Below are 115,343 nucleotides of genomic sequence, written 5' to 3' on the forward strand. Positions count from 1 at the left end.
TCTCGGCCTGAGCGACGGCGCGGAGATCGAGCGGCTCGCACAGCGGATCGTGTCGGAAGGTCTCTCGGTACGGGCGACCGAGGAGATCGTGATGCTCACGGAGTCCGACGGCAACGGCACCAAGGCGCGCAAGGCGCCGCGGGCCGGGACGCGCAGCGAGGCGGTGGACGAGCTGGCGACCCGGCTCTCCGACCGCTTCGAGACGCGGGTCAAGGTGGCGCTCGGCAAGAACAAGGGCCGTATGACCGTCGAGTTCGCCTCGGTCGAGGACCTCAACCGCATCCTCAACGTCATGGCGCCCGAGGAGCGCGGTCTGCTCCGGCCGTCGTCCGACGACTGAAACGGACGCGAACCGCAGGCGAACGGCTCCGGGCCGGCACCCCACGAGGGATGCCGGCCCGGAGCCGTTCGCGTCAGCACCGTGCACCGGCGCGCGGTGTTCGCGATCTAGCGCGCCGCCACCAGAGCCCGGTCGACGATCGCTCGGTACAGCGCCGACAGTTCGTGCCCGCTCGCGGCGACCGCCTGGGGCAGAAGCGACATCTCTGTCATACCTGGCGCGACATTCACTTCGAGCACGTGCGCCGTGCCGGACCGGTCGAGAATCATGTCGGTGCGCGAGATATGCCGCAGGTGCAGAGCGCGGTGTGCGCGCACCGCGACGTCCGAAACCAGCTCCGCCTGCTCCGGGGTGAGCCGGGCGGGCGCGAAGAACTCGGTCTCGCCGGCCACGTAGCGTGCGGCGTAGTCGTACCCGCCGTCGGCCACGATCTCCACCGCGGGGAGGGCTTCGGGACCGTCGGCCCCCTCGATCACGCTGACCGCGAGCTCCACACCGTCGATCGCCCGCTCGACCAGCGCCGTCTCGCCGTACGCGAAGCACTCCACCATCGCCCGGGGCAGGTCCTCGGCGCGGGTCACGACGGTGACACCGAGCGCGGAGCCGCCCTCGGTGGGCTTGACCACCAGGGGAAGACCGATGCGCCGCAGGATCGTGTCGAGCACCGGTCGCGCGCCGAGATCCCGGAACAGGCTCTGGGGGAGCGTCACGTAGTCGGGCGTCGCGAGCCCGGCGTCGAGCAGCGCGGCCTTGGAGATCGGCTTGTTCCAGACGACGCGGCTCGCGCGCGGGCCCGTGCCGACGTAGGGCAGTCCGACCATGTCGAGCACGTCGCGCACGGAGCCGTCCTCACCGGAGGCGCCGTGCAGCAGCGGCCAGACGACGTCGGGCCGTGTCGTGCGCAGGAACGACAGGAGGTCGGCGTCGACGTCGTGCAGCAGGACCTCCAGGCCGGTGGCGCGCAGCGCCTCGGCGACCCGGCGCCCGGAGCGCAGGGAGACATCCCGCTCGTGCGACAGTCCGCCGGCGAGGACGACCACCAGGGGCGAGCGGCGCCCGGCGTCGTGCGGCTCGGGGGCGAGCGGCGCGCCTGGCGCGGCGGGCTCGGTCGGGACAGGGGTGGGACTGGTCATCGAGGACTCACTCGGTCGGGAGGGGAGAACGGTCAGCTGCCATCGTGTCAGACCCCCAGATCACCGGGGTGACCTGCGGGTCTGACACGGGAGAGGCTCACGCCAGGTCGGGAGCGGGGCCTTCGACGTCGTCCGTGTCGGTGCCGGGCTGTGCGGCGGTGCCGAAGATCTGCACCAGCTCGGACTCGCTGTTGACGACGCCGGCCAGCCGCCGCACACCCTCCCGGATGCGTTCCGGGGTGGGGAAGCAGAAGGACAGGCGCATGTGGTCGGAGCCGCTGCCGTCGTAGTAGAAGGCGGTGCCCGGGACGTACGCGACGCGGGCGGTGACGGCGCGGGGCAGCATCGCCCGCGCGTCGAGGCCCTCCGGGAGCCGCACCCACACGAAGAAACCGCCCTTCGGCACGTTCCACGACGCGCTGGGCAGGTACTCGCCGAGCGCCCCCACGAGGGCGTCGCGTCGTTCGCGGTACGTCTCGCGGTACGCCTTGATCTGGGCCTTCCAGTCGCACGTCTCCAGGTACGTCGCCACGGCGAGCTGGGAGGCGTTCGACGGGGACAGGACCGCGGACTCGCTGGCGAGCACGAGCTTGTCGCGTACCGCGTGCGGTGCGATGACGAAGCCGACGCGGTAACCCGGGGCGAAGGTCTTGGAGAACGAGCCGAGGTACAGCACGCCGTCGGTGTCGTAGGAGCGCAGCGCGGGCATCGGCTCGGTGTCGAACCCGAGCAGTCCGTACGGGTTGTCCTCCACCACGAGCACGCCGTGCCGGCGACAGATCTCCAGGATCTGAGGGCGTCGCTCGGCGGAGAGCGAGACGCCGGCCGGGTTCTGGAAGGTCGGGACGGTGTAGAGGAACTTCACGCGACGGCCCTGGGCCGCCAGGCGGGTCAGCGTGGCGTCGAGCTCCGCCGGGACCAGGCCGTCCGCATCGAGCGGCACCTGGACGACGTCGGCCTGGTACGACCGGAAGACCCCCAGCGCACCCACGTACGACGGCGCCTCCGCGATGACCACGTCGCCCGGGTCCACGAAGATGCGGGTCACGAGGTCGAGCGCGGACTGCGAGCCGGTGGTGACCACGACGTCGTCGGGATGGGCGGAGACGCCTTCGAGGGCGACGACCTGGGTGATGTGCTCGCGGAGCACCTCCTCGCCCTGGCCCGAGCCGTACTGGAGCGCCGTCGTGCCCTTGGTGGCGATGAGGCGCTGCATCGTGTCGGCGATGACGTCGAGCGGCAGGCCCTCGAGGTACGGCATCCCGCCCGCCAGTGACACGACCTCGGGGCGGTTGGCCACCGAGAAGAGCGCTCGGATCTCCGAGGCGCGCATGCCGTGCGCTCGCGCCGCGTACGAACCGAACCACGGGTCGAGGCGGTTACCTGCAGTCTCGGGAAGCTCGTTCACGCACGCCAGTCTCGCACGCACCGTGTGCTCGACCCAGTACCCGTTCGTAGCGAAACGGTGAGACTCCGCGGCCCCCCGGCGGGGGCCGGGCTTCGCACCAGGGTGAACGAAGAGCGCGTGCCCGGTGCCGCACCCGGTTTCGGGTGGGCCGGACACGCGCTCGGTGATGCGGCGGCGGGCGGTCAGCCCGCGAGGACCTCGTCGATCTCCTCGGTCAGCGCGCGCTTCGGACGGGCGCCGATGATCGACTTCACGACCTCGCCGCCCTTGTAGACGTTGAGCGTCGGGATCGAGACGATGCCGTAGTCCATCGCGGTCTGACGGTTCTCGTCGGTGTCGATCTTGACGATCTTGATCTTGCCCTCGTACTCGTCGGAAAGCTCCTCGAGGATGGGCGCGACCATGCGACACGGGCCGCACCAGGTAGCCCAGAAGTCGACGAAGACAGGAATGTCAGAGTCGAGGACCTCGGTCTTGAAGGTGTCGTCGGTGACCTTGATGGTGCTCATCCAGCATCTCCTTGTTCATGGCCCCGCGGGGGCCGAGTGGGGCGGGCCGGTGGTAGCCGGCCGGAGATCAGTCGTTCAGCGAGTCGAGGAACGCCTGGGCGTCGAGCGCCGCGGAGCAGCCCGAGCCGGCGGCCGTGATCGCCTGGCGGTAGGTGTGGTCGACGGCGTCGCCGCAGGCGAAGACGCCGGAAAGGTTGGTGCGGGTGCTCCGGCCCTCCACGAGGATGTAGCCGTTCTCGTCGAGGTCGACCTGGCCCTTGACCAGGTCGGTGCGGGGCTCGTGACCGATCGCGACGAACAGGCCCGTCGCGTCCAGGTCCCGGACCTCGCCGGTGACGGTGTCGCGCAGGCTGAGCCCGGAGACCTTGTTGTCACCCGTGATGCCGGCGATCTCGCTGTTCCACGCGAACTCGATCTTCGGGTCCGCGGTGGCGCGCTCCGCCATGATCTTCGAGGCGCGCAGGTCGTCGCGGCGGTGCACCACGGTCACCTTCGAGGCGAACCGGGTCAGGAACGTCGCCTCCTCCATCGCGGAGTCGCCACCGCCGACGACGGCGATGTCCTGGTCGCGGAAGAAGAAGCCGTCACAGGTGGCGCACCACGAGACGCCGCGGCCGGAGAGCCGCTTCTCGTCGGGCAGGCCCAGCTCGCGGTACGCCGAACCGGTCGACAGGATCACGGAGCGGGCGCGGTAGGTGTCGCCGCCGCCCGTCACGATCGTCTTGACGTCGCCGGTCAGCTCGACCTGCTCCGCGTCGTCCCAGACGACCTTGGCGCCGAACTTCTCGGCCTGCTCCCGCATGGCCTCCATCAGGTCAGGGCCCTGGATGCCGGCGGGGAAGCCGGGGAAGTTCTCGACCTCGGTGGTGTTCATCAGCGCGCCGCCCGCGGTGACCGAACCCGCGATGACCACGGGCGCGAAGCCGGCACGAGCCGCGTAGATGGCCGCGGTGTAGCCCGCGGGGCCGGACCCGACGATGACGACGTCGAGCACGGGGGCGTCGGTCGTGCCGGCGGCCGGAGCGGTGGTCTGTTCGGTCAAGGTGTTCTCCTCGAGTTCCATGGGCACACGCAACAACACGCGAGCGGGTCCCAGTGTTCCAGCCCGCGCCCGGCACGGCTCGGTCGTGGACGTGAATCTCACCACACTGCATCGACATTCGTCGATGCGTCCGGTTTCCGAGCCGATCCTGTCACGAAAGAACGCCGGCGGGAACGAACCATCGACATGATGTGGTTCGGACCCGCCGGCGTTCCGTAGTGCTCGTGGTCGTCGGTGACGACCGTTGGTCAGCTCAGCACGACCTCGCTCAGCTCGAGCCGGAAACCGTCGGAGACCTGCGGCAGCTCGGTGACCCAGATCGTGAACGAGTCGCTCACGACGGGCTCCGGGAGCTCGAAGGTGGTGGTCTCCGCGAAGGTGCCCTCGGCGAGCACCTCGCCGCCCTCGCCGCCCTTGAGGATCTGCACCTTGCCACCGGGGGTGTTGGTGAGCAGCTCGATCTTGGAGACCGACGCCGGCTCGCGGAGCCGCAGCTCCATGCCGAGGAAGTCCTTGAACCCGCCGAACGCCGCCCGCTGGTAGGTCGTCGTGAAGTAGAACGTCGCCGGGTCCGTGTCGAAGGCCCGCTCGACCGCCTCGGGGTGGTCCAGCGTGCTGCCCTCCCAGTCGAGCTCACCCAGGAGCGTCCCGGAGTCGATCACCGGACGCGCCTCGGTCTCGGTGGGCGCCGACGGCTCGCTGCTGCCTCCGTCCGCGCCCGCGGAGGTGGAGACCGTCGGCGACGGCGTCGCGTCGGCGATCACGTCCGGGGTCGGCGAGAGGACGGCGTTGATGGCCCAGATGAGGCCCGCCACGACGGCCACGCCGACGAGGCCGAGCACGATCGGCGTCGGGTTGACGCCGCCGCGCTTGGGCGCGGGCTGGGTGGCGAACCCGCCGTCCTGCTCGTAGTAGCCGCCGGTGTTGGGGTCGTAGCCGCCCGGCGCGTAGGACTGCGGGGGGTACTGCTGCGGCTGCTGCTGCGCGTACTGCGCCTGGTCGTAGCCGGGCTGGGCCTGTGCGACGGGCTGGCCGTACTGGTCGTAGCCCGCCGGCGGGTAGCCGGCCGGAGCCGCCTCGGGCGGCGGGGGAGGCACGGGCGCGTGCTGGCCGTAGGCCTGCGGTTCGTAGGTGTAGTCGTTCTGGGGCTCGGGATAGCCGGCGGGCACATTGCCGCCCGCTCCCATGGCCATTGTCTCGTCGGTACGTGCGATCCGGCCGGTGACGGGGCGCCGCGCGGGCGGAACTCCTTCGCCTCCGAAAGCCTCGGCGATGGACTGCCGCCGCGGCTCCTCCGGCTCGGGCTGCACGAATCCAGGCAGCGATGCCACTACGGAAACCTCTCCCCACGGCTGGAGAGCCGCGGTCACGTCGTCGGGGTTCTTCGGCCCCTCGGTGCCGCCGGACGTGTCGAACGTCCGGGCCACCAGGGCGTCGATCTCGGTGTCCACGTGCGGGACCAAGCTGGAAAGAGGCGCCACGGCGCCGGAGTCGTCGAGCTGCGCGGGCAGCGGGATCAGGGTGTCCTTCGCGATCCAGTCGGCCTCGAGGTCCTGGCCGGGCCAGCGCGCCGTCATCGCGTAGTAGAGGAGCGCCACGAGGCCCTGGGCGTCGAGCTCCGCCGGCTTGACGTTGAGCGTGTCGCCCGAGGCGAGGCCGCCGTCGAGCCCGAGGCCCGTGACGCGGACCTGGTGACCGTCGACCCGCACGGCCTCCGGGCGGAGCGCGGCGTGGTGCACGCCGCGGGTGTGCGCCACGCCGAGGGCGGTGGCCGCCTCGCCGACGATCGCACGGGCCTGCTGTCCGTCCACGAGGCCGCTCGAGATGATCTCGGTCAGCGTGGTGCCGGTATAGGGCTCGGTGACCACGTACTTGCGGCCGTCGGAGTCGGATCCGGCGTCGAGCACGCGGACCAGGCGGGGGTCGGTCACGAGTGCCGCACGCCGGGCGGCGTCCAGGGCGTCGCCGGTATAAGGCCCGGTCACGAGGGTGACGCGGACCTCGCGGTCCAGGATCAGGTCGTGCGCCTCCCAGGCGGTCGCCGCGGCAAGGTCGGTGGACGCCTGCTGGCGCAGTCGGTATCTCTCGACCAGCACGGTGCCAGGCTCGACAGTGCTCACGCGGACCTCCTTGCTCGGTCGGGGGACAGTAGCAGGTACGTGACCACGACCGTCACGCACCGTCGCCATGCTACGCGGAACCGTTGCCCACCCGCCGAAGCATCGTCCGTATGTACGAAAGCGCAGCCCGCGCGCGCGGGCTGCGCTTCCGGTACGACGGCGGTGTGTACGACGGCGGGGCGGATCAGCGCCGCAGGCGTGCGAGGACCGGGCCGAGCAGCCCGTTGAGCTCCTCGACGCGCAGCAGGCGCAGGAGCAGCACGTAGACGGCGAGCATGACCAGGCCGCAGAGCGCCGTCACCCAGAGCCCGCTGAGCATCGTGAGCACCCAGCCCTTGCCGAACGTCAGCACGTCGAAACCGCCGACGAGCTGGTAGACGCCCCACCCGGCGCCCCCGGCGACCGCCGCGGCGAGCACCGTCTTGGCGTGCAGGACGAAGATGCGCCCGCCGTCGAGCCGCCCGCCGAGCTTGCGCTTGAGGCCACCGGTGCGCAGCAGCACCGTGATCCAGTTCGACAGGGCGTAGGCACCGCCGGCCGCGATGACCCAGAGCTCGACCGGCAGCCAGACCTGCGCCGCGACCAGGCCGGCCACGAGGGCGACCGTCGACGGGACGGTGATCCAGAAGACGGAGCGGCCGTCCTCGTAGGCGTAGAAGACCCACTTCATGAGCGCCATGCCGCCGAGCGGCACCAGCCCGAACGACAGCGCGACCAGGACGGGCGCGATGAGCGCCGTACCCTGCTCGCCCGCGGTCGGGACGATGAACGCCGTGGCCGGCCCGGCCAGCACCACGAGGGCCGCGGTGGCGAACACGGTGAAGACGCCGATGGTGCGCAGGCCCAGGGACAGGTCGGACCGGACCCGGTCGGTGTCGCCCGCCTGGGCGGCCTTGCTGATGCCCGTGAACAGTGCCGTCGCGATGGAGACCGTGACCAGGGAGTGGGGCAGCAGGTAGATCAGGAGCGCCTGGGTGTAGGACGCGTTGCCCGCGACGGCGTCGCCCGCGTTGCCGGCCTCGGCCGCGACCCGGGTCAGGTAGAGGACACCCGCCTGCTCCAGGACCACGGCCGCGAACGTCCACAGGGCGACGCCCCCGGCCGAGCGCAGGCCGATGCCCCGCAGGCCCAGGCGGAGGTTCCAGCGGAAGCCGGAGCGCAGCAGCGGCACGAGCAGCACGAGGGCCTGCGCCACGATGCCGAGCGTGGCCGTGCCGGCCAGCAGGATCGTGCGCGGGGTGTTCCACTCGGAGAGGTCGTTGATGCCGGTGTCGGGGGCGCCGCCGAACACGATCAGGAACACGGCGAAGCCGAGCACCGAGACCACGTTGTTGGCCACCGGAGCCCACATGAACGGACCGAACTGCTCGCGCGCGTTCAGCACCTGGCCGAGCAGTGTGTACAGGCCGTAGAAGAAGAGCTGGGGGATGCACCAGTACGCGAAGACGGTGCCCAGCGCGAGCTGCTCGGCCGACCAGCCGTCCGTGTAGAGCATGACGACCCACGCCGCGGCGCCGGTGAGGACGGCGGTGATGGCGAGGATGCCGACGGCCGAGACGGTGAGCAGCTTGTCGACGCGCTCCTGCGCGTTGTGCGCGCGGAACGCCTTGACGATCTGCGGCACCAGCACGGCGTTCAGCATGCCGCCCGCCAGGATCGCGAACAGGACGTTGGGCAGCTTGTTCGCGACGTCGAACGCGTTCGCGACCGTGCCGGCGGAACCGATCGCGGCCACCAGCATCATGTTGCGGACCAGGCCACCGAGGCGGGACGCGGCCGTGCCGGCCGCCATCACGATCGAGTTGCGTCCCAGGCTGCTGGTCGACGACGGGGGCGTCGCGGGCGTACCCGGCTCGCCCGCGGCCTCGGCGCTGGGATCCGACGCGGGGTCGGTCGGTGCGGTCACGGCGTTCTCCTGGGTCAAGCGACTACTCCCATGGTCTGGGCCCCTGCCCGGCGCTGTTCGGCAGACGTGTGCGGCGGCCGAAACACTACTCTGCCCGAGCGGCCACGGAGTCCGCCGTCGCCGCCCGGGTGGTCTCCGGCGCCTCAGGGGCCGTACCGGTGGCCTCCTCGACGTCCTTGCTGGTGGCACGGTACGGGGAACGCCCGCGACGGACCGTGCGCCAGATCCCGGCCAGGAACAGCAGCGCGACGAGGCCGGCGGCGATCCAGGTGCCGAGCTCCTCCCAGCCCGCGCGCACGCGGACCTGGAACGACGAGTCGTCGCTGATCTTGGCGCCGGTCGGGGTGAGCACCTGGGCGGTCACGGCGACGTCGCCCGAGCCGATGGCTCGCACCGGGACCTGGACGTCGATCTCCTGGCCCGCCGGGATGACCTCGGTGCTGCGTGCGTCCACGGTCAGTCGCGGGTGGTCGGGGCGCAGCACCACGGTGACCGTCGCGTCGACGCCGAGCGTGTTGCGGACGCGCACCGGGATGTTGCCCTTGTCCGTGATGAAGTTGACGTCCTGGCGCGGCACCACGGTCACGGACTGCTGCGTGAGCGCGTTCGACGCCTCCAGGGTCTGCTTGACGAGCGCCTCCCGGAGCCCGGTGTCGGCCCGGTGCGCGACGGCGAGCGGGGCGATCAGGCGGGTGACACCCGGTCGCCAGATCTGGGAGGAGTGGTCGACGGCGACCGACGAGAACGTGACGACGGCGTCGCGCGCCCGCTCCAGGGCTGCGACGTTCGTCGCGCCGAGCTCGGCCTTGGCCACGGTGCGCTTCGACAGCGCGGTGCGGGCCACGTCCGGGGCGTCCTGCGCGAACAGCGTGTCGATGGTCGTGACGTCGACCCAGCCCGCCGCGTCGAGCTCGTTCAGGATCTCGCTCGCGCCCTCGGCGTCGGGCGTCCAGGTCCGCGGCGCGACGATGGCCAGCGACGGCGGGTCGTTCGGCGTCTGGGTGACGAGGGCGGCCGTCTCCGCGAGGAGCCGCTGCGCGCCCTCGGTCGGGGTGGACACGGTCGTGGCGGCCGCCGTGGAGGCGAAGCTCTCCGCGGACGTCTCGGTGTCCGCGCCCGACAGATCGGTGGCGGCGAGGAAGGCACGCGTGAGGTCGGTGTCGGCCACCACCGCGCGTGCCGTGCCGGACGGCGTGCGGACGTCCGCCCGGCCCGTCACGGTGCCGGCGCCCTCGTAGGCGAGTCCGCCGCTGCCGACGACGACGTGCCCGCGCTTCGCCGCGACCCCGAGGCCGACGGTCTCGACGTCGGGCACGACGCCGTCCGCAGGCCAGGACAGGTTGCCCCGCCATGACTCCGGCACCTCCCAGTTCCCGCGGCGCGGCGCCTGGAGGAAGCTGCGCGCGCCGGTGGTGCGCACGTTCGCGTGGGCGAGCGCCGCGAGGTCGGGGTCGTGGCTGGGGAGGGTGTACGTGGTGGTGCTCGCGGCGGCCGCGGTCATGCGCTCGGACCACTCGATGAGCGCCGGGTCGTCCGACTTCGCGGCCACGCCGATGGTGTCGGGGTCGATCGCCAGCGAGAGCTTCGTGCTCTCCGCGACCTGCAGCACGCCGTCGAGCCGCTGGCCGGAGGCGGCCTGCTGGGCCAGCTCCAGCTCGGCGGTGCTCGGGTCGGCCGGGTCGACGGCGGGGCTCGTGACCGCGGCGAGGACGCTGACCTGCATGGGCTCCCGCTCCAGGCCGTCGGCGTCGTACACGAGGAACGAGCGCGCGATGCCCAGGCGACCCGTGGCGTCGCCGGCGGCGACGGCGAGCTTGCGCGCGCCGAAGCCGCGGAAGGTCTGGGCACCGGGGTCGTAGGTGAACGAGACGTTCTTGGACGCGCCCGGCGCGAGGTCGCCGATCGTCCTCGGTATGGGGTTGCCCCGGACCGGGTCGAGCAGGTCGGCCGTGGTCCACTCGTCGATCTCCGTGCGCGAGGTGATCGCCACGTAGTCGATGGTCAGCTGGGCCACCGCGTCGGACACCGTGGCGTCGCTCGTGTTGGTGACCTTCGCGCGGATGGTCACCTCGTCCCCCGGGTGCGAGACGGGGTGCGAGATGTCGGTGACGGCGACGTCGAGCGACCCGGCGGCAGCGGAGGAAGTCGTGGCGAGCGGCTGGGCGGCGGCGGTGTCCGCGGGGGTGCGTGCCGCCGTCGGACCGGTGGCCGCTGCCGGGGGCAGCGCGGACCCGACGAGCACCGCGCCCGCCAGGAGCACGGCGCCGAGCGCGCCGGTACGGCGGGCCGCCCGGCTGCGGGCGGGACTGCGGGAGAGGTCGGCGTGCTGCGTCATGGCAGGTCTGGGCGCTCCGTGGGGAAGGCGTCGGCGCGCAGTGCGTCCCGGAGGTTCCTCGACGACACGAGGAGATCCAGGGCGGCCGCGGCCAGTCGCTGCTCGTTCGGGTACGACAAACGCTCGGCGAGCTGGTCGACCCTGACCCAGAGAGCGTCCTCGGCTTCGCCGTCCGGATCGTTCTCCACGGTCAGGTGACCGCCTTCCGCGCGCAAGAGGTAATGGTGCACCACCTTGTGCACCCGCCGGTCCTCACCGGTGAACCAGTAGTCGATCACGCCGAGCTCGGCCTGGATCGAGCCGCGGATCCCGGTCTCCTCGCGGATCTCGCGAATCGCGGCCTCCTGCGGCGTCTCGCGTCCCTCGAGGTGCCCCTTGGGGAGGCACCACTCCAGGCGGCCCGTGCGGTTGCGGCGCAGCAGCACCGCGGCGCTGAACTCCTCGGGCCGGTCGGACTCGGCGCGCAGGACGAGCCCGCCCGCCGACGTCTCGTCCACGATCGGCAGATGGACCGGGGCGCTCGTCGCGGCGGCACGCCGGGCAGGATTCACCCGCAGCGGTGCTCCGCCGGGCGGCGTGGGCACCTCCGGGCGACCGTCTGGACGGTCGCTCGCCGGAACAGGGGTGGACATGCCCCAACACTACCGACTGACCACCCTTGATCTGGTCAGGCGCGGGGTGCGGGCGGTTTCGGGCACCGGGTCGCCCCGGCCCGTCCGCACCATGTTCGCATGACGGTGCGGCGGGGCCGGCACGGGGCCTCGCAGTTGCCGCTCGGGTGCAGGGCGTGAACCTCGGTGAGTGGGGCCGTGCCGGGTCTGGGAGAATCTTGGGCTGTGTCTACCCCTGAACAGGATCTGTTGCGCCGTGCGCTCGGCGTGCTGACCGAGATGGCGCCCGCCGCGCTCGAGCTGGGCGAGCAGTTCCGCGCCGCCGGACACGAGCTGTCGCTCGTCGGCGGTCCGGTCCGTGACGCCTTCCTCGGCCGGACGAGCAACGACCTCGACTTCGCGACGTCGGCCTCGCCCGACCAGACGCAGCGGATCCTCGCCCGGTGGGGCGACGCGCACTGGGACATCGGCAAGGAGTTCGGCACGATCGGCGCGCGCCGGGGCGACGTCGTGGTCGAGGTGACGACGTACCGCACCGACAAGTACGACCCGGCGTCCCGCAAGCCGCTCGTCGAGTTCGGCGACAACCTCGACGGCGACCTGTCCCGGCGCGACTTCACCGTGAACGCGATGGCGGTCCGCGTACCCGACCTCACCTTCGTCGACCCGTTCAACGGCCTGAGCGACCTTGCCGCCGGCGTGCTCCGCACCCCGATCGCGCCCGAGCGTTCGTTCGACGACGACCCGCTGCGCATGATGCGCGCCGCGCGGTTCGCGGCCCAGCTGTCGTTTCACGTGGAACCAGGAACGCTCGCCGCACTGGTCGCGATGGCCGAGCGGATCGAGATCGTGTCGGCCGAGCGGGTCCAGGCGGAGATCACCAAGCTGATCCTGAGCGACAACCCGCGCGCGGGCCTGGAGGTGCTGGTCGACACCGGCCTCGCCGAACAGGTGCTGCCCGAGCTGCCGGCCCTCCAGCTCGAGATCGACGAGCACCACCGGCACAAGGACGTCTACCAGCACTCGCTCACCGTGCTCGACCAGGCGATCGCGCAGGAGACCGGTGCCGACGGCGCGGTGCCCGCGCCGGACCTGGTGCTCCGCCTCGCCGCCCTGCTGCACGACATCGGCAAGCCGGCCACGCGCCGCTTCGAGTCCGGCGGCGGCGTGAGCTTCCACCACCACGAGGTGGTCGGCGCCAAGCTCACCACCAAGCGGCTCCGAGCGCTCAAGTACGAGAAGCAGGTGGTCAAGGACGTGTCGCGGCTCGTCGAGCTGCACCTGCGGTTCCACGGGTACGGCGACGGCGCGTGGACCGACTCCGCCGTCCGGCGCTACGTGACCGACGCCGGCCCGCTCCTCGAGCGGCTGCACCGGCTCACCCGCGCCGACTCGACCACGCGCAACAAGCGCAAGGCCAAGCGCCTGTCCGACGCGTACACCGACCTGGAGAACCGCATCGCGGCGCTGCGCGAGCAGGAGGAGATCGACGCGATCCGGCCGGACCTCGACGGGACCCAGATCATGGAGATCCTCGGGATCTCGCCGTCGCGCGCCGTCGGCGAGGCCTACAAGTACCTGCTGGGCCTGCGCATGGAGCGCGGTCCGCTGGGCGAGGACGTCGCCGCCGAGGAGCTCAAGAAGTGGTGGGCCGAGCGGGACTAGACGTGCGTCGGGTCGAAGAGGGCGCTGACCGACTCGCCGCTGTGGATCCGGCGGACCGCCTCCGCGAAGGCCGGGGCCACGCTGATCACCGACAGCTTGTCGTGCGCCAGCAGGCCCGTCGACGGCACCGTGTTGGTCGTGACGATCTCGACGACGTCGGGGTCGGCCGCGATGCGGTGCGCGGCGTCGTTGGCGAAGATGCCGTGCGTGCAGGCGATCCGGACGCTGCGCGCGCCGTGCTCACGGAGCAGGTCGAGGATCGCCAGGATCGTGGACCCGTTGGCGATCTCGTCGTCGAGCACGATGATGTCGCGGCCGGTGACGTCGCCGATCAGGGACGTGATCACGACGCGGTCACCGTCGAACCGCTCCTTCGCGGCCGCCGCGACCGGAACCCCGAGCATCTTCGCGAACGCCGACGCGCTCTTCGCGTTACCCAGGTCGGGGGAGACCACAGTGGCCTTGGACAGGTCGCTCGGCAGGAAGTGCGCCGCGAGCTCGCGCAGCGCGTTGAGCTGGTCGGTCGGCACGCGGAAGAACGCGTGTACCTGCGGCGCGTGCAGCGTCATCGTGAGGATGCGGTTCACGCCCGCCGTCTCCAGGAGGTCCGCGACGAGGCGGCCGCCGATCGAGATGCGCGGCGCGTCCTTCTTGTCCGAGCGCGCGTACGCGAAGTGCGGCATGACGGCGGTGATCCGGGCGGCCGACGCGCCCTTGGCGGCGTCGATCATCAGCAGGAGCTCCATCAGGCTCTCCTGGGCGGGACGCACCACGGGCTGCACGAGGTAGACGTCGCGCTCGCGGCAGTTCTCCATGAGCTGGACCTGCAGGCAGTCGTTCGCGAAGCGCTGGATGTTGATCGGGCTCAGCGGGACGTCGAGATCGGCGCACATCTCCCGAGCGAAACGCTGCCCCCCGGTACCGGCAAAGACCCTCACCTCGGCCATGGCTGGAGTCTACGGAACGTCGGGCCGACACGCCCAGCAGGAGCAGGCATCATGTGGATCGTGAGCCTCACCGAGTGGCAGACCTGGGAACCGTTCGTCGACGCGTTGCGCAGGTCGGCACCGCCCGGGACGGACGTCAGCGAGTTCGCCGGGACCGTGGGCGGCGGCGCGTGGGACGGGTCCTACCTGGACGACGGCGATGCCGACGCCCGGCGCGCGCACTACCGCGAGGCTGCGCGGGAGGCAGCCCGGACCGGCGGGCGCGGGCCCAAGGCCGAGCTGGACGATGCCCTCCGCGCGATCGCGGACCTCTCGCCCGACGCCGGGCAGACGGTGCGGGTCGTCGCCGGGCCGCGCCCCGCCGACGACGTGGTCGAGCTCGTCGATCTGCCGGCCTCGGTCGTGTCGGGGCCGGTCACGCCGGTGCTCGAGGTGGTGCTGGAGCCCGGCGCGCTGCCGGCGCGGTACCGGGAGACGATCTCGCCGCCGCCCGACGGCGCAGCCGCGGCGTCGGCCGACCCGGACGCCGTGACCCGGCTGATCGCCGAGCGGATGCCCGACGCCGTCGGCGCGGCGCCCGACGAGATCGCCGCCGCCGAGGGCGCACTGCCCGACGGCGCACGGCTGCCGGACGAGGTGCGGGCGCTGTACGCGGCGGCCGGATCGGGCAACCTGAGCCTCGCGGCCGAGCAGGGCGGGTTCAGCGGGTTCGAGATCGTGCCGCTGCGCGGGAGCTTTCTCCGCGAGGCGTTCCTGCCCGCGGCCCGCTTCAGTACCTGGACCGCCGACGCCGACACCTCGGCGCCGGCCGATCCCGCGGGACGGGTGCAGGCCGCGATCGGTTCGCCGCTCTGGTTCCCGGTCGGGACCGACGGCGCCGGGAACGTCTTCGCCGCCGACCTCGCGCCGGGGCCGAACGGCCACGTGGGTCAGGTCGTGCTGCTCGACCACGAGCAGCACGCCGGGGCGGCCTACCGGGCGGACAGCCTGGCGGCACTGCTCGTGAGGCAGGGGTCCGGGCCCGGCGACGTCGACCCGGTGGGCTCCGGTCGAGCGGGCTCCGGCCCGACGGCGGACGGGCAGGACTTGCCCGACAGGTCAGACGGCGAGGGGGCCGGCCCCGGCTCGTCGTCGGACACCGAGTTCCTGAACCTGGCCCCGGCCGACTGGGCCGGGCGGCTCGACGCCGGAACGGTGCCGCCCGGCCTCAAGGCGGCCGGGTTCGTGCCCGTCCGCGCGGCACTGCCAGGCCTGCCCGAGGCGATCGCGGTGGCGAACCGGCTGCTGGAACTGCGCGGTCGAGAACTGATCGAGGTCACCCGGCTGACGCGCCCGGAGGGCGACCGCTTGGGGGCTCCGGAGTCCAAGGAGTCCTCAGAGAAGATGGATCGTCCCCGGCGCAAGGGTCTGCTCGGCCGGCTCTTCGACCGCTGACGGGGTTCCGGTCCGGCGGAAGGTGTACCCAGTCAGAGGGTGGCCGGGAGAGATGAACTTCGACCGGCAGGGGACCGGGTAATACGGCTGTGCTGAACAGTCCGGTACAGCCGGAGACGTCGGGTCAGGCGTGAACGAAGTTCAGCAGGGCCGGCAGGTGCTGATCGGGTGCACTCTGCCCCCGGCGGCCACACGCGACGAGGGCGGGAACCCGGTGGGGTTCCCGCCCTCGTCAGGCCCGCGGCGACCGGCCGCTCAGGAGGTCAGTGCCCGCCGTGGAACTCGCCGTCGGTCTCGGGCCGCTTGATCAGCGCGGCCAGAACGATGGTCAGCGCCATCACACCGGCGCCGATCCCGAAGGCCAGGCTCGCACCGGCCGTCAGGGCGTCGGCGGCGGACTCGCCGGCCGCGGTCAGCGTGTCCGAGCGGAGCGTCATGATCGCGATGAACAGCGCGATGCCCGCGGCACCCGCGACCTGCTGCACCGTGTTGATCGTGGCCGAGCCGTGCGAGTACTGGTGCGGCTTGAGCACCCCGAGCGCCGCGCTGAACAGCGGCGTGAACACCGCGGCCAGGCCCAGGCTCAGCAGGATGTGGGCGGCGAGCACGTAGAACGGCGAGATGCCGGGGTGCAGGAACGCGAGCATGCCGATGCCGAGGGTCACGAGCACCGTGCCGGGCACGAGGATCGGACGCGGTCCGACCCGGTCGTACCACCGGCCGACGACCGGGCCCAGGAGGCCCATCGCGAGCGCGCCCGGGAGCACGATCAGGCCGGACTGGAGCGGGGTCAGGCCCATCGCCTCCTGCAGCACCAGCGGCAGGACGATCAGGGTGCCGAGCATCGCGAGCATCGCGACCGCCATGATGCCGATCGCCACCCGGAAGTTGGGCTCGAGGAACGTGCGCAGGTCCAGCAGCGCGGACTCGGTCCGCTGCCGCACGATCTGCCGCCACACGAACAGGCCGAGGAACACCAGGCCCGTACCCAGCGGGATCCACGGGTTCAGCGTGCCGCCCGCGTGCGCGCCCTCACCCAGGCCGGACAGGCCCCACACCAGGCCGCCGAACGCCACGAGCGTGAGCAGGAGCGACAGCGGGTCGAGCGTGTGGTGCTCCTTGTCGGAGACGTCGCGGATCCAGAGCAGGCCGGCGACCAGCGCCAGGACCGAGATCGGTAGGACCACGCCGAACACACCACGCCAGCCGAGCGGCTCCAGGATCGCGCCGGACAGCGTGGGGCCGAGCGCCGGCGCCGCGGCGATGACCAGACCGACGTTGCCCATGACCCGGCCGCGCATGTGCGGCGGCACGATGGTCATGATCGTCGTCATGAGCAGCGGCATCATGATCGCCGTGCCGGTCGCCTGCACCACGCGGCCCGTCACCAGGACCCCGAACCCCGGGGCGATCATCGCCAGGGCGGTGCCGACGGTGAACAGGGACATCGCCAGCAGGTAGGCGCCGCGCGTGCCGAGCCGGTTGATGAGGAACCCGGTCGCCGGGATGACGACCGCCATCGTCAGCAGGAAGGCCGTGGTGAGCCACTGGCCGACCGTCGGGGTCACGCCCAGCTCGTCCATGATCGGCGGCAGCGCCACCGACATGGTGGTCTCGTTGAGGATCACGGTGAAGGCGCTCGCCATCAGCAGCGCGATGGCACGGAAGTGGCCGGGGGCGAGCTTGTCGGAGCGCGCCTCCGCGGGCGCGTCGACGCTGGCCGACGGCGGTCGGGTGGCTGGACGGTCGTCCAGCGGCTCAGTGGTGTCAAGGATTTCGGTCGTCATGGGGTATGCCCTCTCGGTACGGAACGCGGGCCGAGATCGAGAGCGACATTGCACACGACCTACGTCTAACGACGCCGGATCATCGTCCGGTATTCCCGATGACGATCGCGACCTGTTTTTGTCGACGTCTGCGGTCAGCAGAAATCATCGGTCAGTTCGCCGAGGCGTCCGTCCCGTCCGTACCGTCCGGGGAGACCGGCTCGGTGACCGGCGTCGCGACGCCGAGGGTCACGCCCTGGCCCGCCATGAACGGCTCCGGGTCCACGGCCTGGCCGTTCATCCGCACCTCGTAGTGCAGGTGGCAGCCCGACGACGTGCCGGCACCCGCCGGGTCGATGCGCGAGTCGCCGCCCATGGACGCGATCTGCTGTCCCGCCTGCACCGTCTGGCCCACGCGCACCAGGTTGGTGCCGGTGAGCAGGTGCCCGTACGTCGAGTCGAGGCCCATGCCGTGCTCGATGCGGATGGTGTTGCCGGTGCCCCAGCCGGTCGCGCCCGAGATCACCACGCGTCCGGCCGCGGCCGCGTACACCTGGGTGCCGCAGGACGCCGCGATGTCCTGCCCGAGGTGGTAGGTCGACGCCCCGGCGATGCCGGTGTTGCGGGGCCCGAACCCGGACGCCTTGGACCCGACCGCCGGGTTGGCCCAGCCGCCCGCGCTGACGGCGGCCTGCCCGATGGAGCCGGACATGCAGGGCGCGGCGGCCGCGGATCCCTGGATGGACTGCGACAGCGCGTCGAGGTCCGCCTGGTCGGCGCCGCTGACGAGCTGGATCACCTGGAGCGCCTGGTCCCAGTACTTCTGGTAGTGGTACGGGTCGGCGTTGCGCTGCGCCTTGTGGGCGGCGATCGTCGGCTCCAGGGTCTCCCAGCCGGTGACGGCGAGCAGCCGGTCGTAGAACCGGCCCGACGACTGCACGGGGTCGAGGCGCTCCTCGACCGTGCCGTACCACTTCTGCTCCTGGAACATGCCGATCGAGGAGGTCAGCGAGCCGTCCGGGTTGCGCACGCCGAACCGGTCGTCGCCGTAGTTCAGGTTGCGCATGCCGGACTCGCCGAGCGCCGTCATCACCGCGACGGCCTGCGCGCGGGCCGGGACCCCGCGCTCCTGGCCCACCTGGAGGATCACCGCGGCGTTCTGGAGCTGCTCACCCGTGAAACCGCCGGCGGCCGGCAGCTGGCCGCCCGCGGGCACCACCGACGCCGACATGCTGCAGCCGTTCTGCGACTGGTTCTCGCTCACGGCGCCGCCCACCAGCACGACCATCGCGACCACCGCCGCGGGCACCGCCAGGACGGCGGCGACGAGGACGGCCAGCACGAGCACCGCGCGCCGGGTCCCGTCGTCCTTCTTCCTGCCGTTGCCGGGCCTCGCGGACCGGACCGCCTGCGACGCGACCCGGGTCGCGAGACCGACGGTGTCCCGCCCGCTCACGACCCCTCCGGCGGCCTGATCTGCTCGGCCAGCCAGGGCGCCCCGCCGTCGGCCCGGGTCAGGAGCACCGTGTACGGGCCGATGTCGGTGGGTACCGCGACCTCCGCGAGCAGCGTGGACGTCTCGTCGGTGACCTCCGGGTCACCGGTCACGTCGGCGACCGGCACGAGGCGCGGGTCGACGTCCTGGTAGACGGGCTGCGCCTGCGGCGTCAGGAGCGGCTTCAGGCCGTCCCACCACGCGTCCTCGGCCTGGTCGGTCGCGGCGAACGCGCTGATGGTCGCGGCGGCGGCGTCCCGCGCGGCCTGCCGGACGGTGTCGTTCCACGTCGCCTCGACGGGCTCGGTGGGGGCGGTCTCGTCGAACTCCGGCTCGGCCGTCACCTTGACCGCGGGATCCCCGGCCGCCGGGTCGCCGTCGACCGCCTCGGTGGCGGCCGCGTCGTCGGTGTCGTCGGACGTCCCCACGGGGTTGTCGAAGTCGTCCTGGTTCCCGGGAGCGGCGGCGCCCGGGTTCACCTCCGCCGTCGGGTCGGCCGCGGGACCGCCCTCGCGGGGCCAGCCGATCCAGGTCCCGATCGCGAGGGCGACCACCGTGAGCACCACGATCACCGTGCGCTTCATCAGCGGCCCAGCTCTCGCATCTGGCGCCGCCCCGGGTTGTGCACGATCGCGGAGGGCTGCGGCCCCGCGCCCGGCGACGCACCACCCTGGCGTGCGGCGTTGAGGGACTGGGCGAGCCGCGCCGCGCTCTGGGACCGCTCGCCCCGGCGGCCGAGGCCGCGCACCGCGCCCAGCACCTGCTTGGCCTGCCCGGCCTTACGGACCACGGTGAGCGCCTTGGAGGCCCCGGCCGCCGCGGCGGACGTGCCGCCGCTCGCGACCATGGCGCCCGCCTGCAGTGCGATCGACGTCCCCGCGCGGCCCGCGCTGCCCAGCCGGTCGCTGAGCCGTTCGCCGGCCGTCGGCGGCAGGTGGGGAGACGGCTCGTTCCCCGCCTTCTCGCCGACGTTCGTCGCGTCGGGCACCTGGTCGCCGGCCCCGCGTCCGCCGTCGGGCGAACCGTCCTGGACGGTCCGGGCGGCGGTGCTCCAGGCGTTGCCGCCGCCGTTCCCGTTGCCCGGCCCGCCATCCGCTCCGCCGTCGTAGCCGGAGCCGTCGACGGGGATGGGGACCGTCCGGTTGTCGTCGCCGGCCACGCGCCCTGCGACGGCCCCGGCGGCCGTCCCCGCCGCGGCACCGCCGACCGTGCCGCCACCGGGGGTGCCGTCCATGGCGGACGGACCCGCGGCCGGGGCGTCGTCGCCGTCGACCTCCACCGCGTTGCTGTTCGGCTGCACCGGGGCCGGGCCGAGCCCGACGCCCGCCCAGGACTTGGCCTTGTTGTACCGGTCGCGCCACTTCGCGGTGCCGTCCCACGGCATCGCGGCCGGCTCGCCGATCTGGGAGGGCACGCCGGCGGCCGCGAGCTTGTCGGCCAGCGTCCGCAGGCCCTGTCGCACGCTCGCACCCATGAGCACGTAGAACACGGCGCCCGCGACGACCAGGGTGTTGAAGAGGTACAGGCGCACGAGGAACGGCAGGCCGCTCGTCGCGTCGTAGAAGCCGAGCAGCATCTTCATCCAGGCGACGAGGAACATCGTGGCCATCGCGACCAGGACGGCGCCGAAGGCCACGCTCGCGAACGTGCGGAAGAGCTGGGCCCGTGTGCCGCTGGAGATGACGCCGACCGGGAGCTGCCAGAGCAGCTTGATGGCCGACCAGCCCAGCAGCAGCACCGCGAAGATGGTGCCGCCCACGATCACCACGGACAGCAGCAGGAACACGAACCCGGTGGTGAGCAGGCTGAGCGTCGAGACCACCGTGCCGGCGTCGACCGTGGAGGCCGCCTCCTTGTAGGCCGCGTCGCACCCGCCGATCTCGTCGACGGCGTTCTCCCGGCCCACGTTCTCGGTGTAGGTGTCCTCGCAGCCTGTGCCGTCGATGACCGAGCCGTAGTTGATGATCTGGTGCGGCGCGCGGAGCAGGGTGTCCACGAGCTGGCCCTTGAGGCCGTCCCGGATCACCGTGGAGTCCCGCTCGAACGACGCCCCCTCGGTGGCGAAGCCCGTGGCGATGTCCATGCCGGCGTTCCGCGACTGCATGATGATGCCCTGCTCACCGCCGATGGTCGCCATGGGGTTGGCGAGGAACCCGGTGGCCAGGGCGGCGATGACGCAGCCGATGAGCAGCTCCATGAAGCCGCCCGCGTACCGGCCCTTGAGCAGCCAGAACCCCACGACGAACGCCAGGATGATGAGCATCAGGTTGAGCAGGCCGATCTGCGCGACCATGCCCTGCACGATGATGCTCAGCCCGGCCAGCGGCGCCAGGATGTAGCCGAGCCAGTCCATGCCGAGCACCCAGTCGAGCACCCAGATCTGCACCGCGACCATGTCCCGGTACCAGACCCAGAACATGCCGGCGAGCGTCGAGAAGATCTCGGAGTCGACGTTCAGCGGGTTCCACGGCGAGCCCGTGTCCCACTGGAGCATGAACCGGTCGACGGCTACGCCCTGCGTGTCCTCCAGGTTCAGCCCACCCTGTGGGTCGGCGAACGGGAGGGGCGCCAGCCCGATCATGCCCCGATCACCGCACCGGTCGAGCTGGTCGGCGTCGTCTTGACCGTCTGGGCGCGCTTCTCCACGAGCGGCGCCATGACCTTCGCCCGGCCGTACCGGGCCTGGAAGTCGCGGATGAGGCACTCCCCGCGGCGCTCCTCGACCACGCCGACGGCGGCGTCCGTCACCGGGGCGGTGCCCTCGGTGACCAGCTTGACCAGGCCCTCGTCCACGGGGGCGTCGGTCGGCAGGCCGTGCAGCCAGCGCAAGCCTCTGCGGGCGAGGTTGGAGTCGCGGTGGCGCAGCAGCACGCGGAACGGGATCAGGCCGCGCACCACCTCGTTGCCGAAGTCCTCCTCGGCGTCGTGGCTGCCGAGCAGCAGCGCCGCCTTGTGCTTGCGACCGTCGCGGATGAACGTGCCGATCTCCTCGGCCGCCTCGGGCGACGACATGGTCTTGGACGCCTCGTCGGCGGCGAAGATGTCGAGTCGTGAGCGGTCCGCGAAGCAGCGGTAGCGGGCGAGGGCCGCGATGAGCGCGAACGTGGCGCGGCCGAACACCTTCTCCGCCTTGAGCTCGGCGAACAGGTGCCCGTGCTCCATGTCGGCGCGCGAGGGCAGCTGCATCTTGTGCGTGTGCAGCACGATCGCGGGCGAGCCCAGGTCGAGCGGCGGCAGCGTGTCGTCGAAGAGGGCGCGTCCGAAGTCGAGCTCGGAGAAGATGCGCATCTCGTCGGCCAGCATCCGGGCGCCCGGGTACTCGCAGTCCTGCTCGAGGTGCCGGGCGAGCGAGCCGAGCGACGTGATCTGGTGCCGCCACATGTACTCGGTCTGCAGCACCTTGGACAGCAGCACGTTCTGCTCGGACTTGGTCTGCACCGACAGCAGCACCGTGAGGAAGGCGCGGGCGACGCGCGGTGCCTGCGCGGGCGGCAGGATCCGCAGCGGGTCCATGGACACGGTGGCGTCCTCGGAGATCTCCACGACCTGCGAGCCGGGGATCTCCGAGACGGCGATGCCCCACTCGCCCATCTCCGTGTGGTCCACCGCCATGAGCGTGGCGCCCATGTCCACGTTGTCCATGGCCACGGTCTTCATGCTCACCGACTTGCCCGAGCCCAGCTCGCCCACGAAGCCCATCGCGAGCGCCACGTCGAGCTTGTCGGTGGCGCCGGCCAGGTTCACGAACACCGGGTTGGGCCGGGCCGCTCCGTTGGAGATCTCCAGGGCGAACAGCGCGCCGGAGGTGTCGCCGAGCTCGGTCGTCGCGAACGGCACAGCGGCGGAGAAGGCCCGTGCGGTCGTGATCTGCGAGTACTCCCGCACGGCACGCGGCGTGGGCATGCCCGGCAGGGTCGCCTCGAAGAGCGTCGGCTGGATCGTGGGGTCCGTACGCAGCGAGAACTGCATGGCGGCGAAGTACTTGGTCAGGTCGCGGGCGTCGTCGAGCGCCTGCTCCGGGGTGTGGCCCGAGACCGTGAACATCGTGGTGGCGTCGACCTCGACCTCGAGCTCGTCCGCGTCCATGACCGCCTGGTACTCGCCGAGCGCGCGCGCCGTCGTGTCCAGGGACGACCCGGCCCGCTCCTCCTCGGAGCGCTGGTCGAACTGGTCGTTGAGGGTCCGCACCGCGCGCCGGTTGCGGTTGGTCACCTCGTCGCGCGAGCGCACCGTCATGCGGATGGCCCAGTCGCAGGGCACACCCGACTCGTCGACACGCCCGATCCACTCGCACCCCGGGTACACGATCCCGCCGGACGGCGTGTCGCTGACCACGAGCGTCGTCTGGTACGACGCGAGCTCGGGGTTGGTCGGGTCGAGCACCTTCACGTACGGCCGCTTCAGGATCTGCAGCGGCCCCAGCTTCTTCTCCGAGTCCGTCTGCCCGGCCGGGTCCACGAGCGCGGACGGCAGGACCGAGGGACCGGACAGGTGCATCTCGGCATCCAGCGACCCGTCGACCGGGACCGCCGTGTCCAGCCCGAGGCCGCGCTGCATCGCGTGACCGAACATCCAGGCCATCTCCGCCACCGACGCCGGCTGGGGGTCGAACGCCGAGGGCATCTCCTTGCGCAGCGCCTCCGCCTGGGCGGCCCGCTCGCCGATCGCGTGCCGGCCCGGCACGGACCGCGGCATCATCAGCGTGTCCTGGAGCGTGGTCCAGCTCGCCTGCAGCGGCTCCATGAACGCCTTGGCGCCCGGGTTCGCCAGGGGTGCGGCGATCCAGTGGACGCGCCGCCCGATCGGGATCTGCTCCAGGAAGTCGAGGGTGGCCTCGCACTCGGCGGCCCAGGCCTCGCGCTCGGACAGGTCGACGCCCTCGATCATCGAGAGCACCACCGACGCCGGGTCGGTGGCCGCCGTCAGGCCGAGGTGCAGGGACTCGCCGCGCAGTGCGCGGTACAGCGCGGTGTGGTGACGCCGCGCGGCGTGCTTCTTGTCGTCCGGCTGGAACGCGTAGGGAACGGGAGACACGCGCCAGACCGCCCACACGGTCCCGGTGCGGGTCCACATGAGGCCGTCCGTCAGGGCCGAGATGTGGCTCAGCATGGGGGCTCAGTCCTCTCGCAGGGTGGTGGGTGCGGTGCGGTCGGTGTTCTTCGGCTTGCCGGCCAGCAGCTGGCCGACGCCGGTGAGGTCGGCGTTCCTGCGGTCCGCCGCCGCGGTCGCGGCGGCTGCCGCCCAGTCCGCCGGCGAGCGCCGGCCGGGTTGCGCGGCGGGTTGCGGGCCGGGTCGCGGGTCAGGTTGCCGTCCTGGTTGCGGTCCGGTCTGTGGCGCTGGACCCGGGTCGAGCCGGCGGCCCTCGAACGTCGCGTCCGCGGGACCGCGGCCGGTCAGCTCCGGCAGCAGCTCGGTCGGCACCGGCTGCACGACGACGGGTCGCGTCGTCCCGGCCGGAGTGGCGGGTCGCGGCGTCGGCCCGGTCAGCCGCTCGGCCTTGACCGCGGCGCCCGGCACCACGGCCATGACACGGTGCGTCATCAGGCGCGGCTTGGGCAGGGACACCTGTCCGCCCACGAGACGTCCCGGGCTCGAGGTCAGGTTCATCGCGTCCATGACGAACGCGACGGGGTTGCGCCCGGTGCTCGGGAGCTTGCCGGTCGCCCAGACGACCCCGACGACCACCCCGACGGCGACCACGATGTTCATGAAACCGCCGAGCTGCGCCCACAGGGGGGCGGTCTTCCACAGGGCGAACGCCACGACGGCGCCCGCTCCCACCTGGGTGATGGTGTACGGACCACCCCAGATGCGCCCGCCGCTGGGCAGCTTCCCCACGAGCATGGGGATGCGTCGGGCCTTCGTGTAGAACTTCGCGGTCTCGGTCACCGGACACCCTCCTCACCACATGCCGGGCGCACGAACGCACCCGTCCGACCAACCCTGTGCCTTGCCCCCGGCGCCATGCCCATGTTCCTGACCTGCTGCTCCCGCGCGCCCGTCAGAGAACGGTCTGCGTGTTCACGATCGCGGGAGCGGAGTCGAACTCGTCCCGGGCGAGCTCGGAGGTGACGTTGATGCCACCGTTCACGAGCCACAGGACGATCCCGCCCACGATCGCGGACATCAGGATGGCCGCGATCGACATCTTGGTCTTCACCGCGGTGATGACGACCATGAGGATGACGACCACGAAGGTCACGGACTCGATCGCGCTCTTGACCTCCTCGGACTTCACGGTGATGAGGTCGAGGAAGCCGTCGGCCATAACGATCTCGCTGATCATGGTTCTCTCCTTCGTTACTCCCCGGCGGTGCCGGGGTCGGTCGTGCCGGTTGGCGTCGTGTCGATACGGACAGCCGGCTCAACGCCGGCAACCTCCCAGCGGCCGTCCCGCGCGACGAGCGTGAGGACGTACTGGGCGGTCGTCTTGTTGCCGTCGAGCCGCGTGAGCTCGACGGTGGTCAGGGCGTGCGTGCCGTCGCCGTCGGCCGGGTTCTCCGTGACCTCGTGCGAGCCTTTGATGCCCGTCACGGCCACGGCCGTGTACGGGGCCGGGGTCACGGCCGAGACGGAGGTGCCGGGGCGCAGGTAGCGCGTGATCTCGCCGTCGCCCGCGACCATGGCCGCGAGGAACCCGGCGACGGACTGGCCCGCCGGCGACGTCGGGGAGATGGTCTCGGAGTAGCCGAGGTCCGGCGGGTCGGCGGCGGCCGCGGGACCGGGGACGGGCGACGGCAGCGCGAGGGCCGTGACCGCGAGGTCCGGGCCGGAGTACCTGGTGTCCGTGCGCTGCACCAGCACCGGCACCTGGAAGTAGCGGCGCACCCACACGAGGGGGACCTCGGCCTGCTCGCCCTTCGCCTGTGCGTCGGCGGGCGGAGGCGTCGAGCCCGGGGCGGGCTCTGCGACGTCGACGCCGACCGTCACGGACCAGACGTCGTTCTCCGCCTCCTCGACCTGTGCCACCGACGAGTCGCGGATGGTCAGGCCCTCCTGGGGGAGAGTGCCGACCGGGGCGTTCGTCAGCGAGGCGATGAGCTGCTGGTCGTTGCTGTCGGCCCGCAGCCAGGTCTCCACGAGCTCGACCGCGCGCTCGGTCGCGGCGGCGGACTGAGCGGTGCTCGCGGTGCCGGCGGCCGCGGCGACGGGGGCCGGCGCGGGCCGCAGCGCGGTCCACACCAGGGCCGCGGGACCGGCGAGCAGCGCCAGCGCGAGCAGCACCCCCCAGGCCTTGGTGGCCAGGGCGGGGCCGTTGGACCACTCCACGACAGCCGGGGGCGGGTCGTCGTCCGCACCTCCGCCGCCCGACGACGCGGGTGTCGCCGGCCGGTCGGGTCCGCCCGCCCACGGCGAGGCGGTACCGGTGGCGCCGTCGGCGGGGCCGGGCAGCTCGGCCGGCTTGGCGGCCTTCTTGCCCCGACGGCGCACGAGGAGCGAGCTCATCGCGTGTGCACCTCGTTCTGCAGGTCTGCGCGGATGCGCGCGCGGGCCTCGCGCGCGCTGCGCACGCGGGGGCTGTCGAGCGCCTCGGTCAGGCGGATCGTCGTGTCGTTCTCGCCGAGGGGGTCCTCGGCGAGCGATGCGATGAGGTCGCGCACCACGGGTGCCACCTCACCGCGTGCGGCGTGCACCTCGGCCGTGTCCCGGAGCATGGACCACGTGTGGTCGAAGGCCGAAGGACCGGGGTCCGCGGCCTGCAGGTCGGTACTGCCGAGGTCGGTGCTGCCGAGTCCGGCGCCGGGCGCCTGGTCGAGCTCGTCCTTGCTCATCTCGCCTCTCCCGTTGATCCGTCAGTTGCGTCTGGTGAGCACAAATGGCTGGTGAAGCGTTCGTGTGACATCGGTCGAGCAGGGGTTTTGGCCGAGTGTGACGCAGGTCACATGGGCCTGGAACGAGCGGGCAACAGTGGCGGGCAACACCCTCCCGGTGGACTCGGGGCAGACGGAGGGGGGAACCGCCATGCCTGCACGCACACCGGCGTCGGCATCAGGAACGCTGATGCGAGAGCTTGACCACGACTGGGCAGACCTGGTCCGTACGCGATCGTTCGCCACCGAGATCGACCGCTTCGTCGCACGGTTCCCCCGCCTCGCGGGGCTGCGACGGGGCGAGGCCGTGCGGCTCGCGCCCGACGAGGCGGACGAGGTGCTGTACGCGCTCATCGTGGAGCACGCGAGCGGCAGCTTCGCCGCGGGGCGAGCGGTGCTGCAGTGCATGCTGCCCGCGGTCCGCACCATCGTGCGCCGGTCGCGCCGGCACTACCCGGACGTGCAGGACCTCGAGCAGGAGGCCGCCGCCGCGATGTGGGACGCGATCACCCACTACGACCTCGAGCGCAGCAGCCGGGTCGCGATGCGCCTGCAGGGGCACACCCTGACGCGCGTCGTCGGCGACCGGGCCCCGCACGCACGGGGCGGCCGCGCGAGCCGCGGTCCCCAGGTGGCGGAGATCCCCACCGACACGGACACGCTGACCGTCCTCGAGCGGCCCACCGTGCCCGAGCCCGGTCCCGACGCGGTCTACTCGCTCGCGAGCCTGTCCCTGGGCCCGACGGGCGAGGTCCTGGACGTCATCGCGTGGGGGCTGGACAAGGACGTCCTCACGAGGGACGAGTCAGCACTTCTGGCGCGGCTCTACGCGCCGGACCCCGATCTCCCGGAGTACGCCGAGCTCGGCTCGGGTCGCGGGAACTATCAGCGGCGGGTGGCCCACGAGCTGGGCATCTCGCACGCAGCCTTGCGCCAGCGGGCGAGTCGCGCAGTGCGACGGCTGGCGGAAGCCGTTCAGTCCGGTGGTCTGTCTGGGGGACAACCGGGCGAACGGGATGGTGAGGGACGACGACGGCCGACGGGCTGAGCACTGGGGGGTGCGTGATGCCCTGAAGTCGTCCGAAGTTCGCCTCATCGCGAGAGGGTCCCACCGCCAGCGGGGCCCTCTCGTCCTGTCCGGGACCGAGCGGAGACCGATCGGCGGGCGCTCGTCGGCACGGCATCGTCAAGGCTGCCTCGACGATTCCTCCACGGCCGAGGCCGGGGGAAGCTCCGCCATCTCATGTCTGACCTGCAGAGTCAATGCCACAGCTGTGGTTTGGGCGTGCCAGCGAACGATTTGCTGAGGGTCACTCAATATTCAAGTCATCTCCACACTTTTGAAGTCTCCTTGACCTAGCGGGCATCCTGAACGCTGATTAGCGTTCAACCTGCCGGGTTCGCCCGTCTGGATGAGGATTACCTGCGGTGACACGCGTGTGACACCGCAGGAGGCCCTCGACAGCACGGGCGGGAGCACGGTGGAGACAGGCGCAGGCATGGGATCCTCGACGGGTTCCGCTCCGGGAAGACCCCTGGCGGACTCTGTCGATGGGCTCGGAGGAGACGGCACGGTGAGCAGTGGCACGAAGGTCGCGAACCAGGAGCAGCACGCCCGGTCCGCGACAAGACCCCAGCGACCCGCACCCCCCGGGCCGCTCAAACCCACGCGCGCCCGACGTCGGCCCGCCCTGATCGCCCTGGGTCTCGCGCTCGTGGCCCTGAGTGTGCTGGCGAGCCTCTACCTGGCCACCACGCTCGGCAAGACGTACCAGGTCCTGGCCGTCAACACGGACATCCCGCGCGGCACCGCGATCGCGGCGAGCGACATCGTGACCGCCGAGCTGCCCACGGGGCCGACCTCGCTCGAGGCTGTCTCGGCCGAGGACTTCAAGCTGGTCGAGGGCAAGATCGCGACGGCCGACCTCAAGCCGGGCCAGCTCCTGACGCCCGACAGCTTCACGGACGAGCTCGCACCCCCGTCCGGTCAGTCCATCGTGGGTATCGCACTGACGCCCAGCCAGATGCCGACCAGCCCGCTGCACGCCGGCGACTCCGTGCGCGTCGTGGAGACACCGGCCACCGGCGGCGAGCCGCCGGTGGAGGCGCCGTTCGCCATCTCCGCCACGGTGATCGGGGTTTCGACCGACGCCGCGCTCGGCGAGCAAAAGGTCGTCGACGTGCAGGTGGCGTCGGGCAACGCGGCGGCCCTCGCGGCCCGCGCCGCGACGGGCCGGGTTGCCATCGTCATCGACGCCGTCGGGGCCGGGTGATCCGGTGGCTCTCATCGCCCTGGCCAACGCGAAGGGTTCGCCGGGTACGACGACGGCGGCCCTCGTGCTGGCGCTCCAGTGGCCTCGCCCCGTGCTGCTCGTGGAGGCCGACCTCGCCGGGTCGTCGATCCTGGCCGGGTACTTCCGCGGCCAGCTCCCGCACGACCGTGGTCTGCAGCCGCTCGCGATCGCGCACTCCCACGGCGATCTCGAGGCAGCGTTCTGGGAGCAGACGATTCCTCTCGTTCGAAACGATCCGGACAAGAAGCTGCTCCCCGGCATCGTCAGCCCGCACACCGCACCCGCCGTCGCGAACCTCTGGGGGCCGCTGGCCAACCAGCTCGTGGCGCTGGAGCGCGGGGGCATCGACGTGCTGGTCGACCTCGGCCGGCTCGGCACGGGCGGTGCCGTGCGCGAGGACCGCGAGCCGATCGTCCGCCTCGCGGACCAGGTGCTGATCACCACCGGGTCCCGCCTGCCCGACATCGCAGTGACGCGCGAGCTCGTCAAGTCCCGCACGTCCGTCGTCGACGCCGCGGCGCGCGACCTCACCAACCTCACGGCGCTGACCATCGGGCCCGGCCGGCCGTACGACGCGAACGAGATCGCGCGGACGCTCGGCCTGGGCACCGTGGGCTCGCTCGCCTGGGACCCGGTGAACGCCGAGGTGCTGTCGGTGGGATCGCCCGCCGGACGGCGGTACTCGACGTCCCCGCTCGTCCGCTCCGCCGCTCCGGTGATCTCCCGCCTCCAGGACCGCACCGAGAAGCGGCGCGCCCGGTTCTCCACCGGGCCGCGCGAGGTCGGCCGGGGGACCGGCCCGAGGCGTCCGCCCGAGCAGTCCGGCACGAGCGCACGCTCCGCGTCGTGGAGCGTGCAGGGCGCCGGACCGTGGCAGGGCGACGGAAGGGGTGACGCGTGAGCACACCCGAGTTCCCCGACCTCTCCTCCCTGCCGATCTTCCACGACGCGGACGACCGGGCCCCGGCCCTCCCGCGTCGTGCCCCTGCCACCGATGCGGAGACCATGCCGGGCCGACGCCCTGCCGCCGTGCAGAACACCTGGACCCCGCCGGCCGTGGAGCCGGGCAACGGCAGGCCCCCCACCGTCGACCCCGGGGGTGCCGGCCCGGCTCGGTCCGCAGGAGGCGCGCCGCCGTCGTCCGGGAGCGGGACCTCGCCCTGGGTCGGGGTGGCCCGGACCGAGCGGGAGTACCACGGCCAGCCCGGCAACCCGCGGTTGCGCGACTCCGAGTTCTGGCGCCAGGTCAACAGCCTGCGCGGCGAGGTGTCCTCGCGGCTGACGACGGCGCTCGCGGCGCGCGAGCTGGACGAGGAGCAGCGCGAGGCCCTGGGTCAGGAGCTGATCCAGCAGGTCGTGCGTGACCACAACGACGCCCTGCTGTCGGGTGGTCAGCGCAACTGGACCACCGAGTACCAGGTCGAGGTGACGCGCGCGCTGTTCGACGCGCTGTTCCGCCTGGGCCGGCTGCAGCCGCTCATCGACACCCCCGACGTGGAGAACATCGAGATCACGGGCACCGCACCGGTGCTCATGCTGATGGGCGACGGGCGCCGCACGTACGCGGAGCCCATCGCGGACTCCGACGCCGAGCTCATCGACTTCCTGCAGTTCCTCGCGGCGCGCGACCCGGCGAACGAGCGGTCGTTCACCCGGGCCAACCCGTTCCTCAACCTGGACCTGCCCGGGCGCGTGCGGCTGGCCGCCGTCGGCTGGGTGGTCCCGTGGCCGCGCGTCACCATCCGCCTGCAGCGCCTGCAGTCGGTCGACCTCGAGCTGCTGCGCGAGAACCACACCATCGACGCCGTGCTGGTCGAGTTCCTCACGGCGGCGGTGCGCGCGCGCAAGTCGATCGTGGTGTCCGGCCAGGGCCAGGGCAGCGGCAAGACCACGCTGCTCCGCGCGCTCTGCGCCGGGCTCGACCCGTGGGAGTCCATCGCCACGATCGAGACCGACTACGAGCTCTACCTGCACCTCGAACCCGAGAAGCACAAGCGCGTGGTCGCGCTGCGCACGCGCGAGGGATCGGGCGAGATGAACACGTCGGGCCGCCGCGTCGGTGAGATCAACACGAACGTCAACGTGTACGAGTCCCTGCGGCACAACATCTCCCGCGTCATCGTCGGCGAGGTGCGCGGGCCCGAGATCGTGTCCATGTTCCAGGCCATGCAGATGGGTAACGGCTCGCTGTCCACGGTGCACGCCGACGGCGCCCGCGACGTCGTCGAACGCCTGGTCGGTATGGCCGTGCAGGACTCGACCCTGTCGGAGACGTACGCGTACCGGCAGGTCGCGCAGTCGATCGACCTGATCGTCTTCCTCCGGGTCGACTCCGAGGGGGACGGCCGGCGGGTCCGCTACGTCTCCGAGGTGATCGAGGTGACGCGTGGCGAGGCCGGCAACCCGGTGGCGATCACCGACGTGTTCGAGCCGGGGCCGGGCGGTCGCGCGGTGCCCAAGGTGACACCGTCGTTCCTCGCGGACCTGGAGGCCGAGGGCTTCGACGCGAGCCTCCTCAACTACCGCGACGGGCTCTGGGAGACGTCATGACCACCCTGATAGCGGTGCTGACGGGCCTCGGCCTGGGCCTGGGGGTGTGGTTCGTCGTCGTCGGCGCGCAGCGGTACGAGCCGACGCCGAGGCCGAAGCGCACCACCCCGCCCTTCCACGGGCTGCTCCGCCTGCTGGGCCTGACCAAGGGCGGGCCGCTCTACCCGCAGCGCAAGATCCTGGGCATCGGCGCGGCCGTGGGCCTGGTGGTCGGGATCGTCACCGGCTGGTGGTCGCTCGTGCTGATCGTGCCGGTGCTGATCGTGGGCCTGCCGTCGCTGTTCCGCACCACCACCCAGTCCAACGAGGTGGAGAAGCTGACCGACCTGACCGCCTGGGTGCGGTCGCTGATCGGCGTGCTGTCGGGCGGTGCCGTCGGGCTGGAACAGGGGATCGCCGCGACGCTGCACAGCGCCGCGCCGTCCGTGCGGCCGTCGCTCGCCCGCCTCGTGGCGCGCCTGGAGGCGCGCCAGCCCATCAAGCCTGCCCTGTACCGGTGGGCGGAGGAGATGGACGACTACTCGGCCGACATGATCGCGTCGGCCATGATCCTGGAGTCGGACAACCGGACCGGCGCGGTGGCGCCCGCGCTCCGGCAGCTCGCCGAGTCCCTGTCGGCGCAGGCCAAGGCGCGGCGCGAGATCGAGACCGAGCGTGCGACCGGCCGGGCGACGGTGCGCTGGGTGACCATCGTGACCCTCGTGGTGCTGGTCGCCACGGCGATGTCCGGGTACCTGAGCGGGTACGACTCGCCGCTGGGCCAGGTCGTGGCCGTGGTGCTGTTCTGCGCGTACGTGGTCTGCCTGCTGTGGATGCGCAAGATCAGCCTCGGCCAGCCGATCCCGCGGTTCCTGCCGCACGAGCGGGAGGTCTGACATGTGGCCCTGGGCAATCGGCAGCGGCCTGGTCGCGGGACTCGGCCTGTTCCTCGTGGTGCGGGAGCTCCTCCCGTCGACCCCACGGCTCCAGTCCGCGCTGGACCGGATGAGCGGCGACGACAAGGTCGAGCCCATCACGGTGTCCGACGGCACCGAGCTCACCGCGACCCAGCGGTACACGCAGGTGTTCGGGGCATGGGCGCAGCGCCGGCTGCCGCTCTCCCTGCTGGGGCGCGGCGGCCCGACCCGGGCCGACCTGGACCTGATCGGCAAGACCGCCACCGACCACTACGGCGAGAAGGCGCTCGGCACGGTGATCGTGCTGGTGGCGGTTCCCTTCCTCGGGCTCTGTGTCGGCCTGCTCAACCTCGGCATGCCGGTCTCGGTGCCGTTCGGCGCGGCGGTCGTGCTCGCGCTCGGTGCCTGGTTCCTGCCCGACCTCGACGCGAGGTCGAAGGCCAAGCGGGCCCGGCAGGAGTTCGCACGGGCCGTGTCGACCTACCTCGAGCTGCTCGCGATCGAGCGCGTCTCCGGGGCGGGCGCCACGCAGGCGACGTTCGCCGCGGCACAGGTCGCGCAGTCGTGGCCGTTCCGGCGGATCTCCGCGGCGCTCGAACGGAGCCGCTGGGAGGGGCAGGCGCCGTGGGTGGCGCTGCGCGAGCTGGGCGAGGAGGTCGAGGTGGACGCGCTGGGCGAGGTCGCCTCGATCGTGGAGCTCGCGGGTACCCAGGGCTCGGCGATCCACGACCAGCTGCAGTCCAAGGCGGCCGCGATGCGGGACGCGCAGCTCGACGTCGAGCAGCAGCTCGCGCACGACGCGACGGTCCGGATGACCGTCCCTGGGACACTTACCGTATTTGTGTACTTTTTGATGCTCATCTTTCCAATCGGGGTCACTATGTTTCAGACTGCACCCTGAGCCGGCTCGCCCCCGGTGGCGTCGCGGTGTCACACGAGCCGCTTCTTACCCATTTGTTGAAGTCGACATCACCCCAGGAGTCACCATGAACCAGCACCTGAGCCAGGGCCGGACGGCAGCGTCGCGAGTCGCCGCGCGGGCGTCGCTGCGCGCGGCAGCGGCGCGCGGTCGCGTCGACGCCCTCAACGCCCGCTTCGCCGAGCGCTCGGCGGAGCTCCGTCGTCGGCTCGCCGCGGGCCGTGCGGGCGAGCCCGACGACGCCGGCCTGGAGTCCATCGAGGTGGTCGTGCTGTCCGTCGTGGGTCTCGGTATCGCCATCGCGCTCGGTGCGGCGATCAAGGGCCTCGTCGACGAGTACATGTCGCAGCTCTAGGGATGTAACGGATGAACGAGCGCGGTGCCGCCTCCCTGCAGACCGTCCTGACCTACCCGATCGTGCTGATGCTGATCTTCGGGATGGTGCAGGGGGTGCTCTACTTCCACGCGCAGAACACGGCGCAGTCCGTGGCCAACGGGGCCGTGCAGGCCGCGCGCGTGGAGGGCGGCACCGTCGACTCGGGGTACGCGGAGGCCGCCTCGCGGCTCGCACGCGGCGGCGACGCGTTCGCCTCGGTCCGGGTGTCGGTGACGCGCGGTGAGGAGATGGCGACCGCGACGGTGATCGGGCTGGCGCCGTCGATCGTGCCGGGCTTCCGCGGGCTGCGGGTGGAGCAGTCGGCGACGGGGCCCGTGGAGCGGTTCACGTCGGCGGTGAACGGCTGATGAGCGGGTCGGGCGGGGGTGCCGACGAGCGTGGCAACGTGGCGATCAACACCGCCGTGATCTTTCCCGTGCTGCTGCTGATCGGGCTGCTTCTCATCATGGCGGGCCGGATCGTGCTGGCCGAGGGCGTGGTGCAGTCCGCGGCGAACGAGGCCGCGCGGGCGGCGTCGATCAGCCGGACGGCGGCGGTGGCCGGGGTGCAGGCGACGTCGACGGCGACGTCGACGCTGGTGAACTCAGGGGTGAGGTGCTCCTCGACGTCGGTCCGGCCGACCACGGACGCGTTCGACCTGCCGCTCGGGACGGTCGGCACCATCACGGTGCGGGTGGAGTGCGTGGTGCCGCTGCGCGACCTCGGGCTGCCGGGAGCGCCCGGTTCACGGACGATCAGTGCGACCGGGACGTCGGTGCTCGACGCCTACCGGGGGCGGTCATGACCAGGGGGGCTGGGCGCATGTGGGTGCGGCGTGGGCGGACGGCGGCGGCGCCGGCGAGAGCGCGGAGGGTGCGGGAGCGGGGCGAGATCAACATCCTCGCCGCCGGCATGGTGCCGGCGCTCATCATCGCGATCGGCCTCGTGGTCGACGGCGGCGGGCGGCTGCACGCCGAGGACGAGGCCGAGTACGCCGCGGACCAGGCGGCACGGGCCGCCGCACAGCAGATCCGGATCGACCGCGCACAGATGGGACTGCCCCCCGAGGTGGATCCCGCACGCGCGACACAGGCTGCCGCCGACACGCTCGGCGCGCTGGGAGTGCAGGGCGGGGTGACCGCCGTGAACGGCGCCACCGTCAGCGTGGGCACTCAGGTCACCTACAAGACGACGTTCCTGACGTTGATCGGAATCAGCTCGCTCAGTGTCGAGGCGGATGCCGAGGCGCGGGCGGTCCGCGGTATAGGACAGGAGGAATCCTGATGAGCACCTCGACAGCCCAGGGTCGTGCGGTGACCGGTGAGCCCGGCGGACCGCGGCGGGGTACCGGCGCGCGTGTGGCGAGAGGACTGGGCGCGGCGCTGCTCCTGTGCGCGCTCGTCGTCGGGATCCCGGTGGGTCTGTGGGTGCTCGGCGGGCCGATCTGGACCGGACCGGTCAGCGTGGGCCGGATCATCTCGATCCTGAGCAGCCCCGACGTGACCGGCTCGGTGCTGATCGGGCTGATCAAGATCGTCGGCTGGGTCGCCTGGCTGACGTTCGCGATCGCGGTGGTGATCGAGGTGGTCGCCGCGCTGCGCGGACACCGGTCGCCGCACGTCCGCGGGCTCGGCGCGCAGCAGCGCGCGGCCGCGGTGCTCGTGGGTGCGATCATCACGATGCTGGTCGCGGCACCATCCGTGTCGCCCGCCATGGCGGCGACGACGCCGGTCGAGGTCGCCGAGACCGGGACCGTGGTGACGGCGCCGGTCTCGTCGGAGGCTGTTCTCCCGACGGACGTCTCGATGGGTGCGACGGAGAAGAAGGCCGGCGCGGACGAGACGCCGGCGCCCACCTACACCGTCCAGCCCGGCGACTCGCTGTGGCGGATCGCCGAGCAGACCCTGGGCGACGGCGCGCGGTTCAAGCAGATCGCCGACCTGAACTACGGCGTGCCGCAGGCCGACGGCAACGCGCTCGACGCCGGCAACTGGATCGAGCCGGGCTGGGTGCTGCGGCTGCCGGCGGAGGCTGCCGGGGGCGCCGACGTCGTCCTGACCGGCGCGACCGGTACGGACGGCGACGAACCCGTCGGGATCGGTCCCTCGAAGGCCGGCGCGGACGACGGGGACACCGTCGACGTGACCCACTCCGGGAAGGCCGCGGCCGAGGTGGTCGTGGAGCCGGGCGACACCCTGTGGGGGATCGCCGAGGAGGAGCTCGGCGACGGCACCAAGTACCCGGAGGTCTTCGAGGCGTCGCGCGCCACGGACCAGCCGGGCGGGGAGCGGCTCACCGACCCCGACCTCATCTACCCGGGCTGGACCGTGACCGTTCCGGGCGCGGGCGAGGCCGAGGCGGCCGAAGGCACGCGGGGCGACGACGCCGCGCAGCCCACGCCGGACGACACCGACGAGTCGGCGTCCGAGGGGGAGTCCGCGGACGCGGGCGCGGAGCAGCCGGGTGGATCGGACGCCGGGGCGGACGCCGCGGGCTCGGATGCCGCGGGCTCGGATGCCGCGACGCCGGGCGAGACCGGGTCCGCACCGGAGGCCGAGGGCTCGGGCGAGGAAGCCCCGGCCGATGGTGCGCAGGCCGACGGCGGAGTGTCGGACGCGGTCGGAGCCACGAGGATCGGCCAGCGCGCCGACGCGAAGGAGCCCGCCCCCGAGCCGCCGGCGCCGTCCACCGAGGTGACGCCCGAGGGTTCGGTCGAGGTCGAGCCCGAGGACATCGAGGAGCCGGGCGGCGCGGGGAACGACGTCGTGCAGGACGAGCAGACGCCGTCGGACGAGCGGCCTGCCGGCGAGCAGCCGGCAGGTGAGCAGCCGGCCGGTGAGGCCCCGGCCGCCGACGAGCCGAACCGCGCCGGGCAGAACGCCGCCCCGAGGTCGCCGGCCGACGCGGCTGACGGCGAGCGGCGGGACGACGCGGGCCGTGACGGTGCCGACAAGCCCGACCCCGCCGACGTCGCGACCGGCACGGCCGGTATCGGCGGCCGGGACGCCGCGACGGACGGCGCCGGGAAGGGCGACTCCGGCACCGAGGGTGACAAGCCCGAACCGAAGCCCGAGCAGACGGCCGAGGGCAACCTCGTCCCGCAGGCCCCGCCCGCACCGCAGGAGACCGAGGGCCCCCAGTACGACGAGGTCACGCCCGAGGACCTCGAGAACGATCCGAACCTCGAACCGGACCAGTCGGCGCCGCAGGGCCGCTCGCTCGACGAGTCGATCCCCGGCAGCGGGCTGATCGCCGACGAGCTCCTCCCGCAGGACCAGGGCGACGAGCCGGCCACCGACGACCCGGCCGGCAACGGCTCGGCCGCCGACGAGCCGGCCGCGGAGCAGACGTCTTCGGAGGGCGGTACGACCTGGGGCAGCGACCCGGCGTCGGACGACGAGCCGGCGGCCGGCAACGCGCTGGAGGGCGTGATCGAGGAGCCCGCCCAGATCGTCCCCGAAGACGAGGTGGAGCCGACCTCCGTCGGGGGTTCGGGCATCGACGCGCCCCGCGGCGCGGACGACGTGCTGCCCGAGGACATCGCGAGCGACGAGCCGGTCGCGGGGGAGTCCGTTCCCGAGGTCGCCGTCGAGTCGTCCCCGCCCGTGGAGGCGGCGGCACCGGCCGAGGCCGGCGGCCCCGCGGAGCTCGACACCCCGGACGCCCAGCCCGGTGCCGCGGCGGCCGGGACGACGACGGCCTCCGCCGCGGCCACCACCGCTGCCGCGAGCGACCGGTCGCTCCTCGACTCGGCGACCGACGTGGCCTCCGACCTCATGGAGGACATCGACGAGTCGGTGGGTGTGCGCACCGCGACCGGCGTCGGCGGCCTGCTCGCAGCGGGCCTGCTCGCCCTGGTCGCCGTGAAGCGGCGGCGGGCGCGCAAGGGTCGCGAACCCGGCGAGACCGTCGTCGTACCGGGCCCGGAGACGCCGGCGGGGGCGCTGGAGCGCGACCTGCACGGCGTCGAGGACCCCTTCGGGCGCGACCAGGTGGACCGCGCGCTGCGCAGCCTCGCGCTGTGGCACCGCGAGCGTGGCCTGCCGTTGCCCGGGGTGCGCATCGCGCGGCTGAAGAGCGGCGAGTTCGTCGAGCTCTACCTCGACCGCGCCTCCGACCTGCCCGAACCCTGGGCCAGCACGACCGACAAGTTCATCTGGCAGCTCGCCGCGGGCGACGCCGACGCGGCGGCGCAGGTCGGTTCTGCCGGGCCCACCGCGACCGAGGACGGGGAGGCGCCTTACCCGGCTCTCGTCACCGTCGGTCACGACGACGAGGACGCGCACCTGATGCTCGACCTCGAGAACCTCGCGTGCCTTGACATCCGCGGCACGGACGCCGCTGCCCAGGCCACGCTCGCGGCGCTCGCGGTCGAGCTGGCCACGAGCCTCTGGGCGGACGACCTGCAGGTCACCGTCGTGGGAACGCTCGGCGACCTGCCGGGTGTGGTCGACACGGGCCGGGTCCGGCACGTCTCGGGCCTCGCGGAGATCGTGCGCGAGCTCGAGGCGCGCGCCGCCGACGTCGACCGTACGCTGGCGCAGGTCGGAGCGACCTCCGTGGCCGAAGCGCGCGGCCGGGGGCTGGCGACCGATGCCTGGACGCCGGAGATCCTGCTCGTCGGCGAGCGGCTCGGCCTGACCGATCGCGCCAGGCTGGAGAGCCTCGTCGAGCGCGTGCCGAGCGTCGGGATCGCGGCCGTGACGTCCAGCGCGGAGGTGGGGGACTGGGTGCTCGACCTGACCGGCGACCTGACCAACGGCGACACCACCCGCGGCATCCTCATGCCGGCCTACATCGCGGTGCGTCCGCAACAGCTGGACGCCGAGACCTATGCCCAGGCCCTGGCCCTGCTGGCCGAGCCCGAGACCGCGCCCGGCCCCGAGTGGAGCCGTTCGATCGACCGCACCGAACCAACGCTCGAGGAGATCCCTGTGGAAGCTGTCCGCGCTGGTGCCGCGGATTCGGACGTCGCGGTCGGCGAGGCGACGGCGCTCGCGCCGTCGGGCTACGGGGCGGGGACGGCTGCCGGCCCGGCGGCCCCGGCGACCCACGGCAGGCTGCCCGAGAGCTTCTCGCCGTGGGCGCGGGCCGCGGTCAGCGTGGCGACGCCGCCGCTGGGCACGCCTGTGGTCGGGACGGGCGGACCGGCCGAGGCCGCAGGTCCGGCCGAGCCGGCTCCGGAGCCGCTCGTGGTCGAGCCGCCGATCGTGCGGGTGCTGGGGAACGTCGAGCTCGCCGGGACGACGGGTGTGGAGCTGCCCTCCACGCACCAGCGGCAGGCGACCGAGCTGATTGCGTTCCTGGCGTTCAACCCGGGGTCGCGTGGTTCGGACATCTCCAAGGCACTGTGGCCCTCACGCGAGCCGAACCTGGCGACCCGGCGTTCCGCCGTGTCGCGCGCGCGGCGCTGGCTGGGCACCGATCCGAACGGCTTCGAGTACCTGCCGCGCTACTGGTCCGCGGACGACGGCGGTCAGGCCGACGTCGAGTCCGCCGGCTACCGGCTGCGCGGGGTCGCCACGGATTGGCACAAGTTCTGCGACCTCGTGGGCCCGGACCTCACCCAGACTCCGACGTCGGACCTGCTCGCCGCGCTGGACATGGTGCGGGGCAAGCCGTTCGAGGGCGTGCCGCTGCGCAAGTACGCGTGGGCCGAGCAGCTGATGCACACGATCTCGTCGGGCGTGGTGGACGTGTCCCACGAGGTGGCCCGTCGCGCGCTCCTGGAGGGCGACGTGGCGACCGCGCGGCACGCGTCCCAGGTGGGGCGGCTCGCCGACCCCGTGGACGAGCGGTCGTGGCGCAACGGGATCCGCGCGGAGATCGCGTCCGGCCGGCGGGACGCGGTGGGCCGGCTCGTGGACCGGCTGCGTGATCACCTGGAGCAGCTCGCCATGGAGCCCGAGCCGGACACCGAGGAGCTGCTGGCGCAGGTGGACGAGCAGGAGCGGCGGCGGGAGCGCACCGGGGGCTGACGTCGGGCCCGCCGAGAGCGTTACCGCGGGGGCGGTGTTACGGACAGCAGACAACGTCTGCTGTCCGTAACTCTTTGCGCTCAGTCGAACCCGCCCGGGCCAGGGATCGGCGCGAGGTCGATGGCGAAGCTCCCGGCGTCCTCACCGGTGAGCCGCGCGAGCAGGGTGCGGAGGGCGGCCTCGGCGTCGTCCAGGAAGACCGCGTGGCTGACGGCGCCAGGGACGCCGACCGCGCGCAGCGTCCAGCGTCGCTCGTCGCGGTACGCGACCACGGTGTACCTGTTCATTCCGGGCTCGCCGGCCGTGGCGCGGTGGTGCCGACGTGATGAGATGTCATGACGGCAAGCCTGTAGAGGAACTTTGCGATCCGCTACTTGAAACTCATATTGACCACCTTTTAGCGGTGATACCGACATATATGTCGGATACGAAGCACCCTTCCTCCGGGCGAGGATGCGCCCCGTCCCCAAGGTTTTCCACAGGGCCCACTTTCCGGATCCCGGGGGCCCGGCTAGCGTCATTCCCGGTCGTTGCGGATACGCAACGGCGTGGCCGAGGGGGCGGGGTGCGGGGATGAGCGGCATGGTGATGCGCGCGGTCGGGCTGATCGTGACGGCCGGCTTGGCGCTGACGGCGTGCACGGGCTCGCCGCGGGATCCTGACGTCTCCGCGTCCCCCACGGGTGTTCCGACGCCCGCGGCCAGTGCGAGCCCGTCCCCGTCGTCGCCGGCCAAGCCGGAGCGTCCCGAGGCGATGAAGCGCACGGACGCGAAGGGGGCGGCGGCTGCGGCGGAGTACTTCATCGAGCTCTACCCGTACGTGATGGCCACGGGGGACACGGAGGAGTTCGAGGCGATGTCGCACCGGGCGTGCGGGTTCTGCGGCGATGCGCTTGAGCAGGCAAAGAGCATCCAAGCGCGCCACGAGACCTGGACTGGTGGAGAGATTCATAGCATTCTGCTCGAAACCTACGAGCGGGACGCGGTCACGGGAATCTTTCCGCTCGATCTTGAGGTAGAACAAGCGGCGGCTCAGATTGCAGACTCTGAAGGCGTCACAGTCTTCGAGGGCGCGGATGAGCATTCCACGTACCGGGTAGAGGTTGGTCGCCAGGACAGTGCTTGGGTAATTGTTGAGATCGCGCCGGGACCCGCTCAATGAGCGGCTCGCCGATTCGCGTCGGCGCAGTAGCAGGCCTGGTGTTGCTCACCGTTGCCAATGCAACGCTTAGTGCCTTCGCGGACGACGGATACGAGCAGTTCGGCGGAACTGCGCGGGGGCAGACGATCTCAATCGAGGCTGAGCGCAGATCCGCGCCGCCATATGCGAGCGGCCCTCGCTTAGGGGCGAACGATGTCGGGGCTGTGGCGCCGCCGGTGCGTCAATGGCGCGTTACTCCCGCACTGTGCTTCCTGCGTGATCTCGGTGGGGCCACGGTGCTCGCCGAGTCCTGCGACGAGGGTCACCAGCTCGCCTACGAGGGCATCGAGTGCGAGGACGACGAGCAGGCAGTCGGTGCCTTGTTCGAGCAGCGTCAGGTGTCGGGCGAGTGGTCGGACGCCGCACTGGTCGAGGACGAGTCCTGCCTGGCCGAGCGGCGTCGTCAGGTCGACATCCCCGCCGCCGCGGCACGGGCGTTCCAGGAGATGCAGATCGCGCCGTCGGAGGTGAACGTGCAGCCGCCGGACGGCTGGACGCTGGTCAACGCCGACACCATCGCGTTCACCGATCGGGAACCCCGTACGGTCAGCACCGAACTGTTCGGCATCCCGGTGGATATCCGCGCGGTCCCGAGCAACTACTCCTGGGACTTCGGCGACGGCACTGCTCCGCTGAGCACCACCGACCCGGGCGCCCCGTACCCCGCCCACACCATCGCGCACGCCTACGCGAAGCAGGGCACGGCGACCATCTCGCTCACCACCACCTGGAGCGGTCAGTTCCGCCTGGCCGGCGAGCCCACCTGGCGCGACGTGCCGGGAGAGGCGACCACGGCGTCGTCGTCGGGCAGCCTGGAGATCCTGGAGGCGAGAGCACGACTGGTGGAGGACCTGTACGCCGGCTGACGCCGGCCCCTCCGGATGGCTCGGGGACCGTGCGTTCGGTGCTCACGAGACCGCGTGCTTGGCGGTCGTGTTGTCGAGGCAGCGGTCGACCAGTGCGGTGAGCTCGAGCGGCAGCGGCAGATCCACCTGTTCCGCGTGCGACAGATCGTCGTACAGGGCGACGGCAACTGGGCCGGCCATCTGGTCGGCCGGTGCGTCGGTGCAGAGCAAGATCCCGACCGTTGGGCTGTGGGTCTCGGGGATGCGTACGAGGTCGTCCACGAGCGACACCGTGTACCGGGTGCGGGCGATCAGGGCCGTATTGAAGCGACCGACGTGGACCTGGATCGCGATGTACCGCAGCTGGGTCACGTGGAAGAGCAGCAGGTCGACGGTGTAGTCGCGCTCGTCCTCCATCAGCTCCATGTGCCGGTCCACCAGGCACATGTGGCGGGAGGGCACGGCAAGCAGGTCCTCCAGATGGTCGACGACGATGCCGGTGAAGATGCGGCGGATCGACTCGGTGATCTCGTCGATGACGTCCTCGAACCCCTCGGGCCCGGAGTCGGTGCGTCGGAACATGTTCATCGCTCACCGGTCCGGTGGACGGGCTCGGATGGGGCTGTCAGAAGGTTCATGGTCCAAGCCTGTAGAGGGATTACAACATTCGCCACCCGAGTTGCATATACGCAACGAATCGGCATGAGTGACCCTTCCGCCGAGGTTGAGGCATGGCAAGTCTGTGGCTCGTGCTTGCCCTGTGTTGGCGAGATGTTGTGAATTATCACGGAGGCGCCTTGCCGGGAAGACGGATGTAGCGCACCCTTGTTCCGGCCGTGTTCACTGAGTTGTGCCCGAAGTTGAGGGAGTCGCCGATGGTCTCGTCCGCCATCACGCCCAAGCGCACCATCGCCGTCCTCATCGGGGTCGCAGTCATTGCGGTGGCGGCGTTCGCAGTCGTGCGGTCGGGAGTGTTCGAGCCGGAGACGGTCCAGGGTGCGATCCCCGGGCCGGGATCATCGTCCCCCTCGGCGTCGGCTTCCGCGAGTCCTTCCGCGACGCCGGCCCCGGAGCCGTCCGCGTCTCCGACGACGCCGGAGCAGATCAAGGCCAAGAACATCGCGGACGCGAAGGCGCGGCTGACGGAGTACTACGAGACGACGGCCCAGGTGGCGAACAACGGGTACAAGGACTGGGACACGACTTTAGACAGTTTCTATGGGAATCCCCGAATCTGGTCGTCGATTGGTGGCGTCTATTCAGGACTTGAGGCAGGCGGTCAATACACCACAGGTGAAGCGGGCGTCGAACGAGTGGAGGTCACAAAGTACACGGCCGACGATGCAGGATTCGAGTCGGTGGAGTTGAGGGCGTGCGTTGATTTTAGAGACGTGGCCAATTTCTCCGCTGACGGAACCGAACTTGAGCGTGAAAAAGGTGCGCCGACCCGCTACATGTTCGACTATCTCATGCGCCATCAAGGGCCGGCGAGCGTGTGGACAGTCAATGAGCAAACCCCGCACCCGGAACAGGCATGCTGATGCGAATAGTCGCTCGATACTTTTCGGCTCTGGGAGTGCTGTCTCTCGCTCTGATGTTGTTTACTCCTGCCGCCGCGGCCGACGAGAACTGTGAGCCCATCGTCAATCCGGACGGAACCTTCACACTCCCATGTGAGGAGGAGGGGGGCGCTGGGGGAGGTGATGAAGGCGGCGGTGGTGATGATAGCGGCGGAAATCCCCGGGAGTGCCATTACGGCGCTCAGAATATTCCGTGTAGTGGCCCGTATGGGGCCTGGGACGGTCGGTGTTATGTGCGTGTCGCGAGTCCTCAGCCCGAGCGGGGGTCTGGTGCGTGGGAAGGCAATGATGATGGGTATATCCTTGAGTGCACTCCCTATGCTTGCGCACAGGCAGGCGGTGACTTGACCGATTGCCCGGGCCACTCTTTCTATTGGTCGCCAGATGCGCCCGCACCAGTCGGCCCGTCAGCCGAGGAACTCGCGCGACGGGCTGTCGCAACGATGCAACTCGCGATGGGCCAGATCGGCTCCACCCCACCGGCATCCATCCAGGACGGGAGCTCGGTCGGCGCTGTAGGCCTGCCCATCTGGTTGTGGATAGCCAATCGCGCAGAAAATACGATTGGCCCGATCACGCGGACCGCGAGCGACGGTGGCCTGACCGTCAGCGCGACCGGGACGTTGAATCGAGTCGAGTGGACGCTCACAGATGCGAACGGAACCACCATTGGTGCCATTGCTTGTGACGGTGCCAACGCAGCTGGGACGCCATATGACGGTCGGAACAGCGCAGAGCCGTCACCCACCTGTGGATTCGGGGCCGATCTGAACAGCACTCCCGGCAGCCTGACGCTCACGGGAACCGCGTACTGGTCGGTCCAGTGGCAGGGTGGGAACCAGTCCGGACAGATAGACGTGCCTCCACAGAGCAACACCACGCAGATCCGGATCGGCGAGCTCCAGGCGATCCTCCGGAACTGAGGCACCAACGTTCCGAAACTATGCGCCGCCCACCGTAGGGGGGGCGCATAGTTTACCCCACCATCCCCACTATTGCCCTCTGATCTGGCCTTTGCCGCCGATACAGTCCTCGTGAAGCCGCCCTACGACCTGAGCCAGCGGCCCAGTGGAGGACACACACCCATGGTTTCTGCCGAGGCTCTCGCGCGCCCGTTCGGCCGTGGCGCGACCGTCTGGATGGCATCCCTGGCGGCGGCGACGTTGCTCGCGGTGGGCCTGGTGCCCACACACCAGGCAGCTGCTGCACATACGTCGACGGCGTCGCACCGAAGTTCACCACGGTCGAGATGTCCACGCGTTGGCTCGCACCGATCCCGAGCGGGCTGCTCAAGTGGACCCCCCAACTCACGTACGCGGCGTCGGACGACCAGACCGTAGCTGCCTACCAGGTTCAGGAGCGGACGGCGGGCATGTTCGGCCGGCTGCCGTCCACGCCGTCGACCTACCCGTGGAAGACGGCCCGGAGCATGGAGAACTTCCTCGACCCAGGCGATCAGGCGTGCGCGGGGGTGCGAGCCAAGGACACCGTAGGGAACGTGAGCGCCTGGTCACCTTGGCGGTGCGTCAACGCGCCCTTCATGAACGGGACGGGCCACATCGATGGCGCCAACAACGGAATCTGGGAATTTACCGTCTACGACAGGGGGCCGGCGTCGACCACGAGGAATGTCGCCGTGCGCTCCGTGCGGGTGAAGGTGCAGACCGGGCCCGGCTACGGGTCGATGAAGGTGTACGCGGGGACGGAGTACCTGGGCACGATCAACGCGCACTCGGCGACGAGCGGTACGAAGTGGACGACGCTCACCACGTCGTCGGCCACGGTGAAGGCCGTGAAGGTGCGGTTCGTCGCCACAAGTTCGAAGGACGTGCACGTCAAGACGCTCTACTTCGTACGCTGAGGATCCGACGAACGCCGCGACCAGGCATCCTCCATGTGGGATGCCCGGTCGTCGCGTGGAGTCCAGGATGGACTCCATGGCATCCACCACCTCCGTCCTCCGCGGCATCGGCCAGGTAGCTCTCGGCGCTGCTCTCCTCACGGCCGGCATCGCTCACCTGACCACGGCCCGCAAGGAGTTCCAGGCCCAGGTACCCAGCTGGTTCCCGGCCGACCCCGACACCGTCGTGGTCGGGTCCGGCATCGTCGAGATCGGCCTTGGCACCGCCCTGGTGGCTACCTGGAAGCAGCCGGCCCGACGGCGGCTGGGAGCGCTGGCCGCCGCGTTCTTCGTCGCGGTCTTCCCCGGGAACGTGGCGCAGTACGCCGGGCGTCGGGACGGTTTCGGGCTGAACACCGACCGCAAGCGCGCGCTGCGGCTCCTCGGTCAGCCGGTGCTCGTCGCGTGGGCGCTCGCGTCGACCCGGAACCGTTCCACCAAGACCGCGAGCTGACCTCGGGCGTCAGACGCCCTGGAGCATTCCCACCTTGCTCGCGTAGTCGACCAGCTCGAACGTCGAGCCCGTCACCAGGGTCGCGCCGGCTGCCCGCGCCGCCTCCGCGACCGGTTCGACGTTCCCGTAGAGAACGAACGGCAGGTGAGCGTCCGCCGCGCGGACCTTGGCGAGAAGGCGGAGTCCGGCGTCAGACACGTCGACGCCGGACTCGTGCCGGCCCATGTCCGAGATCACCATGCCGTACCGGCGACCGGCGAGGAGACGCATCGCTTCAGCCGTCGAGCGCGCGGTGTCGACCTCGGCGCCATCGCGCCGCCATGATTCCGCGACCATCGCATTGTTCTCGGGGTGGTCGTCGACCCAGAGGATCGGGAGGTTAACGGGGACCGAGACCTGTCGCTCCTGCTCCTGCGACGTCCAGGCGGTCTCGTCGGAGCGCGGTGTCGCGGCCTGGAACTGCTCGATGGTCTCGGCCTCGGGGTTCGGCAGGACGCCGTCCAGCTGCCGCTTCAGCAGCGCCACCTCGTGCTGCAGATCGGTGATCATGTCCGACTGCTGGTCCGTCGCCTGCTTGAGGTTGAGCCGCTGTCCGCCGATCTCCAGCGTGACGTCGTCGGAGTTGCGCAGCTTCGACAGGAGCTGCCGGCCGAACACCAGCAGCACGACGATGACGAGCAGGGGCCACAGGAGGCTGGCGACAGCCCCGATCAGGTCGGCAACGGGAGTCACGGGGGCAAACGTACCGGCCGGGGACCGCCGGGCAGGACCGCTCGACGAGCAGCAGGGTCTCAGCCCTCCAGCAGCCCGCGGATGTCCTCCGCCCCCAGCGCGCCGGCGAACGCGCCCGCGTCGTCGCTCAGCACCGCGTCGAACAGCCGGGCCTTGCGCTCCTTGAGCGCCATCACCTTGTCCTCGATCGTGTTCTCGGAGACCAGCCGGAACACCATCACGTTCTGCGTCTGCCCGATGCGGTGCGTCCGGTCGATCGCCTGCGCCTCCGTGGCCGGGTTCCACCACGGATCGAGGAGGTAGACGTAGTCCGCCTCCGTCAGGTTCAGCCCGAACCCGCCGGCCTTGAGGCTGATCAGGAAGACCGGCGCCGACCCGTCCTTGAACCGGCCGATCACCTCCGGCCTCCGCCGGGTGGACCCGTCCAGGTACTCGTACGGGATCCCCAGCTCCTGGCACACCTCGGCCGCCTTGGTCAGGAACGACGTGAACTGGGAGAACACGAGCGCGCGGTGCCCCTCCGCCGCGACCTCCGCCAGCTGCTCGGCGAGCAGGTCCAGCTTGGCCGACCCGACACCCTCGTACTCCGGGTCCACCAGCGAGGCGTCCAACGCCAGCCGCCGCAGGGTCGTCAGCGCGCGGAACACCGCCACGCGATTCTCGTCGAAGCTGTCCAGCAGACCCAGCAGGCGGGACCGCTCGCGCTGCAGGTGGGTGTCGTAGATCCGGCGGTGCCGGGGATCGAGGGTGACCCGGAGCACCTGCTCCTGCCGTTCAGGCAGCTCGGGCGCCACCTGGCTCTTGGTCCGGCGCAGCATGAGCGGCTTGATCCGACGGCGGAGCCGGTTCAGCAGCGGCCTCGAGTCGCCCTCGCCCGCGACCGGTTTGACGTAGTCCTCCCGGAACTTCATCGCCGAGCCGTACAGCCCCGGCGCGACGATCGCGAGCATCGCCCAGAGCTCCATGAGGTTGTTCTCCATGGGCGTGCCGGTGATGGCCAGCTTGAACGGCGTCCGCAGCCGGCGCGCCGACTCGTTGGCGCGCGTCTGGTGGTTCTTCGCGAACTGCGCCTCGTCGAGGATCAGGCCGCTCCACCCGACCTCGGCGAACGCGTCGAAGTCCAGCCGGAAGATCGCGTACGACGTCACGACGACGTCCGCCCCCGCGGCGACGTCCGCCACCGACGTGCCGGCCTTCCGCGCGGTCGTCGGGAGCGTCACCACCTTGAGGTCCGGCGTGAATCGCGCGGCCTCGGCGGCCCAGTTGCTCACCACCGACGCCGGCGCGACCACGAGGAACGGCGGCCGGGCACCCTCCTGGCGGGCCTGGGCGACGAAGGCGAGGGTCTGGATGGTCTTGCCCAGGCCCATGTCGTCGGCGAGGATCCCGCCCAGCCCGTGCCGCCACAGGAAGGTGAGCCACTCGAACCCGTGCTGCTGGTACGGCCGCAGCTCGGCCTTCAGCCCGACGGGCGGCGGCAGGGGCTCCGGCCCGTCGACGCCGTCGGCGGTCAGCGCGACCAGGTCGCTCACCGAGCGCCGCCACCGGTCGGACTGCTCGACGAAGTCGGCGACGTCCTCCAGCTCGGCCCACAGACCGGCGTTGAACCGGCTGATCCGCAGCTTGCCGGGCTGGTCGGAGAGCCGCTGTGCCTCCTCGATCAGGGCCCGGAGCTGCGCGAACACCGGCAGGTCGGTACGCAGCCAGGTGCCGTCGGTCAGCATGAACCGCTTCTGGTTGCGGGCCAGGGCGTCGAACAGCGACCCGAACGGGATATCGCGCCCGTTGACCGTGACAGTGACGCCCAGCTCGAACCAGTCCATGTCGCCGCTGTCGGTGGCCCGCATGCTGACGACGGGCGTGGCCTCCAGGCCGCGGTACTCGGGCAGCTCGTCGCTCTCAACCCGGACGTCCGGCAGGGTCCGGAGCACGGGCAGCACCATGGTGGCGAAGTCCATCGCCCGCAGCCCGCGGAACACCTCGGGCGCCACCCGGAAGTGGCCGAAGCCGGGCACCTCGCGCACCGCGGCCACGGCCCGGCCGAGGGTCGCGGCCTCCGCCGCGAGATCGCGCAGGTCGGAGCCCGGCTCCAGCGCCGTCGTCAGCGGGTACTCCTTGTCCGACGGCGGATAGGCCCACCGCCACGCCACCCGGACCTCCGCCGCCGAGACCGCCTCGACGGACACGACGAGCTCCGGGCGGGGGAGCTCCGGCAGCTCGACACCCGCGTCCGCCCGGACCCTAACCTCACGGCGCAGGAGCGGCAGGTAGTCCGCGAGGAACTCGTCGACCGCGTCGGCCGGGATCGCGACGTCGGCCAGGTGCACCGCGGCGCGCTCCTGGTCGGTGAGCGGCGCCGCCGTCGGGCCCAGGGTGATGGTGCGTCCCGAGGAGGACTCCTCCACCGCGAACAGGCCGTGGTGGCCGAGCGGACCGACCGCTGCCGTGCCCGTGACCACGCCGTCGAAGGCGACGGTGCGCTCGAGGCGTGCGCCGCCGCCGGGCAGGGAGAGGTCCAGCGCGACGGACGCCTCGTGGGCCAGGCGCACCGACTCCCGCCTCGACTTGCCGACGAGCTCGATCCCGAGCTCTGCGGCGTCGGCGAGGTGGTGCCAGAACGGGCGGGGCAGCACGTCGTCCAGGCTGATCCAGTCGCCCGTGCTGAGGTACCCGTAGCCGCGCGGGCTCGTGGCGCGGAGGGCGTCGAGCGTGGTGAACCACTCGCGGACGGCGGGGTCGACGCCGCGGAGGAAACCGTTGCGGATGTAGCTCCACGAGGCGTTGCCGCCGACCCACGCTCCCCGGTCGTTGCGCTGCACCGGCCGCATCGACAGGGACAGGGTGTGTGCGGCGGCGGAACCGTCGATCCGGAGCTGCAGCGCCAGCGTGGTCTCCGCGTCGGTCGCCGAAGAACCTGCTGGTACCACCACCGGGGCCGCCGGCACGAGCTGCTGCACGATGGCCTTCCATTCCGGGACCTGCGGGGCCCGGCTCAGCGACGAGGCGGGCCGGACCATCGAGGCCAGACCGTCCGTCCCGGACTCGAGGAGCGTCGCCGCCACGTGCTTGCAGGCGGACCGGACCGGGCAGGTGCAGTCCGAGCCGACGACGACAGGCGGACCGGGCGGGTCTGCCTTGAACTCGACGGAGCACGAGTACGTGCTGCGGCCGCTGCCGCGCACCCACGAGATGAGCAGCAGGTCGTCCGGCAGCCACTCCCACGAGATGACCCGGCCCTGCTGCTGGTAGTCCTCGCCACGCTGGAACGCGCCGCTGCCCACCAGCAGCCTGATGGCCGCGGGGAGGATGCGCGGGGCGGGGATCGGCGTGGGCACCCGTCCATGGTTCCACGGCGCACGGACCGCCAGGCCGAGTTATCCACAGCGTGCCGCACATCACGGAGTGTCAGTGGTCTCTGGGAAGGTGTCCGCATGAACCCCTTGCCCGACGCCGGCCGACGGCCCGCCGCGCTCAGCATCCTCGCGCTCACCGTCGCGGCGTGGACGGCCGTGCCGCTGCGCCTGGCGCTGCCCGGCACCGAGCTCGACCTCGGGTTCACCCTGAACAACACGGTCTTCGTCGTGGAGAACGCGGCGACGGCCGGGACGGTCCTGCTGGCGCTGGGATCGGCGGCGCTCCGGGCCCGGCGGCTCCTGGTCGGAGCCGTGGTCGTGGTCGGTGCGCACCTGCTGTTCCAGATGGGCACGGCGGTGGTGCAGCTCGTGCTCGGCGCCCGGCCCGACCTGATCCTGGGCACCCTGGCCGAGATCTTCGTGCTGCTCGTGGTGGCGACGGGGGCGCTGCTCGCCCTGCTCCTGCGCGACCCGGGGACGGCTCGCCGGGCCGGCGTGGTCGTCGTCCTGGTCGGGGCCGTCATCCACACCCTGTGGACGAGCGTGCTGCTCCCAGTCGTCTCGGTGGTTTCCTACGGGAGCCTGCTGCCGGGGATGGTCGGTTCGCTGCTCCTGGGCGCGGCGCTGGGCCTGCTCGTCGTCGCGGCCGCCGCGCTGTGCGGATGGGCGTCGCCGACGACGCGCCGGATCGGTGCGCTGCTGGCGGCGGTGGTCGCCGTGCTCGGCCTCCTGGCCGCTGCCGGCTCCTTCGGCGTGCTGGGCGCCGGGTATGCCGTGGTGCAGATCCTGCAGGGGGTGCTGATGCTGGCCGCCGTGCCGTGCGCCGTCGTCGCGGCCCGGCGCCTGGCGGTGGCCGTTACCCCTGATCCGGCCACCGTCAAGGCATAGAACGTGTACTACTTCGCGGAGCTGACCCTGATCTCTTCCAGCGCCACGACCTCAAGGATCTGCTTGACGATGATCGGACCGACCGACTCCCACGAGAGCATCTCGGCGATCACCATGTACGACAGATCGTCCCCGGTGAAGCAGCCGCCGCGGTGCAGCGCGTTGAGCAACCGGTGCTTGGGCCAGGTCAGGTCGTCGAGCCGCTCGACCCGCCGCACTGCGGGGTAGAGCCGGCCGACGGGGAGCGGCTTGAGCCGCGTCACCGCGGCGTCCGCCAGGCGTGCGACGCCGACATCGGTCTTGTCGTCGACCTTGCCGACGTACCAAGCGTCGTCTTCGGCCATGACCTCACGGAACCAGGGGAACACCTCTCCCCAGGTTGGCGTCGGTGTGACGGCGGGTGCGTCGGACATGAACTAGAACCTCCAGTCCCTGTAGGTAACTAGTCTCAATCCTTGCACCGTTCGACCGGCAAAACAGGCATGTTCGCCTCAAAAGACCGGACCTCATCCACAAATTCACCCGCTTACCGGTTGCCGCGCCAGCGCCGCCGTGCGAGTGCCGCGCATCCCGAACAGGAGCGCGGCCGCGACGTACCCCAGGGAGAGGGCGACGAAGAGCCCGGGCGACCATCCGGCGTCGGGCACGAGGAAGGCCGCGAGGGCAGCGGCACCCACGAAGGCGGCGTTGTAGAGCACGTCGTAGAAGGCGAACGCTCGGCCGCGGAAGGCGTCCTCGGAGTCGCGCTGCACGATGGTGTCGACGGCGATCTTGGCACCCTGCGCCGCGAGGCCGAGCAGCCCGGCGGCGGTGATCACCGTGGCGAAGCCCGGCTGGGGCACGAGGACGAGCTGCGACAAGCCCGCGACCAGGAGCATCACGGCGATCCAGGACTGCGGGGCCATGCGCCGGGCCAGGACGGCGGTGAGCAGGATCGCGAGCCCGCCCCCGACGCCGGTCGCGGCGATCACGGTCGCGAAGGTCGCGAGGCCGGCGGTCGGGTCGCCGGGGTCGGCGAGCAGGTTGCGGGACATCAGGATCGACGCGATGAACACCACCCCGTACAGGAAGCGGTGCAGCGCCATGACGAGCAGCGCCTGGCCGGGGGTGCGGCGCGCGGCCAGGTAGCGGGCGCCGTCGACCAGGCCGCGGGCCACGACCACGATCTCGTTGCGGATCGAGCCGACGGCGGGCTCCACCGGACCCAGCAGCGTGCGCGACATCCGCAGTCCGAGCAGCGAGGCGCACCCCATGACGACGCACGCGCAGGCCAGCGCGATCGCGTCGTGGACCCGGCCGGCCGGCATCGCGAGGCCGAGCAGGAAGCTCAGGCCGCCGCCGAGGAAGGCCGCACCCGCGCCGAGCGTCGGGGTGAGGGCGTTGGCCGTGAGCAGCAGGTCGCCCTGCACCACCCGCGGCAGACCCGCCGAGAGGCCGGCGAGCAGGAACCGGTTGACGCTCAGTGCGGCGAGGCCCAGCACGTAGATCGCCGGCGTGACGCCCTGCGTGAGCATGAGCACCGCCATCGTGCCGGTGATCAGCACACGCACCGCGTTGCCGTACACGAGGACCTGGCGTCGCTGCCACCGGTCCAGGAACACGCCGGCGAACGGGCCCACGATCGTGAACGGCGCCAGCATCACCGCGAACGCTCCGGCGATCGAGGCCGCCGAACCCTGTGACTCCGGGCTGAAGAACAGGAGGTTGGCGAGTCCCACCTGGAACATGCCGTCGCCTGCCTGGGACACGAGGCGCACCGCGAACAGCTTGCGGAACCCGGGAAGGCGCAGCAGCGCACGTAGCTCGGCAAGGACGGTCACGCCGTCGAGCCTAACGGCGGGGCTCGGGTACCACCTGGTCCGGGCGTCCGGATGTTCACCTGCGCGACACCCGCGCGCCAGCCCGGCGTCCTCCCACCGACACCGCATCGCGCGACGGTGCCCAGCGTGTCCCTTCACCGCCGCCACGCGGCCTTCATCGCTTCCGGCGCGGTCCTCGCGCTCGGTCTGAGCACGTTCCCGGCCTTCGCCGCCGGCCAGCAGGTCTCGACGGGCGCCCGAACGAGCGGCGTCGACGCCGCCGGCTCCGGCCCGGCCTGGACCGGCACGACCGCCTTCGGCCGGACCGGCGCACGCGAGACCTTCCACCGCCTCGCCACCTACCCCGTCTTCCAGAACGTCCCCGCGGGCACCGATCCCGCCGCCGCGACGGTCGCCGAGATCTCCGCGGTCAGCGAGGACGGCAGGACCCTCGTCCACACCGACGCCGCAGCGCGCCGCATCGGGTTCGTCGACATCAGCGACCCCGCGAAGCCGCGAGGGCTCGGCAGCCTGTCGCTCGCGGAGCTCGGCTCGGAGCACGACGAGCCGACGTCGGTCGCCGTCGTCAGGGATCACGTGCTCGTCGTGGTCGACAGCTCGACGTCGTTCACCGCGCCGTCCGGCCGCCTCGACGTCGTCGACCTCGCGACGCGCACCTTGGTGCGCTCGATCGACCTGGGCGGTCAGCCCGACTCGATCGCCGTGACGGACGACGGCGCCCACGCCGTCATCGCGATGGAGAACCAGCGCGACGAGGACGCCCTGCCCGACACGGGCGACGGCGAGGAGGGCGACCTGCCGCAGGCCCCCGCCGGGTTCCTGCAGTTCGTCGACCTGCCGGGCACCGACCCCGCGGCCTGGCAGGTCCGGCCGGTCACGCTCGACCAGGCGGCGCTCGCGGCCGCGGGCCTGGACACCCCGCAGGACCCGGAGCCCGAGTACATCTCGATCAACCCGTCCGACACCAAGGTCGCGGTGACGCTGCAGGAGAACAACGGCGTCGCCGTGCTCGACGTCGAGTCGGGCGAGCTCGAGAACGTGTTCTCGGCGGGCGACGTCGCCCTGGAGGGCGTGGACTCCGAGGACGACGGGGCGATCGACCAGACCGGCTCGGTCGAGGCAGCACCGCGCGAGCCAGACGCGATCGGCTGGATCGACGACGAGCACGTCGCCACTGCGAACGAGGGCGACTGGAAGGGCGGGACGCGCGGCTGGTCGGTCTTCGAGGCCGCGACCGGCGACGTCGTCTGGGACGCGGGGTCCTCCGTGGAGGAGCTCGCCGTTCGCGTCGGCCTGCACAACGAGGACCGCGCCGGCAAGAAGGGTGTGGAGATCGAGGGCCTCGCGGTCGCGACGCTCGACGGCGTCCGCTACGCGTTCGTCGGCTCCGAGCGGTCCAACTTCGTGGCCGTGTACGACGTGTCGCGGCCGGCCAAGCCGCGGTTCGTGCAGGTGCTGGCCACGACGAACGGCCCGGAGGGGATCCTGCCGGTCCCGTCGCGGAACCTGCTCGTCGTCTCCTCCGAGGAGGACGCGGCCGAGGACGGCGTCCGCGCCTCGGTCTCGCTGTTCGGCAAGGGCCAGCGGTACGCCCGACCCGCAGGCACAGCTCTGCTCGATGCCGCGGCTTTGCGGGGCTCGCAAGCTCACTCCTCAGCCGCGGGCTTCCCGTCGATCGTGTCCGCCGACGCGAAGACCTCCGAGGGTACGAGGAAGCCGATCGGCTGGACCGCGCTCGGTGCTCTCTCCGCCGACCCGGCCGCCCGCGACCGCCTGTGGACCGTGACCGACGCCGCGAAGTCGCCGACGTCGATCCTCTCCGTCAGGACCAAGGGCAGCCCCGCGGTGATCGACCGCGAGATCGTCGTCACCGAGAACGGCGAGCCGGTGGGCCTGGACGCCGAGGGCATCTGGGCACGGCCGGCGGTCCGCGGCAAGGCGGGCGGGTTCTGGCTCGGCGTCGAGGGAGCGACCGGGCCGGAGAACGCGCTGGTGCGCGTCTCGGCGTCGGGCCGCGTGCAGGAGCGCGTCAGCCTGCCCGACGACGTCGCCGCCGGCCTCGGCAAGTGGGGCGTCGAGGGCGTGACCGGCATCGTGGACCGCGACGGGGAGCACCTGTTCGTCGCGCTGCAGCGGGGCCTGACCAGCGACGACGGCGTGGGCGGCTACGCCCGCATCGGGCGGTACGACGTCGCGACGGGGGAGTGGACCTGGTTCGGCTACGAGCTGTCCGAGCCGACGGCCGACGGCGACTGGGTGGGCCTGTCCGAGGTGACGGTCGTGGACCGGGACACGCTCGCCGTGATCGAGCGGGACAAGCTCAACGGCCCTGCGGCGCAGCTCAAGGCCGTGTACACGGTGGACCTGCCGAAGCGCGACCCGCGCCCGGGCACCGTCCCGGTGCTGCGCAAGAGGCTCGCGATCGACGTCCTGCCCGCGCTCCGCGCCACCAACGGCTGGACGCAGGAGAAGCTCGAGGGCCTGACGATCGGCGGTGACGGCCGCGTGTACGCGGTGACCGACAACGACGGCGTGCAGGACGCGACCGGCGAGACGGTGTTCCTCGACCTGGGCAGCGCCCGCAAGATCTTCCGCTGAGCCGTGATCGCTGAGTGCTGGGTATTCGCCCTTTTGGCACACGAAAAAGGGCGAATATCCAGCACTCAGCGATCGTCGTGGGGTGTGGGGGTCAGCCGCGCTCGCCCACGTGGATCGCCAGCGCCCCGTACGCGGGGACCGAGGCCGTGAACCAGCCGCCCGAGTCGACGGTCCGCTTCACCGAGCAGTCCGACGCGGCGACGACGTCGCAGTACGTGCCGGCGGGCAGCGACGTCTGGAACGAGCGCTGCACGGCCGACGCGGTGTTGTTCAGCACCACGTAGCCCCTGGCGCCGCGGCCGTAGGAGACGAGGTTGCCGCCGTCGTCCCACCAGTTCGTGACCTCGGTGCCGGACACCTCGTTGTGGAAGCCGACCATGCCGCGCACCTCCGTCCAGCGCTGTGTGCAGGTCCACCGCCCGGAGCCGCAGGTCGCGTCGGGCACCGTGGTGTCGGTGGCGCCGGGCGCCCCGGCGTCGTTGTTCGAGAACTCGTAGCCCGAGTAGACCGTGGGCGAGCCGTACGGCCACGACAGCAGGAACGTGTTGGCCAGCACGTACTTGGCGCCCCACTTGTAGTTCATCGACTCGCCGTTGCGCTCGGTGTCGTGGTTGTCCACGAACACGCCCGCCCGGTCGTACGGCAGCTTGCCGTCGCCGATGAACCGCAGGTTCTTGATCTGCCCGTCGAAGTCACGCTTGAGCTGCCGGGCGTAGTCGAACTCGTGCGAGTCGCCGCTGCCCAGGTACTCGGATGGTTGAACCGGCTCGCCGGCCGCGCCGATCACCTCGTGCACCCAGAACACGTTCGGGTTGCCCATCCGCGCCTTGATCGCCGCGAGGTCCGACGCCGGGATGTGCTTCGCGGCGTCGATCCGGAACCCGTCGACGCCGAGGGACACGAGGTCGTCGAAGTAGGCGGCGAGCCGGCCCCGCACGTAGTCGGAGCCGGTGCGCAGGTCCTGGAGCGAGACCAGGCGGCAGTTCTGCACCTGGTAGCGGTCGGTGTAGTCCGAGATGTTGCTGCGGCAGTCGTTGAAGTCGGCCGCGCCGTACGTTCCGGCGAAGTTGTCGTCCGAGAACTGCGTGCCCGCCACGCCGGTGCCGGACTGGCCGGCGCCCGCCATGTGGTTCACGACGGCGTCCGCGATCACGCCCACCCCGGCGGCGTCGCACGCGGCGACCATGCTCGCGAACTCGGCGCGCGTCCCCAGCTTCGACTCGATCCGGTAGCTCACCGGCTGGTACGACGTCCACCACTGCGAGCCGCGGATGTGCTCCAGCGGCGGGGAGACCTGCACGTAGCCGAACCCGGCCGGGCCGATCACGTCCCTGCACTCCGTGGCGACCGAGTCCCAGGTCCACTGGAACAGGTTGAGGATGACGTCCCCGTCGCCGTGCTCCGGGGTCACGGCCCGGGCCGGTTCGGCGGCGGGTGTGGCGGCGGTCGCGACCAGGCCCAGCGTGAGTGCGGTGGCGAACGTCGTCAGGGTGGCTAGCAGGCGGCGGGGCACGTTCGGATGGCGCGTCATGGCGGCTCCTTGCGGCGGCGTCCCGGCTGAGGCGCGTGCGGCGTTGCACGGCCGTTTCCGGATCTTGCTGCAAGCCTTGCAGAAACGTACGACGACACGCCAGAGGCCCGGGTGAAAACCCGGGCCGGGCGTGTCGGGGTCTGAGCGGGGTCAGTCCTCGTTGGGCATGAGGATCCAGAACGCGATGTACGCGAGGAACTGCGGCCCGGGGATGAAGATCGAGGCGACGGCGAGGACCCGGACGAGCGTCGGGTCCCAGCCGAACCGGCGGGCGATGCCGGCGCAGACACCGGCGATCATGCGCCCCTGGCGCGGACGGGAGAGTGTCTGTGTGGTCATGTCTTCGACGGTACGTGGGGGCTCGGCCGCCGGGTATCCGGTGATCCCCCGGACCGTCCCTGAACCGGCCCTGGGAATCGTCGGGGTGGGCTGAGGGCCGTCGCGTGACCCGCGGAGCCTGGCTGTGCCCGCGGCCGTCAAGCGGCCTGACGCTCGTTCGGGATGACGGCCCAGCAGATGAGGTAGGCCAGGAACTGCGGGCCCGGGATGAGGATCGAGGCGACGGCGACGACCCGAACCACGGTGGGGTTCCAGTCGAATCGGCGGGCGATGCCGGCGCAGACGCCGCCGATCATGCGGCCCTGGCGGGGACGGTAGATGGTCTGTGTGCTCATGTTCTCGACGGTACGTGTGCCGCGGGCACGGCGACATCCGGGCTGCCCCGGAGATTGCCCCTGATCGAGGGTCGGGCGTCCCTGAGAACGGGCACGGGTGATTTTCCTCGAAACGGTCCGGTCGGGCCTGTGACGACGCCTAGTCTTGGGCCGCTCGATCGACGACCGGAGGCCGTGGTGGTTGTTGCTGTTCCTGTCTTTCCCATGAGGCTCCGGGGCGCGGCGCTACGTGCCGCAGCGGTGCTCGCCGGTGGTGCGCTCGTCGCGTCCTCGGTCCTGGTCCCTGCTGTCCCCGCCAACGCATCGGCGGCGGACCTGCCGGCGCTCTCCGGCGTCACGGTGGGCGGACAGGCCTGCGGGGCGGACCCGGTTACCGTCGTCCGCGACCGCCAGGGCTCCGACGAGCTGCCGTTCACCGCCGAGCTCGACGTCGAGCCCTATGCGGGGGTCAGCCGTGTGATGGTGGTCGCCCGCGACGCACTCGACGACGTCGTCGCCACCCGCACGTACGAGACCTACGACCGAGTCGTGGAGGAGTCAATTCGGGCGGATGACCTCACCGACAACGCCGTCAACACGTTGCGTGTCAGCGTGTTGGCCGAGGACGGGACGAGCGGCCCCGCGGCTGAGTGCACGTTCCTGCTGCGCCGTGGCCCCCTCGCCGAGCTGTCGGTCGTCCCGGTCCTCGGCGCCGAGACCGTCTACACCTCCTGGTCCTCCCGAGGAGGTGTGGGCGTGGCCGGTGCGTTCGCAATCGTCGCTCCCCAGTCCCCGGACACCGTCGCCTTCGCGTACGGATACGCCGCGGAGGACACGGCGGAGCCTGCGGTCTGGACCACCGTGCCCGCGACGGAGCACGCCGTGATCCCATTCGTCCCGACAACCACGGGACAGCAGGTGGTCAAGGTGGCCGAGGTCGACGAAACGGGGCTCATCGGCGTGGCGACCAGCCTGAAGGTCTACGTCGCGCGCCCGGAGCGGGCCGAGACGGTCCCTCCTGCCGTCATTGCCCGGAAGCTCACGGACACGCAGCCGGACGACGACCTGGTCACGGTCCGCCTCACTCTCACGGACGATCTCGTGGCGGTGGCGGGGCAGGCAACGCTGTACGACGGCGCCACACAACTCGGCCGGACCACGTTCGACGCACGCGTCAAGGACGTGGTGCTGCGGCAGAGCCAGATCGGCCCGGGCCATCGCGATCTCCGTGTCGAGTACGAGCAGTTCGCCGGCGCTCCGACCGTGACGACAACGCTGCGGGTCTGCGTCGCGTCGTGCCCGTTCACCGGTGGGTCTGCCACGGTCCGGTCGACCTGGTCGAGTACCACCGGCGACCCCAGCTACAACAGCTCCTACGAGGCTGTGGCCCAGGGCTTCAGCCCGACGCCGGCGTCCTACACGTACCAGTGGCTCCGGAACGGTGCAGCCATCAAGGACGCGACGAGCAAGCAGTATCTGAGCTCACCGGCGGACATCGGACACAGCATCTCCGTCCGCATCACGGCACAGGGGCCCACCATGAGCCCGCGTTCGGTCACCTCGACACCGTTCACGGTCAAGCCACGGGACGGGATGCACGTCAACTACGACCTCAGCCCCGTCGGCTCCTCGTTGTCGAGCAGCTACTGCTACTGCACCGCCAGTGACGGCCAGAGCACCGGCCGAGCAGGCAGCGGAAGGGCGGCGCAGGCTCTGGTCGCCTTCCCGTCGTCGCAGTCGTACACGACAGGTCTGGTGCCACCGACCAGCGCCGAGAGCGAGATGCCGGCCGCCTTCTGGTTCGAGACGGAGGGTTACGTCCAGGGCCGCGGATGGGTCGGTCCGAAGGCCAAGAACGGTATCTACTACGTCGGCAGCATCGGGGAGCAGCGCCGTCTCGAGGCCTTCCGGATCACGCCCGGCGGCCCCCACGCTCCGTTCTACGACGTCTGGTACCGGGTGTACGTGCCGAAGTACGGGTGGCTCGGCTGGGCCAAGAACGGAGAGGCCGCGGGAACGACCGGATTCGGCTACGGCGTCGAGGACGTCCAGATCCGCGTGCTGCCCAAGGGCAAGGCACCCGCGACGTCGGGCACGGGGAACGCGCCCTTCTACGACAAGGCGACCCAGAACCAGGTGACCGTCCAGCCCTACCTGCGGCCCGCGGGCTGGAAGACGACTGTTCACGGCGGCTCGACCGCCGGGCTCACCAGCACCTCGCAGCGCCTGAACGCCGTGCGCGTCGACGTGGACGGCCAGCGGTACTCGGGCGGTGTCCAGGTGTCGGCGAAGGTCGAGGGCGACGGCTGGCGGTCCTGGGTGGGTGACACCAAGGTCGCGGGCACGTACCACCGGACCGACCGCACGTCCGCGTACAAGATGCGGCTCACCGGCGAGATGGCCAAGCAGTACGACATCTACTACCGCGTCCACGTGGCCGGCACCGGATGGCTCGGCTGGGCGAAGAACGGCGCGGGCGCCGGCACCGAGTCGTACAAGTACCGCAACACGGCGGTGCAGGTGGTGCTCGTCAAGAAGGGCGAGCGCCCGCTGATGAGCGCCTACGGCCGGGCGGCCTACAAGCGCTGAGCGTCGGACGACGGAGGGGCGGGGTGCGGACATCCGCACCCCGCCCCTCCGTCGTGGAGCCTCACCACCCGCCCGGCGCCAGCACCTTCCGGATCCGCTTCTCACTGACCGGGCCGTCCGTGCCGAGCTGCTGCGCGAACAGCGAGACGCGCAGCTCCTCCAGCATCCAGCGCACCTCGGCGAGCTCGGCGGCGCGGGCGGCGTCGGGGGCGCCCGCGGCGTACGTGGCCTGCGCCTTCTCGTAGGCGGAGGTCACGTCGCCGATCCGCCAGGCGAGGTCCGAGTCGCGCGCCGGGTTCTCCGTCGCCTTGGTCAGCCGGTGCGAGTCCGCCCGCAGGTAGCGCGCCAGGTGCGGCAGCCGCCGCGGCGGCGTCGCCGATACGAACCCGTCGTGGATCAGGCTCGCGCGGTGCTCGCGGATGTCCTGCAGCGCGTTGAGCAGGGCGAGGCTGCCCGACGCGCGGACCTCCGCCTCGAGCGTCCGGCTCGCCGACAGCGCGGCGACCACGTGCCCGACGACGCGGTGCACCTCGTCCTCCAGGTGCCGCCGCACGAACGCGAGCGCGTCCGCGTACTGCGCCGCCGACCGCACCGAGGCGGCGTCCGGCACGCCCGTGGGCGTGTCGTACCGCGCCTCGTCCGCGGGCGACGTCAGCGAGACGACGGCCGCGAGCTGCAGGTCCGCCACGAGCGCCTCGGTGCTCGGATACGGCGACGCCGCGAGCGTCAGCGACTGCGTCCCGGTCCACCGTGACGTGATCCGCCCGGTCCCGAGCGCTGCCTTCGACACCAGAAGCCTGCGCACACCGGCGGCATGCGCGGAGGCCTGAGCGTTCTCGTCGGCCAGGATCCGCAACGCGACACCGACGGTCCGCGCCTGCCCCTTCACCTTGGGCGCGACCTCCTCGACGAGCGCCGGGAACCCCCGCACCACCACCCCGGCCCCCACATCGGTAGCCACCGACCCGGGCAACACCCCGCCGTCGGGCAGCCCTGAGGGCCACGAGGTCAGCCCACCCTGCTCCCCGACAACAACACCCGCACCAGCAGCAGCACCAGCAGGCACGCCGACACCAACCCCGTCGACACCCCCGCCACCCACCCCACCGCGGGAGCCCCGAGCCCCCACCACAGAGGGCGACGCACCAACGGAGCCCGGGGAGGAAGAAGATCCTTGCGCGGACGTATCTGTTCCCGAAGTGGAGGGCCCTCTGGGGCCCGTGAACGCGTCCGCGCGAGAGTCTTCGCCGTCCGCGCCCGCCCCAGCCCTGGCCGAAGAAGCAGCCCGAGCCTCCGCCAACGCCGCACCGACCGCCCCCCGCACCGCCGACCGCACAGCAGCCTCCGCCCGAGACGCCAGCTTGCGCTGCAGCAGCACCAGGTCCTTCGACTCGTCCAGCACCACAGCAGACGCCGACCGCCCCCGCCCGCGCTCCTCGACCACGCGGAACGTGACCCGGAGGTGCCGCGGCAGCCGTGAGACCCGCTCGTCGTCCCACACCTCGGGGGGCACCACGACGTCCCGCAGCGCGCGCACGGCCCGGGTGAACGCCACGGTGTACGGCTCGGCCATGTCGCCGGCCCGCGCGATGTCCTCCCAGGCAGGGGTCTCGGCGCGCAGCCAGGCGACGACGTCGCGCGCCACGTCGGGCGCCGGCACCAGCTCGCGCCGCACGGTCTTGGGCAGCGACTTGATGGTGGCGACCGTCAGCTCCTCGAGGAGCCCCGGCACCATCCAGTCGAACCCGTCCGGCACCACGCGGGCGAGCACGGCCACGGGGATGTGCACGGTGACGCCGTCGGCGTCGGACCCGGGCTGGAACTGGTAGGTGAGCGGCAGGGAGAGCTCGCCCTGCGGCCAGGTCTCCGGGAACTGCGCGGTGTCGACGGAGGCGTCGCCGACGAGCTGCTCCATGGTGAAGGTGAGCAGGTCCGGCGTCTCCTTGCGCGCCCGCGACCACCAGCGGTCGAAGTGCGCGGCGGACACGACCGAGTCGGGGACGCGCTCGTCGTAGAAGGCGAAGAGGTCGTCCTCGTCCGCGACCAGGCCGCGCTGCCGGGAGCGGGCCTCGAGCTCGCCCGCCTCCTCCAGGAGGGTGCGGTTGTCGTGGAAGAACCGGTGGTGCGTGGTCCACTCGCCCTGCACGAGCGCGTGCCGCACGAACATCTCGCGTGCCGCCTCGGGGTCGACCTTCGCGTAGAGCACGCGGCGGTCGGACACGATGGGCACCCCGTACAGCAGCACCTTCTCGGTGCACATCGCGGCGCCCTGCTTGGTGGACCAGTGCGGGTCGGAGTAGGTGCGTCTCGCCAGCGGCCCGGCGAGCTCCTCGGCCCACTCCGGCTGGATCCGTGCGACGTCGCGCGCCCACAGGCGGCTTGTCTCCACCAGCTCGCCCGCCATGATCCACACCGGCGGCTTCTTGGACAGCGGCGACCCGGGGAAGATCGCGAACCGCGCCCCGCGGGCGCCGATGTACTCGTTGCGCGCCTGCTTCTTCGCCCGCTTCAGCGCGATCTCGCGCTGGGCTCCCCGCAGGTGCGCGACGGCGGAGGCCTTGACCTCCCCGGTGTCCTGCATGCCGAGCTGCGACAGGAGCCCGGCCAGCAGCGACCGGTGGATGGTGTCGTCGTCCCAGGTCTGCCGGTACGACGCCGGCGCGGGCTCGACCGCATCCTCCGCCGATTCCGGTGGCGCGGCATCGGTCGGACGCCGGTGCCGGGGCTGGAACGACATCTCGATGCCCAGTGGCTTGGCCATCTCGCGGAGCTGCGCCACGACGTCCTGCCACTCGCGGATGCGCAGGAAGTTCAGGTACTCGGCCTTGCACTGCCGCCGGAACGCGGAGCTGGACAGCAGGTGCTGCTGCTCCCGCACGTACTCCCAGAGGTTGAGATAGGTGAGGAAGTCGGAGCGCGGGTCGGCGAACCGGGCGTGCAGCTGGTCCGCCTGCGCGCGCTGCTCGGCGGGGCGCTCGCGGGGGTCCTGGATCGAGAGCGCGGCCGCGACGATCGCGACCTCGCGGGCGACGCCGTGCCGCGATCCCTCGATGACCATCCGCGCCAGGCGCGGGTCCATCGGGAGCTGCGCGAGCGTGCGGCCCACCTCGGTGAGCTGTGTGATGCTGCTGCCGCCAGGGCCGCCGTCGGCGATCACTTCCAGCGCGCCCAGCTCGGTGAGGAGCTGCACGCCGTCGCGGATCGCGCGCGTGTCCGGCGGCTCGACGAAGGGGAACCGGGCGACGTCGTCGGGCGTGCTGACCACGCCGACCGAGATCATCTGCAGCAGCACGGACGCCAGGGAGGTGCGCAGGATCTCGGGCTCGGTGAACTCCGGCCGCCCGTCGAAGTCCTCCTCGGAGTAGAGGCGGATCGCGATGCCGTCGGCGACACGGCCGGAGCGGCCGCTGCGCTGGTTGGCGGACGCCTGCGACACCGGCTCGATGGGCAGCCGCTGCACCTTGGTCTGCTTGGAGTAGCGGCTGATGCGCGCAGTGCCGGGGTCCACGACGTAGTGGATGCCCGGGACGGTCAGCGACGTCTCCGCGACGTTGGTGGCCAGCACGATGCGCCGTGAGGCGTGCTGCTGGAAGACCCGGTGCTGCTCCGCGCTCGACAGCCGCGCGTACAGCGGCAGGATCTCGACGTGCTGCGGGTGCTTCGGGTCGCGCGCGCGGTCCTTGAGGTGGCCGGCGAGGCCGTCGGCGGCGTCGTGGATCTCGCGTTCGCCGGAGAGGAACACGAGGATGTCGCCGCTGCCCTCCCGCATCAGCTCGTCGCAGGCCTCGATGATGCCGGTGACGAGGTCCTTCTCGTCCTCACCCCGCGCCTTGCCCTTCTTCCTGGGGCCGCCCGAGTCGCGGGCCGACGACGGCCGGTCGCCGTCCGTACCCGGCTCACCCTCGTCCGGCGAGAGCGGCCGGTACCGGATCTCGACCGGGAACGTGCGGCCGGACACCTCGACGATCGGGGCGAGGTCCGGCAGCACGTCGGTGACGTACTCGGGCGCGCCGCCCCGCGCGGCCAGGGCCGCGGGGGAGAAGTGGCCGGCGAACCGCTCGGAGTCGATGGTGGCCGACGTGATGATCAGCTTGAGGTCGGGCCGCTGGGGCAGGAGCCGCGAGAGGTAGCCGAGCAGGAAGTCGATGTTGAGGGACCGCTCGTGCGCCTCGTCGATGATGATCGTGTCGTAGGCGAGCAGCTGCGGGTCGCGCTGGATCTGGGCGAGCAGGATGCCGTCGGTCATGACCTTGACCAGCGTCTCGTCGCTGGACTGGTCGGTGAACCGCACCTGGTAGCCCACGACGCCGCCGAGCTGCGTGCCGAGCTCCTCGGCGATGCGCTCCGCGACGGTGCGCGCGGCCAGGCGGCGGGGCTGGGTGTGGCCGATCTGGCCCGTTCGGCCGCGCCCCAGCTCCAGCGCGATCTTGGGGATCTGCGTGGTCTTGCCCGAGCCGGTCTCGCCCGCGACGATCACGACCTGGTTGTCCCGGATCGCCGCGGCGATGTCCTCGCGCCGGGCCGAGACGGGCAGCTGTGCCGGGTAGGTGATGGGCGGCATCTCGACGGCGGCGCGCTTGGCGGCCGCTGCCTCGAGCTGCGCGGCGGTGACGCGCTGCGGCCCGGCGCGGCGCGGTCGACGGTTCTGGTTGTCCGTCCGCCTGCCCGGGCCGCGCCGACGGTTCCGGCCTCCGCCCGGGCGACCGTGATCGCCGTCGGACACGGGGGTGGAGGAGGGCTCGGTACTCACAACGCCCCATTCTCCCAGGAACGGCAAGATGATTTGCCGCGCGCTCCCGCCGGAGTCCCTGCCACGTCAGACGTACAGGTCACAGGGGTGACCTGTACGTCTGACACGAGGTCTAGCCGGCCTCCGCCGCGTTCAGCAGGTCCAGCGCCCCGTGCTGGCAGCCGTGCCCCGACGCGGGCCGGACGAGCGGCCCGGCCCAGTGCGGGCCGTACATGCCGAGCGCGTCGCGGTCGTTGCCGTACGCGGCGTCGGCCTGCCGGTCGAGGTACGCGCCGTACGGACGGTCGGCCAGGTGGGCGTTGAGCTTGCCCAGGCCGCGCACGTAGGCGCCCTTGAAGGAGGCGCCGTCGCTGTGGCAGTCGTCGCCCTCGTTCACCTCGCGGAGGATCCCGCCGGGGTTGAGGTACGAGGACGTGGTCGAGGCGTCGGCCAGGTCGCGGGCGGTCTCCAGCAGCGCCGCGTCGCCGGTGGCCCGGTGCAGCTCGGCCAGGGCCCCGAGGATCACGCCCTGGTTGTAGGTCCACGTGGGTTCGCCGTTGTTCACGCAGGAGTCGTTCAGCCCGTCGTTGACCAGGTTGCCGGAGTTGATCATGCCGCTGGCCTCGAACCAGTCCCAGCCCTCCTGCGCCCGCTGCAGGTAGGCGGTGTCGCCGGGGATGCGGTTGTGCAGCGCCGCGTTGAGCTGCACGTACAGCTCGTTGGTGATGGCGTTCTTGTACGCGATGCCCGTGTTCCACTGGACGCCGCCCCCGCACTTGCTCGTCCAGTACGCCCGCATGTGGTCGGCGTCGGCGCGAGCGGTGCTCAGGTACCGGCTGTCGCCGGTGAGGTCGTAGGCGGCGACCCAGGCGAGGCCCCACCAGCCGGTGTCGTCCAGGTACTCGTTGCGGAACTGGCCGTCGCGCGCGTTCACGTTCTTGTCGTAGGTCTGCGCGATCGCGTACCGGTAGCTGTTCATTCCGCTGATCCGGGCGTTGTCGATGACGGCGGTCAGCGCGTTGGCACCCGTCCACCAGCCGTTGGTCTCGAACAGGCCCGTGTTCCGGTCCCAGAGCATCATCAGCGCGGTGGCGGCCTGCGTGGACCGGCTCCACGCGTTGCGGTCGTTGCGGGCCCAGGCCGTGCAGGCGATCTCGGCGCGGTCGCCCGCCTTGCCGCAGGCACGCAGCGCGCCGACGCCGGTGTTGTTCCAGTCGTCGACGTTGTACATCTGCGTGCGCCAGCCCGTCGAGCCGCCCGGGACGGTCGTGGCGCCGAGCCGGCTGCCGGACGCCCAGGTCTTTCCGCCGTCGAACGACCGGTCCAGCCACACCTCGTCGCCGGGCTGGCCGCCCTCGATCGAGCCCCAGCCCATGACGTCCGGGTCCGAGACGTGCAGCCGGAGAGTCCGGCCGTGGATCGTGGCGGTCACGGGCACGCGGTCGCCGGTCGCGGACGCGGGGTCCCTGGCGTCGCAGTAGATGTCGCAGATCTCGGCGAGCTGCGCGGCCCGGGTGGTCGCCGGCCGGGTGGTCGCGGCCTGTGCGGTCACGGGTGCGGACGTCGTCGCGGCGTCGGCCTCGGCGGGGGGAGCGGGGGCGAGCGGCACCGCCAGCAGGCAGGCCGCGGCGAGGGCCGCGGCGAGGCTGTTGGCCCGCCGCCCGGGCGGTACGCCGGGGTTTCTCCTGATGCGTCGGTGCGTGCGGTTCGAGGGCGTCTCTGACAGCGTTGTCATCGGTTCTCCCTGTGCTCGTACTTCGTCCGTCGATGGAGAGTGGAGCAGTGCGAACGCGGCCCGCGGGCCGCGGCCCGACCAGACTCACGGCAAGGGGATGATCCGTCAACAGCCCCCGGGCCGCCGATGGCACCGGTCCGGTGCCGCGGGCATCCGGCGTCCGATGGGGATCGCTCCCCATGTCGCCCCGGTCGCCCGCCGCCTAGGCTGCCGAAAATCCCTGTGACGTGCGGGGACGCCGGAGAGGAAGCTGGATGGCAGAGCAGCGCGGGGTCGACGACGGCACGGCGGAGGGCACCCGGTGAGCCCGGAGGCCATCGCCCGCTCGGTCCAGCGGCTGAACGCCGCCGGCGTCGGCTGGCCCACGACGCGGCGCGTCGCCATCACCGTGCGGCTGGCCGGGCTCGCCGACGTCATAGCGCTCGGCGAGGCGGTGGTGAAGGGCCCGACGGCGGCCCGTGCCGCGGTCGGGCACGTGCTGCGCACGGCGGGCCAGGAGGCCGACCCGGCCGCCGCGCTCCGCGAGATCGCCAAGATCCAGCGGGTCCTGTCGGTGATGGGGCCGCTCGTGCCGGCCGGTACCGGGGAGCGGGCGCCCGGCCCCGCGCCGGTGCGGTTCGAGGCGGGAGCCGGCACCGAGGAACCGGTCGAGCCCTCCGGCCCCGACCGGCCGACGGGGCCACGCCCCCTGCCGGTCCGCCCGGTGCGCACGTCCGACGCGACCGGCCAGGCCCGGTCCGCGGCCGAAGGCCCGGCGTGAGCCTCGGCGAGCTCGTCGACCTGTGCGAGCACCGGATCGACGAGCTGAGTCGCCGGCGCCAGGGCTTCGAGCACCTGGACGTCCCGGAGTACGTCGAGATCCTGGTCGGCGACCTGCGCGCCGCGGCGTCCGACTGGGAGCCGGCCGTCGGCCACCTGCCCGGCGGGAGCCCCGCGGAGGTCCGCGGCCGCGCGCGGGCCGTCCGCGACGCCGCGACGAGCCTGCGGACCATGGGCACCGCCCTGCGCGGTCGCGCCGGCACGGTCTCCGGGACGCGCGGTCTCGACGCCGTGGCCGACACCTTCGACGGGTACGCGGCGGCCCTGGAGTCCGGCCGGACGCTCCACACCACCGGTGTCGCCCGCCTGCGGGTCGCCCGGCACCTGGCCGCCGGGCTCTCCTCGGTCGGCGGGAGCGCCGAACCCGACGAGGTCGACGCGCTGTCCCGGTCGGCCATCGCCGTCGTCGACGCCGCCTGCGCCGGGTACGCCGCGTGCCGGGACGCCTACCAGGCCGTGCTCGACGCCGAGGAGGTGCTGCGCCGCGCCCTCGCCCACCTGCCGGGCGCCCAGGTCACACGGTGACCTGGGCACCCGACGGCGCGGGAAGGCGGGTCGGTACGAGCAGGAGACTCAGTACGAGCAGGAGTTCAGGAGCGGCTGGAGCGCGGCCTTCTCGGCCGCGTCCACGCTCAGGCCCCACCGCGACTTCGTGTGGATCCACATCTTCGAGTACGCGCAGCGCTTGCTCGCGAGCGGCGGGACCCACTCGGCAGGGTCCTTGTCGCTCTTCGAGCTGTTCACCTCGGCCGTGACCGCGATGAGCTGCGGGCCGGTGAGGTCGTTCGCGAAGTCCTGCCGCCGGGCCGTCGTCCATGTGCTCGCGCCCGAGTACCAGGCCTCGGCCAGCGCCACGACGTGGTCGATCGAGATGTCGGCCGGTGCGGTCCGGGTCTGGCCGTCGTACTCGCTGTACCAGCTGCCCGACGTCGGGTAGCAGTCGCTGCCCACAACCACGCCGTCGCCGTCCCGCTTCAGCACCGTCTCGCGGGTGGTGCACCCGTTCACCGTGATCCAGTGCGGGAAGAGATCCCGGTCGTACGGTGCGGACGCGCTCTCGGCGCGCACCGTCAGCGCATCGAGCTCCGACTGCGCCACCGCCTTGGACGGGAGGCCGGGCGGGTAGGCGCTCGCGGCCTGGGGCTGCACCGTCACGAGGAGCGCGACGAGCGCCAGGGTCGTGACCCATGCGATCAGATGACGGACGCGAGACCCGCGGCGGGGGTCCGGGTGGACGACGAGCTGCGACATGGGACAGACCTTCCTCGAGACCGACCTGGGCCCGTTCATGGTCGAGGCGTCCGATGACAGCCAAATGACCACCATGTGTAGGTTAGCGAAATTTCACCCGGTCTGGTGGGTTACGGGGCAGTCAGGTCCGGCGTACGGCACGAGGTCCGCTCCTGCCGAGGCGGCCCGGCGCGGCGTCTGGGGAGAAGCCGCGCGGGGGAGGCTCGGTGGGAGCGGACCTCGGAGGGGCCGCGAGCTGCTCAGACGGCGCCGGCGGTGAGCAGGCCGAAGTAGTAGCCGATGCCGACCAGGATCAGGGCGCCGACGGTCTCGACGATGGCGAGCGCGAGGCCCCAGCGGGCGAGCCACAGGTCGAAGCCCTCCTTGCCGGCACGGGCGACCGCGATGGCGTTCAGGATGACGCCGATGATCGGCAGGGCCGCGAGGAAGAAGGTGACCAGGCTGAAGACGGTGGTCTGCGGGTCCTCTTCCTCCTCGACGGCGGGCGCGGCGACGGCGCCTGCGGCGGCCGGGGCGGCGACCTCGGTCGCGGTGGCCACGGGAGCCTCGGCGGCGAGGGCTGCGGGAGCGGTCTCGGCGACGGCGGCCTCGGCGGCGGGCGCCTCGGTGGCCGGCTCGCCGGCGGGGGCCGTGGTCTCTGCCTTCGCCTCGGACGTCGCCGCCGGCTCGGCAGGCTCGGTCTCCACGACCTCCGTGGCAGCCGCGGCCGCGCTTTCTTCCGTCGTGGCCTCGGGGGTCGTGGTGTCGGGCGTGGTCATGGTGGAAGTGCTCCCCTGGTTGCAGGTTTTCGGAAATGTCAGGCCATATTGTGGAGTATCCCAATGGTCTTGGATAGACCGATATCAGGCCTCAGGAGCGACAGAGGCCGTCGCCCGCGGGGGAGCGACAGCCTCTGTGCTGTGGACGGTGCTGCCGGGCGCGCACGCGGGCGCCGGAGGCGTGCGACCTCAGGTCACATGGACGCGCCGGCCGGGAGCGACAGGGCCGCGACGACGCCGAGCGTGACGAAGACCAGGTAGAGCACGGTGAAGATGATCGAGAGGGCCAGACCCCACTTCGCGAGCTTGCTGTCGATACCCGTCTTGCCGGCCTTCGACACGGCGATCGCCGAGAGGATGATCCCGATCGGGGGCGCGACGAACGCGAGCACGAAGCCGACGATCGCGAGGACGTTCGACTGCGGGTCCTCGACGGTGCCCTGGACTGCGGGTGCGTTGGGAGTCTCGGTCATGGGGGACTTCCTTTCACGGCCACACTTCCGGCCGCTCGGTTGCGGGCGCGACTGCGCCCGTACGGACCCGGGTCAGTGTGAAGCATCCGGAGATGTACCAGGAAGACTTCATTGCGTTGTACGCCCGAATCGTTACTCTTGTCGATCGTGGGGTCGTCACCGGCTGCCGCGTAGAGCGTCTTCCCTCCGAGAGGGTGGTTCACCTGCGCGCCGATAATTACTCCACCTGAGTTCACCAGATCGTGATACTGCTGTGTAAGGATCCGAACGGCATGCACTGTGCACGATGAGGCAGCGCACCGACCGAGGGGGAGACGCGTGAACCCAGCGAAGACGCTCGTTCCGCACATTCCCCGTGCGGCACTGCGCAAGTACCTCCGCACCGCGTGGACCGGCGCAGTCGCGACCGTGATCGCCGCGGGCGTGCTGGTCACGGCAGCGGCGAGCGTCCCCGGTTCGCAGGGTTCCCGCGACGGCGGCGACCTGCCGATCCGGCTCTACGGGCTGCTCCAGAGCGTGACCGTCGGCGAGACCGAGACCGCCCCGGAGGGCGTGACGCTGAGCCAGATCGTCGCGGTCCTCGAGCGCGCCGAGCAGGAGGCGCGCGAGCAGGGCCCGGACTTCAGCCCGACGGTCGCCCAGGCCGCGGCCGAGCTCGGCATGCTCTACACGACCTACCAGATGCAGCAGCTCGCCTTCGGCGAGAACAACGAGGGCCTCCGCGTCGAGGACGCCCCGGTCGCCCGGGGGTCGCAGGACGCAGACGTCCCGCCGTCGGGTACCGGGCAGGGCGGCGCGGACGACGACGCCGACAAGAGCGGCGACACCGACCAGGACGACACCCGGACGCCGTCCGACGAGGACACCCCGCCCGCCGTGCAGGTATCGAACGACCGCACCTCCGTGATCGAGCCGGACGCCGCCGACCCGCAGTCCGGTTATGTCACCTACGACCAGGTGGTCATCGCCGCCGTCCGGCTGGCGAACATGCTGGACCCGTCGGTGCCCAACGCGCTGGTGGAGGTCGAGGGGCTCGGCGAGCGCGCCGGGGTCTCGCTCCGGGAGAGCCTGCTCGACGTCGTGACCATGTTCGGCGGTTCCACCCTGGGCTACGCCAACGGGCGTATCCCCGCCGACGTGCTGTGCCCGCTGGAGTTCGCGCCCGGCCACATGCTGCGCTGCGACGCCGCCGAGCGGTTCACGGCGCTGAACGTGGAGTTCGAGAAGGAGTTCGGCTACCCGATCCCGATCACGGACTCCTACCGGTCCTACGAGCTCCAGGTCGCGGTGGCGCACACCAAGCCGCACCTCGCGGCGATCCCGGGCACGTCGAACCACGGCTGGGGTCTCGCCGTCGACCTGGGAAACCCGATCGCCGGCGGCGGCTCCCCCGAGTACGTCTGGCTGCGCCTGCACGGCCCCGACTACGGCTGGGACAACCCGTCCTGGGCGCAGCTCGGAGGCGCCAAGCCGGAGCCGTGGCACTTCGAGTTCTTCGCGGCGGGCTCCATCCCGAACCGCGCCATCGACGCGTCCGACGTCGGTACCTGGACGCCCACCGACTCCACGAGCCCGCGCTACAAGCCCTCGCTCGACCCGAAGCCGAGCGACGGCAAGGACAAGCCGTCCACCAAGCCGTCGGACGACCCGAGCGACAACCCGCCGTCGCAGAAGCCGCCGAAGCCGACCCCGAAGCCCACGCCGGACGAGCCGACGCCCAAGCCGACGACCCCGACGACGAAGCCCACGCCGAGCCCGGACCCGACGGAGCCGAGCGAGGAGCCGTCGGAGCAGCCGAGCGAGGAGCCGTCGGAGGAGCCGAGCGAGGAGCCGACCCCGGACCCCTCGCCGAGCCCGTCGCCGTCCACCCCGACGGGGGAGGACCCGGACCCGTCCGAGGAGTGCCCGGAGACCGAGCCCGGGACGGCCGAGTCGGCCGCTCCGAGCTCCGACACGACGGCCACGGACGGCACCGCCGCCGACGACGGCACGGACGGCGGCGCCACCGGCGAGGAGGACCCGTGCGCGACGCCGGACGAGGACCCGGACGACGGCACGGGCACCACGACGTCGTCCAGCCTGCTCGGGACCCTCTCGAAGGCGACCGTGGTCCGGTCGAGCCGCCGGCCCCGCCGGCCGGAGCTGAGCTGACGGATGGCGGCTGAGCCGACGGAGCGGGGGGCGACACCGGGCGCGGAGGCGGCCGGCGACCCGCGGCGCTTCCTGCGCTCGGGTCGACTGGAGACCATGCCGCGGCGCTGGCGGGACAAGATCGCGGTGACGCGGTACCTGGCGGTCCAGGCGCTGCCCACGCTCCTGGAGCCGGTGACCGAGCGTGAGCTGACGGACCGCCTGCGGGAGCTGTCGTACGACCCCGCGGGGGTACGGCGTGCGATGGTTGACCACGGCCTCGTGCAGCGCACGCGGGACGGGGCCGAGTACTGGCGCACCGAGCGCACCGAGTACGACGCCTGAGCAGGCATCTCGCAGCAGAGTCTTGACCATATTGCGAGACAACGAAGACTCGCGTTTTCAGGATAGGAAATTTCATGAGCGAAGAACGCGCTGTCACCGCGCTCGAGGCGGCGGGTATCCCGTTCGAGATCACCCGGCACGGACAGGTGGCGAGCCTCGCCGAGGCCGCGGCCGCGCGCGGGGTGGAGCCCGCGAAGCTGATCAAGACGATCGTCGTGCGTCGTGCCGACGACGACTTCCTCTTCGTGCTCGTCCCGGGCGACCGGCAGATCTCCTGGCCAAAGCTCCGCGCGCTCCTCGGCGTCTCGCGGCTGTCGATGCCGAACAAGGACGTGGCTTTCGAGGTCACGGGCTATGAGCGGGGAACCATCACCCCGTTCGGGTCGTTGCACAGGTGGCCCGTCGTCGCGGACTCACGGCTCGGAGAGCCGGGGCCTGTGTCGATCGGCGGAGGTGCCCACGGTGTGGGTGCCACGGTCGATGCCGTCGATCTCACGTCGGCGCTCGACGCCACGGTTGCGGACGTGACCGACCCCGCCTGAGCCACGTTCGGCGGGCGCCGAACCGGACCGCAGCACGCGGAAGCACGGTAATTCTCCTCCGTGCAACGTGACCGTAACGCCTGGGGGGTGGACGGAAGCCTGGTGTCGGGTGAACACTCGCCCTAGGCAATTCTTGCCCTGCCGGGGCAAGGAGCGGTCAGACAGCACCAAGAAGTGTCCAAGTTGACGTCCGCGTCAGTAGTACCGAAGCAAGTGTCAACGAAGTCGAGGCCCGACCAATGCAGGACGGAGCGAATGACCCCATGGACCCTCTCCCGTCAGACTCAGCGCAGGACGTGGTTCCCGGACGCCTGGGATCCGGTATCGCCTGCCGGAACACCTACGAGGGCACGGTGCTGACCCTCTGGGGTGACATCGACGCGCTGCTGCGCGAGAACGCGAGCGAGGCCATGGCCATGCTCGCCGCACGACCCGATCCCGATCCCGTCATCGTCGACGCCCGGGACGTCACGTTCATCGACTCCTCCGGGGTCGCCTTCATCCTCCAGGTGTTCGTGCTCGGCGAGGAGACGGGTTCGCCCGTCCAGCTCCGCGAGCCGTCGTCGGTGGTGATGGAGGTCCTGGACATGGTCGGTATCAGCCAGCGGATCCCGGTGGTACGCAACGCCGGCGCAAGCGCCTGAGTCCTGCACCGAACCCTGAACCGAACGCCATGTGAACGACCGCGTCCGATCGGACGCGGGGGTGGCACCCTGGTCCGGTGAAGAACTGGGCAGCGAACCTCACGTACTCCTCCGCGCGCACCGAGCGCCCCCGGACCCTCGCGGAGCTTGCCGGCATCGTCGCCGGCGAGCCCCGCGTCCGGGCCCTCGGATCCCGCCACTCGTTCTCGGACGTCGCCGACACCACGGGCGTGCACGTCCAGCTCGACCAGCTCGACGACGGCCGCCCGGCCCTCGAGGTCGACCCCGCCACGGGCGTGGCGTCCGTCCGCGCCGGCCTGCGCTACGGCGACGTCGTCGCCGACCTGCACGCGAGCGGCCGTGCCCTCACCGCCATGGCCTCCCTCCCGCACATCTCGGTCGCCGGCGCGGTCGCCACGGGCACCCACGGCTCCGGTGACGGGACGCGCTCGCTCTCCGGCGACGTCGTCGGGCTGGAGCTCGTGACCGCCTCCGGGGAGGCACTGACCCTGCGCCGCGGCGACGCGGACTTCCCCGGGTCCGTGGTGGCCCTCGGCGCCCTCGGCGTCGTGACCCGGGTGGAGCTCGCGACCGTGCCCACCTTCGACGTGCGCCAGGACGTCTTCACCGGGCTGCCCTGGGACGCGCTCACCGAGAACCTCGACGCGGTGCTGGGCGGCGCGTACTCCGTCAGCGTCTTCACGAGCTGGTTCGAGCCCGACGTCCGCCTGGTCTGGTGCAAGTCCCGGGTGGACGACGCCGGCGCCGCCGGGCCCGCCCCGGCGGCAGACCTGCTGACCGGCCTGGGCGCCGCGCCCGTCGCCGGCGCGATGCACCCCCTGCCCGGCGTCGCCGCCGTCGCCTGCACCGAGCAGGGCGGGGTGCCTGGGCCGTGGTTCGAGCGGCTGCCGCACTTCCGCCTGGACTTCACGCCGTCGCTGGGCGAGGAGCTCCAGTCCGAGTACCTGCTGCCGCGCGCGGCGGGGCCCGACGCCGTCCGCGCCGTGCGGGCGCTCGGGGACCGGCTGGGCCCGCTGCTGCTCACGTCCGAGATCCGTACCGTCGCGGGCGACGACCTGTGGCTGAGCACTGCGCCCGGGGACAGCCTGGCGCTCCACTTCACGTGGCGGCAGGACTGGCCCGCCGTGCGTGCCGCGCTGCCCGAGCTGGAGGCGGTCCTGCTGCCGCTCGGCGCCCGGCCGCACTGGGGCAAGCTGTTCACCGTGCTGGTGGCGGACCTGCCGGCCCTGTACCCGCGGTTCGACGACTTCGCCGCGCTGGCCGCGCGCCTCGACCCGGCCGGGAAGTTCCGCGGCGGCTACGTGGAGGAGCTGCTCGGCCGGTGAGCCCGGCCGGTGCGCTCCGTCGGTGAGCGCGCCGGCAACCCGGGCCGGGTGAAATGTTGCCCAGGGCGTCTGCTTTCGCGCTCGCGGCGTTTGTCTCGCAGGATCGGGGTATGAGCGACGCGCAGAGCACGGCAGCGGCGCCCGAGAAGCGGGAGGAGTTCAGCGGGCAGCTGGGGTTCATCCTGTCCGCCGTCGGGTCCGCCGTCGGGCTGGGGAACATCTGGCGGTTCCCGGGGGTGGCCTACGAGAACGGCGGGGGCGCGTTCATCGTGCCCTACCTCGTCGCGCTGCTCACGGCGGGCATCCCGATCCTCTTCCTGGACTACGCGATCGGGCACCGGTTCCGCGGCGGGGCACCGCTGGCCTTCCGGCGGGTGAAGCACTGGCTGGAGGGGCTCGGCTGGTTCCAGGTGGCAATCTGCTTCGTCATCGCCGTCTACTACGCGGTGATCATCGCGTGGGCGCTCAGCTTCTTCGTGTACTCCTTCGACCTGCGCTGGGGTGACGACACGGTGGCCTTCTTCACCGGTGACTACCTCCGGCTGGCCGACGTGGGGGGCGCGGACCCGTGGTTCACGCTCGACTTCGTGCCCGCGGTGCTGATCCCGCTGGCGCTCGTCTGGGCGGCGACCATCGTGGTCCTGGCCGCGGGGGTGGCCAAGGGGCTGGAGAAGATCAACCTCGTCTTCATGCCCCTGCTGATCCTGGCGTTCGGGACGCTCGTGGTGCGCGCGCTGTTCCTGCCCGGTGCGACCGACGGGCTCAACGCGCTGTTCACGCCCGACTGGGCGGTGATGGCCGACCCGAACGTGTGGATCGCGGCCTACAGCCAGACCTTCTTCACGCTGTCGGTCGGGTTCGGCATCATGATCACCTACGCGTCCTACCGCAGGCGCCGCGCCAACCTGACGTCGCCCGGCCTGGTCGTCGCGTTCTCCAACTCGGCCTTCGAGATCTTCGCCGGTATCGGCGTGTTCGCCGGGCTCGGCTTCCTCGCGCACCAGGAGGGGGTGGGGCTGGCGGAGCTCGAGGGGATCAGCGGGCCGACCCTCGCGTTCATGACGTTCCCCGCCCTGGTCTCCCAGATGCCGGCGGGCCCGCTCTTCGGGGCGCTGTTCTTCGGTTCGCTGGTCATGGCGGGCTTCATGTCGCTGCTCTCCATCGTCCAGGTCGTCCTGGCGTCGTTCCAGGAGAAGTTCGGCTGGTCCCGCCGGCAGGCCTCGGTGCGCATCGGCCTGGTGTCGGGGGTGCTGTCGGTGGTGGCCTTCTCGACCACCACCGGCCTGATCGCGCTCGACACGGTCGACCAGTGGGCGAACAACATCGGCATCGTGCTCTCCGCCATCGCGATGTGCGTGCTGCTGGGCTGGGTGCTGCGCCGCACGGAGGAGATGCGGTTCCACCTGAACGCGGTCTCCACCATCGCGGTGGGCCGCTGGTGGTCCTTCTGCGTCGTGGTCCTCGGCCCCGTGGTGCTCGCGGCGATGCTGGTCAACCGGATCGTCAGCCTGGTCCAGGACGGCTACGAGGGTTATGCCGGGTGGTACCTGCTGGCCGTGGGCTGGGGCACGGTGGTGGTGCTGTTCGTGGCGGCCTTCGTGCTCACCCGGATGCGGTGGCGGGTCGAGCCGGACGTGTACGACGTCTGGCCGAGCTACGGAGGTCGGTCATGAGCGGCGCAGCCATCATCCTGATGGTCATCTCGATCGTCGTGCTCTGGGGCGGGCTCGCGGCCAGCATCGTCGCGATCGTGCGGCGGCCCGACCGGACGGACTGGCCGGAGGGCTGGGAGGACGACGGCGGCCCCGGGGGTCGCCCGGACAAGCCCGTCGAGCACGACACCTGACGGGCCGATTCCCGCACGGGCGGACGGTCAGGATCGCGAACGGCGTCGGATCGGCGTCTTTGCAGGTCAGGCGCTGTGAGCTGGGCGAAATGTAGCAGAAACATGCCCTTCATCACAGTGTGACAATGGTCTCTAACTTGCGGGTTTACGCCAGGGACCAGTCACGGTTGGGTGAGACTCGAGTCGAGGCGCCACGTGCGCCGTCGGGTTCTCTGCTCCCCTGATGACAGAGATCTGTCGGGTCGCCGGGGGCCTCGCGAGACGATCAAAAAACCCGACCAGGAGACCCCTGATGCGCAGGCTTCCCGCCCTGACCGCCGCGGCCGCACTTGCCGCCGCCACCCTCGTGCTGACTGCATGCACCGACGCCTCGCAGCAGCCCGCCGGCTCCGACGGAGCCTCCGACGAGGCCAGCGCCGCGGCGTCGTTCGACCCGTCGTCCGTCGAGGTCGACGAGGAGATCGCCGCGTTGCTCCCGAAGGAGATCGCGGACAAGGGCACCCTGACCGTGGGCTCCGACACCGCGTACGCGCCCGCGGAGTTCATCGACGTCGACGGCAAGACGCCGGTCGGCTTCGACGTCGACACGATCAGCGCCGTGGCCGCCGTGCTCGGCCTGGAGGCCGAGGTCCAGTCGGCCGCGTTCGACGGGATCATCCCCGCCATCGGCTCCAAGTACGACGTGGGCATCTCGGCGTTCACCATCACGGACGAGCGCACCGCCGAGGCGAACATGATCAGCTACGCCACGGCCGGCTCGCAGTACGGCGTGGCCGCGGGCAACCCCGAGGAGTTCGACCCCGAGGCCCTGTGCGGCACCACCATCGGCGTGCAGACCTCGACCATCCAGGACGACGAGCTCACCGCGGCCACCGAGCAGTGCGAGAAGGACGGCGAGGAGCCGATCGACGTCGTGCGCTACGAGTCGCAGGCCGACGTCACGACCAACCTCGTGGGCGGCAAGCTCCAGGCCATGTACGCCGACTCGCCGATCACCGCGTACGCCGTGGAGCAGACCTCCGGCGAGATCGAGACCATCGGCGACGTCCTGGACGCGGCGCCCTACGGCATCGTCGTCTCGCAGGACGACGAGGACCTGACCGAGGCCGTGCAGGCCGCGGTGCAGAAGCTCATCGACGACGGCACCCTGGGCGAGGTCTTCACCGCCTGGGGCAGCGCGGACGCCGTGGTGGACGAGGCGGAGCTCAACCCCGCCGAGTGACCCGTCCGCCGGTGCACGGCACCTGTGGTCCGCGCCCGGCGCGGACCGCGGGTACCGTGCACTCAACTTTTCGAGGGAAGGAAGGGTGACGTGACGACGCAGACACCCGCGTCGGGCAGCGACCCTGTGCCCAACCGCATCCACGCGCGGCCCGTGCCGCGCCCCGGCCGCCTCGTCGCAGCGGTGGTCGTGCTGATCCTGGCCGCGATGGCGGCCAACGCGCTGATCACGAACGAGAACTTCCGCTGGGACGTGGTCTGGCTCTACCTGCGTGACATCGTCGTGATCCGGGGCGTGATGTGGACCCTGGTGCTCACGTTCGCCTCCATGGCGATCGCCGTGGTCCTGGCCGTCGTGCTCGCGATGATGCGCCGCTCGGACAACCCGGTGATGCGCTGGGTGAGCTGGGTCTACATCTGGTTCTTCCGCGGCACGCCGATCTACACGCAGCTCATCTTCTGGGGACTCATCGCGGTGCTGTACCCGCGGCTGTCGCTGGGCATCCCCTTCGGGCCGGAGTTCTTCTCGTTCCGCACCGACGACGTGATCACCGCCTTCTGGGCGGCTCTTCTCGGCCTGGCGCTCAACGAGGCGGCCTACCTCGCCGAGATCGTGCGCGCCGGGCTGACCTCCGTGGACCCGGGGCAGACCGAGGCGGCGAAGGCCCTCGGCATGAAGGACGGCAAGATCATGCGGCGCGTCGTGCTGCCGCAGGCCATGCGCGTGATCGTGCCGCCGACGGGCAACGAGACCATCTCGATGCTCAAGACCACCTCGCTGGTGGTCGCCGTGCCGTTCACGCTCGAGCTGACCTACGCCACCAGCGCGATCGGCAACCGCAACTTCCTGCCCATCCCGCTGCTGGTCATCGCGGCGCTCTGGTACCTGCTCATCACCTCGATCCTGATGGTGGGCCAGCACTACCTGGAGCAGTACTACGGGCGCGGGTTCGGGACGACCACCCGCCGGCGGGGCCGGGGCAAGGGTCCGGCCGGCGGCAGGCAGGCGGCGATCGCCGCCGCCGGGACCGTGCAGGAAGACGTGAACAAGGACGTGACACCATGAGCGCCATCTCCGACGCAGCGGCCGCCCCGGCCGGCTCCAGGGACATGGTGTCCGTCCGCGCCGTGCACAAGGTCTTCGGCCACGGGCACGACGCCGTGCACGTGCTCAAGGGCGTGGACCTCGACGTCGCGCGCGGCGAGGTCACCGTGATCCTCGGGCCGTCCGGTTCCGGCAAGTCCACCCTCCTGCGCTGCATCAACGAGCTGGAGGAGATCACCGGCGGCTCCGTCGTCGTGGGCGGCGACCTCATGGGCTACCGCGAGGACGCCAAGGGTGTGCTGCACCGGCTGCACCCCAAGGTGGTCGCGAAGCAGCGCTCGCGCATCGGCATGGTCTTCCAGCGGTTCCACCTGTTCCCGCACATGACGGCGCTCGAGAACATCATGGAGGCGCCGGTGCAGGTGCGGGGACTCTCGAAGAAGGCGGCCCGGCAGCGCGCGCAGGAGCTCATCGAGCGGGTGGGGCTGTCCGACCGGGTCGACCACTACCCGGCACAGCTCTCCGGCGGCCAGCAGCAGCGCGTGGCGATCGCCCGCGCGCTCGCCATGGACCCCGAGCTCATGCTGTTCGACGAGCCGACGTCGGCCCTCGACCCCGAGCTCGTGGGCGAGGTGCTGTCGGTGATGCAGGACCTGGCGCGGTCCGGCATGACGATGATCGTGGTGACGCACGAGATCGGGTTCGCCCGGGAGGTCGCCGACCACGTCGTGTTCATGGACGACGGCGTCATCGTCGAGTCGGGGCCGCCGAGCAAGGTCCTGGACGACCCGCAGGAGCAGCGCACCCGGGACTTCCTGGCGCACGTGCTCTGACCCGTGTCAGATGTACAGGTCACCTGGGTGACCTGTACATCTGACACGTTTCCGTTCGGAAAGGACGGAACCCCGACGGGCCCCGGCTGCGTCTAAGGTGCATGACGCACACGATGCGGCGCGCAGTGCGCCGTGAACGAACGCCGGGGCACGCCGGCCACACCACCCGGTGGTGTACCGGATGAGCGAGGTGGCGGTGACCCTGGAACCCGAGCAGGGCACCGGCGAGATCCCCGTCGTCCGGACCAGCCTCGACCCGGTCGCCGACTTCACGGCGTTCGCGCAGGCGAACACCCCCGCGCTGTACCGCATCGCGTACCTGCTGAGCGGCGACGAGCACCGGGCCAAGGACCTGGTGCAGCTCGCCCTCGAGCGCACGTTCAAGGCCTGGAGGAAGGTCGGCGACGGCGACCCGTTCGCCTACGCGCGCCGCGTCCTGGCGACGGCCCGCATCGACACGTGGCGCCGCACCCGCCGCGAGGTGCTCACCGACGAGCCGGCGCTCGGCCTGCGCGAGACGAGCGCCCCGGCGTCGGACGCCGGGCTGGCCGACCGCGACCGCCTGGTCCGCGCCCTCCTGGCGCTCTCCGTCAAGCAGCGCCGGGTGGTGGTGCTGCGCTACCTGCTCGACCGGTCCGAGGCCGAGACTGCGGCGGAGCTCGGCATCTCCACCGGGACGGTCAAGTCCACCGCCTCACGCGCTCTGGAGCGCCTCCGCACCCTCGTGGTGCCCGGCCGCGAAGGGAGCCGATCGTGAACGTGCACGACATCCACGCCAAGAAGGACGCCGCGGTGCTCGCCGACCTGCGGGCCGCCAGCTCGACCGTCGAGCCGCCCGAGGGTCTCGACCCGGTGGCCATGGCGACCCGGGCCGTGCGGACCGTGCGCAGGCGCCGGGTCGTGACGACGGTGACGGCCGGTGTCGCCGCGGTGGTGCTGACGGGCGCCGGCATCGGCGTGGCCGGGGCGATCTACGCCGACCGGCAGGGGCCCCTGCCCGGCACGGTCAAGACGACCACCGAGTCGGCCCCGTCCACCCAGTCGCCGTCGGCGGACCCGACGGCAGAGCCGACGCCGGAACCGAGCGACGTGCCCACCACCTACCTGGAGACCGGTGGCGGGACGCTGCCCGTGCTCCCGGGCGTCGAGCGCGGCGTGGTCGAGGGTGCGGGCGCAGCCCCCTACATCCTCGGCGGGCTCTGGTACGAGGTCCCGCCGGGCGGCTGGATCGCCGTCGGCGACGTCAACGCGGGCGGCGTGGCCGGCTGGCTGGCCCCGGATCTCCCGGGGGCCTACGGCATGGCCGAGTCCGGCACCATCGACGACATGGATGCCACGATCGAGCTGCGCAACGTGTTCGACGTCGCGGACTGGACCGCGCCGCCGAAGGACTCGGGCGCGACGACGCTCGACATCGAGGGCGCCGACCTCGTGGTCATCGAGCAGCACGCCCGCGAGGGCAAGGTGCGGCCCGCGACCATCACCATCCGCAGCGGCGACGAGGGCTGGATCATCGACACCCGGTTCACGGCGAACGCCGAGGGTGACGAGATGCTGCGGAACTTCGTCGGGAACCTCTGGCTCAAGGAGGCGGGCGAGCCCGACTGGTACCTGCCGGAGTTCTCGGCCCCGGTGCTCGACGCCATCGAGCGCGGGATCCCGGCCGACTGGGTCCGGACCGAGCACAACGGCCTGACGTTCGCGGTGCCGGAGGGCTGGACCTCGACGGAGACCGAGGGCGAGTTCTCGCCGGGCGTGGAGTGGACCGGGCAGACGGTCATGCACGTGGATCCCGGCATCGACCAGGAGACGCTGAAGCTGTGGACCGACGCCACAGCCGAGGAGAAGGCGCGGGCCGCCGAGGACAAGGACGTGCTCGAGCGGGTGTACGTCCAGGGCGGCAAGCCCGGAGGCAACTGGTGGACGCCGTCCGGAAACCCGGGGTCCCAGATGATCGACGTCCCCGGCGCCGACTACGCCGAGGTGATCCCGACCGCGCACAACGTCGACGGGGAGACCGACTACTACTGGGTCGACATCTACATCCACCAGGAGGACCAGGGCGAGAACCTGTTCCTCGTGGTGGAGTTCGACGGCGGCGAGCAGGGCCTGCGGGATCTCCACACCTTCCTGGGGACGCTGGACTTCCGCCGCTGACCCACCCCGGACAAGCACGTGTCAGACGTACAGGTCACCCCTGTGACCTGTACGTCTGACACGTGCTTCGTCGTGGGGCGGACGGCGCGGCCGCCCCGGCCACGCACAGCCCGGAAAATTTCTCTGAACCAAAATGGAACCTTCGTCCCGGTGAGGCCGTGTTCCGTTCGTGACAGTCACGAGTCCGCGTGTTCGAGCGCCAGAGTCCCGGGCCCCCAAGCCCGTGGTCCTGCGCGTCGTGCGCGCCGACTCCAGCTCTGCGGACGACCTGGAGAACGTGACCACCCAGCAGAACACCCCAGATTCCTCATCCACCTCGACGCCGAGGTCGGCGGCGGAGCTCGCGATCGTGCCGGTCGCGGACGACGGAGACGCCGACCCGGCAGCCACGACCGAGCGCGACCCGGAGCCCGGGCCCGCGGCCGCGTCGAACGGCACCCTCGGCAGGACCAAGGACAGACCTCGCAGGGGAGCGGCCGAACCGGTCCCCGCCACCCGACCGCTCACGGTGGTTCGAGGTGGGTCGGGGGAGCCGGATGACGTACCCTCGCTCCCCGTGCGTACAGACCGGCCGAGGGCCACTCACGCGCGCAGGAACGCACAGGTCTCGAAGAACGAAGAGTTCACCGCGTTCATGCGAGAGGCCAAGGATCCACTGCACCGGATGGCCTTCCTCCTGAGCGGTGACGCCCACCGTGCGGAGGAGCTCACGCAGCAGACCTTCGAGCGCTGCTACCGGCACTGGCACAAGGCCCGCCAGGGCGACCCGCTGGTGTACGCGCGCCGCGTCCTGGCGAACCTGCGTATCGATGCCTGGCGCCGTACGCGGCGCGAGGTGCTGACCGGACCCGACGAGCTGCCGCAGGACGACGTCCGCGTGGCCCGTGCGTCGAGCCGGATGCCCACGCGCACCGTGGACGACCGCGACACCGTCGTGCGCGCCCTCCTGCGCCTCCCGATCAAGCAGCGCCGCGTCGTGGTGCTGCGCCATCTCCTGGATCTCTCGGAGTCCGAGGTCTCGACCGAGCTCGGAATCCCTCTCGGCACCGTGAAGTCCACGGCTTCGCGCGGCCTCGCCCACCTGCGCGCGATCCTCGATCTCGACTCGCTGGGCGGAACGCGATGAACATGAACCTCTCCCACGGCGCGCCCGACGACGACTTCGTCGCCCGGCTCCGCGAGTCGGCGCACGCGTCGGTGCCCGCGTCGACGCTCGACCTGGACGGCGTCCTGCGGTCGAGCCGGCGCAAGCACGCCGTGCGCCGGGCCGGCGTCTCGCTGGCCTCGACGCTCGTGCTGGCCACGGCCGGCGCCGGTGCGGCGGGCGCGCTCCCGGGGATCCCGGGGCTCTGGAGCAGCGCCCCGGTAGAGGTGTCACCCCTCGAGTCGGCGGAACCGATGGCGACGGTCGAGGTCGACCCCCCGCCGCCGTCGGCCACCGCGATCCCGACGCCGGACCTGGCGACGGAGCTCGCGAAGCTCGCGCCCGGAGTGACCTCCGTGGCGCAGCCCGCGGCGTACCGCGTCGACGCGGACACCGCTGTGCTCGACCTCGGCCTCCCCGCCGGAGGGGGCGACCGCTACCTGGCGGTCGTGACCCTGGCGAAGATCGACGGCCGGCACAGCGCCACAGACCTGGAGGTCCTGGCGGGCGGCGACACCGCCCTGCAGAACCTCCGCGCGGGGAACCTCGGTGGAACCCTGCTCTGGCGCGGCGTCACGTCCGACGCGATGGTCCTGCCGTCCGACGGCGGTCCGGCCCTCGTGTTCGGCTTCTCCTCCGGTGCGGAGGAGGGAGACCAGTTCCTGGTCTTCGACGACCCGCAGACCGATGGTGCCGCGGACGCGCAGGGGGCGTCCGCGTCACCGGGGTCCGAGGCCGGTGCGCCCCAGGCGGGCGCGTCGCTCCCGGTCACGCCGTTCGACGTGCTCGGCGACGGCAGCGTGTGGATGCGCGTGCTGCAGGTGGACCGCTCGACGGCGGAGCCGCGCGGCTTCGTCTACGCGAGCCAGGACACCTGGAGCGCGTCCTGGTGCCGCAGCACGTCGCCCGAGTGCGCGGTCATCCACGACGTCGCGGGCAAGACCGTGGCGACGCCGCAGGCCGCGGAACCCACGCCGCTCGTCGCGGAGCTCGCGCCGCTGCTGGTCGAGGACCCGCAGGCGAACGAGGTGCCCGCGATGGAGGCCTGCGTGGCGCAGCGCACGGGCACGAGCTGGACCGCCCCGCCGGGACTCACCGGCAAGGCGTTCTGGCAGGCCCCGAAGGGCGTGGACGCCGATGTCTGGCGGCTGTGCCTGATCGACATCAGCGAGGCGTCGCAGCTCGCCGCGACGGGCGAGATCCTGCCCGACGGCGGTGTGTCGCCCAGCCCGGCTCCGAGCGAGGAGCCGACCCAAGCTCCCGAGAACGAGGATCCCCTCGGTCTCGGTGAACTCCTGGAGGGACTCTTCGGGGGATAAGACTTCCCGGTCCGTGTCTCGTCTGGGGAGATGGCGCGGGCCGGGAACAACCGAGCGGGCCGAGGCAGAATCTGGGGATCTGCCTCGGCCCGCTCATTCTTGTCCTGATCTGACCGAGCTGTTCGGGCTACTCGCCGTCCTCGCAGGCGATGCCGTTGCCGTTCCGGTCGAGGTGCGGCAGGTAGCCGGGCGCCGTGTTGGGCAGGGGCGCCGCGCCCGCGGCGCGTACGGCGTCACAGTTCCAGTAGAAGACGGTCCCGTTGCCGTTTCCGTTCCCGTTCTCCTCCTGTTCCTGCTCCTGCTGTTCCTGCTGCTGTTGCTGTTGTTCCTGCTGCTGCTTGAGCGCGGCCTCCTGCTCCTTGACCTGCGCCTCGCGGTCGCCCAGCGCCTTCTCGCGCTCGGCCACCTCGTCGCGGCGCTTGTCGACCTGCGCCTGGTCGGCCTCGATCTCGGCGCGCGCCTCGTCCATCTGCGACCTGATGTTCTGGGCGTCGGAGATGGCCTGGTTCGCGTCGGCCTGCTGACCGGCCGTGACGACCACGCCGATGATCACACCCAGCGCGAGCCCGGCTATGCCGATGGCGACCATGAGCCCGGCGCCCGGCGGGCGCGAGCCGCTCTGGCGCGACGGGCCGCCGGGGCGCCGGCCGGCGCCCATGGGTCCGGGCGCCACGGTGCCGAGGGGGACGGAGCCGCCCGGTCGGCGGTGCGCGTCGTCGATGCTCAGCGGGCCGGGACCGGCGGCGCCCGGCCGTGGTTCGGGGCCTGCGGCGGCAGGCGTCGTCGCCTTCCGGCCGCCGAGCCCCTTGAGGGCGGCGAGCACGCCTGACGCCGGGCTCTTGGCCTCGGGCGGCGGGGGCGGTGGCGCCATCCCGGACTGCGGTGGGTAGACGGGCTGCGGCCCGGAGCCCGGCCGGGGCGGTCCCGCGGCGGGCGGGGCGCCGATGGGCGCCATCGTCATGGTCGAGCCCATCGCGTCCGCGGGGGCCATGGCGGGCGGCGCCGAGGGCGCGGGCGCCGGACGGCGGGCGGGAGCGTCGATCACCTGGATCGCGACGGTCCTCGTGTCGGCACCCCCGTCCGGGCCGCCGACGGGAGCCGGTGGTGCCGGGGGAGCTGGTGGTGCGAGGGGCGCCGGCGGTGCGGCACCCGTGGGTCCGGAATCGGGCTGGGGGGCGTCGGGGCGGTCGACCCAGTAGTCCCAACCGGGCGGGGCCGGAGGCCACGACGGGTCGGGAGCCCAGGTGGAGTCGGGTCGGAATCCCGGGGGCACCTGCCAACCCGGAGGCGGGTTGAAGCGCACGGGCATGGTTGCTCCTTCGATACGGTCGGCCCCACTATCGGCCATGCAGGCGGGTCGGCGCCAGAACCACTGGCCATGCCGGACATTTCTCCCGCGTGTGGGAGCGACAGTAGCGCGCTCGTGTCAGAGGTCACTGGTAGACCTGGGGGCATGTTCCTCCTGGAGCGCGACGACGCCAGCACGCTCGTGCACTCGGCCAGCGACCTCGTGGTCGCGGGCGAGTGCGAGTTCCGCCTGCTGCGCCGCCTCGACGAGCTCCTGGGCCGCAGCCCGCGCCGGGCGCGGGAGGAGGACGAGATGCTCGCGCGCACGGCGGCCCTCGGTGAGGATCACGAACGCCGCGTCCTCGCCGGGCACCTGCGTACCTTCGGTCCGGCCGACGACGACGGCCCCGGCGGGGTGCTCGAGGTCGCGCCCGCCCGCCGCATGGCGCGGGACGAGCTGGTCGACTCGCACGACCGCACCCTGGCCGCCCTGGAACGGGGCGCGGACGTCGTCTACCAGGCCTCGTTCTTCGACGGGCGGTTCCATGGCCGGGCCGACTTCCTGGTGCGCGACCTGCTGGGGGAGACGGTCCGCCTCGGTGGCTCGGGCGGGGTCGTGCCGCCCGAGCAGTGGCCACGGCACGCCGAGGCGCACGTCTCCCGGCCGCGGTACGCCGTGCACGACTCCAAGCTCGCCCGCCGCACCAAGGTGCGTGCCCTGCTGCAGCTCGCCGCGTACGCGGACCAGCTGATGGCGGCGCGGATCGACCCGACCGACGAGGTGCACCTCGTGCTCGGCACCGGCGAGACCACGTCGCACCGGCTCGCCGACCTGCTGCCGGTCTTCCGCAAGCGGCGCGCCCGGCTGATCGAGGTCCTGGACGAGCACGTCGCCGACACGGGTCCCGTGCGCTGGCACGACGAGCGCTACCTGGCCTGCGGCCGGCTGCGCGACTGCCCGGACTGCGCCGAGGCGGCCCACGAGAGCCGCGACGTGCTGCTCGTCGGCGGGGTGTACGGGGCGCAGCGGGCCAGGCTGTCCGCCTCCGGCATCACCACGATCGACGCGCTCGCGACCGCCGAGGACCCGCCGGACGGCATGGCCGCGGGCCGCTTCGAGGGCCTGCGCGCCCAGGCGCGCCTCCAGCTCGGGCTGGACGACGGCGACGGCTCGGTCGCGCTCGACCACCTGCCCGACGGCGTCGACCCGGAGGGACCCGACGCACGGCTGCGCTGGCAGCTCGTGGCGACCGAGGCGATCGACCGCCTCCCGCCACCGAGCCCGGGCGACGTGTTCTTCGACTTCGAGGGGGACCCCCTGTGGGAGGAGGCGCGGCTGCCCGGCGACGACCAGGCGCCGGCCATGGGCCTCGACTACCTCTTCGGCTGGGTCGAGCGTCCCGGTCCGGACGGCGGCAACCCGCCCTTCCACGGGCTGTGGGCCGACGACCTGGCGGGTGAGCGCGACGCGCTCGTGCGGTTCGTGGACCATCTCCACGCCCGGCTCGCGGAGCACCCGGACCTGCACGTCTACCACTACGCCGCCTACGAGCGGACGCATCTGCTCTCGATCGCGGCGCGGCACGGCGTCTACGAGGACGAGGTGGACCAGCTCCTGCGCGACGGCGTGCTCGTCGACCTCTACGCCGTGGTCCGGTCGTCCCTGCGCATCTCCCACCGGTCGAAGTCGATCAAGAAGCTCGAACCGCTCTACATGCAGGACGATCCGGCGCGCGAGGGTGTCACGAGCGCCACGGCATCGGTCACGGAGTACGCGGAGTACGCGAAGCTGGCAGCTGAGGGGGACTCGCGGGCGGCGGAGCTGCGGCAGCGGATCTTGGACTACAACGAGTACGACTGTCGGTCGACGTTGCGGTTGCTGGATTGGTTGCGGTTCGCGCGGGGGGTGGTCGGGCCTGTTTCGGGTGGTGTGGTCGGGGCGGCCGTGGGAAGCGAGACCCCGCGCGCGGATGCGTTCACGGGCCCCAAGGGGCCCTCCACTTCGGGAACCGATACATCCGCGCGCGGGGTCTCGCTTCCCACGGCCTTCGCGGTCGGGTCGCCTTCGGGGGGTGGTGAGTACGGGGGGAGTGCTGTTGAGCGAGGGGGGCTCGGTTCCGGGGTGGTCCCTGGTGGCGGCGGGGCGGCTCCTGCCGGTGGGGGGAACGGGGAAGCGGCGGCCGGGCGGGGGTTGGCTCGGCGGGAGGGGCGGGAGCGGCGGCTGGCTCTGGCGGGGGAGATCGCGGAGCGGGTCGGGGAGAACCGGGGGGAGCGGTCGCTGGAGGTGCAGGCGCTCGCGCTGCTGGGCGCGGCCGTCGGGTACTACCAGCGGGAGGAGAAGCCGTTCTGGCAGGAGCACTTCGCGCGGCTCGAGCTGCCGCTGGACGAGTGGCCCGGCCGACGGTCGACGTTCCACGTGGAACGTTCGCGCGTGCTGCGGGACTGGAGCGTCGTGGGTCGGGACCGGCTTCCCTCGCGCGAGGTCGAGCTGGTGGGCCGCATGCTCGACGGGTCCCGCATCGACGGGTCCGACCTGGGTGTGGGCGACGCGGTGCACCTCCTGTACGACCAGCCGGTGCCACCGGTGGTCGGCGAGCTGGAGGCGCGGGCCGTGCGCGGCGAGCACTCCGGCGGCGCGATCCTGGCGGTCCGCGAGGAGCCCGAGAGCGACGACGCGCCCCGGGGCCGCGACGTCGTGGTCCTGCGCGAGCGGCTCTCCGGGGGAGCGGAACCGCACGACCAGGCGCCCGTCGCCCTCGCCCCGCAGCGCGGGCCCGCGCACGACGCGCAGGAGCGGGCGACCGAGGACGCCGCCCGTGCGGCGCTCGCCGCGTGGGACGCGGACCGCACCCTGCCCGACGGCGCCGCCGTCGACCTGTTGTGCCGCCGCCCGCCACGGCTGATCGACCCGTCGACGGGGCAGCGCGGCGGGGACCTGCCGGAGCTCACCGGCGCGACCAGCGGGGGAGACGTCGGCGGGCTCCACCTCGAGGCCACGGTGCTCGCCGCCGTCGAGCGGCTCGACCACTCGTACCTCGCGGTGCAGGGCCCGCCCGGGACCGGCAAGACGCATGTCGGCTCGCACGTGGTCGCCCGGCTGGTCGACGCCGGCTGGCGGGTGGGTGTCGTCGCGCAGTCGCACTCGGCGGTCGAGAACCTGCTGAGCTGCCTCGTCGACAAGGCGGGCGTATCCGTCGACGTCGTCGCCAAGAAGCAGCGGGCGAAGGGTGTCGAGAGGGAGCCGGCCGGCCCGTGGCAGGAGCTGACGGGCAGCCAGCTCGCGGACTTCGCCGCCGGCAGCGCCGGCGGCTGCGTGGTGGGCGGCACCGCCTGGGACTTCGCGCACGAGCGCTGGCCCGACGAGGGGCTGGACCTGCTCGTGATCGACGAGGCCGGGCAGTTCTCGCTGGCCGACACCGTCGCCGTCGGCCGGGCCGCCCAGCGCCTCCTGCTGCTCGGCGATCCGCAGCAGCTTCCGCAGGTCAGCCAGGGCCGGCACCCCGAGCCGGTGGACGAGTCGGCGCTCGCGTGGCTCGCGGCCGGCAGCTCCGTGCTGCCCGACGGCCTCGGGTACCTGCTGCCCGAGTCCTGGCGGATGCACCCCGAGGTCTGCGCGGCCGTGTCCCAGCTCTCCTACGCCGGCCGGCTCTCGGCGCACCCCGTCACGACGGAGCGCTCGCTCGACGGCGTGGTCCCCGGCGTGGTGCACGTCCCGGTGGTCCACGAGGGGCGCTCGACGTCGTCCCGGGAGGAGGCCGACGAGGTGGTGCGCCAGGTGCAGGGTTTCGTCGGCCGCACGTGGGACCCAGGAGCCGGGCGCCCGGCCCGGCCGCTGGGCCCCGACGACGTCGTGGTGGTCGCGGCCTACAACGCGCAGGTGCACACGGTGCGCCTCGCCCTGCGCGCCGCAGGCCTCGGTGGGGTGCCCGTCGGCACCGTCGACATGTTCCAGGGCCGGGAGGCGCCGGTGGCGATCCTGACGCTCGCCGCCTCGGCCCCCGAGAACGTCTCCCGCGGGATGGGCTTCCTGCTCGCGCGCAACCGCATCAACGTGGCGGTGTCGCGCGCGCAGTGGCGGGCCGTCGTGGTCTCGTCTCCCCGCCTCACCGACTACCTGCCCGGCGACCTGGAGGCCGACGGCGTACGCCACCTCATGGAGCTGGGCGGCTTCCTCCGCCTCATCGGCGCCTGACGCACCCGGTCCGGGCGGGACGGGTCAGAACTCGCCGCCGCCGAAGTCACCGCCGCCGAAGTCGCCACCGGCATCCCCGCCGCCGAACATGTCGCCGAAGAACCCGCCGCCGCCGTCCCCACCGGCGTCTGCCCCGGCATCGGCTCCCGCGTCGCCGCCCTCGGCGCCGGCCGCCTCGACGGGCTCGCCGCCGGCCTCCTCGCCGCCGCCCTCGCCGCCGCCCTCGCCGCCGCCCTCCTCACCGGCGAAGTCCTGCGCCGGGTCGCCGAAGGAACTGCCGAACATCATGTCCGCCACGGCCGAGCCGATGACCATGCCACCGATGGTGCCGAGCATGCTCGCGCCGAGCATCGAGCCGAAGCCCGGGCCGCGGCTCGCGCCGAAGTTCCGCTCGAGGGTGCCGGGGTTGCGCATCTCGGCGCGGGTGGCCATGTGGGCCAGGTCGCGCGGATCGTCCGACGTCGCGCGCTCGTTGGGCGGCACGGTCTCGCTGAGCTGGGCCAGCACCTGGTTGCGCTGCTCGGGCGTGAGCTGCGCGAACGCCTCGGCGTGCGCCTCCTCGACCCGGTCCGGCGGAGCCGTGCGCAGCAGGTAGCGGTAGCGCTCGATCGCCACCTCGTCCTCGCTGCGTCCCGTGCTCGCGGCGGACCCGTAGACGGGGGCCGTGCCGTAGGCCGGGGTCTGACCCGGGGTCTGCTGGTACTGGGGCCGCGGCGTGCCGCCGCCCTGGTACATGCCGGGTGTCTGCTCGCGCGGCTCGCGGCCGAGCAGTCGGTCGAGGAAGCCCATTGATCTCAGTCCTTCGTGAGGTTCGGTCCTGACGGTCCACCCCGGTCAACGGCGTGCCGTGGCCCAGGGTTCCCGGTCATCGTCCCTCCGCGACACGAACAGGACATGACGAAGGCCCGGCCACCGAGGTGACCGGGCCTTCGTGCTGTGTCAGCCGGGAGCGTCAGCCCTCGACCGAGCCCTCGATCGCACGGTCGAACACGAGCGTGTTGTCGTCGGCGTAGCTGTAGACACCGATGAACGCGGACGACGGGTCGTTGTCCTCGTTGATCGGGCCGATGCCGGAGACGCCCGTGTAGTGGATGTCGTCGCCGGCCTCGAGCGCCGCGACGCCCTCCTCGAAGGTGGACACCTCGGTGCCGCCGTCCGCACCGGACACGGAACGGATCTGGGCGGCGATGTCGGTACCGGTGGTCGACTCGGCCTTCACCGCGGCCAGCGCGGCGAGGATCACGGCGTCGTACGACTCAGCGGCGTAGGCGTAGTCGGTCAGCGGCTCGCCCTCGTTCTCCTCGTACCAGCCGCTCGCCGCGTCCTTGAACTCCTGCGCGGGGTCGGCGCCGGGGATGGTGCCGACGACGCCCTTGAGCGTCCCCGGGTCGAAGTCCTTGGAGTAGTCGGCGGTGTTGCCGTCGCAGAGGTACGTGGTGCCGTCGAAGTCCCAGCCCTGGGAGACGAGCTCGGCGATGGCTGCCTTGGTCTCCTCGAACGCGAGGATGACGATGGCGTCCGGCTTGGCGGCCAGAGCGTCGGTGACGATCGACGAGAAGTTGGTCTCGCCCGGGGCGAACTCCTCGCCGGAACCCGTGGCGCCGTAGACGGCCTCGGCGCCTCCGGCCTCGATGGACTTCTGCACGTTGTCGCGCAGACCGGTGCCGTAGGTCTCGTTCTGCACGAGGAAGGCGACCTTCTGGTGGCCGCCGTCGAGCACGAGCGAGCCGAGCGCCGCACCCTGCACGGTGTCCGGCGGAGCGGTACGGGTGAACAGGTCGCTCACGCCGGAGAGCTCCGTGGCGGTGTTCGCGGGCGAGATCTGGAGAACCCCGGCCTCGGTGAACTGGTCCACCACGTTCTGGGACACGGACGAGGACGCCGCGCCGATGGCGACCTGGACGCCCTTGCCGATGAGGTCGGTGGCCGTGTTCGTCGACACGCTCATGTCGGTCGAGTCACCGGAGTCACCGCCCTCGAGGGTCACGTCCTCGCCCAGCACACCCCCGGCGGCGTTGATGTCGTCGACGGCAAGTCCGACGCCCGCGACCTCGGGCGGACCGAGGTAGGCAAGAGAGCCGGTGATCGGGAGGATGGTGCCGACGACGAGCGGCTCGGTGGAGCCCCCGCCCTCTCCATCGCCAGAACCCGAGGTGGAGCAGGCTGCCAAGCCCACGCTGAGGACTGCCGCTAGCGCGAGCCCGCGCGCAGCCGTGGAACGTCGAATCATGTCTGCTGTTCCCCTTCAAGCGGGAGTGGATCTGACGGCGCACTTTGCTCCGTCGTGGTCGCTGAAAGTAGTCACCTTGTGTGACGCCTGTGTCACGAATCCCCCACCCCGACCAAGATTGTTACGAGGACGTGACCCACATCACCCTAGACCCAAGGAAAGTTCATCCAGTCGCCCGCCGGACGCACCTCACGGAGATTGATCGGGCTTTCCTGGGCACGGGCAGGTACGCTTGGCGTGTTGCAGTGCCTCGATCGTTCTTCCAAGAGATGACGACGACACCGTGATTACAGCGATCCCGAAGGCCGGGGTCGTCGCATCTTGCAAGGAGCAGTACATGGCATTCGGAACCGTCAAGTGGTTCAACGCCGAGAAGGGCTTCGGGTTCATCGCACCCGAGGACGGTGGGCAGGACGTGTTCGCCCACTTCAGCGCGATCCAGTCGAGCGGCTACCGCTCGCTGGAGGAGAACCAGCGCGTCGAGTTCGACGTGAAGCAGGGCCCGAAGGGCCTCCAGGCGGAGAACATCCGCCCGATCTGATCTCTGACAGCCGACACGGCGGGCTCGTGAGCCCGCCCGGTTGTACTACGAAGGCCCGGTCACCTTTCGAGGTGACCGGGCCTTCGGCCTGCCCGCTCCCGGGGAGCGTCGAGGCCGAGACCGTCGCCGGCTGCTCGGGCGGGAGAATGGGCGGGTGCAGCACTTCGCCTCCGACAACTACGCCCCCGTCCACCCCGAGGTCATGGCCGCGGTCGCCGCGGCGAACGACGGCGCGGCCGTCGCGTACGGCGACGACCCTGTCTCCGCCCGCCTGCAGCACCGCGCCGAGGAGGTGTTCGGCGAGCGGGCCCGCATCTTCCCCGTCCTGAACGGCACGGGCGCGAACGTCATCAGCCTCATGGCCGCCGCCCCGCGCTGGGGCGCGGTGATCACCAGCGACGTCGCGCACGTCCACACCGACGAGAACGGGGCGCCCGAGCGGGTGGGCGGCCTCAAGATCCTCGCCGTACCGAGCAGGCACGGTCGCATCGGGCCCGACGCCGTGGACCGCTACGCCGGCGACCTCGGCGACGTGCACCGCGCGCAGCCCGCGGTGCTGAGCCTCACCCAGGTGACCGAGCTCGGCACGGTCTACTCCGTGGCCGACCTCAAGCTGCTCGCCGACACCGCCCACGCGGCGGGCCTGCGCGTGCACGTCGACGGCTCGCGCCTCGCGAACGCCGCGGCGACCCTCGGCGTCGGGCTGCGGGAGATCACCACCGACGTCGGCGTGGACATCGTGTCGCTCGGCGCGGCGAAGAACGGCGGCATGCTCGGCGAGGCCGTGGTGGTCCTGTCCGACGACGGCGCCGCGGCCGGTCCGGCGGGGGCGGCACCGTCCGAGGCGGTGCCGTACCTGCGCAAGGCGACGATGCAGCTCGCGTCCAAGACCCGGTTCGTGTCGGCCCAGCTCCTCGCGCTGCTCGGCGAGCCGGGCACGCCGACGTCCGGCACGCCGGCGTCCGCCGCGACGCCGTCCGGCAGCGCCGAGGGCGGGCCGCTGTGGCTGCGCAACGCGGCGCACTCCAACGCGATGGCCGCGCGCCTGCGCGCGGGCATCGAGGCGGCGGGTCTGCTGGAGCCCGGGGTGGGGGTCGACCTGCGGTACCCGACCGAGGCGAACGTCGTGTTCGCGACGCTGCCCCGCGTGGCAGCGGACCGCGTGCGCGAGCACGCCCGCTTCTACGACTGGGCGCCGGGGGAGACCGCCGACCGGGTCGAGGTGCGCTGGATGTGCGCGTGGGACACCACGGAGGCGGACGTCGACGCGTTCGTGCGGGTGGTCGGCGCGGCGCTCTGACCCGACCCGATTGCACGTCGGGACCACGACGGGGTGAGACTGATGGTCATGACCCGCTTTCGCCCTGCCGGCCTGCTCGCCGCGACCGTGCTCACGGTCGCCGCGCTGGCCGCGGGTTGTTCCGCTCCGGCCGGTGAACCCGGACCGACCTCCCTCCCCGGACCCTCCCAATCGAGTGCGCGGCCGAGCCCGTCGCCGAGCAGCCCGTCGCCGAGCGGCTCGCCGTCCGGCAGCCCGTCGCCGTCGGACGGTGCGGTGTCGCCGGCGCCCGGTGCGACGCCGTCCACGCGGCCCACCCCGGAGCCGACGCCCGGCGAGCCCGACCTGTCGCTCGTGGCCGGCTGGAGCCTGGAGCAGAAGGTGGGCCAGGTCGTGATGGTCGGCCTGCCCGTCAAGGGCCCGTTCCAGCCGACGTTCGACATGATCGAGAGCCGGCAGATCGGCGGCGTCTTCCTGCACGGTCGTACCCACGCCGGCCGGCAGCCGGTGAAGAACCTGGTGGACGCCGCGGTGGCGGCGTCCACCTCGCCGGTACCCCTCTTCGTCGCCACCGACCAGGAGGGCGGCGAGGTACAGGTCCTGCGGGGGCAGGGCTTCAGCGACATGCCCAGCGCGCTCGACCAGGCCGAGCTGTCCGCACCCGACCTGCGCGCCCGGTCCCTGACCTGGGGCCAGGAGCTGGCCGCCGCGGGCGTGAACCTCAATCTCGCGCCGGTGATGGACCTGGTCCCGCAGCAGAGCGCGGCGTCGAACGCGCCGATCGGCGCCTTCGGGCGCAACTACGGGTACACGCCGGAGTCCGTGATCGCCCACGGCAACGCGTTCGCCGAGGGGCAGCGGGACGCGGGCGTGCAGACGTCGATCAAGCACTTCCCGGGGCTGGGCCGGGTCACCGGGAACACGGACACCACCGCCGGCGTGACCGACACGGTGACCGGGCCCGACGACCCGTCGGTGGCGGTGTTCGACGCCGGCATCAAGGACGGCTCGGGCCTGGTGATGATGTCGTCCGCGATCTACACCCGGATCGACCCGGACGCGCCTGCGGTGTTCAGCCCCACCGTGGTGGGTTTGGTCCGCGAGCACGGGTTCGACGGCGTGATCATCACCGACGACCTGTCGGCGGCGGTGCAGGTCGAGAGCGTGCCCCCGGGGGAGCGGGCGGTCCGTGCCGTCGACGCCGGGGTGGACGTGGTGCTCGCGTCCGCGCGGCCGTCCGTGGCCCCGGCCATGGTGGACGCGCTGGTCCAGGCCGCGAAGGAGGACCCGGCCTTCGCCGCCAGGATCGACGCGGCCGCGGCCCGGGTGGTCGCGGCCAAGGCCGGCCTCTGAGGTCTCAGAGGCCGGCCAGGCCCAGCACGTCCAGCGTCCAGGCGTGCTCGAACGCCACCTGCTCCCAGGCGGAGTAGCGCCCCGAGACGCCGCCGTGCCCGGCCGACATCTCGATCTTGAGCATCGCCGGCGCCCCCGCGGCCTGCAGCCGGGCCACCCACTTGGCCGGCTCCACGTACAGCACGCGGGTGTCGTTGAAGCTCGTGGTCGCGAGCACACGGGGGTAGCGCGAGGCGTCGTCGGCCACGTTCTCGTACGGCGTGTACGAGCGCATGTACGCGTACACCTCGGGGTCGTTCAGCGGGTCGCCCCACTCGTCGCGCTCCGTGACGGTCAGGGGCAGCGTCGGGTCGAGCATCGACGTCAGCGCGTCGACGAACGGCACCCCGGCCAGCACCCCTGCGAACAGCTCGGGCGCCAGGTTGGTGGCCGCGCCGACGAGCAGCCCGCCGGCGCTGCCGCCGTCGGCCACCATGCGGTCGGACGCCGTCCAGCCGGTGGCCACCAGGTGGCGGCCGCAGGCCACGAAATCGGTGAACGTGTTGCGCTTGGCGGCCAGCTTGCCGTCGTCGTACCAGGAGCGGCCCATCTCGCCGCCGCCCCGGACGTGCGCGACGGCGAAGACGACCCCGCGGTCGAGCAGGCTCAGGCGGGCGATCGAGAAGTACGGGTCGATCGAGTACTCGTACGCGCCGTACCCGTACAGGAGCAGGGGTGCGGGCTCGGCGGGAGCCGGGTCGGCCGAGCCGGCCGGGTCGGCGAACTGCACCTTGTCCTTGCGCCAGACGAGCGAGACCGGCACGCGCGTCCCGTCCTCGGCGACGGCCCACTCCCGGCGCTGGTCGTAGTCACCGGCGTCGTACCCGCCGAGCACCGGCTGCTGCTTGAGCAGCGTGCGCTCGCCGGAGGCGACGTCGTACAGGTAGAGCGACGACGGCGTGACGAACGACGTGTAGCCCACCTTGAGGTTGGGCTGCTCCCACACACCCACGCCCGCGCCGACCGACTCCAGCGGCTGACCGAAGGAGATCTCCTGGAAGTCCCAGGTGACCGGGCCGCTCGCCGGGAGCTGGAGCACGGCCGAGCGGGAGATCGCCCCGCGGCGGTAGTAGAGCACCGCGTAGCGCTCGCTCGCGCTCACGCCCTCCAGGCGCACCTCGGGGTCGTGCGGCACGACGACGGCCGCGGCCTCCGGGGTGATGTTCTCGCCGCGTGCCGGGACGGGCGACGCGACCAGCTCGAAGTTCAGCGCGTCCTGGTTGTGCAGGATCAGCAGGGCGTCCTCGGGCTCGCCCGTCGACCCAGGCAGCACCGCGTGCTCCACCGAGTACTCGACGCCCTCGCGGCGCGGCCAGACGACGCGGAACTCGCCCGTCGGGTCGTCGGCCTCCAGCAGCCACGACTCGCTCGTCACCTTCGAGCCGAGCTCGATCTGCAGGTACTTCTTGGACCGGGACAGGCCCACGCCCACCCAGTACCGCTCGTCGGGCTCCTCGAACACCAGCACGTCGTCGGACCCGGTGGTGGCACCGAGCCGGTGCCGCCAGACCCGCCAGGGCCGCCAGGCGTCGTCCACGGTCAGGTAGAAGACGTGCTCGCCGTCGGGGGTGAACATGGCGCCGGGCGCGGTGTCGCGCACCTCGTCGCGGAGGTCCTCGCCGGTGGCCAGGTCGCGGACGCGCAGCGTGTAGCGCTCGTCGCCCGCCGTGTCGGTCGCGTACAGCAGCCGGGTGCCGTCGTCGGAGACGTCGAGCGAGCCCAGGGCGAAGAACTCGTGCCCCTCGGCCTCGGCGTTCTGGTCCAGCATGACCTGCTCGCCCGGCACGGGCTGCCCGGGCTCGAGCACGCGGGGCGTCCAGTCGTCCGGGCCGGCGACCGGGTACCGCGCGTGGATCGGGTACTGCTGGCCCTCGACCGTGCGGGCGTAGTACCACCAGTCGCCGTCGCGCGCGGGGACCGAGAGGTCGGTCTCGAGAGTGCGCCCCTTGATCTCGTCGAACAGGGTCTGCCGTAGCGGCGCCAGGTGCTCCTGACGGTCGAGGGTCCAGGCGTTCTGCGCCTCCAGGTGCGCCACGACCTCGGGATCCTCCTTGTCGCGGAGCCACTCGTAGTCGTCGGTGAAGGTGTCGCCGTGGAAGGTGCGCTCACGGGGGCGGCGCACGGTGAAGGGTGGCTCGGACGGCGGGAGGACCCGCACGGAACCGTTCGGTCGATCGGCCGCCGGGGCGGCCGCTGGGGGAGTCATGGCGTCGTCGGACACCGCGTCAGCCTAACCGTGCCGACGCCCCCGCGACGGGGCATCCCACGCCCTCTCCCTGCCCTCGACGATGGCACTCCGTGACCTTGGTGTGACCAACGGGTGTAACGAGTGACACATGGCACGGCTACACTCGCCGCACGCCGATGGCATCAGTTTGATGCAGGCCTGGTTAAGCAGGACTGAATCATGCTGGTGTCGTATCGGCACCGAGACCTCGGAGCATCACACACCAGAACCGACGGAGGACCCGGCAGATGACAGCCGACCGACCGAACCTCGCGACGGCCGCGCGCAGGCTGCTGGCCACGCTCGCGGCCGCGGCCATCCCTGCCGCGATCGCCGCGGCACCAGCGATGGCTGCCACTGCGCCCGCCGACTGCACACCCGACGACACGACGGCCTGCGTCGTGGCGATCGTCCTGGACGCGGAGAACAACCCCGTCCCCGACGTGGGCGTGACCATCTCCGGCGCGGGGTTCGAGACAGACGTGACCAGCACCCAGGAGGGGCCGGCGTCCGTGGAGGTGCCGCAGGTCGGTACCTACACGCTCACCCTCGACGAGGAGACCGTCCCCGACGGGCTCTTCCCGGACGCCACCGAGCTGCAGGTCACGGCACAGACCGGTAGCTCCGCGCGCGCGGCGTTCCGGCTGGGCACCACGCCCCCCGAGAGCACCGAGCCCAGCGGGGGCGCCACCACCGCCCCGAGCGAGGGCGAGCCCACGGACGCGGCCTCCGGCCCCGCAGCCGGGGACGAGGGCCTCGGCGGAGCCGGCACCACCACCACCGAGGGCGGCGGCCCCTCTCTCGCGCAGATCTGGCAGCAGTTCGGCTCCGGCATCCGGTTCGGCCTGCTGCTCGCCCTGGCCTCGGTGGGCATCAGCCTCATCTACGGCACGACCGGCCTGTCGAGCTTCTCGCACGGCGAGCAGGTGACGCTGGGCGCCATGTTCGGCTTCATCGGCATCAACTGGCTGCACATGCCGGTCTGGCTCACCGTGATCGGCGTGATCGTGGTCTGCGCCGCCACCGGCTGGCTGCAGGACGCCGCCATCTGGGGCCCGTTGCGCCGGCGCGGTACCCCCGTCACGCAGATGATGATCGTGACCATCGGCCTGTCGCTCGCGCTGCAGTACGCCATCCAGATGGTCATCGGCGGCCGGTCGCACCGCGTGCTGCCGCAGAACCCGAAGCCGCTGGAGATCGCGGGCATCACGCTCAGCACCGCCTCGTGGATCTCGATGCTCGTCGCGGTCGTCGTGATCTTCTTCATCGCGTGGTTCCTCACCCGCACCCGGACCGGCCGCGCCACCCGCGCCGTCTCGGACAACACGGCGCTCGCGGCGGCCACCGGCATCAACCCGGACCGCATCATCCGCGTCGTCTGGACCATGTCCACGGGCTTCGCGGGCCTGGCGGGCATGCTGCTGGCCATCTCGTTCGGCTCGTTCAACTGGTCGCTCGGCATGCTGCTGCTGCTCCTGATGTTCGCCGCCGTCACCCTCGGTGGCCTGGGCACGGCCTACGGCGCCCTGCTCGGCTCCCTCGTGATCGGCCTCGTCGTCGAGATGTCCACCCTCATCCCCGGAATGCCGAGCGACCTGCGCTACGCCTCGGCACTCGTGATCCTCATCCTCGTGCTGCTGTTCAGGCCGCAGGGCCTGCTCGGCCGCGCCGAGCGGATCGGCTGAAAGGAGAACCATCATGGAACTGAGCCGCATCCTCACCCAGGCGCTCGCCGAGCTCATCGCTCCGACCACGGCCGCCATCGCGCTGGCCGCCATCGGCCTCAACCTGCACTTCGGGTTCACCGGCCTCCTCAACATGGGGCAGGCAGGCTTCATGCTGCTGGGCGCCTACGGCTTCGGCATCGCCACGATCTCGGGCGCGCCGTTCTGGCTGGCCCTGCTCATCTCGCTCGCGGCGGGCGCGCTGTTCGCGCTCATCCTCGGCGCACCCACGCTGCAGCTGCGTGGCGACTACCTCGCGATCGTGACCATCTCGGCCGCGGAGATCATCCGAATGCTCGGCCGTGCCACCGTCTTCCAGGAATGGACCGGCGGCGCGGCGGGGCTCACGGGTGGTTCGTTCAAGGCGACGTTCCAGGAGCTCTCGTTCCTGCCGGCGGCGCCCGAGCGTGGTGCGTTCGGCCCGCTCGAGTACGTGTTCACCGGATCCGACTCGTGGTGGACCCGCCTGTTCTCGTGGGCCGTGGTGCTCATCGCCGTCCTCTTCGTCTGGCTCCTCACGCGCAGCCCGTGGGGCCGCGTGCTCAAGGGCATCCGCGAGGACGAGGACGCCGTCCGCGCACTGGGCAAGAACGTCTTCTCCTACAAGATGCAGGCGCTGGTGCTCGGCGGCATGTGCGGATCGCTCGCCGGCATGCTGTACGTGCTGCCCAGGTCGGTCGCGCCCGACGCCATGGGGCGTTCGCTGACGTTCTTCGCGTGGACGGTCCTGCTGCTCGGCGGCGCCGCCACCTTGTTCGGCCCGGTCCTGGGGTCCATGCTCTTTTATGCGGTCTACATGTTGCTCCGCGCGGGTATGCGCGAGGGTCTGGAAGGCGTGGTGACGGCCACGATGGTGGAGCAGATCGGTGGTCTGCTCGTCGGCGTGACCCTCATGCTGCTCGTCATCTTCCGCCCACAAGGAATCCTGGGGAACAAGAAGGAGCTCGCCTTCGATGTCCGATGAGACGACAGAGAACAAGGTGGCCGAGGTGACCGACGTGCCCGAGGCGGCCGAGGCGACGGACGTGCCCGCGAGCACCGTCGAGGCGCTCGAGACCGTCGAGCGCAGCGACACCGAGGCCGCCAAGGCCGCGGAGCACGTCCTGGCCGCGGTCGAGCCGAAGGTCGGCGTGAGCAAGCCGGACCCGATCCTGCTCGTCGACGACGTGCAGCGCCGGTTCGGTGGCATGACCGCCGTCGACGTCGACCACCTGGAGGTCCAGCGCGGCGTCATCACGGCCCTCATCGGCCCGAACGGCGCCGGCAAGACGACCTTCTTCAACCTGCTCACAGGCTTCGACAAGCCCAACCAGGGCTCGTGGTCCTTCGAGGGCAGGTCTCTGGGCGGCGTCAACGCCGCCAAGGTGGCGCGCAACGGCATGGTCCGCACGTTCCAGCTCACCAAGGCGCTGTCGCGCCTGACGGTGCTGCAGAACATGCTGCTCGCCGCGATGGACAACCCGGGCGAGAACCTCTTCGGCTCCCTGGTGAAGCCGCTGTGGGCGGGCACCGAGAAGCGCAACACCGAGAAGGCGCTCGAGATCCTGGCGCGGTTCAAGCTCGACACCAAGAAGGACGACTTCGCCGGCTCGCTGTCCGGCGGTCAGCGCAAGCTCCTGGAGATGGCGCGGGCCCTGATGACGGACCCGACCATGATCATGCTCGACGAGCCCATGGCCGGCGTGAACCCGGCCCTGGTGCAGTCGCTGCTGCACCACATCCAGGCCCTGCGCGACGACGGCATGACCGTGCTGTTCGTGGAGCACGACATGCACGCCGTGCGGCACATCTCCGACTGGGTGGTGGTCATGGCGGAGGGCAGGATCGTCGCCGAGGGGCCGCCCAAGTCCGTCATGCAGGACCAGGCCGTCGTCGACGCCTACCTGGGTGCGCACCACGACACCGACCTCGGGGACGACTCGCTGCTCGACCCCGCAGTGCTGGCCCGGCTCGAGGCCGAGGAGGAGAAGCGATGAACGACGCGGCCAAGACCGAGAAGCGGGAGATCCTGCTCAAGGCGACCGACATCGTGGCCGGGTACCTGCCGGGTGTGAACATCCTGAACGGGTGCAACCTGGAGGTCGCCAAGGGCGAGCTCGTGGGCATCATCGGCCCCAACGGCGCCGGCAAGTCCACGCTGCTGAAGTCCCTGTTCGGCCTGGTCCACGTCCGCTCCGGCAGCGTGACCCTGGGCGGCGAGGACATCACCAACCACAAGGCGAACAGCCTCGTGTCGCAGGGTGTCGGGTTCGTGCCGCAGAACAACAACGTGTTCCCCTCGCTCACCGTCGAGGAGAACATGCGGATGGGCGTGTACCTGCGGCCCAAGGTGTTCGCCGAGCGGTTCGAGTTCATCACCGACCTGTTCCCCACCCTGGGCGAGCGGCGCGCGCAGCGTGCGGGCGCCATGTCGGGCGGTGAGCGGCAGATGGTCGCCATGGCCCGCGCACTGATGATGAACCCGTCGGTGCTGCTCCTCGACGAGCCGTCCGCCGGGCTGTCGCCGGTGCGTCAGGACGAGACGTTCCTGCGCACCCGGATGATCAACAAGGCGGGCGTGTCCGTGGTCATGGTCGAGCAGAACGCCCGGCGCTGCCTGCAGATCTGCGACCGGGGGTACGTGCTGGACCAGGGCAAGGACGCTTACACGGGGACGGGCAAGGAGCTGCAGTCGGACCCGAAGGTGATCTCGTTGTACCTGGGCACGTTGGCGGAGGACGTCGACAAGGCGTCCTGATCGTTGTGGTTCCGCCCGCCGGAGGGGCGGGAGACGTGCGGCCGGCCTCGCTCACGGGCCCCAGGGGGCCCTCCGCTACGGCTTGACGGCCGGCCGCACGTCTCCCGCCCCTCCGGCTCTTCCTTTGGGTCACCGTGCCCGGGGGTGGGGTGGCGGGGGGTGAGCCGTTCGGTGGTGGGGAACTGTCGACTGGAGCGTGCTGTCTTTCAGAGCTTGAGGTCGGTCCAGGTGAGGCGGTGGTCGCTGCTCGGGAACGGGTAGACGCCCGTGAGCCGGGACAGCGGGTCGGCCGCGGCCGGCCAGAAGACGCCCGCGCCCCGGACGCGCAGGTCGCGCGACGGGAGCACGTAGTCGACGCGGAGGTTGCCCGGCGTCGTGTCCGCGAAGTCGGCCGTGTCGAACGCCGGGTCGCCCTCGTGGGTCAGGTTCGCGCCGGCCTGCAGCGCCGAGGCCTCCGGGGCGCCCGCCGACGTCGGCCGCGGGTCGGTGACGCGGGGGTGGCGCAGCAGCTGGTCGATCGCCGGGACGCCGTCGCTGCCCGTGGCGGAGTCGCCGTCGAGCGGGTCGGCGTTGTAGTCGCCCACGATCACGAACGACGAGCCGGGCCGCAGCCCGCCACGCCGGCCCTCGTCGTCGTACACGTAGCGCGCCGCGCGGCCGCCGCGCACGTAGTCGGCCCAGAACCGGATCTCGTCGTGGTTGCGCAGACCGTTGCGGTCCTCCGCGCCGTCGAACGACGGCGGGGTCGGGTGCGCCGCGAGCACGTGCACCGTCTCGTGGCCCACGCGCACCGGCACGTCCCAGTGCGACTTGGACGACAGGGGCAGCACCGCCAGCTCCTCGGCCGAGTACCAGTCGGCCGGGGCATCGGTGGCGGGGTCGTCCGGCAGGAGCGCGCCCGGCATGTCCTGCCACCTGAAGTTCTGGAACGTGCGGACGTCGCGGTGCTGGATCGGGTACTTGGACAGCACGACCATGCCGTACTGCCCCGGGAAGAGGCCGAAGCCCAGCGCGTCGTCGCCGCCCCCGACGGTCCCGTCGTTGTTCGGGTCGAACCCGCTCGGGATCCCCGTGTTGGACGGCGCGACGAACGCGTACGGGTACTCCACCGGGCGGCCCGTGCCCTGCGGCACCTCCAGGTAGTTCTCGCGGAACAGGTCGGCCGCGGCGTACGGGTCGGCGTCGCCCGAGTAGTCGAACTCGTTGAGCAGCACGATGTCCGGGTTCGCGTGCTGGATCACCTCGGCCACCGTCGCCGCCTGGACGTCGTCGCCCGTGGACAGGTCGGCGACGAGCTCGCCCTCGGTCGCGCGGTTGAGCGACAGGTTGTAGGTCGCGGCGCGCAGGGTCCGGGGCTTGGCGTGGTGCCGGTCCGGCGTGGCAGACGTCGCGGTCGACGCCGCTCCGTCCGCCGTCGGGCCCGCCGTCGGACCGGTCGGTGTAGTGCCTGCCGAGGCCGTGCTCGCCGAGGCGAGGAAGGCCCCGGCCAGCAGGGCCGCTGCCGCGGCCGCGCCGGTCAGGCGCGAGGGGGTGCTGGCTCGCATGACTGCTCCTTCGTCGGGGTGTCGTGCGCGGGTGGTCCGCGTCAGACACCGTAGGACGGCGCCCGCTCGTGCGGGTGAACGGTGCGTGAACAGCCCCGCCGGCGCGGCGCCGCGTGCCGTGGCGGAGGTGGCTCGGCGGGCCGTGATCGAATCGTTGTGCGCTCGCCACCAGTACGGACGTTCGAGACGGTAGTTTTCCGGGGCGGCCGGAGGTGGCCGCGGCGAGGGCGTCCGCCGTCGTGCCGAACCCAAAGGAAGAACTTGATGATCCGCACCCTCCGTCCCGCCCGCCGTCCGGCCCGGCTGCTGGCCGCCGCGGCCGCAGCGACCGTGTCGCTGACCCTGCTCTCCGGCTGCTCGGTCCTCGACGGGATCCTGTCGAGCGGCGAGGCCCCGCGTGACGAGCCGGGCGGCGAGATCACCGCCTCCGCCGACGCGGACGCGTTCGAGATCCTGAAGGGCGACTGCATCGACCTGGAGGCCCTCGACGGTTACGGCGAGTCCGCGGAGGGTGAGGACTTCGAGGTCGAGTCGGTGCCCGTGGTGCCGTGCGCCGAGGAGCACACCGGCGAGGTCTACGCCGAGCTCATCATGGAGGGCGACGAGTACCCGGGCGACGACGCCATGTCGAAGAAGTTCGACGAGTGGTGCTACGACGAGTTCGAGAAGTTCGTGGGCATCTCGTACGACGAGTCCGTCTACGGCTACACCGGCTTCTACCCGACCCAGGCCACCTGGGAGCAGCTGAACGACCGCTCCCTGCAGTGCATCGTCAGCTCCGAGGAGCCGTTCACGGGCAGCCTCAAGGGCGCCGCGGAGTAATTCCCGGCACGTCGACGTGCGGCATCGCGGTCCGCCGGGCCGCGATCCGCACGTCGACCGCGACGACCACGAGCGCGGCGAGCACGAAGAACGCCCCGACCAGGGGCACCGTGTCGATGCCGACCGTGGCCACCACGAGTGCCCCGAGCGCTGCCCCGCCGCCGATCCCGATGTTGAACACCGAGCTCGAGATCGCGGTCGCCGACTCGGTGGCGCCCGGGGCGACCTGCATGGACAGGAACGACAGAGCCGGCGGGATCGCGCTGAACGCGAGGCCGAACAGGGCCAGGCCCGCCAGGGCGACGGCCGGGACGTGGCCCAGCGACCACAGCAGCACCAGCGCGCCGGTGAGCAGGCCGAGCGCCACGAGCACCGTCTGCCACGGCCGCCTGTCGAGCACCTGGCCGATCAGCAGGGTCCCCGCCAGGCCCGCGGCGCCCTGGCCCAGCAGCAGCGCGCTCAGGTATCGGTCGGGGAACCCCGCCGTCTCCAGCAGGAACTGGGTGACGAACGTGATCATCATGAACCCGCCCGTCACGAGCAGCACCGTGACCACCATGAGCACCACGAAGCGGCGCATGCTGGGGTGCGTGCCGGTGGCCGTGCCGCTCTGCTCGGCGTCGACGTCCGGCATGGCGATCGCCATCGCGAGGCACGCCAGCAGGCTCACCACGGAGAACACGAGGAACGCGGTGCGCCAGCCCGCCTGCTGGCCCACCCAGGTGCCGAGCGGCACGCCGAGCAGCGGAGCGAGCGAGTTGCCGATGGCGAGGCGCGCGATCATCTTGCCGCGGACGGCGGGCGCGAACAGGCTCGCGGCGGCGGGCGTGACGACCGACCAGAACAGCGCCTGGCCCAGCGCCGTGACCATGCGCGCGGCCATCAGGTCCACGTAGCCGGCGGCGACCGCCGACCACAGAGTCCCGACGGTGCACACCGCGGTGGTCGCCGCCAGCACCCAGCGGCGCGGGAACCGGCGGGTCAGGCGCGAGAGCGGCAGCGACGCGAGCACGACGACGGCGGCGTACGCCGTGACCAGCAGCCCGACCTCGGACGTGCTGCGGCCCAGGTCGGGGGCGATGAGGGTGAGCAGCCCGCCCGGCAGGTTCTCCGCCGTCACGAAGGTGAAGGCGCTCACCGAGAGCGCGATCAGCGCGACGACCGCGCGGCGCTGGTCCACCGGAGGTGCGGCAAAGGCCGCTGCGGCGGCAGGACTGTTCGCGGTCATGTGGTCTCCGGCGGGTCGACGGGCGTGGGCTCACCCGGACGACGAGCCGGCCCGGCGGACATCGACCAAAATACGCGGACTCGAACCGATTCTACGAGCCCATTCCCGGCATACGTCCTGAACCAGAACTGTGTCCTAGGCAACATTGTCGTAATATTTCCCTGGTTTCCTCCTCCGTGGACAAAGGTGTCCAGCAGGTCCGGGGCCCGTACGCACCACCTCCTCGTCCCGGACGCAGCTCTCTTCACGGAGGAAACATGAACTCACGTCTCTGTGCGGTCGGTGCGGGAGCAGCGCTGCTGCTCTCGGCGGCCGTCGTGCCGATCACCGCTTCCGCGGCTCCGCCGGTCGAGGAGCCGCCGCAGCAGGCGGCGCCCGCCAAGGAGGACAACCGTCCGGACGCCCTCGCGGAGAAGCAGACCGAGAAGCGGCAGATCGCCGTCGACATGGTCGCGACCGGCCAGGCGAAGGTCGAGACGCGCGGGTCGGGCAAGCACAAGTCCAAGGTCGTGGAGATCTCTCCGCGCGAGTATGTCGAGTACGGCGTCGAGGAGACGGCTCAGCTCTTCAGCATCCTGGTCGACTTCGGCGACCAGACCGACGAGCGCTACCCGGACGCGGCCGCGGGCCCCGCGCACAACGAGATCCCGGAGCCCGTGCGGAGCGACAACTCCACCTACTGGGAGTCGGACTTCTCGCGCGAGCACTACCAGGAGATGTTCTTCACCGGCCTGGAGGACCAGGACGGCGAGTCGTTCGCCGGGGTCTACGACGAGATGTCGTCGGGCCGGTTCGACCTCCAGGGCGACGTGTCCGACTGGGTGACCGTGCCGTACAGCACGGCCTCCTACGGCACCACGGAGTCCGGCACGGACATGACGCGGTTCATCCAGGACACCGCGGACGCCTGGTACGAGCAGCAGGTCGCGGCGGGCAAGTCCGCCGAGGAGATCGAGGCGTACCTCCAGTCGTTCGACGTCTGGGACCGCTACGACCTGGACGGCGACGGCATCACGGCCGAGCCCGACGGCTACATCGACCACTTCCAGGCGATCCACGCCGGGGAGGGCGAGGAGGCCGGCGCGCCCGAGTCAGCCATCTGGTCGCACCGCTGGTCGGTCAACCAGGGCGGTCTCGGCACGGACGGCCCGGCCGGCTACCCGAAGGTCGGCGGCATCAAGATCGGTGACTCCGACCTCTGGATCCGCGACTACACCACGGAGCCGGAGAACGGCGGCCTCGGCGTGTTCGCGCACGAGTTCGGCCACGACCTCGGCCTGCCGGACTACTACGACACCGCCGGTGGCGAGAACGGCACCGGCTACTGGAACCTCATGAGCTCCGGCTCGTGGATGGGCCACGGCGACGGCACCATCGGCACCACGCCGAACCACATGGGTGCCACCGAGAAGCTGTTCCTGGGCTGGCTCGACTACGAGACGGTGGAGCCGGGCGAGACCGAGCGCATCAAGCTCGGCCCGTCGTTCCACGCCACCACGCGCGCCCAGGCGGCGATCGTGAACCTGCCGGACGGCGTCGAGCAGGTCGACCTCGGCATCGCGCCGTTCGACGGCGAGTTCGTCTACTCCGGTACCGGCAACGACCTGAACAACACGATCGCGTCGCCGTCGTTCACCGTGCCGGCCGGTGCCTCGCTGACCGCCAAGGTCCAGTACGACATCGAGGTGGACTTCGACTACGCGTTCGCCGAGGTCTCGACGGACGGCGGCTCCACCTGGACCGCCCTGCCGAACAACCTGTCGACGGACGAGGACCCGAACGGCACCAACCCCGGCTCCGGCATCACCGGCAGCTCGGACGGCGCCTGGGTGGACCTGACCGCTGACCTGGCGGACTACGCCGGCCAGACGGCGCAGGTCCGGTTCCGCTACTCCAGCGACGGCGGCACCAACGAGACCGGCATCCTGGTCGACGACGTCGCCGTGGGCGACGCGCTGACCGAGGACTTCACGGACGCGGCCGACTGGTCGGCCGACGGCTTCACCACGGTGGGCGCCGACGGCACGTACGAGGTCACCTACCAGCACTACTACGTGGCCGAGAACCGCGTGTACGGCGGGTACGACGCCACGCTGAAGACGGGCCCGTACAACTTCGGCTGGAACTTCACCAACAGCAACAAGGTGGAGCACTACCCGTACCAGGACGGCCTGCTGGTCTGGTACGTGAACAGCCTGTACGGCGACAACAACGTGTCGCAGCACCCGGGTGGCGGCCAGGCCCTGCCGGTCGACGCCCGTGCCAAGGCGCTGAAGTGGTCGGACGGCACGATCGCCCGCAACCGCATCCAGTCCTTCGACGCCACGTTCGGCCTGCAGAAGACGGACGCGCTGTCGCTGCACCGTGAGGTGTCGGCCACGTCGCTGACCACGCTGCGGCTGGGCAAGCAGAAGGCCGTGTCCAAGTTCGACGACACCAACCCGCTCGCCTACTACGACCCGGCCAACCCCGGCCAGTCGGTCAAGGTCGGCGGCACCGGCACCACCATCAAGGTGCTCACGGAGGACAGCAGGAACGGTCACATGACCATCCAGGTCAACTGACCCCCGCCCGCCACTGACGTGTCAGACGCTCAGGTCCCTCGGGGGACCTGAGCGTCTGACACGTTCTGCGGGCACTACGCTCGAACGCATGACACACCTGCGATGGGGCATCCTGGCGGCCGGCGGGATCGCCGCGAGCTTCACATCAGACCTGAACGACAACGGCTTCACCGTGCAGGCGGTGGGGTCACGATCCCTGGAGAAGGCCCGCGAGTTCGCCGACCGGTTCGGCATCCCGACGGCGCACGGCTCCTACGAGAACCTCGTGAACGACCCCGAGGTCGACATCGTCTACGTGGCCACGCCGCACCCCATGCACGCGGAGGCCGCCAAGCTCGTGCTGGAGGCCGGCAAGCACGTGCTGGTCGAGAAGCCGTTCACGCTCAACGCCGCCGAGGCGCGCGAGGTCGTGGACCTGGCGGAGTCGAAGGGGCTCGTGGTCCTGGAGGCCATGTGGACCCGGTTCCTGCCGCACATGGCGCGCGTGCGCGAGATCATCGCGTCGGGCGCGCTCGGCGAGGTGCGCACCCTGCTGGTGGACCACACCCAGGACCTGCCCGACGACCCGGCCCACCGCATCAACGACCTCGCCCTGGGCGGCGGCTCCCTGCTGGACCTGGGCATCTACCCGGTCTCGTTCGCCTGGGACCTGTTCGGCGAGCCGCTCACGGTGCAGTCGCACGCGACGTTCAAGGAGACGGGTGCGGACGCCACCGTTGCCACGATCTTCGGGTACGACGGCGCCCGGGTCGCCACGACCGTCTCGGCGTCGGACACCCGCGGGCCCAACCGGGCCTCGATCCTGGGTACCGAGGGCCGCATCGAGATCGACGCGACCTGGTACAACCCGTCGACCGTGCACGTCTACGACGCCTCGGGCACCGAGACCGAGACCTTCCGCGCCGAGGTGACGGGCCGCGGCATGCACTTCCAGGCCGCCGAGGCCGAGCGTCTGGTGGCGGCCGGCGAGCTGGACAGCCCGCTGCTCCCGCGCGAGGAGACGGTGGCGATCATGGCCACCCTGGACACGATCCGCGAGCAGATCGGCCTCAAGTACCCGGGGGAGTGACCTGACCCTCCCTCCCGGTCACCTTCGAGGCCCGAGTTTCTTCGCTTTCAGCAGCCTGAAAGCGAAGAAACTCGGGCCTCGAAGGTGAGCAGGCTTCCGCACCTCCCGCGACCAGCGGTACCGTGGCCCCGCCAACGCGGGGAGCTCGGGGTAGCCGGGCTGAGAGGAAGGCCTGGGCAGCACGCCCGACGCCGTCGACCCGATCACTTGAACTGGGTAATGCCAGCGGAAGGACGTGCCTGACGGCACGGGCGTTCGGTCGAGGCCGTCCCCTGCGCGGGGGCGTGGTCGCGCGCCCCCTGTCGGGAACCGGCGACCTCCGGCATGCCCGTGCACGGAGGTCGCACATGCTCGCCGAGATCCAGGTCTCTCCCCGCCCCAGCGGCACGCCCGACGCGAAGTACGCGCACGTGGACGCCGCCATCGCCGTCATCGAGGCGTCCGGGCTCACCTACGAGGTGGGCGCCATGGGCACGTTCGTCCAGGGCAGCCCCGACGAGGTGTGGGCGCTGCTGCGCGCCGTCCACGAGGCGACGCTCGCCGCCGGTGCGGACGGCGTCCAGTCCAACATCAAGGTCGGCCAGGGCGCCGACGACGCCGGCCCCACCATCGCGGACCTCGTCACCAAGTTCCGGGCGTGAGCACCCGCGCCGTCGCGCGGCGGCGGTCCGGGCCGGACCCGGTGGTGGGGCAGCGTCCGGCATGGCGGCGCCCGGCAGGACGCGAGCCGCACCCGGTCGGACGGCGGGCCGGGCGCGTCCTCGCTCCGCTGCTGACCGTCGCGGCGCTGCTCACGGTGTGGGAGGCCTGGGTGCGGCTCGCGGGCGTGCCCGAGTTCGTGCTGCCCGCGCCGTCCCAGGTGGCGCGCACCGCCGTCGAGGTGGCGCCGTTGCTCGGCCCGCACGTCGCGACCACGCTCACCGAGGCCGCCGCCGGGCTCGCGCTCGGCGCGGTCGCCGGCCTGCTGCTCGGCATCGTGGTCACGGCCTCCCGCGTGACCGGCGACGCGGTGTACCCGCTCGTCGTGCTCACGCAGACGGTGCCGGTCGTCGTGCTCGCGCCGCTGATGATCCTCTGGGCGGGCTTTGGCCTGCTGCCCAAGGTGATCCTGGTGTCGCTCACCGTCTTCTTCCCCGTCCTGGTCTCGGCGGTGGGGGCGATGCGAGCCGTCGACGCCGAGCACTCCGACATGGTCGCCGGCCTGGGCGGTACCCGCCTGGACCAGTTCCTGCTGGTCCGCCTGCCGGCGTCGGTCCCCGGTGCGCTCGCGGGCCTGCGGGTCGCCGCGACCTACGCGGTGGGCGCGGCCGTGGTCGCCGAGTACCTCGCCGGGCAGTCCGGCCTCGGCGTGTTCGTGCAGCGGTCCCGCAAGGCGTACGCCGTGGACCAGATCTTCGTGGGCGTCGTCCTGATCGCTCTCCTGTCCGGCCTGTTCTTCGCCCTCGTCGCCGCGCTCACGCGCGTCGCGACGCCGTGGCAGAGAGGAAAATCATGAACCTGTCCCGTACCCCCGCCCTGGCCCTCGCCGCGATCGCGCCGCTGGCGCTCGCGGGCTGCGGCGCCGCCGCGGGCACCGCCGACGCGGCGTCCGACGGCGGCCTGCGCGAGGTCACCGTCGTGCTCGACTGGACGCCCAACACCAACCACTCCGGCCTGTACCTGGCCCGGGCCGAGGGCTGGTTCGAGGAGGAGGGGCTCGACGTCGAGATCGTCGAGCCCGGCGAGACGTCGGGTCTGCAGCTCGTCGCGGCGGGCCAGGCCGACTTCGCCTACTCCGTGGCGGAGGGTCTGGTCCCCGCGCGGGCGGCGGGTGCCGACGTCGTCTCCGTCGCGACCGTGATCGAGCACAACACGTCGTCGCTGATCAGCCTCGCGGACGACGGGATCACGCGGCCCAAGGACCTGGAGGGCAAGCGGTACGGGTCCTACGAGTCCGACCTCGAGAAGGCCCTGATCAGCAAGCTCGTGGAGTGCGACGGCGGCGATCCCGCGCAGGTCGAGTTCACGCCGCTCGTCAGCGACGACTTCCGCATCGGCCTCACCGAGGACCAGTTCGACACCGCCTGGGTGTTCGACGCCTGGGACACGATCCGGCTGGGCGAGGTGGACGGGCTCGACGTCGACACCATCGCGTTCCGGGACCACCTCGACTGCATCCCCGACTGGTACACGCCGCTCGTGGCGACGTCCCGGTCACTGCTCGACGAGGAGCCGGACGTCGCCCGCGGGTTCCTGGCCGCGCTCTCGCGCGGGTACGAGGAGGCCGCTGCCGACCCCGACCGGGCGGCGCAGGTGCTGCTGGAGGCTGCGCCGGAGCTCGACCCGGAGCTGGTCGGGGCGAGCGCGCGGTGGCTCGCCCCGCAGTACGCGTCCGGCGAGTGGGGCGTGCAGCGCGCCGACGTGTGGGACGGGTTCGTCGGGTTCCTCGAGGAGGAGGGGCTGACCGAACCCGGGTTCGACACGGACGCCGCCTGGACCGACGACTACCTGCCGGGCGCGGCCGGCTCCGCGGGCGACACCGACGCGGACGACGCCGACGCCGACGGCCAGCCGTGAGCGTGCTCTCGGCGTCCGGGCTGAGCGTCCGGTTCGGCGACGTCCTGGCCCTGGGCGGCGTGGATCTCGCGGTGGCCGACGGCGAGTTCGTCGCCGTCGTCGGGCCCTCGGGGTGCGGCAAGTCGACGCTGCTGCGCGCGCTCGGCGGCATGCTGCCGCCGGGCGCGACGGTCTCGGGGGAGCTCACGCTCCCCACATTGCCGGACGGCGGAGCCGCGACGGCCTGGATGCCGCAGCGGGACGGGCTGCTGCCGTGGCGCCGGGCGTGGTCCAACGCGCTGCTCGGCGCCCGGATCGCGCGGGTGCCGCGGGCCGATGCCGAGGCGCGCGCCGCCGAGCTGTTCGAGACGTTCGGCCTGGCGGGCTTCGAGCGGGCCTGGCCCCACGAGCTGTCGGGCGGGATGCGGCAGCGGCTCGCGCTGCTCCGCACCTGCCTGGCCGGACGGCCCGTGCTGCTGCTCGACGAGCCGTTCGGCGCCCTGGACCCGATCACGCGGCGGCGGATGAACGAGTGGCTGGCGGGGGTCGGGCTCGCCGACGCCGGCCGTCAGAGCGAGCGGGCCGCCGGCGTCGGGCAGCGAGCCGTGGTGCTCGTGACGCACGACGTGGACGAGGCCCTCGCCCTGGCCGACCGCGTGGTGGTGCTCGGCCCCCGGCCGGGCCGGGTGGTGCTGGACGCCGCCGCCCCGAGCAGGGACGAGGTGCTGGCCGCGCTCGAACCGCTGCCGGGCCGGCCGCGCCCGCTCCGGCCGCGCCAGCGGTGACCTGGCCCGGGCGTGGTGGTCACCGCTCGGCGAGCACGGCGGCGATCAGGCCCGGGAACTTGTCGTCGAGCTCGTCGCGGCGCAGCTGGATGGCGTGCGTGCGGCCGTGCACGATCGTGCGCGTGAGGCCGGCCTCGCGCAGCGTGCGGAAGTGGTGCGACATGGTCGACTTGGTGAGGTCCAGGCCCCAGCCGTCGAGAGTCTTGGGCTTGGGCTCGCCGTCGGCCAGCTTGTGCACGATCTGCAGGCGCACGGGATCGCCGAGGGCCTTGAGCACGTCGACGAGCTCGACCTCGGCCATGTCCGGGCTGGGATAGTCACCCATGACTCACCTCGACGACATCGGTCCGGCCAAATAGTTCGACAACCATCGAACTGTCACGTAGGCTCGATGGTATGACGTTCATCGAACAATCATACTCGCTGCGGGGCGCCTATCTCCGGATCTCGGCGATCGCGGCGGCGCTGTTCGTGGTCGGCACGAACGCCTTCGTCATCGCGGGCGTGCTCCCGCAGATCGCCGACGGGATCGGTGCGAGCACCAGCTCCGTCAGCTACTCCATCTCCTGGTACGCGATCATCGTCGCGGTCGTCGCGCCGGTGGTCTCCGTGCTGTTCGCCCGTGCGTCCCGCGCCGCGCTGATGGGTGCGGGCATGGGCCTCATCGCCGCGGGCATCGCCCTCTCGGCCATTGCCGGTGACCTCACCGTCTTCACCGCCGGGCGCGTCGTCGCCGCGTTCGGCGGGGCTGCGCTCATGCCCGCCGCGATGGCGGCCGCTCCCACGCTCGTGCCCCCGGAGCAGCGGGGGCGCGCGCTCGGCGTCGTCGGCCTCGGGTTCATGCTCGCGACCGCCGTCGGCTCTCCGCTGGGCACGGCGCTGGCGGCCCTCGGGAGCTGGCGGCTCGCCCTCGGCATCCTGGCGGCGCTCGCGGCGGTGCTCGCTGTCGTCGTCGCGCTGCTCACCCGCACCGTGCCGACCGGGTCGGTGCCCGGCCTCGCCGCCCGGTTCGCGGTGCTGCGCGACGTCCGGATCGGCCTGGCCCTGATGACGGCCCTGCTCTTCACCGCCGCGTTCAACATGGTCTACATCTTCAGCTCGGCCGTGACGCGCGGCGTGACCGGCGGCAGCGGGACGGCGCTCGCGACGCTGCTGCTGGTCTTCGGCGCCGCCGGGCTCGTCGGCAACTGGTTGGGCGGCTCCCTCACCGACCGGATCGGGGCGCGGCCCACCGCGGTCGGCGCCCTCGCCGTGGTCGTCGTCTCCCTCGGCGCGCTGTTCGCGGCGGAGGACTCGTACCTGGGGACCGCCGTACTGTTCGGGGTCTGGGGCCTGGGCACCGCCACGGCCCTCGTGCCCATCCAGCACCGCCTGGTCGACGTCGACCCCGCCGTCGCCGGGGTGTCCCTGTCCTGGTACTCGACGGCGATGTACATCGGGATCGCGGTCGCGCCCGTCGTCGGCGCGTCGGTGCTGCCGTTCGGCGCGGCGTGGCTGGACCTGCTCGGCGCCGGGGCGGCCGCGGCCGCGCTCGCCGTCTTCGCGCTGGGCTACGCGCTGCCTCGCCGGGTCGCCCTCGCCTAGACGGCGCACAGGGCACGACCGGTCCTCCGCTCCCTTTCGAGGCCTGAGTTTCTTCGCTTTGAGCAGCCTCAAAGCGAAGAAACTCGGGCCTCGAAGGGGATGGGTCAGTCGAGGGGATGCAGCACCCGGTTGAGGAACTGGCGGGTGCGCTCCTCGGCCGGATTCGTGAAGATCTGCGCCGGCGCGCCGCGCTCGACCACCACGCCGCCGTCGAGGAACAGCACCTGGGACGCGACCTGGCGCGCGAACTGCAGCTCGTGGGTGACCACCACCATGGTCCAGCCCTCCTCGGCGAGCTCCTTCATCACCGTCAGCACCTCACCCACCAGCTCGGGGTCGAGGGCCGACGTCGGCTCGTCGAACAGCAGCAGGTCGGGCTGGAGCGCGAGCGCGCGCACGATCCCGACGCGCTGCTGCTGGCCGCCGGACAGCTCGTGCGGGTACGCGTCGCGCTTCTCGGCCAGCCCGACGCGGGCCAACAGCTCCTCGGCGCGGGCGACCGCCGTCTCCCGCGGGACCCGCTGGACCTGGGTGGGGCCCTCGATCACGTTCTCCAGCACCGTGCGGTGCGGGAACAGGTTGTGGTGCTGGAACACCATCGCGGACCGGTCGCGCAGGGCGGCCCGGTCGGTCTTGGCCTGACGGCGCGCGGCGCGGCGCCCCAACCACCCGGACCGGGCGGCGGCCTCCTCGGCCGGGACGTCGTCGGCCGACACGTCGTCGGCCGACACGTCGTCCGCCGGCGCGTCGTCGATCGGGGCGTCCGCGGCCGCCGTCTCCTCGTCCGGCGCGCCGTCGGCGCCGGTCCGGCGTCCGAGGGCCACGGACCGGGCGCCGAAGTCGACGGCGGGGCCGCCGTCGAACTCCAGCAGCCCGGCGTCCGGCGTCTCCAGGCCGTTGAGCGAGCGGAGCACCGTCGTCTTGCCGCTGCCGGAGGCGCCGATCAGCGCGACCACCTCGCCGCGCCGCACGTCCAGGTCGACGCCGCGCAGCACGTGGTTGGTGCCGAACGACTTCTCGATGCCCCGGGCGGTCAGCAGGTTGCCGGTGGGGCGGTCCTCAGTGTGCGACATACCGGTCCAGCCTCTTCTCGAGTGCGTTCTGCCCCGTGGACAGCACCGTGCAGAACAACCAGTAGATGAAGGCCGCCTCGATGTAGATGGTCAGGAACTCGCTCGAGAACGCCGCGATCTCCTGCGCCTTGCGGAACATCTCGGTCACCAGGATGAGCGACGCGAGCGACGTGTCCTTGACCAGCGAGATGAAGGTGTTCGACAGCGGCGGCACCGACACCCGCGCGGCCTGGGGCAGGATGATCCGGCCCAGCGACCGGACCGGCGACATGCCCACGGTCCAGGCTGCCTCCCACTGGCCCTTGGGCACGGACAGGATCGCCGCACGCACCACCTCGGCCGCGTAGCCGCCCACGTTCAGGGAGAACGCGATGATGGCGCTCGGCCACGGGTCCAGGCGGATGCCGATCTCCGGCATGCCGTAGAAGATCACGAACAGCTGCACCAGCAGCGGGGTGCCGCGGATCACCGAGACGTACGCCCGGCCGATCCACGACAGCACCGGGTTCGGCGAG

General features: G+C 71.8%; 96 protein-coding genes and 1 riboswitch (2 of these 97 cut by a window edge). Of the genes, 55 read left to right on the forward strand and 41 right to left on the reverse strand.

All coding sequences use genetic code 11. The annotated features are described in order from the left end of the window. Positions 1-340 carry the 3' end of a ParB/RepB/Spo0J family partition protein gene (locus tag AB0I29_RS16500; protein ID WP_357483253.1) on the forward strand. It extends 941 nt beyond the left edge of the window, so the window shows 340 of its 1,281 coding nt (coding positions 942-1,281); the start codon falls outside the window, past its left edge; its stop codon occupies positions 338-340. Between the two features lie 107 nt (positions 341-447). On the opposite strand, the gene AB0I29_RS16505 is transcribed toward AB0I29_RS16500, so the two are convergent. The 8 genes from AB0I29_RS16505 to AB0I29_RS16540 all read right to left on the reverse strand — a co-directional run bounded on the left by AB0I29_RS16505 (position 448) and on the right by AB0I29_RS16540 (position 11,425). Beyond that, complete coding sequence (locus tag AB0I29_RS16505; protein ID WP_357483257.1) at positions 448-1,473, reverse strand: D-alanine--D-alanine ligase; 1,026 nt, start codon at positions 1,471-1,473, stop codon at positions 448-450. A gap of 97 nt (positions 1,474-1,570) precedes the next feature. Next, positions 1,571-2,881 (reverse strand): PLP-dependent aminotransferase family protein, encoded by a 1,311-nt coding sequence (locus AB0I29_RS16510; protein WP_357483260.1) that lies wholly within the window; start codon positions 2,879-2,881, stop codon positions 1,571-1,573. 182 nt (positions 2,882-3,063) lie between these two features. Beyond that, positions 3,064-3,390 (reverse strand): thioredoxin, encoded by a 327-nt coding sequence (gene trxA / locus AB0I29_RS16515; RefSeq protein WP_182619852.1) that lies wholly within the window; start codon positions 3,388-3,390, stop codon positions 3,064-3,066. Between the two features lie 67 nt (positions 3,391-3,457). Further along, entirely contained in the window at positions 3,458-4,453 is a 996-nt protein-coding gene (gene trxB / locus AB0I29_RS16520; protein ID WP_285100552.1) for a thioredoxin-disulfide reductase, read from the reverse strand. 227 nt (positions 4,454-4,680) lie between these two features. Beyond that, positions 4,681-6,552 (reverse strand): protein kinase family protein, encoded by a 1,872-nt coding sequence (locus AB0I29_RS16525; protein WP_357483265.1) that lies wholly within the window; start codon positions 6,550-6,552, stop codon positions 4,681-4,683. Between the two features lie 184 nt (positions 6,553-6,736). Next, the gene (gene murJ, locus AB0I29_RS16530) at positions 6,737-8,458 is read right to left on the reverse strand and encodes a murein biosynthesis integral membrane protein MurJ (RefSeq protein WP_357483268.1); all 1,722 of its coding nucleotides are present in this window, start codon (positions 8,456-8,458) and stop codon (positions 6,737-6,739) included. Between the two features lie 85 nt (positions 8,459-8,543). Next, on the reverse strand, positions 8,544-10,793 hold the full coding sequence (locus tag AB0I29_RS16535) for a DUF6049 family protein (RefSeq protein ID WP_357483271.1): 2,250 nt from the start codon (positions 10,791-10,793) through the stop codon (positions 8,544-8,546). Next, positions 10,790-11,425: an NUDIX hydrolase gene (locus AB0I29_RS16540; protein WP_285100548.1), complete on the reverse strand. Its 636-nt coding sequence runs from the start codon at positions 11,423-11,425 to the stop codon at positions 10,790-10,792. Before AB0I29_RS16540 ends, AB0I29_RS16535 begins: the two co-directional genes overlap by 4 nt. A 204-nt stretch (positions 11,426-11,629) precedes the next feature. On the opposite strand from AB0I29_RS16540, the gene AB0I29_RS16545 reads away from it, so the two are divergent. Next, positions 11,630-13,069: a CCA tRNA nucleotidyltransferase gene (locus AB0I29_RS16545; RefSeq protein WP_285100547.1), complete on the forward strand. Its 1,440-nt coding sequence runs from the start codon at positions 11,630-11,632 to the stop codon at positions 13,067-13,069. On the opposite strand, the gene AB0I29_RS16550 is transcribed toward AB0I29_RS16545, so the two are convergent. Beyond that, positions 13,066-14,016 carry a ribose-phosphate pyrophosphokinase gene (locus AB0I29_RS16550; RefSeq protein ID WP_285100546.1) on the reverse strand — a complete coding sequence of 317 codons (951 nt, stop codon included), beginning with the start codon at positions 14,014-14,016 and terminating at the stop codon, positions 13,066-13,068. The two genes, AB0I29_RS16545 and AB0I29_RS16550, sit on opposite strands and share 4 nt — an antisense overlap. 60 nt (positions 14,017-14,076) lie before the next feature. On the opposite strand from AB0I29_RS16550, the gene AB0I29_RS16555 reads away from it, so the two are divergent. Continuing rightward, positions 14,077-15,450, forward strand: a complete 1,374-nt coding sequence (locus AB0I29_RS16555; RefSeq protein ID WP_285100545.1) for an SMI1/KNR4 family protein — start codon at positions 14,077-14,079, stop codon at positions 15,448-15,450. A 263-nt stretch (positions 15,451-15,713) separates the two neighbouring features. On the opposite strand, the gene AB0I29_RS16560 is transcribed toward AB0I29_RS16555, so the two are convergent. From AB0I29_RS16560 to AB0I29_RS16600, 9 genes are all read right to left on the reverse strand, one after another. After that, positions 15,714-17,237, reverse strand: coding sequence for an MDR family MFS transporter (locus AB0I29_RS16560; RefSeq protein ID WP_357483277.1), 1,524 nt, complete (start codon positions 17,235-17,237; stop codon positions 15,714-15,716). A 151-nt stretch (positions 17,238-17,388) separates the two neighbouring features. Beyond that, entirely contained in the window at positions 17,389-18,672 is a 1,284-nt protein-coding gene (locus tag AB0I29_RS16565) for a M23 family metallopeptidase (protein ID WP_285100543.1), read from the reverse strand. Beyond that, positions 18,669-19,295, reverse strand: coding sequence for a hypothetical protein (locus AB0I29_RS16570; protein ID WP_357483280.1), 627 nt, complete (start codon positions 19,293-19,295; stop codon positions 18,669-18,671). The genes AB0I29_RS16565 and AB0I29_RS16570 overlap by 4 nt, the downstream gene beginning before the upstream one ends. Further along, a complete protein-coding gene (locus AB0I29_RS16575; protein ID WP_357483283.1) occupies positions 19,295-21,292 on the reverse strand; it encodes a hypothetical protein in 1,998 nt (665 codons plus the stop codon). Before AB0I29_RS16575 ends, AB0I29_RS16570 begins: the two co-directional genes overlap by 1 nt. After that, a complete protein-coding gene (locus tag AB0I29_RS16580) occupies positions 21,289-23,820 on the reverse strand; it encodes an ATP-binding protein (protein ID WP_285100540.1) in 2,532 nt (843 codons plus the stop codon). The genes AB0I29_RS16575 and AB0I29_RS16580 overlap by 4 nt, the downstream gene beginning before the upstream one ends. Before the next feature lie 6 nt (positions 23,821-23,826). After that, positions 23,827-24,600, reverse strand: a complete 774-nt coding sequence (locus AB0I29_RS16585) for a hypothetical protein (protein ID WP_357483287.1) — start codon at positions 24,598-24,600, stop codon at positions 23,827-23,829. A gap of 112 nt (positions 24,601-24,712) precedes the next feature. After that, positions 24,713-24,997 carry a hypothetical protein gene (locus tag AB0I29_RS16590; RefSeq protein WP_285100538.1) on the reverse strand — a complete coding sequence of 95 codons (285 nt, stop codon included), beginning with the start codon at positions 24,995-24,997 and terminating at the stop codon, positions 24,713-24,715. Between the two features lie 14 nt (positions 24,998-25,011). Continuing rightward, positions 25,012-26,157 carry a conjugal transfer protein gene (locus AB0I29_RS16595; protein ID WP_357483292.1) on the reverse strand — a complete coding sequence of 382 codons (1,146 nt, stop codon included), beginning with the start codon at positions 26,155-26,157 and terminating at the stop codon, positions 25,012-25,014. After that, positions 26,154-26,483, reverse strand: a complete 330-nt coding sequence (locus tag AB0I29_RS16600; protein WP_357483294.1) for a hypothetical protein — start codon at positions 26,481-26,483, stop codon at positions 26,154-26,156. Before AB0I29_RS16600 ends, AB0I29_RS16595 begins: the two co-directional genes overlap by 4 nt. Before the next feature lie 229 nt (positions 26,484-26,712). On the opposite strand from AB0I29_RS16600, the gene AB0I29_RS16605 reads away from it, so the two are divergent. From AB0I29_RS16605 to AB0I29_RS16655, 11 genes are all read left to right on the forward strand, one after another. Then, positions 26,713-27,570 carry a sigma factor gene (locus tag AB0I29_RS16605; RefSeq protein WP_285100535.1) on the forward strand — a complete coding sequence of 286 codons (858 nt, stop codon included), beginning with the start codon at positions 26,713-26,715 and terminating at the stop codon, positions 27,568-27,570. A 526-nt stretch (positions 27,571-28,096) separates the two neighbouring features. Next, a complete protein-coding gene (locus AB0I29_RS16610; protein ID WP_357483298.1) occupies positions 28,097-28,795 on the forward strand; it encodes an SAF domain-containing protein in 699 nt (232 codons plus the stop codon). Between the two features lie 4 nt (positions 28,796-28,799). Then, positions 28,800-29,717: a hypothetical protein gene (locus AB0I29_RS16615; RefSeq protein WP_285100533.1), complete on the forward strand. Its 918-nt coding sequence runs from the start codon at positions 28,800-28,802 to the stop codon at positions 29,715-29,717. Then, entirely contained in the window at positions 29,714-31,366 is a 1,653-nt protein-coding gene (locus AB0I29_RS16620; protein ID WP_357483303.1) for an ATPase, T2SS/T4P/T4SS family, read from the forward strand. Before AB0I29_RS16615 ends, AB0I29_RS16620 begins: the two co-directional genes overlap by 4 nt. Then, a complete protein-coding gene (locus tag AB0I29_RS16625; RefSeq protein ID WP_285100531.1) occupies positions 31,363-32,241 on the forward strand; it encodes a type II secretion system F family protein in 879 nt (292 codons plus the stop codon). The genes AB0I29_RS16620 and AB0I29_RS16625 overlap by 4 nt, the downstream gene beginning before the upstream one ends. 1 nt (position 32,242) lies before the next feature. Further along, a complete protein-coding gene (locus tag AB0I29_RS16630) occupies positions 32,243-33,163 on the forward strand; it encodes a hypothetical protein (protein WP_285100530.1) in 921 nt (306 codons plus the stop codon). 85 nt (positions 33,164-33,248) lie between these two features. Then, positions 33,249-33,536, forward strand: coding sequence for a hypothetical protein (locus tag AB0I29_RS16635; protein WP_285100529.1), 288 nt, complete (start codon positions 33,249-33,251; stop codon positions 33,534-33,536). Positions 33,537-33,547: 11 nt separating this feature from the next. Continuing rightward, positions 33,548-33,925, forward strand: coding sequence for a TadE family protein (locus tag AB0I29_RS16640; RefSeq protein WP_285100528.1), 378 nt, complete (start codon positions 33,548-33,550; stop codon positions 33,923-33,925). A 38-nt stretch (positions 33,926-33,963) separates the two neighbouring features. Beyond that, the gene (locus AB0I29_RS16645; protein WP_357483309.1) at positions 33,964-34,362 is read left to right on the forward strand and encodes a TadE/TadG family type IV pilus assembly protein; all 399 of its coding nucleotides are present in this window, start codon (positions 33,964-33,966) and stop codon (positions 34,360-34,362) included. Further along, positions 34,359-34,841, forward strand: a complete 483-nt coding sequence (locus AB0I29_RS16650; RefSeq protein WP_357483313.1) for a pilus assembly protein TadG-related protein — start codon at positions 34,359-34,361, stop codon at positions 34,839-34,841. The genes AB0I29_RS16645 and AB0I29_RS16650 overlap by 4 nt, the downstream gene beginning before the upstream one ends. Then, positions 34,841-39,535 carry a LysM peptidoglycan-binding domain-containing protein gene (locus AB0I29_RS16655; protein WP_357483316.1) on the forward strand — a complete coding sequence of 1,565 codons (4,695 nt, stop codon included), beginning with the start codon at positions 34,841-34,843 and terminating at the stop codon, positions 39,533-39,535. The genes AB0I29_RS16650 and AB0I29_RS16655 overlap by 1 nt, the downstream gene beginning before the upstream one ends. A gap of 80 nt (positions 39,536-39,615) precedes the next feature. Here the strand turns inward: AB0I29_RS16655 and AB0I29_RS16660 are convergent, their stop codons facing one another. Further along, complete coding sequence (locus AB0I29_RS16660; RefSeq protein ID WP_285100524.1) at positions 39,616-39,822, reverse strand: hypothetical protein; 207 nt, start codon at positions 39,820-39,822, stop codon at positions 39,616-39,618. A 286-nt stretch (positions 39,823-40,108) separates the two neighbouring features. Here AB0I29_RS16660 and AB0I29_RS16665 point away from each other — a divergent pair, with 286 nt between their 5' ends. Further along, entirely contained in the window at positions 40,109-40,696 is a 588-nt protein-coding gene (locus AB0I29_RS16665; RefSeq protein ID WP_357483319.1) for a DUF6318 family protein, read from the forward strand. 275 nt (positions 40,697-40,971) lie between these two features. Then, positions 40,972-41,601, forward strand: coding sequence for a PKD domain-containing protein (locus tag AB0I29_RS16670; protein ID WP_357483322.1), 630 nt, complete (start codon positions 40,972-40,974; stop codon positions 41,599-41,601). Between the two features lie 42 nt (positions 41,602-41,643). Here the strand turns inward: AB0I29_RS16670 and AB0I29_RS16675 are convergent, their stop codons facing one another. Further along, the gene (locus AB0I29_RS16675) at positions 41,644-42,162 is read right to left on the reverse strand and encodes a PDDEXK nuclease domain-containing protein (RefSeq protein WP_357483325.1); all 519 of its coding nucleotides are present in this window, start codon (positions 42,160-42,162) and stop codon (positions 41,644-41,646) included. A gap of 293 nt (positions 42,163-42,455) precedes the next feature. Here AB0I29_RS16675 and AB0I29_RS16680 point away from each other — a divergent pair, with 293 nt between their 5' ends. The 4 genes from AB0I29_RS16680 (at position 42,456) to AB0I29_RS16695 (ending at position 45,514) form a co-directional block, all read left to right on the forward strand. After that, a complete protein-coding gene (locus tag AB0I29_RS16680; protein WP_357483328.1) occupies positions 42,456-43,121 on the forward strand; it encodes a hypothetical protein in 666 nt (221 codons plus the stop codon). Between the two features lie 494 nt (positions 43,122-43,615). Further along, positions 43,616-44,083, forward strand: coding sequence for a hypothetical protein (locus AB0I29_RS16685; RefSeq protein ID WP_357483330.1), 468 nt, complete (start codon positions 43,616-43,618; stop codon positions 44,081-44,083). Between the two features lie 326 nt (positions 44,084-44,409). Continuing rightward, positions 44,410-45,021 (forward strand): hypothetical protein, encoded by a 612-nt coding sequence (locus tag AB0I29_RS16690; RefSeq protein WP_357483333.1) that lies wholly within the window; start codon positions 44,410-44,412, stop codon positions 45,019-45,021. A gap of 76 nt (positions 45,022-45,097) precedes the next feature. Beyond that, entirely contained in the window at positions 45,098-45,514 is a 417-nt protein-coding gene (locus AB0I29_RS16695) for a hypothetical protein (protein ID WP_285100517.1), read from the forward strand. Positions 45,515-45,523: 9 nt separating this feature from the next. Here the strand turns inward: AB0I29_RS16695 and AB0I29_RS16700 are convergent, their stop codons facing one another. Both AB0I29_RS16700 and AB0I29_RS16705 read right to left on the reverse strand, forming a co-directional pair. Next, positions 45,524-46,246 carry a hypothetical protein gene (locus AB0I29_RS16700; protein WP_357483337.1) on the reverse strand — a complete coding sequence of 241 codons (723 nt, stop codon included), beginning with the start codon at positions 46,244-46,246 and terminating at the stop codon, positions 45,524-45,526. 59 nt (positions 46,247-46,305) lie between these two features. Continuing rightward, positions 46,306-49,581 carry a DEAD/DEAH box helicase gene (locus tag AB0I29_RS16705; protein ID WP_357483340.1) on the reverse strand — a complete coding sequence of 1,092 codons (3,276 nt, stop codon included), beginning with the start codon at positions 49,579-49,581 and terminating at the stop codon, positions 46,306-46,308. Positions 49,582-49,677: 96 nt separating this feature from the next. On the opposite strand from AB0I29_RS16705, the gene AB0I29_RS16710 reads away from it, so the two are divergent. Continuing rightward, positions 49,678-50,487, forward strand: coding sequence for a hypothetical protein (locus tag AB0I29_RS16710; RefSeq protein WP_357483342.1), 810 nt, complete (start codon positions 49,678-49,680; stop codon positions 50,485-50,487). 8 nt (positions 50,488-50,495) lie between these two features. Here AB0I29_RS16710 and AB0I29_RS16715 read toward each other — a convergent pair whose 3' ends face one another. Continuing rightward, positions 50,496-50,900, reverse strand: coding sequence for a hypothetical protein (locus tag AB0I29_RS16715; RefSeq protein WP_285100513.1), 405 nt, complete (start codon positions 50,898-50,900; stop codon positions 50,496-50,498). A 105-nt stretch (positions 50,901-51,005) separates the two neighbouring features. Continuing rightward, a complete protein-coding gene (locus tag AB0I29_RS16720; RefSeq protein ID WP_357483345.1) occupies positions 51,006-52,307 on the reverse strand; it encodes an MFS transporter in 1,302 nt (433 codons plus the stop codon). Positions 52,308-52,433: 126 nt separating this feature from the next. Between AB0I29_RS16720 and AB0I29_RS16725 the strand changes: the two genes are divergently transcribed. Continuing rightward, entirely contained in the window at positions 52,434-54,905 is a 2,472-nt protein-coding gene (locus AB0I29_RS16725; RefSeq protein ID WP_357483348.1) for an esterase-like activity of phytase family protein, read from the forward strand. A gap of 91 nt (positions 54,906-54,996) precedes the next feature. On the opposite strand, the gene AB0I29_RS16730 is transcribed toward AB0I29_RS16725, so the two are convergent. From AB0I29_RS16730 to AB0I29_RS16740, 3 genes are all read right to left on the reverse strand, one after another. Next, positions 54,997-56,436 (reverse strand): alpha-amylase family protein, encoded by a 1,440-nt coding sequence (locus tag AB0I29_RS16730; RefSeq protein ID WP_357483351.1) that lies wholly within the window; start codon positions 56,434-56,436, stop codon positions 54,997-54,999. Between the two features lie 150 nt (positions 56,437-56,586). Beyond that, a complete protein-coding gene (locus AB0I29_RS16735; RefSeq protein WP_285100509.1) occupies positions 56,587-56,775 on the reverse strand; it encodes a PspC domain-containing protein in 189 nt (62 codons plus the stop codon). A 137-nt stretch (positions 56,776-56,912) separates the two neighbouring features. Further along, complete coding sequence (locus AB0I29_RS16740) at positions 56,913-57,110, reverse strand: PspC domain-containing protein (protein WP_285100508.1); 198 nt, start codon at positions 57,108-57,110, stop codon at positions 56,913-56,915. Between the two features lie 204 nt (positions 57,111-57,314). On the opposite strand from AB0I29_RS16740, the gene AB0I29_RS16745 reads away from it, so the two are divergent. Beyond that, positions 57,315-59,678, forward strand: coding sequence for a hypothetical protein (locus AB0I29_RS16745; protein WP_357483355.1), 2,364 nt, complete (start codon positions 57,315-57,317; stop codon positions 59,676-59,678). A 61-nt stretch (positions 59,679-59,739) separates the two neighbouring features. Here the strand turns inward: AB0I29_RS16745 and hrpA are convergent, their stop codons facing one another. Both hrpA and AB0I29_RS16755 read right to left on the reverse strand, forming a co-directional pair. After that, a complete protein-coding gene (hrpA, locus tag AB0I29_RS16750) occupies positions 59,740-64,239 on the reverse strand; it encodes an ATP-dependent RNA helicase HrpA (protein WP_357483473.1) in 4,500 nt (1,499 codons plus the stop codon). A 301-nt stretch (positions 64,240-64,540) separates the two neighbouring features. Beyond that, on the reverse strand, positions 64,541-66,142 hold the full coding sequence (locus AB0I29_RS16755; protein WP_357483358.1) for a glycoside hydrolase family 76 protein: 1,602 nt from the start codon (positions 66,140-66,142) through the stop codon (positions 64,541-64,543). Positions 66,143-66,443: 301 nt separating this feature from the next. Between AB0I29_RS16755 and AB0I29_RS16760 the strand changes: the two genes are divergently transcribed. Then, a complete protein-coding gene (locus AB0I29_RS16760) occupies positions 66,444-66,902 on the forward strand; it encodes a hypothetical protein (RefSeq protein ID WP_357483361.1) in 459 nt (152 codons plus the stop codon). Further along, positions 66,899-67,486, forward strand: coding sequence for a hypothetical protein (locus tag AB0I29_RS16765; protein ID WP_357483364.1), 588 nt, complete (start codon positions 66,899-66,901; stop codon positions 67,484-67,486). The genes AB0I29_RS16760 and AB0I29_RS16765 overlap by 4 nt, the downstream gene beginning before the upstream one ends. 48 nt (positions 67,487-67,534) lie before the next feature. Here AB0I29_RS16765 and AB0I29_RS16770 read toward each other — a convergent pair whose 3' ends face one another. The 3 genes from AB0I29_RS16770 to AB0I29_RS16780 all read right to left on the reverse strand — a co-directional run bounded on the left by AB0I29_RS16770 (position 67,535) and on the right by AB0I29_RS16780 (position 69,443). Continuing rightward, positions 67,535-68,212 (reverse strand): HNH endonuclease family protein, encoded by a 678-nt coding sequence (locus AB0I29_RS16770; protein ID WP_357483367.1) that lies wholly within the window; start codon positions 68,210-68,212, stop codon positions 67,535-67,537. Between the two features lie 239 nt (positions 68,213-68,451). After that, entirely contained in the window at positions 68,452-68,970 is a 519-nt protein-coding gene (locus AB0I29_RS16775; protein ID WP_285100502.1) for a hypothetical protein, read from the reverse strand. Positions 68,971-69,164: 194 nt separating this feature from the next. After that, the gene (locus tag AB0I29_RS16780) at positions 69,165-69,443 is read right to left on the reverse strand and encodes a hypothetical protein (RefSeq protein WP_285100501.1); all 279 of its coding nucleotides are present in this window, start codon (positions 69,441-69,443) and stop codon (positions 69,165-69,167) included. A gap of 318 nt (positions 69,444-69,761) precedes the next feature. Between AB0I29_RS16780 and AB0I29_RS16785 the strand changes: the two genes are divergently transcribed. The 14 genes from AB0I29_RS16785 to AB0I29_RS16850 all read left to right on the forward strand — a co-directional run bounded on the left by AB0I29_RS16785 (position 69,762) and on the right by AB0I29_RS16850 (position 84,015). Continuing rightward, a complete protein-coding gene (locus AB0I29_RS16785) occupies positions 69,762-71,594 on the forward strand; it encodes a M15 family metallopeptidase (protein ID WP_357483371.1) in 1,833 nt (610 codons plus the stop codon). A gap of 3 nt (positions 71,595-71,597) precedes the next feature. Beyond that, on the forward strand, positions 71,598-71,918 hold the full coding sequence (locus AB0I29_RS16790) for a DUF2087 domain-containing protein (protein WP_285100499.1): 321 nt from the start codon (positions 71,598-71,600) through the stop codon (positions 71,916-71,918). A gap of 74 nt (positions 71,919-71,992) precedes the next feature. After that, positions 71,993-72,460 (forward strand): YbaK/EbsC family protein, encoded by a 468-nt coding sequence (locus AB0I29_RS16795; RefSeq protein WP_357483374.1) that lies wholly within the window; start codon positions 71,993-71,995, stop codon positions 72,458-72,460. A gap of 296 nt (positions 72,461-72,756) precedes the next feature. Continuing rightward, entirely contained in the window at positions 72,757-73,104 is a 348-nt protein-coding gene (locus AB0I29_RS16800; protein WP_285100497.1) for an STAS domain-containing protein, read from the forward strand. Positions 73,105-73,181: 77 nt separating this feature from the next. Continuing rightward, positions 73,182-74,450: an FAD-binding protein gene (locus AB0I29_RS16805; RefSeq protein WP_357483377.1), complete on the forward strand. Its 1,269-nt coding sequence runs from the start codon at positions 73,182-73,184 to the stop codon at positions 74,448-74,450. Between the two features lie 110 nt (positions 74,451-74,560). Further along, complete coding sequence (locus AB0I29_RS16810) at positions 74,561-76,123, forward strand: sodium-dependent transporter (protein ID WP_285100495.1); 1,563 nt, start codon at positions 74,561-74,563, stop codon at positions 76,121-76,123. Then, positions 76,120-76,296: a methionine/alanine import family NSS transporter small subunit gene (locus tag AB0I29_RS16815; protein ID WP_285100494.1), complete on the forward strand. Its 177-nt coding sequence runs from the start codon at positions 76,120-76,122 to the stop codon at positions 76,294-76,296. Before AB0I29_RS16810 ends, AB0I29_RS16815 begins: the two co-directional genes overlap by 4 nt. A gap of 292 nt (positions 76,297-76,588) precedes the next feature. Then, the gene (locus AB0I29_RS16820) at positions 76,589-77,518 is read left to right on the forward strand and encodes an ABC transporter substrate-binding protein (RefSeq protein ID WP_357483382.1); all 930 of its coding nucleotides are present in this window, start codon (positions 76,589-76,591) and stop codon (positions 77,516-77,518) included. 90 nt (positions 77,519-77,608) lie between these two features. Continuing rightward, entirely contained in the window at positions 77,609-78,583 is a 975-nt protein-coding gene (locus AB0I29_RS16825; protein ID WP_285100492.1) for an amino acid ABC transporter permease, read from the forward strand. Positions 78,584-78,627: 44 nt separating this feature from the next. Further along, on the forward strand, positions 78,628-79,395 hold the full coding sequence (locus AB0I29_RS16830; RefSeq protein ID WP_285100648.1) for an amino acid ABC transporter ATP-binding protein: 768 nt from the start codon (positions 78,628-78,630) through the stop codon (positions 79,393-79,395). Between the two features lie 181 nt (positions 79,396-79,576). After that, a complete protein-coding gene (locus AB0I29_RS16835) occupies positions 79,577-80,152 on the forward strand; it encodes a SigE family RNA polymerase sigma factor (protein WP_285100491.1) in 576 nt (191 codons plus the stop codon). Next, positions 80,149-81,552 (forward strand): hypothetical protein, encoded by a 1,404-nt coding sequence (locus AB0I29_RS16840; protein WP_285100490.1) that lies wholly within the window; start codon positions 80,149-80,151, stop codon positions 81,550-81,552. Before AB0I29_RS16835 ends, AB0I29_RS16840 begins: the two co-directional genes overlap by 4 nt. A gap of 556 nt (positions 81,553-82,108) precedes the next feature. Next, positions 82,109-82,678: a SigE family RNA polymerase sigma factor gene (locus AB0I29_RS16845; RefSeq protein ID WP_285100489.1), complete on the forward strand. Its 570-nt coding sequence runs from the start codon at positions 82,109-82,111 to the stop codon at positions 82,676-82,678. A gap of 2 nt (positions 82,679-82,680) precedes the next feature. Next, positions 82,681-84,015 carry a hypothetical protein gene (locus tag AB0I29_RS16850; protein ID WP_285100488.1) on the forward strand — a complete coding sequence of 445 codons (1,335 nt, stop codon included), beginning with the start codon at positions 82,681-82,683 and terminating at the stop codon, positions 84,013-84,015. A gap of 127 nt (positions 84,016-84,142) precedes the next feature. Here AB0I29_RS16850 and AB0I29_RS16855 read toward each other — a convergent pair whose 3' ends face one another. Then, entirely contained in the window at positions 84,143-85,060 is a 918-nt protein-coding gene (locus AB0I29_RS16855) for an excalibur calcium-binding domain-containing protein (RefSeq protein WP_357483387.1), read from the reverse strand. Positions 85,061-85,468: 408 nt separating this feature from the next. Between AB0I29_RS16855 and AB0I29_RS16860 the strand changes: the two genes are divergently transcribed. Continuing rightward, complete coding sequence (locus tag AB0I29_RS16860; protein ID WP_357483390.1) at positions 85,469-89,494, forward strand: TM0106 family RecB-like putative nuclease; 4,026 nt, start codon at positions 85,469-85,471, stop codon at positions 89,492-89,494. Positions 89,495-89,518: 24 nt separating this feature from the next. Here the strand turns inward: AB0I29_RS16860 and AB0I29_RS16865 are convergent, their stop codons facing one another. Further along, a complete protein-coding gene (locus AB0I29_RS16865) occupies positions 89,519-90,283 on the reverse strand; it encodes a hypothetical protein (RefSeq protein WP_357483393.1) in 765 nt (254 codons plus the stop codon). Between the two features lie 163 nt (positions 90,284-90,446). Further along, a complete protein-coding gene (locus AB0I29_RS16870) occupies positions 90,447-91,724 on the reverse strand; it encodes an ABC transporter substrate-binding protein (RefSeq protein ID WP_285100484.1) in 1,278 nt (425 codons plus the stop codon). Between the two features lie 337 nt (positions 91,725-92,061). Here AB0I29_RS16870 and AB0I29_RS16875 point away from each other — a divergent pair, with 337 nt between their 5' ends. From AB0I29_RS16875 to AB0I29_RS16885, 3 genes are all read left to right on the forward strand, one after another. After that, entirely contained in the window at positions 92,062-92,265 is a 204-nt protein-coding gene (locus AB0I29_RS16875; protein ID WP_036971009.1) for a cold-shock protein, read from the forward strand. A gap of 154 nt (positions 92,266-92,419) precedes the next feature. Further along, complete coding sequence (locus tag AB0I29_RS16880; RefSeq protein ID WP_285100483.1) at positions 92,420-93,565, forward strand: beta-eliminating lyase-related protein; 1,146 nt, start codon at positions 92,420-92,422, stop codon at positions 93,563-93,565. A 48-nt stretch (positions 93,566-93,613) separates the two neighbouring features. Next, positions 93,614-94,897, forward strand: a complete 1,284-nt coding sequence (locus AB0I29_RS16885) for a glycoside hydrolase family 3 N-terminal domain-containing protein (RefSeq protein WP_357483396.1) — start codon at positions 93,614-93,616, stop codon at positions 94,895-94,897. Positions 94,898-94,901: 4 nt separating this feature from the next. On the opposite strand, the gene AB0I29_RS16890 is transcribed toward AB0I29_RS16885, so the two are convergent. Continuing rightward, a complete protein-coding gene (locus tag AB0I29_RS16890; protein ID WP_357483483.1) occupies positions 94,902-97,142 on the reverse strand; it encodes a S9 family peptidase in 2,241 nt (746 codons plus the stop codon). A 269-nt stretch (positions 97,143-97,411) separates the two neighbouring features. Between AB0I29_RS16890 and AB0I29_RS16895 the strand changes: the two genes are divergently transcribed. Genes AB0I29_RS16895 through AB0I29_RS16910 form a run of 4 tightly spaced genes read left to right on the forward strand, consistent with a single transcriptional unit; the run spans position 97,412 to position 101,624 of the window. Then, positions 97,412-98,848, forward strand: a complete 1,437-nt coding sequence (locus AB0I29_RS16895) for a branched-chain amino acid ABC transporter permease (RefSeq protein ID WP_285100481.1) — start codon at positions 97,412-97,414, stop codon at positions 98,846-98,848. A 13-nt stretch (positions 98,849-98,861) separates the two neighbouring features. Beyond that, entirely contained in the window at positions 98,862-99,851 is a 990-nt protein-coding gene (locus AB0I29_RS16900) for a branched-chain amino acid ABC transporter permease (protein WP_285100480.1), read from the forward strand. Continuing rightward, entirely contained in the window at positions 99,841-100,863 is a 1,023-nt protein-coding gene (locus AB0I29_RS16905; RefSeq protein ID WP_285100479.1) for an ABC transporter ATP-binding protein, read from the forward strand. The genes AB0I29_RS16900 and AB0I29_RS16905 overlap by 11 nt, the downstream gene beginning before the upstream one ends. Beyond that, a complete protein-coding gene (locus AB0I29_RS16910) occupies positions 100,860-101,624 on the forward strand; it encodes an ABC transporter ATP-binding protein (protein WP_285100478.1) in 765 nt (254 codons plus the stop codon). Before AB0I29_RS16905 ends, AB0I29_RS16910 begins: the two co-directional genes overlap by 4 nt. A 206-nt stretch (positions 101,625-101,830) precedes the next feature. Here AB0I29_RS16910 and AB0I29_RS16915 read toward each other — a convergent pair whose 3' ends face one another. After that, positions 101,831-103,168 (reverse strand): endonuclease/exonuclease/phosphatase family protein, encoded by a 1,338-nt coding sequence (locus AB0I29_RS16915; RefSeq protein ID WP_357483402.1) that lies wholly within the window; start codon positions 103,166-103,168, stop codon positions 101,831-101,833. A 264-nt stretch (positions 103,169-103,432) separates the two neighbouring features. On the opposite strand from AB0I29_RS16915, the gene AB0I29_RS16920 reads away from it, so the two are divergent. After that, positions 103,433-103,990, forward strand: coding sequence for a septum formation family protein (locus AB0I29_RS16920; RefSeq protein WP_285100476.1), 558 nt, complete (start codon positions 103,433-103,435; stop codon positions 103,988-103,990). Here the strand turns inward: AB0I29_RS16920 and AB0I29_RS16925 are convergent. Beyond that, the gene (locus tag AB0I29_RS16925; RefSeq protein WP_357483405.1) at positions 103,971-105,218 is read right to left on the reverse strand and encodes an MFS transporter; all 1,248 of its coding nucleotides are present in this window, start codon (positions 105,216-105,218) and stop codon (positions 103,971-103,973) included. The two genes, AB0I29_RS16920 and AB0I29_RS16925, sit on opposite strands and share 20 nt — an antisense overlap. A gap of 257 nt (positions 105,219-105,475) precedes the next feature. Here AB0I29_RS16925 and AB0I29_RS16930 point away from each other — a divergent pair, with 257 nt between their 5' ends. The 6 genes from AB0I29_RS16930 (at position 105,476) to AB0I29_RS16955 (ending at position 112,171) form a co-directional block, all read left to right on the forward strand. Beyond that, positions 105,476-107,782, forward strand: a complete 2,307-nt coding sequence (locus AB0I29_RS16930) for an immune inhibitor A domain-containing protein (protein ID WP_357483408.1) — start codon at positions 105,476-105,478, stop codon at positions 107,780-107,782. Between the two features lie 88 nt (positions 107,783-107,870). Next, positions 107,871-108,851: a Gfo/Idh/MocA family oxidoreductase gene (locus tag AB0I29_RS16935; RefSeq protein WP_285100473.1), complete on the forward strand. Its 981-nt coding sequence runs from the start codon at positions 107,871-107,873 to the stop codon at positions 108,849-108,851. A gap of 134 nt (positions 108,852-108,985) precedes the next feature. Further along, positions 108,986-109,088: riboswitch (TPP riboswitch) on the forward strand. A 110-nt stretch (positions 109,089-109,198) separates the two neighbouring features. Continuing rightward, the gene (locus tag AB0I29_RS16940; RefSeq protein ID WP_357483412.1) at positions 109,199-109,492 is read left to right on the forward strand and encodes a thiamine-binding protein; all 294 of its coding nucleotides are present in this window, start codon (positions 109,199-109,201) and stop codon (positions 109,490-109,492) included. Then, positions 109,489-110,346, forward strand: a complete 858-nt coding sequence (locus AB0I29_RS16945) for an ABC transporter permease (RefSeq protein WP_357483415.1) — start codon at positions 109,489-109,491, stop codon at positions 110,344-110,346. The genes AB0I29_RS16940 and AB0I29_RS16945 overlap by 4 nt, the downstream gene beginning before the upstream one ends. Beyond that, on the forward strand, positions 110,343-111,407 hold the full coding sequence (locus AB0I29_RS16950; RefSeq protein WP_357483418.1) for an ABC transporter substrate-binding protein: 1,065 nt from the start codon (positions 110,343-110,345) through the stop codon (positions 111,405-111,407). The genes AB0I29_RS16945 and AB0I29_RS16950 overlap by 4 nt, the downstream gene beginning before the upstream one ends. After that, on the forward strand, positions 111,404-112,171 hold the full coding sequence (locus tag AB0I29_RS16955; RefSeq protein ID WP_357483421.1) for an ABC transporter ATP-binding protein: 768 nt from the start codon (positions 111,404-111,406) through the stop codon (positions 112,169-112,171). Before AB0I29_RS16950 ends, AB0I29_RS16955 begins: the two co-directional genes overlap by 4 nt. A gap of 19 nt (positions 112,172-112,190) precedes the next feature. Here the strand turns inward: AB0I29_RS16955 and AB0I29_RS16960 are convergent, their stop codons facing one another. Continuing rightward, positions 112,191-112,496: an ArsR family transcriptional regulator gene (locus AB0I29_RS16960; RefSeq protein ID WP_285100468.1), complete on the reverse strand. Its 306-nt coding sequence runs from the start codon at positions 112,494-112,496 to the stop codon at positions 112,191-112,193. 71 nt (positions 112,497-112,567) lie between these two features. Here AB0I29_RS16960 and AB0I29_RS16965 point away from each other — a divergent pair, with 71 nt between their 5' ends. Next, complete coding sequence (locus AB0I29_RS16965; protein WP_285100467.1) at positions 112,568-113,755, forward strand: MFS transporter; 1,188 nt, start codon at positions 112,568-112,570, stop codon at positions 113,753-113,755. 104 nt (positions 113,756-113,859) lie between these two features. On the opposite strand, the gene AB0I29_RS16970 is transcribed toward AB0I29_RS16965, so the two are convergent. Next, complete coding sequence (locus tag AB0I29_RS16970; RefSeq protein ID WP_357483426.1) at positions 113,860-114,828, reverse strand: amino acid ABC transporter ATP-binding protein; 969 nt, start codon at positions 114,826-114,828, stop codon at positions 113,860-113,862. Then, positions 114,815-115,343: the 3' portion of an amino acid ABC transporter permease gene (locus AB0I29_RS16975; RefSeq protein WP_285100465.1), read on the reverse strand. Its footprint extends 131 nt past the window's final position; the window shows 529 of its 660 coding nt (coding positions 132-660); its start codon lies off the right edge, out of view; it ends in the stop codon at positions 114,815-114,817. Before AB0I29_RS16975 ends, AB0I29_RS16970 begins: the two co-directional genes overlap by 14 nt.

This window comes from Promicromonospora sp. NPDC050262, assembly GCF_040655935.1.
Lineage (GTDB): Bacteria > Actinomycetota > Actinomycetes > Actinomycetales > Cellulomonadaceae > Promicromonospora.

Coding starts and splice junctions, on each gene's coding strand:
- AB0I29_RS16560 (WP_357483277.1), bottom strand. CDS start 17,237: ATGACGACCGAAATCCTTGACACCACTGAGCCGCTGGACGACCGTCCA.
- AB0I29_RS16835 (WP_285100491.1), top strand. CDS start 79,577: ATGAGCGAGGTGGCGGTGACCCTGGAACCCGAGCAGGGCACCGGCGAG.
- AB0I29_RS16775 (WP_285100502.1), bottom strand. CDS start 68,970: ATGACCACGCCCGACACCACGACCCCCGAGGCCACGACGGAAGAAAGC.
- AB0I29_RS16940 (WP_357483412.1), top strand. CDS start 109,199: ATGCTCGCCGAGATCCAGGTCTCTCCCCGCCCCAGCGGCACGCCCGAC.
- AB0I29_RS16655 (WP_357483316.1), top strand. CDS start 34,841: ATGAGCACCTCGACAGCCCAGGGTCGTGCGGTGACCGGTGAGCCCGGC.
- AB0I29_RS16735 (WP_285100509.1), bottom strand. CDS start 56,775: ATGACCACACAGACACTCTCCCGTCCGCGCCAGGGGCGCATGATCGCC.
- AB0I29_RS16755 (WP_357483358.1), bottom strand. CDS start 66,142: ATGACAACGCTGTCAGAGACGCCCTCGAACCGCACGCACCGACGCATC.
- AB0I29_RS16795 (WP_357483374.1), top strand. CDS start 71,993: ATGAGCGAAGAACGCGCTGTCACCGCGCTCGAGGCGGCGGGTATCCCG.
- AB0I29_RS16680 (WP_357483328.1), top strand. CDS start 42,456: ATGGTCTCGTCCGCCATCACGCCCAAGCGCACCATCGCCGTCCTCATC.
- AB0I29_RS16790 (WP_285100499.1), top strand. CDS start 71,598: ATGGCGGCTGAGCCGACGGAGCGGGGGGCGACACCGGGCGCGGAGGCG.
- AB0I29_RS16965 (WP_285100467.1), top strand. CDS start 112,568: ATGACGTTCATCGAACAATCATACTCGCTGCGGGGCGCCTATCTCCGG.
- AB0I29_RS16580 (WP_285100540.1), bottom strand. CDS start 23,820: ATGCTGAGCCACATCTCGGCCCTGACGGACGGCCTCATGTGGACCCGC.
- AB0I29_RS16635 (WP_285100529.1), top strand. CDS start 33,249: ATGAACCAGCACCTGAGCCAGGGCCGGACGGCAGCGTCGCGAGTCGCC.
- AB0I29_RS16885 (WP_357483396.1), top strand. CDS start 93,614: ATGACCCGCTTTCGCCCTGCCGGCCTGCTCGCCGCGACCGTGCTCACG.
- AB0I29_RS16740 (WP_285100508.1), bottom strand. CDS start 57,110: ATGAGCACACAGACCATCTACCGTCCCCGCCAGGGCCGCATGATCGGC.
- AB0I29_RS16970 (WP_357483426.1), bottom strand. CDS start 114,828: ATGTCGCACACTGAGGACCGCCCCACCGGCAACCTGCTGACCGCCCGG.
- AB0I29_RS16890 (WP_357483483.1), bottom strand. CDS start 97,142: ATGACTCCCCCAGCGGCCGCCCCGGCGGCCGATCGACCGAACGGTTCC.
- AB0I29_RS16715 (WP_285100513.1), bottom strand. CDS start 50,900: ATGTCCGACGCACCCGCCGTCACACCGACGCCAACCTGGGGAGAGGTG.
- AB0I29_RS16780 (WP_285100501.1), bottom strand. CDS start 69,443: ATGACCGAGACTCCCAACGCACCCGCAGTCCAGGGCACCGTCGAGGAC.
- AB0I29_RS16930 (WP_357483408.1), top strand. CDS start 105,476: ATGAACTCACGTCTCTGTGCGGTCGGTGCGGGAGCAGCGCTGCTGCTC.
- AB0I29_RS16710 (WP_357483342.1), top strand. CDS start 49,678: ATGAACCCCTTGCCCGACGCCGGCCGACGGCCCGCCGCGCTCAGCATC.
- AB0I29_RS16905 (WP_285100479.1), top strand. CDS start 99,841: ATGTCCGATGAGACGACAGAGAACAAGGTGGCCGAGGTGACCGACGTG.
- AB0I29_RS16640 (WP_285100528.1), top strand. CDS start 33,548: ATGAACGAGCGCGGTGCCGCCTCCCTGCAGACCGTCCTGACCTACCCG.
- AB0I29_RS16960 (WP_285100468.1), bottom strand. CDS start 112,496: ATGGGTGACTATCCCAGCCCGGACATGGCCGAGGTCGAGCTCGTCGAC.
- AB0I29_RS16730 (WP_357483351.1), bottom strand. CDS start 56,436: ATGACGCGCCATCCGAACGTGCCCCGCCGCCTGCTAGCCACCCTGACG.
- AB0I29_RS16690 (WP_357483333.1), top strand. CDS start 44,410: ATGTCCACGCGTTGGCTCGCACCGATCCCGAGCGGGCTGCTCAAGTGG.
- AB0I29_RS16870 (WP_285100484.1), bottom strand. CDS start 91,724: ATGATTCGACGTTCCACGGCTGCGCGCGGGCTCGCGCTAGCGGCAGTC.
- AB0I29_RS16865 (WP_357483393.1), bottom strand. CDS start 90,283: ATGGGCTTCCTCGACCGACTGCTCGGCCGCGAGCCGCGCGAGCAGACA.
- AB0I29_RS16830 (WP_285100648.1), top strand. CDS start 78,628: ATGGTGTCCGTCCGCGCCGTGCACAAGGTCTTCGGCCACGGGCACGAC.
- AB0I29_RS16575 (WP_357483283.1), bottom strand. CDS start 21,292: ATGATCGGGCTGGCGCCCCTCCCGTTCGCCGACCCACAGGGTGGGCTG.
- AB0I29_RS16590 (WP_285100538.1), bottom strand. CDS start 24,997: ATGATCAGCGAGATCGTTATGGCCGACGGCTTCCTCGACCTCATCACC.
- hrpA (WP_357483473.1), bottom strand. CDS start 64,239: ATGCCGCCCATCACCTACCCGGCACAGCTGCCCGTCTCGGCCCGGCGC.
- AB0I29_RS16900 (WP_285100480.1), top strand. CDS start 98,862: ATGGAACTGAGCCGCATCCTCACCCAGGCGCTCGCCGAGCTCATCGCT.
- AB0I29_RS16920 (WP_285100476.1), top strand. CDS start 103,433: ATGATCCGCACCCTCCGTCCCGCCCGCCGTCCGGCCCGGCTGCTGGCC.
- AB0I29_RS16935 (WP_285100473.1), top strand. CDS start 107,871: ATGACACACCTGCGATGGGGCATCCTGGCGGCCGGCGGGATCGCCGCG.
- AB0I29_RS16550 (WP_285100546.1), bottom strand. CDS start 14,016: ATGGCCGAGGTGAGGGTCTTTGCCGGTACCGGGGGGCAGCGTTTCGCT.
- AB0I29_RS16625 (WP_285100531.1), top strand. CDS start 31,363: ATGACCACCCTGATAGCGGTGCTGACGGGCCTCGGCCTGGGCCTGGGG.
- AB0I29_RS16650 (WP_357483313.1), top strand. CDS start 34,359: ATGACCAGGGGGGCTGGGCGCATGTGGGTGCGGCGTGGGCGGACGGCG.
- AB0I29_RS16535 (WP_357483271.1), bottom strand. CDS start 10,793: ATGACGCAGCACGCCGACCTCTCCCGCAGTCCCGCCCGCAGCCGGGCG.
- AB0I29_RS16820 (WP_357483382.1), top strand. CDS start 76,589: ATGCGCAGGCTTCCCGCCCTGACCGCCGCGGCCGCACTTGCCGCCGCC.
- AB0I29_RS16665 (WP_357483319.1), top strand. CDS start 40,109: ATGAGCGGCATGGTGATGCGCGCGGTCGGGCTGATCGTGACGGCCGGC.
- AB0I29_RS16675 (WP_357483325.1), bottom strand. CDS start 42,162: ATGTTCCGACGCACCGACTCCGGGCCCGAGGGGTTCGAGGACGTCATC.
- AB0I29_RS16745 (WP_357483355.1), top strand. CDS start 57,315: ATGAGGCTCCGGGGCGCGGCGCTACGTGCCGCAGCGGTGCTCGCCGGT.
- AB0I29_RS16660 (WP_285100524.1), bottom strand. CDS start 39,822: ATGAACAGGTACACCGTGGTCGCGTACCGCGACGAGCGACGCTGGACG.
- AB0I29_RS16925 (WP_357483405.1), bottom strand. CDS start 105,218: ATGACCGCGAACAGTCCTGCCGCCGCAGCGGCCTTTGCCGCACCTCCG.
- AB0I29_RS16875 (WP_036971009.1), top strand. CDS start 92,062: ATGGCATTCGGAACCGTCAAGTGGTTCAACGCCGAGAAGGGCTTCGGG.
- AB0I29_RS16850 (WP_285100488.1), top strand. CDS start 82,681: ATGAACCTCTCCCACGGCGCGCCCGACGACGACTTCGTCGCCCGGCTC.
- AB0I29_RS16685 (WP_357483330.1), top strand. CDS start 43,616: ATGGGCCAGATCGGCTCCACCCCACCGGCATCCATCCAGGACGGGAGC.
- AB0I29_RS16910 (WP_285100478.1), top strand. CDS start 100,860: ATGAACGACGCGGCCAAGACCGAGAAGCGGGAGATCCTGCTCAAGGCG.
- AB0I29_RS16695 (WP_285100517.1), top strand. CDS start 45,098: ATGGCATCCACCACCTCCGTCCTCCGCGGCATCGGCCAGGTAGCTCTC.
- AB0I29_RS16815 (WP_285100494.1), top strand. CDS start 76,120: ATGAGCGGCGCAGCCATCATCCTGATGGTCATCTCGATCGTCGTGCTC.
- AB0I29_RS16895 (WP_285100481.1), top strand. CDS start 97,412: ATGACAGCCGACCGACCGAACCTCGCGACGGCCGCGCGCAGGCTGCTG.
- trxA (WP_182619852.1), bottom strand. CDS start 3,390: ATGAGCACCATCAAGGTCACCGACGACACCTTCAAGACCGAGGTCCTC.
- AB0I29_RS16770 (WP_357483367.1), bottom strand. CDS start 68,212: ATGTCGCAGCTCGTCGTCCACCCGGACCCCCGCCGCGGGTCTCGCGTC.
- AB0I29_RS16810 (WP_285100495.1), top strand. CDS start 74,561: ATGAGCGACGCGCAGAGCACGGCAGCGGCGCCCGAGAAGCGGGAGGAG.
- AB0I29_RS16630 (WP_285100530.1), top strand. CDS start 32,243: ATGTGGCCCTGGGCAATCGGCAGCGGCCTGGTCGCGGGACTCGGCCTG.
- AB0I29_RS16505 (WP_357483257.1), bottom strand. CDS start 1,473: ATGACCAGTCCCACCCCTGTCCCGACCGAGCCCGCCGCGCCAGGCGCG.
- AB0I29_RS16595 (WP_357483292.1), bottom strand. CDS start 26,157: ATGAGCTCGCTCCTCGTGCGCCGTCGGGGCAAGAAGGCCGCCAAGCCG.
- AB0I29_RS16600 (WP_357483294.1), bottom strand. CDS start 26,483: ATGAGCAAGGACGAGCTCGACCAGGCGCCCGGCGCCGGACTCGGCAGC.
- AB0I29_RS16860 (WP_357483390.1), top strand. CDS start 85,469: ATGTTCCTCCTGGAGCGCGACGACGCCAGCACGCTCGTGCACTCGGCC.
- AB0I29_RS16605 (WP_285100535.1), top strand. CDS start 26,713: ATGCGAGAGCTTGACCACGACTGGGCAGACCTGGTCCGTACGCGATCG.
- trxB (WP_285100552.1), bottom strand. CDS start 4,453: ATGGAACTCGAGGAGAACACCTTGACCGAACAGACCACCGCTCCGGCC.
- AB0I29_RS16915 (WP_357483402.1), bottom strand. CDS start 103,168: ATGCGAGCCAGCACCCCCTCGCGCCTGACCGGCGCGGCCGCGGCAGCG.
- AB0I29_RS16570 (WP_357483280.1), bottom strand. CDS start 19,295: ATGAAGCGCACGGTGATCGTGGTGCTCACGGTGGTCGCCCTCGCGATC.
- AB0I29_RS16950 (WP_357483418.1), top strand. CDS start 110,343: ATGAACCTGTCCCGTACCCCCGCCCTGGCCCTCGCCGCGATCGCGCCG.
- AB0I29_RS16540 (WP_285100548.1), bottom strand. CDS start 11,425: ATGTCCACCCCTGTTCCGGCGAGCGACCGTCCAGACGGTCGCCCGGAG.